Genomic DNA, 115,343 nt, shown 5'->3' on the forward strand with positions numbered 1-115,343 from the left:
ATTAAGCAGCAACAAATGCTCCAGTTCGGCAGGCACTGCACTTTCGGAAAAAAGTGTAGATATGGCTGCTTTAAGCTCAATAAGTATGATGCCCGGAGTAATAATACCGGTAGCACCCGCGGCAAAAAGGTTGGCCGCACTATCTATGGTGAAGGCATGATCGATAACGAGCAGTTTGGATGATGGTAAATTTCTTTTAACCATTTCACATACCGTCAAAGGAGATAACTCAGTATGATGAAGGTCCAGAACCACCACGTCTACCTGGCGCCCACGTAACTTATTCATAAGAAGCACATCCGGAGGTGCATCGACTACAGCCTGCATTTTTCCAAATAGGTTGATGGCAAGAAGTAAGCTCTTCCTGTGCAGCATCGAATCACCAATTATCCCGACTTTAATCATCATATTTTTAGTGCCTATTCAGCCAGCTAGAATTAATCTTCCATCAAATATGTAGGCAAATTTATTTGTATGCCAATTCGTGGCATTACACACTTTGTGTACATATTGTTAAAGTTTCTTCATGAAGCTTCGCGGCACCGTCATCCATATTCAAAAAACATAAGGTTTTATTGAGTTACAATTTTGATAATATTCTTCATCAATGATCGTCATGTAAACGGTAAGCTCTGTGCTGCAGGACGCAACATGCATCCTTGCCTTGAACCCGCTGAGCTGGTAAAACTATTTTTCCCATCAAGGAGACGAGTCGTTAAAAATCATGGTAAACCACTATTTTTTTCCCCCGGGTTTAGTCATAGTTTTGTCCGGTTCGTCGTGATATAGCGGTCTGTATAGTGATTGTAATAGCATAAAATTGAAAATTACGCACCGCGGCACACTTTGATCGTTTGTTCAACAATTCAAAATTTATAATATGAAGAAAATTTTATTTACGGTGGGGCTGATAGCTTTATCGATGACTACCCAGGCGCAATTAGGAGGATTAATTAAAAAAGCTAAAAAGAAAGCTGAATCAGCCGTTGAAAACGCTGCAACGGGTGACAAAGATGTTGTAAAAAGCACGAAAGAAACCGTCAATGGCGCATCATCTGCAAATGTAACCATGGGTGGCCGCAATGGAACATTACAATTGTTCACTGAAGAAGTTTTAGATTTTCCACAGTACAGGAATCACATCGGCGAAGTTTGCTTTTCACACCAGGATTTTGACAGGACCATCCCAGAAACTGCATACATTAAGTCTTTTAAACTAGGCGAAAAAGTGGCAGCCAGGTCCTGGTCAGCGCATTCAGTCGCTAACAGTATCATGCTCCAGCTTGAAGAGTACGGCATGAGCGTCAGTGATATAAACAAAGGAAGGAATGAGATTGGTGAAGGTGCTGCCGTATATGTTGTGATGTATCTTGACGGAAAACTTTTCATGTTTACAGGAAACGAGCCAGGCACTGACTTTGAAACAAACACAAAGATTCCGTCAGACAGGTTTGAGTTAAATGACGGCACATCGAAAGAGTTCTTCGGTGAATACCTGATGCAGGACCTTGCAAAAAGAACGGACCTTCTGACTTCAGGTACGCACAAGCTGAAATTCGAAGTAATGCCGCGATTGGTCAGCGTGCAATCCGGTTCTGATATACAATTTAAGCCGCTGGCTGTCGGGGAAATAGATCTGGTGGTACCTGAAGTCATTCCCACAGCCGAGAATTGCTTTCCCTACAAAGCGATATCCGATCCCGCACTGGAAGCTGAAGTACTCAAGCTGATGAAAAGCCGAAACCCAAATGCGATTAAAGTTATCATCAACACCACTATTAAAATTGAACGCATGGACAATGGCACCATCCTCAATAAAAATTTTATCGCAGCAATTGTAAGTAAAACTTCAGAAAAAGTGTGGTATGATGTCTACCGTTTCGACAAGTTGTATGATGGAACACAATATGGTGAAGTCGTGATTAGCAGTAACAGCGACAATTTTACATATCCCCGGGATTGGAGGATTAATAAGGAATGTTTAAAATTTTTAAAGTAAAAAACTGATTACAGGAAACGCCGGAACTCCGGCGTTTTTAATTAAATTTATTCCGCTTCTTTCGCTAAATTACATAACTTCAGGAACTCCGGGCGTCCAAAATTCAGGATTAGTGAACTTTCATTGTGGCAGTATATGCTGTTGGAACACTCTATTATTTCATCGCTCCGGATATCCTGTAATAATTTCAAAGAATGCTGTAAGTAACATGCGACTGTTTAGTTTGATATTTGGACTGCATTAAGCAAATATCCTAACAACGTTAAGCATGAAAATTTTAAAGACCCAGGTTTTACGGGGGCCAAATGTCTGGAGCAATTACAGGAACAGGTTGATACAGGTCCGGCTCGACCTGGAAGAAATGGAGGAATTCCCAACGGATAAGATTAAGGGATTTTGCAGCCGGCTGAAGTCTTTATTACCCAGTATGATTGAACACGAATGTTCCGAAGGCAAACGTGGCGGATTCTTTGAACGTGTTGAGCGCGGCACATGGCTCGGGCACGTTATGGAACATATTGCTCTTGAAATACAATCAATGGCGGGAATGGAAACGGGCTATGGGCGCACCCGAAGCACCAGTACCAAAGGTATTTACAACCTGGTCTTTACATATGAGGTTGAAGAAGCAGGGTTATATGCGGCACAGGCTGCATTTCGTATCATAAATGCCCTTTGCGATAACGAAACTTATGATTTGAAGGACGATATTACACAATTGAAATTTCTTAAACGCCGCTACGGCCTTGGCCCAAGCACGCTATCCATCGTGAAGGAAGCCGAAAAAAGGGGCATACCCTGGACCAGGTTGGGCAAAAACTCAAAAATACAACTGGGTTATGGCGTGAATCAAAAGCAGTTTCAGGCCACAATAACATGCAATACCGCAAATACCGCAGTAAATATCGCGGGTGACAAAGATGCTACTAAAAAACTATTGGCCAAAGCGATGGTCCCTGTAGCTGCAGGTGACGTATGTCAAACCATCGAAGGCTTAAATGATATCATTGACAGTATTGGATTCCCGATTGTGATTAAACCGCTTAACGGTAATCATGGTAAAGGTGCCACTATTGGTATAAATAATCCTGACGCTGCAATTGACGCATTTGCAGAAGCAAAAGTGTTTGGACGATATGTTGTCGTCGAGAAATTTGTTTCGGGATCTGATTTCAGGCTGCTGGTCATTGATGGTAAATTCGTTGCAGCTTCCAAACGCGTTCCGGCGCATGTCATCGGCGATGGAAAGTCGGATATATCCGATTTGATTGATCGGGTTAACAGCCAGCCCAACCGTGGAGAAGGACATGAAGCGGCACTAACAAAGATAACATGCGACCATGATACCGATAACCAGCTTCAAAAATATGGGTACACGCTACAGAGCATTCCGGCTGCAAATGAAATTATTTACCTCAAATCGACGGCAAATATCAGTACAGGAGGCACCGCAGAAGATGTGACCGATGAAATACATCCAGAAAATATATTCACAGCCGAACGCATTGCTAAGATTGTCGGACTTGATGTTTGTGGAATTGACATCATGGCCGCTAACATCACCGAGCCTTTGCGTAAAACCCAGGGTGTGGTGCTTGAGGTCAATGCAGCTCCGGGTTTCAGGATGCATCTCGAACCTTCCATCGGCAAACCACGCAACGTTGCAAAGGCTGTTGTAGATATGCTTTACCCTCCCGGGTCAGTAAGTACGGTGCCGTTATTTGCAGTGACAGGAACAAATGGTAAAACCACCACGACCAGGCTATTGGCACATATAGCAAAAACCGCAGGATACTGTCCGGGCTATACCACTACCGATGGCATTTATATCGGAGATTACAGGATACAGGAAGGTGATACTACGGGTCCGGTCAGTGGAAGTCTCATACTGTCAGATCCTACAATAGATTTTGCAGTTCTTGAAACAGCGCGTGGCGGATTGTTGCGTGGTGGGCTTTGCTTTGAACAATGTGATGTCGGGATCATTACTAATATACAGGAGGACCACCTGGGGCTAAACGATATTGAAGACCTGCGTGACCTCGCAAATGTAAAAGCTGTTGTTGCACGTAGTGTTAAGACCGATGGATGGGCAGTGTTGAATGCCGAGGATGAAAACTGTGTACGGATTGCAAACCAGATTGATTGCAATGTAGCCTTCTTCGCGTTTGATGAAGACCTTCCATTGATACAGCGCCGGATAAAAAGAGGTAGGCCTGTAGCAGTTCTTTCAGGAAATGATATAACCATTATCAAAGGCAGTGACAGGATTATCCTTGATTCGGTTTTCAATATTCCTCTTACTGAAAATGGACATTGCCGTTTTATGATTTCAAATGTCATGGCCGCAGCACTTGCTGCTTATTGTTATGGTTTGACTATTGAATTGATACGAGAAGCGCTGCATAGCTTCACTCCTGATTATGAAACCACCCCCGGCAGGATGAACCTGTTCGACATGGGTACTTACAAAGTACTGGTAGATTATGCACATAACCCGCACGGTTTAATGGCAATGAAAGATTATCTGTCTCATGTTGATGCTTCACGGAAAATAGGGATCATTGCAGGTATAGGTGACCGGCGTGAAGAAGATACTATTACCCTGGCTAAAATAGCAGCAGGTATGTTCGACCATATTATCGTACGTCAGGAACACAGCCTGCGGGGAAAGACGGTTGACGAAATCAATGCATTGGTAGTCAAAGGAATCCAATCTGCAGGAACCAAAACCACCTATGACCTTATACCCAATGAACCTGAAGCAATTGCATTTGCAATAAGAATGGCAGCACCAGGAGACTTGATAGTTGCCTTAAGCGATGGGCACCGAGAAGTGGTCGATATCATCCTTGAAGAGCAGGAATATATTAAATCAACCGCTGATCGACAATTACTTTATCCCGTGTAGTAGTTACGTTAATCCTACAATCTTACACAGCAATCTTATAAATTTTCCTTAGAAGTTCCGTTTAGTTTTGAAACTCATAATAAACCAACAAAACTATGGAAAATCTGCAGGATGAAAAACAGCGCGACCTGACGATAAATAAATCCGACGGGACCAACAAGTATCTGACTACCAATCAGGGCGTCAGTATCAATGATGACAATAATTCGCTGAAAGCAGGCGAACGCGGCCCTTCCCTACTTGAAGACTTTATCCTAAGGGAAAAAATCACGCATTTTGATCATGAGCGCATTCCGGAGCGGATAGTGCATGCCCGTGGCTCCGGCGCGCACGGTTTTTTTGAAGTGACAAATCCAATACCGCAATTCACCAAGGCTGGCTTTTTAAGCGAAACAGGAATTAAGACACCTGTGTTTACCAGATTTTCTACAGTAGCCGGTTCCCGCGGCTCAACGGACCTTGCAAGGGATGTACGCGGGTTCTCAGTAAAATTTTACACGCAGGAGGGTGTCTATGATTTGGTTGGCAATAATGTGCCGGTATTCTTTATACAGGACGCGATGAAATTCCCGGATTTGGTGCACGCCGTAAAGCCTGAACCGCATAACGAAATGCCCCAGGCAGCTTCTGCCCATGATACATTTTGGGATTTTATCTCATTGATGCCTGAATCCATGCACATGATCATGTGGGTGATGTCGGACCGCGCGATTCCAAGAAGCTATAGGATGATGGAAGGTTTCGGGGTACATACCTTCAGGTTAATCAATGATATCGGGGAAGCGACTTTTGTGAAATTTCACTGGAAGCCAAAGTTGGGTACGCATGCCGTTTTATGGGATGAGGCACAGAAAATATCCGGTAAGAATCCCGATTTCCACCGCGAGGATTTATGGGAGGCAATTGAAATGGGCAATTTCCCTGAATGGGAATTGGGCGTACAATTGATTCCGGTTGCAGACGAGAACAAATATGAATTTGACCTGTTGGATCCAACTAAACTGGTTCCGGAAGAATTGGTTCCCGTAACCATCGTAGGAAGGATGGTATTGAACAGGAATCCCGATAACTTCTTTGCCGAAACAGAACAGATTGCCTTTCATCCGGGGCATGTGGTTCCCGGAATCGACTTTTCAAACGATCCACTGCTTCAGGGACGCTTATTTTCCTATACCGATACGCAATTGTCAAGGCTGGGCAGCCCAAATTTTCATGAAATCCCAATTAACCGAAGCGTGGCACCGGTTCATAATAACCAGCGTGACGGGCAAATGCGGCAGGAAATCAACGTGGGCCGCGTGAGCTACCATCCAAATTCACTGGGTGGTGGCTGCCCATACCAGGCAGCTGTCGCACAGGGAGGTTTTTCCAGTTTTGAGGAACGCATCGACGCACACAAGATCAGGCAGCGCAGCGACAGCTTCTCGGATCATTTCAGTCAGGCAAAACTATTTTTCAACAGCCAGACCGATACCGAAAAAAGCCACATCGTGAAGGCACTTCGTTTTGAACTTGGTAAGGTAGAAACCATGGCCATCCGTGTCAGGATGCTCGGATTGCTGTCCCAGGTCGACCAGCAGCTGGCAGCAAAAGTTGCGGAAGGATTAGGGATGTCGGTTCCTCCGAAACCGGAAATGCCCATGAATCATGGCGTTTCACCTGAACAGGAAGCAACAGCATCTCAGGAGCCTAAGGCCGTTGAACAATCCGTTAGGGCATCAGATGCACTGACAATGCTCAGGAATCCGACCAATACACCAACTATCGCATCCCGGAAAGTAGCCATCATCTGCAATGACGGCGTTTCTGAATCCAGCGTAATGAATATGAAAAGCGCCTTGATCAAACAGGATGCCAAAGGCCTTGTGGTAGCACCTCATCTTGGCACTATTGTTACAGACACTGATGGTGCCATTGCTGTCGACTTCAGCTTCCTTACAGCATCCTCCGTACTGTTCGACGCGGTTTACATTGCAGATGGGCAAGGGCTAAATGAGCTGTCAGAAAATGAAGATGTACAGGAATTCCTCAACGATGCCTATAAGCACTGCAAGGTCATCGGGGCTGATGGTGAAGCGGTGGCACTTGTCAGTTCTGCTCCGTTCGCAGCCAAAATTACCAATGAGGATAATGGCCTTGTATTCAGCAGTGAACCCGGTTCGGCAGCATTTACGCAGGAATTTACGGCAGCGATGGCACAACACCGCTTCTGGGACAGGGAAGAAAATTTATTCAACTAATACACAAACATATGAAAACTTCAACAAAAAATAATGAGGCGAAAACACTCTCAAAAAAATCCGGTATAGTCGTAACGCCTGCTGCTGATGCCGCTACTGAATTAAGGGATTTCTTTATCGACAGCCTTAAAGATATATATTGGGCTGAAAATGCACTTGCGGGAGCACTACCGAAAATGGCGGCAAATGCCACTTCGGGTGCACTTGCGAGTACTATTATGGAACACCTGGCCATTACCGAAATACAGGTGGCAAGGCTTGAAAGGGTTTTTGAACTTATTGGTAAAAAAGCAGAAGGAAAGAAATGTGAAGCGATGGCAGGGCTGCTTAAGGAAGGCGACAGCATTTTGGAAGAAACCGCACCTGGCGCAGTTCGCGATGCTGGCATTATAGCGGCTTCGCAGAAGATTGAGCACTATGAGATCGCTACTTACGGTACGCTTTGCGCCTTCGCCAAAACCTTGGGCGAGAACGATTCAGCAAAACTATTAGCCCAGACACTTGCGGAAGAAAAAGAAGCTGACTGCCTGCTTAATGATTTGGCGTTAGCACTAGTCAATATTGTAGCTGCAGGATAGTTCATTTGAGACATACTTTTTTTATCTTTTATCGATTCCTAATAAATAAATCCAAATCCTAATACTGAAAGTTCGATAAGTGTAAATTGAACTCCATAAACTGAAAAAGCCCGTAAATCCAATATTTACGGGCTTTTGCATAAGTTTAAGAGATTACTGTTTCACAATTTTTATAGTCCTGACCGTTCCATCAGAAGTAATCTTGATAATATAACCGCCATTTGAAAGGCCCGAAAAATCAATAGTCGTGTTAGTAAGATTTGGCTTGCTTTCCAGTACTTTTTGTCCAAGCAGATTCACAACAGTAATATTGTTTATGATATTTGAATTGGAAAGATGGAGGATATCCTTTACGGGATTCGGATACCAGCTCAATACGTCATTTTCTGTTCCGGGAACAGCTAATGTAGGGCTGATGTTAATATTATCTACAAAAAGCTGCGACTGGTTCGGTTCAGAATAAGCGCGGAAACCAAAGTAATAATCCCCGCTTGCAGGAGGCGTGAATGTCACTATATTCGTAGCAGCCATACCGGAATTAATCTCGGGATGATCTGCAAGTTCATTGACCATGCTTGCTGCATCCGGACTGGTGCCGTACAATACCTGCATGCTTTCGGCATAGTTATCGCTGCTGTTGTTTCCATATTTATACGAAATCTCATATTCAATTCCTTCTGTCAACTGTACTCCCTGTGTAAAGAAGTAAGAATTTGCGTAAGCTGAATTGCCCTGGTATCGTATCACATAACCGTCAAAACCATAACCTGAATCTCCCCAGGTAGTATCCCAACCATTACCGCTGATGGTTTGCGCTGTAAAACATTCCGGAAGATTTGGCAAGCTGACGGACTCAAAATCTTCCGTATACGGTGCGCTCGTAGATAAACAATCCGTGCGGAAAGTCACTGGCCCGATCCATGCCCCGAAGCCGTCAGGACCTCCGCAAACCGAACGTACCCAGACATTATAAAATGTATTATCTTCCAAACCTGAAATCTGGTATGAAGTCTCAGTTATCAATCCGCTTGGCGTCAATGTTGATGGGTCACTCACTGAAACGCCGCCGTAAGTTACCTGCCAGTTTGATTCTCCGTTGCCCTCCCAGGTGATGGTTGCGCCATCTGCATTGGTACCGTTGATGTCTAAACTTGTAACATCAGGACAGGATGGCAATACTTCCCATCGTACATTATCTATAAATGTGGAATTGTAATTGCCTGCAATATTCCTGAAAGCGATATAGGAATCACTACCTGAATAGTTTGTAAAATCGATAACATATTCGTTATAGCCATTGTTGCCAAGCGTTAAAGTCTGGAAGGCTGTATAAGTCGCCTGGCTGTTATTTCCATTCATGGTACCGATCTCAAAAGGGGTATCATTGTTATAAGACAAAGCATAAAACTTCAATCTGTGCGTGCCTGCACCAAGATTATTCAGGTAAGGCGAAACCAACATCACCCAGTCCGTCGGAGCTGAACTATTCGCATGGATCTCAATGGCATTACTACCAAAAGCCATGTCATGGTTTACCGTGCGTACAGCAGCATATTGTCCTAATGTAGGGCCGGCAAGCACCGCCGACCAGCAATCAGGAAGCCCATCGATAGGAGCACCTTCAAATCCTTCACTGAAATTGCCTACCGGAAGACAGGCTGTCCTAAATGATACAGGGCCTATCCATGCACCATTGCCCAGCGCTCCGCCACAAACGGAACGTACCCACACTTTGTAAGGTGTATTTGGCATCAGGCCCGAAAGCACTGTTTCTGAATTTCCGGCAGGAGCCGGGCTGATTGGCGTAAGCACATTTGGATCAGTAACATCCGCCGTGCCATACACCACGTCCCATTGTGTTTCTCCGGCATTGGCATCCCAGTTTACAGCTGCAGCATCAGCAGTCGCGTTCACGGTAATGCTTGATACATCAGCACATAACGGGGTTTGTTCCCAACGGATATCATCCAGATAAATACTGACGTATTGCCCTGATACATGCCTGAAGCCTATGTAATTGTCTGTGCCTGCGTAGTCAGAGAAATCCACTACAAATTCAGCATAGGACGGTGTGAGATTTATGGTTTGGTAATCATTAAAGTTTCCACCGGTTGCCGCACTGTCCAAAGTTCCAACTATCATTGACGTAGGTACATTTGATTTCGCATAAAATTTTACGCGATGTGTACCGGTCGCCACGGTATTAAGGCTCGGCGATACAAGGATAATTTTTGAATCACTAATCCCGTCATTGTCAGACAGCGATACCGCATTGCTGCCACCCGATGCATTGTTTGTGACAACCTGTACCCTGCTGTTGAACATTCCGTTGCCGGCCACTATTGCCGACCAACATTCCGGCAGTGCTCCAAACGCAGTGCTTTCAAAACCTTCGTTTAAGATACTCACGGCATCGCAGGCAGTAGTGAATGTAACGGGATTCATCCAGGCACCATTGCCATCGGCACCGCCGCAAACGGAGCGTACCCACACTTTATAGGCGGTATTTGGCTGCAATCCTGTGATGGTTGCTTCAGGCGAAGTAGGCGCAGGCGATACAGGAGTCAATAAAGCTGGATCATTCAAAGTATCAGAATATACTACATCCCACTGTGTTTCACTATCCCCCGGCTCCCATGCCACGGTAGCAGCGGTTTGTGCTATCGCTGTCATTTCTATATGTCCCAGATCCGGGCACAGCGGAGCCAGTTCCCATCGGATATCATCTACAAATACGGGATTGTATGTGCTTGTATTGGCATGACGGAAGGCAATATGGGTATCTGTCCCGGCATAATCCATAAAGTTTACGGTATGCTCAGTGTAATTGGCATTGGCATTGATGGTCTCGATAAGGTTGAAAGTCCCATCGGAAGTTGTGGTATTAATAGTACCCACCTCAATCGTTACATTACCGTACCCTCTTGTGTAGAATTTCAGCCTGTGGTCACCCGTACCGACAGTCGACAGATCCGGAGAGATCAATAAGATATTGGCGGCGGATGCAGAATTCCCATTGGCAAGCTGTACGGCATTGGGCGCAGAATTTGAAAGGCCATCTATTCCTATATAAGCATCGGTAGCGGCATCCACTTTTAGTGCTGTCCAGCAGGCCGGCAATTCATTATCGGTAATCCCATCGAAATTTTCACTAAATTCGGCAACAGGGCTACAGGCAGCATTGAAATCATACGGACCACGCCACGGGCTGAATTCCGATCCGCAATCTGCCTTTACATAAAACTGATAACGGTTTCCTGCCTCAAGGTCGCTGACTGCATATTGAGGGTTATCAACAACAGAAATCCCTGAATTGGATGATTCCGGTGCCGGAGTTCCTTTTGGCAAAACCATCACCTCCCATGCAGTTTCCGTACCTCCCGGTATCCAGTTAAACGATGCATTGGTTTGCGAAACGCCGCTTATCTGGATATTGGTTGGGAACGGACAGGTGAGTACTGCCGTCACATAAGCTTCAAGGCACCATTCCAGCGTGGCGCAGGCCTCGTCTTCAGCGTAATGAACCCTCGCCGAAGTATTCGGAATTCCAGAAACGGTCAACGGGGACGGCCCGTTCGCCAAAACTTCGTTATTCACATCCGTAACGGTAATGTATTTGGTTACCGATGTACCGTTTGAGGACAGGCTGAAAATATAGTCATTCCCTACGGTTAAATTGGATACTGTCGAAAAATTCCCGGTGTATATGCAACTATTAATTTGCTGTGGATCACCGGAATTGACTGAAACGATAGTCTCAGTAGGATAAGGTACGGTATTGATGCATTGCGCCTTCATACCTGCCGACCAAAAAGCCAGCATCATAAATAAGATTGTAATTTTTTTCATAACAGGTTTTTAAATAGTTTTCCAAAAATAGACGGATTTAAAATCGATTAATTTTATTTTTTAAAAGCTTTGTTTGATTTAAAACAAAACCCGGGAGAAATGCTGTTTTGTCAAACCTTTTTTAAAAAAAATAACAAAATTGCAGTAAGGAGTGTAATTGCTGATCGTGATTACCTGCATTATCAGAACTTCAATTACGCTTAAGCTCATCATAGGCCGTCTTAAACATATTATCGTTTTGAAATTTTATTGTTGCTGATGCTTTTTTGCGCGGCCGACCTGAACCTGTTGATGTCCTCGCTGCGTTTCTTCAGGTGTTTTTGACTGACACCACTATTGACTCTTTTTCGCCAAAGGTTAAAACTACTGCGTTTCAATTGGTTGCGCATCAATGCGATCACATCCGCCTCCGCAGCACCAAACTGTATTTTTATCGCTTCAAAAGGTGTCCTGTCTTCCCAGGCCATTTCGATGATCCGATCGATACTTTCATCGGTTAAATCTAATCTTGCCATGGCCCGAATTTTTCGTTGATGGCTTTGGTCCTGAACTCGAAAATTTGCTGCAGCTGTTTTTTTATCAATACACTGTTTGCTATTCGCCCGATAAATCCGAACGGCGGAATGTAGCTGACGATGTCTGTCATCAATACGCCGCCTGCAATCGCTTCAATTTTATGCTGGTGGTGCCAGAGTTTGTAGGGCCCGGCACGTTGCTCATCGACAAAATACTCACACTCCTTCATGTGGGTGATTTCCGTGACCCACTGCAACGGAATTCCAAGCAGTGGTTTTACGATGTACCGGATAATCATGCCCTGGTAGATTTTCCCCTGGCCTGTACCACCGATTATTTTAAATCCCATATGCGGCGGCGTGATTTCCTTAAGGTTTTCCGGATTTGATATAAATGCCCAGATGGTGTCTAATGCTACTGGTATTTTTTGCTGTTGCGTAAATTGATAAATTGCCATTCTTATATTTTTATTGTGCTGATGCCTCCATCAACATTGAAAACCTGTCCCGTGATCCAACCACTTTTGTCGCTCAGCAAATAGGCTGCCATGTGAGCAATGTCTTCAGGCGTGCCAATTTTCTTCAATGGATGCCGTTGGGCGTTGGCTTCAATTTTTTCAGGCGTATTGAGCAATCCCGCTGCCAACGGCGTATTGGTGATTGATGGCGCGATGCAGTTGATCCTTATGGTTGGGGCCAGCTCTGCCGACAGCGCTTTGGTCAATCCTTCTACCGCGCCTTTATTGGTGCTTACGATACTGTGGAAATTAAACCCGGTTTTCACAGCGACCGTGCTGAACAAAACGATGCTTGGCGCGTTGCTTTTCTTTAGCCTTGACAAGCAGGACTGGATGCACCGGACCGCGCCCAACACCTGTAGGTTGTAATCCTCAAGGAAGTCTTCGTCCTTTGCCCTGGAAAAGGGCTTCAGGTTTATGGCGCCCGGGCAATATACCAGGCCGTCTAAAACCTCAGGAAGGAAGGAATAATCGTTATTGCCGTCCAGTACATCCAGGTGATGCAATGTGAGGTTGTGATGACCGGAAATACTGCCGTTTTTAAAGAATGTCCCATAAATCCTATGGTCTTCAGCTAACAGTCCGCTTAGTGTTTTTCCGATTCCGGAGGAACTTCCGACAATGAGTATGTTTTTCATTTTATACAATATGTGATCAATTATTGAAGCTGTTTACGAAGTTACGAATAGTATTCAATATTGTTTAACTGAATTTAAAAATAGATGAACAAATAAAAATATATTATCTGCAATGACGTGTGCAAGCTGTATTATAAATAGGCATAAAGCTGTTTTAGTAAGTTTTTTAATAAATATACCAATTGGTATTTATTAATATTTTTTTAATATATTTGCCAAAAGACTTCCGTTTCATGGCATTATCAAAAGCAGAACGCACCCGGCAATTTATCATTGAAAAAACAGCACCTGTCTTCAATTCGAAAGGCTATTCCGGCACGTCAATAAATGATATTACAGCAGTTACTGGCCTCACAAAAGGCAGCATTTACGGTAATTTTGAAAATAAAGATGATGTAGCATTAGCCGTTTTCGATTACAATTTCGGCAAGATCGTTTCATACCTGAGGCAGAAGATCGAAGCGAAGGATTCCGTCATCGATAAGCTACTGGTCTACCCCGAAGTGTATCGGAATTTCCTTGATATCCCTTTCCTCGAAGCGGGCTGTCCTGTACTCAATACCGCTACCGAAGCTGACGATACACATCCTTTATTGCGCAGGAAAGTGGTAGCCGCCCTACAGCTTTGGAAAACAGCTGTAGAAAATCATTTAACCAAGGGGATAGATTCTAAAGAAATCAAGGCTGACACCAACATTACTGAATTTACCGCCGTATTGATGTGCCTCATTGAAGGCGCGGTAATGCAATCGAAAGCCTATGGTACGCCGGCTATGCTTCACCATACGATGAACTACCTCGAGCGTATTATCAGGAATTTAAAAGCCTGATTTTTTTTAAATAAAAAAATACCGATTGGTATAATACATTCAAAATGTAACATTCTAAATACTTTCTCTTATGAAAAACATTACCAAAATTATCTTATCCTGTCTGAGTGCAACAGCATTACAGGCACAAACCGCAAAAATCATCACCGGATTCCATCATGTTGAAAGCGTAGCTGCTTCCGATGGTTTCCTTTTTGCAGCAGACATTGGTCCGGTACTTGAACCGCTCACCAAAGACGGCGATGGCAAAATCATCAAAATGGACCGAAACGGAAATATCCTTGACAGGGATTTTGCAAAAGAAACCCTGAACGCGCCGAAAGGACTCGCCATTTACAAAAACATTTTATACGCCGCCGACATCGACAGGATTGTGGCCTTCGATATCAGTTCCGGGGAGAAATTATACGAAATAGATTTGAGTAAAGACTCTGGTTTCCTGAACGATATCGCCATTTGGAATGAAGAAACGCTGTTCGTTTCGGCGACAGATAAAAGCAAGTTGTTCCAGGTAAACCTTACCACAAAAACTTATGAAGAATTCAAAACTTCAGCTCCAATACCCGGTATTAATGGATTATTCTGCCGGAAAAATGCCAACAGATTGTATGCAAATGGTTTCGGGACCGACAACCAGCCAAATGGCATCGTAGGTTATATCAATCTGAAAGACCATTCATTTACCCTAATCAATATGCCAAAAGGCTATTATGATGGCATTGCAGTGAAAAATGGCACTGTATTTACAAGTGATTGGGTCGCCTTTGAAAACAAAGGGGTTGTGCGTGAAACTTTGGCACACGGTACAAACAAGGCTTCACTCACCACCAAAACGCTGCGCATCCCGGGCCCTGCCGACTTTATCATTTCCGCCAACGAAATGATTGTACCGGCCATGCTCACCGGAGAGATTTTTATTTTCAATATCAACTAAACCAAATACCATATATCATGGAAAAAAATCCTTCTTCAAAATACAAAATCCGCTTCAACGATTGTGATCTTTTCGGGCACCTCAACAATTCCCGTTACCTGGATTACCTCATCAATGCAAGGGAAGATCACCTGCTCGAACATTATGCATTTGACCTTACAACCTGGTACAAAAAAGGGGTCGGCTGGGTTGTCGGCAGCCATGAGATTGCATATGCAAGTCCTGCGGTATACAATGAGATCGTCACGATACAATCCGCATTATTGCATGCCGACAGCCATTTCCTGCATGTCGAAACCGTCATGATGAATACTGAATGTAGCCAATTAAAGGCAATCATGCGCACCAGGCTCATCCCTATCGATACAAAAACAGGCAAAAAGGAGATGCATTCTGCTGAATTCATGAGCTGGGTAAAAACCCTGGAAAACCATACTATTCCAAACGACATTAGCCTGCAGCAGCGCGTCGCCGAACTCCGGATGGCACTAAAAAGCGGCGCTGTGAGGACGTTTTGAAATTTTACAATTTGTAAAAGGAAACCGCTTTTTCCGTAACTTCGCTTTTGCCTTAATATATTGACCGCAACATATTTTGGCACACTTAAACGCCGAAAAATTAACTTTACGCCAAATGAACTGGAATGCAAAACCCATACTGCACAAAGGCACAGCGCGCATTGCAGTGTCTTTTGAAAGACGAAATGAAGCCTTACTTACCATCGTTACCGCTACTCCGGACGCGTTGTGGAGCCAGTCGAAAAAAACCTGGCACCTGCCGGATACGGCTGAAAACCGCAATCGTTTCGGGCTGACTGAAGCGACAGGAAAATCGGTTCTTGCGTTGATAGCACCTCAAAGTCAACGGGTGCTTGAGCGTTTTGTAGAGCAGCTCAGGCTTATGGGCTACAGCCATCATACTATTCGTAAATACCGTGCAGATTTTGGAGATTTCCTGTATTGGATTAAAGCTACACCGCCACAGGAATGTGATGCAGAAAAGGTACGTTCCTATTTCGTGCATTGCCTGATTGAAAAACGGCAAAGCGAAGCGTTGATTCACAGTCGAATGAATGCACTGAAATTTTATTATGTAAGCATGCTGCACCGTGAGCGGTTTTTTATTGACATTCCAAGGCCCAAGAAACCCCACAAGCTGCCAAAAGTGATCCCGGTGGAAATCATCAAAAAACTTTTTGAGCAGACCATAAATTTAAAGCACAATACAATCTTAAAACTCTGTTATGGCATGGGACTGCGTGTCTCAGAAGTGGCCGGCCTCGCAATCCCGGACATTGATAGCCGCAACATGCAGGTTTTGGTCGAACATGGAAAGGGCAAAAAAGAGCGTTATGTGAACCTGCCGGAAAGTATTTTAGGCCAGTTGCGTGATTATTATAAAGAATATCGCCCCAAGCATTATTTATTCGAAGGAGCAGATGGCGGGCAGTATTCGATCCGGACAATACAGCACATTTTTAGGGAATCAATGAAAAAGACCGGTTACAACCGAAAGGTTGGAATCCACAGCCTGCGGCACAGCTTTGCGACCCATTTGCTGGAACAGGGAACGGATATACGGTTTATACAAGAACTTTTAGGGCATAATAATATCAAGACCACGTTATTATATACCGAAGTGAGCGACAACAGCATCCGTAAAATCATAAGTCCGTTAGACAAGCTTTAATAAAAACGTTATATTTGGACACCGGATACACTTGAGATATCATTTTATGCAATGCGTATTTGTATATATCAGCAACAAAAATGGGATTTTTTAGATTTTGGTTGCGTGTATTTGGTAGTTAGCTGTGATTTCAATGCGAACGAACGTAATTTGTAAGAATAATTTAATATATTTGTAGGAGTATTTAAAATCTAAACTACATGACTACCTACATTCCTTATAATTTCAATACAAAAGAAAATGTGACAAGACTTAATTTCGATGCAAAGATTACCAATGTTATTGCAGATATAAAAAAAGAGTATGAGCTGACGGACGAAAATATAAAACTTGCCAGACACACATCTAATTACAAAAATCCGGTTGAAAAACAAATTTTTGAAGGCGACTTAATTGTGTACGCAATAAAGCAAAATGGTAAATTACTTTCATCCTTGAATTGTTTTATAAGTAATTCCAACGATTACATGGAGATAAACAGTTATCAATAAGAAACCACAGCTAACAGCGGTTTCACGCAATTGCTGCTTCTCTTGTAAAATGAACCAACTTTTTCCATAACTTCGTTTTGTCCAGCCGAGAGTACTCAGTTCCAGAAGCCGCAACTGACGTGAAGCCGCCGGACGTTATATGCCATAGGCCCAGTTTGCGGTGATGAAAACCTTTAAATTTTTCTACTTGCAATTCTTTTTTATAATTAATGTAATAATTTATAAATAGTCAATCTCTTTCCTTATAATATTTTTTTCCGACCTTTATAGAGTTAACTTTTAAACTTTGGTTATGAGAATTTTTATGCCAATTATAATGACACTGATTTTCGTGTGTTATGTACTTTACTTAGCTTTCATTAGAAAAGAATTTAAAAGTAAGTTGAAAACTGAGGTTTTGCCTGGAGCATTTTTCATTTTGGTTTGGGGTTTGTGCTATTTTGCATTTTTTATATAATTTGGTATTAAATAAAATCCATCTACGGCATATAACAGCGGTTTCACGCAATTGCTGCTTCTCTTGTAAAATGAACGACCTTTTTCCATAACTTCGTTCCGTCCAGCCGAAAATACTCAGCTTCGAAAGCCGCAACTGACGTGAAGCCGCCGGACGTTATGCGCCAGTTTTCGGCGCACGAAAACGTTACGTGTAATATAAACTTAAATGTAGTTTCATCTTAAAATCTTTTAAATCCATTATTCCTAGAATAGCACGTTAATGAAGACTAAAACATTTAATACTCTTACTTCAATTTCAATGGTGTTAACTTCTACTGTACTTGTAATTGAAGTCGTGAAGTTTATAAGTAACGGTTTTTATTTAGACCCTGGGATTTTCATATTAATGCTATTAGCTTTAATGCCAATTGCGTCTAAATTTTACCATCAAAAAAAATCAATTAAACTAAATAACCTCCAATATAAGGCACTCTTTTCAGTAAATTCAATCCTAATATTATTGATGATTTGGAAGATTGTTTTAACCTTTACAAAATAAACTAAAGTCAATAAAACCGGCACATAACAGCGGTTTCACGCAATTGCTGTTCACGTTGTAAAATGAACCACCTTTTTCCATAACTTCGTTCTGTCCAGCCGAGAGTACTCAGCTTCGAAAGCCGCAACTGACGTGAAGCCGCCGGACGTTATATGTGGGTCGCTCCGCTCGCCTAATGAACGTTTCTCGTATGTTGAAAAGTTCGGCTTGTGTTTGAGTAAATTTGACTTTTCTCCTATTTTTTCACGGCTCAACTTTGTGGTTACGTTGTGTTAGTGTCGCCGGAAAATTCGTCATTTTTGTTTACGTTTCTTGTCGCCGAGAGTTCTCTGCGAGACTTAATCGGAACTTAATTGTTTGTCAAAATGTTTGTGTTGAATTGCGATGAGAAAACTGTGCGTGTTTAACTTCAATTTTTCAAAAAACATAACGGAGCAGAATTACTTTGTGGCTACTTTGCGTGATTTTGCTGATGTGTCACGACCCATATAACACCGGTTTCACGCAATTGCTACTTGCCTTGTAAAATGAATCACCTTTTTCCATAACTTCGTTCTGTCCAGCCGAGAGTACTCAGTTCCAAAAGCCGCAACTGACGTGAAGCCGCCGGACGTTACAGGCCATAGCTCCGCGCCTCTGAAAGAACGATTTCCCTAAATTGAACAGTTCGGCTTGTGTTTGAGTAAATTTGACTTCTCTTCTATTTTTCACGGAGCAGCTTTGTGGTTACGTTGTGTTAGTGTCGCCTGGAAAATTGTCGTTTTATTTTCGCATCTCTTCGCCTAGAGTTCTCCGCTGGACGCAATCAGGCGCAATAGCTGTCGAAAGTCTTTATCAATCTTCTTTGCTCGAAATGTATCCAAAATCTGTTGCGTTGAATTGCGATAACTTAAATTTTAAGAAACTTAAAGACTAAAGCAGAATTTCTTTGTGGTTACTTTGTGTGATTTTGCAACTGTGTCGCGACGGCCTGTAACAGCGGTTTCACGCAATTGCTACTTACCTTGTAAAATGAACGACCTTTTTCCATAACTTCGTTCTGTCCAGCCGAGAATACTCAGTTCCAAAAGCCGCAACTGACGTGAAGCCGCCGGACGTTATATGCCATTGACGGCGCGCGTAGAAAATCTTGCGTAAATTTGGAAATTTCAAAAAAAGTAATAACTTTGTGGTTACAAAAAATAATGCTATGGATATTTCTGTAATACCAATTGGAAACTCAAAAGGAATTCGTTTATCGAAAACTTTACTTGAAAAATATAATATCACAGATAAAGTTGAACTTATTCTGGAGAAAGGTTACATCATTTTAAAACCTAAATCTGAACCGCGAACTGGTTGGGAAAAAGCTTTTAAAAAAATGCACGAAAATGGCGATGACAACTTGCTAATCCATGACGCTTTCGAAGACGAAAATCTTGAAGAATGGATTTAAGGCAATATCAAATCGTTTTAGTAAATCTTGATCCAACAATCGGAAGTGAAATGAAGAAAACACGTCCGTGCGTTATCATTTCTCCGAATGAAATGAATAAATATCTCAATACAATTGTTATCGCTCCTATGACAAGCAGTTCAAAACCTTATCCAACCAGGGTCGAGGTGAATCATGATAAGAAAACTGGCTGGATTGTGCTTGATCAAATTCGAACTGTTGACAGGCGAAGAATTATCAAAGTGCTGGGCAATTTATCTGAAAAAGAATTCGAAAAAGTGAAGGAAGTTTTGCGAGAGACATTTGTAGATTAAATTTCAACGGCATATAACAGCGGTTTCACGCAATTGCTACTTTCCTTGTAAAATGAACCACCTTTTTCCATAAATTCGTTCTGTCCAGCCGAGAGTACTCAGCTTCGAAAGCCGCAACTGACGTGAAGCCGCCGGACGTTAGGCGATATTTATAAAAACGACATCAAACATAGAGAATAATGGCACTTCAAGATGAAATCGAATTAAAAGCAAAACAAATACATACTGACGGATATTCATTGTCTATCGGAGAATTAATGTCTTTATATAGAGATAGAGAAATTGATATACATCCTGAATTTCAGAGATTTTTTCGATGGTCACCAAATCAAAAAACTAAATTAATTGAATCAATTCTGTTAGGCATTCCTATTCCTCCAATATTTGTTTCTCAAAGAGAAGATGGAGTTTGGGATGTTATTGATGGCCTACAGCGTTTATCTACCATTTTAGAGTTTTCTGGTTTGCTTCGAGATAGCGAAGGTAATATCAAAGCAGCAAGCAAGCTTAATGGCACAGATTACTTGCCATCTTTGGAGGGAAAATATTGGCAAAAAGACGATGATTTGCCTAATTCATTTGACCAAACTCAAAGACTCATCATTAAGAGATCAAAATTGGGTGTTCAAATTATTAAAAAGGAAAGTGACAAAGACACAAAATTTGAACTTTTTCAAAGATTAAATACTGGCGGCACAGCATTAACAGAACAAGAAATCAGAAACTGCATTTTGGTAATGATCAATAAAGATTTTTACACTTGGCTATCTGAATTAAGCCAAAGTCCAAATTTCCAATCTGTATTGCCTATTTCTGACCGAGCAGTTGAAGAACAATATGATGTTGAATTAGCTTTAAGATATTTTGTTTACAAGTCGATTACACTTGAAGAAGTAAATTCCACTAAAGATATTGGTAAACTTTTAACGGACAAAATGGTGGAATTCGCATCGGATGAAAATTTTGATTACGAAGGAGAAAAAGCGAATTTTGATAAGGTATTTGAATTATTGAATTCGGCACTCGGAGAAGATGCTTTTAGAAAATGGGAACCACAAAAAAATAAGTTCACTGGTGCATTTTCAATTTCATTATTTGAAGTAATCGTCACTGGTTTTGGTAAAAATAGCGAACTATATAATAATACAGCTGAAAGCCAAGCTGAATTGGCGGAAAAAATAAAATCCATAAGTTTGAATCAGGTATTTATCGACAATTCCGGTAATGGTAAAAGAGCGTCAACCAGATTGCCTCACTTTTTGCCTTTAGGAACTCAGATTTTTGGGAATGAAAATTAGAACTGTAGAGGAATTACAAAATCGTTTAGATGATGATTTTGCTTGGAGACGAAAAGAACTTACAAATATTTACACAAATGTCAGTTCTTCGAAACCAAAGCAAATGAATACCAACATTCGAATTGGTGTTGTGATGCTTTATGCGCATTGGGAGGGATTTATCAAAAATGCTGCAGAAACATATCTAATCTTTGTTTCTAGTAAGAAACTAACATATAATCAATTATCAAATAATTTCATTGCACTCTCATTAAAAGCTAAATTATCTGTTTTTCAAGAAACGAATAAAAATACACTTCATACTCAGTTGGTAGATTTTCTACTTGGAAATTTGGATATCCGAGCTCAAGTTCCTACGGAAAATGTGATCAAGACACAATCAAATCTCAATTCAAATATTTTAAAAGAGATACTTTCAATTATAGGTGTTAGTTACGATCAATTCGAATTGAAAGAAAAATTTATTGATACTCAATTATTAAATATTCGTAATTCTGTAGCCCATGGACAAAACCCAGATATGGATGAAATTGAGTTTTCTGAACTTTACACTGAGATTACATCGTTGATGAATTCAATAAAAACTGAGATTGCGAATAATGCAACACTTTTAAATTACAAAAAAGTAAACATCGCCTAACAGCGGTTTCACGCAATTGCTACTTTTCTTGTAAAATGAACTTCTTTTTTCCATAACTTCGTTTTGTCCAGCCGAGAGTACTCAGTTCCAAAAGCCGCAACTGACGTGAAGCCGCCGGACGTTAGCTGCTAGCTTTTGAGAATCCCGCAAATATTGAATTTATGAAGTTAATTATAACGTTTTTTTGTTTCTTATTTCCTTTATTATTGTTTAGTCAAACACTGTCAATTGATGCTCACAAAAAGTTTGCTGACAGTATTGTGAATCATATCGAAGAAGAAAGAATAGATGGTGTTATTAGATATTCTCATGGAAGAAAAGACGGGAAACAAATCAGAGAGCTTATGACAAATACTCTCATTCTAAAAAACCTAAATAAAACGATAAGAATATGCTATCGTGAGCGACATCCTGAAACCGATGAAGAATTAAATATCTATTTCTTAGATGATAAACTTATTTATGCTGAAAAGGTAACATGGCGAAAAAAGAAATTTTTTAAGCAGATTTTCTATTATGAAAATGAATCTCTGATACATTCTGAAAATTCGAAAGAAGCAGGTTTAGATAGTATAGATGTTTTAATTGAAGCTCGAAGTCTATTTAAGCAAGCCAGCAGCTAACAGCGGTTTCACGCAATTGCTGCTTCCTTTGTGAAATGAGACATCTTTTTCCATAACTTCGTTCTGTCCAGCCGAGAGTACTCAGCTTCGAAAGCCGCAACTGACGTGAAGCCGCCGGACGTTACCTGCAAGCGCTACAAAAATCGCGTAAAATCAAATTATGGAGATAGGAAAACAATTTAATAGTTTGGGGTTTGAAGATTATTTTTTTTATATCGATAATTATAAAAAATATTCTGACTTTAATACTTTGGGATTATATCGTTCACTTTCAGAAAATGAAAAACTTAATCTCGAACAGAAAATTTCCATTAGAGATTATGCAAACAAAATATTTGAAAAGACATTTAATTTTTTGCAAGTAAAAGATCCCTGGACGTACATAAAGGTACAAACTCTAGGATTAGAACTAACACATGGTGACAAGGAAGAAATGTGGCGTAAAATATTTATAAATCAGGAAAAAATATTGCGCGAAAAAAGAATAAAACACAAAAATTTCGGAGAATATTCAAAGCATAACTGTGGTTACGAAACATGTCCTATGAATGGCATAATGATTAAGCAAGGCTCATTTATGGCCGAGTACGAAATGTGTATTGGAAATATCAATAGATATGTACAAAAACAAAAGTCTGAAACAAGAAAATCAGAAAGAAAAAGCGAAAGCCAAATTATTAATAACGAATTGGATTTAGAATAATGCGCCAGCAGGTAACAGCGGTTTCACGCAATTGCTACTTACCGTGTACAATGAACTTCTTTTTTCCATAACTTCGTTCTGTCCACGCCGAGAGTACTCGGTTCCAAATGCCGCAACTGACGTGAAGCCGCCGGACGTTATGTGTGATTTTTGAAAAACCTTGTCCGAAATTTGGAAAGTTACCAAAATTTGGTAATTTTACAGAAATGAAAAGTCATGGGAAAGAATACTTCAATATCACTCGGAAATCACTTCGAACATTTCGTTGAAAACACAATTGCGCATGGCAGATTCAAAAATGCAAGCGAAGTTGTTCGCGCCGGACTGCGCCTTTTGGAAGATGAAGAAAATCGAGTTGTAATGCTTCGAAATTCAATTGAGGAAGGAATTAAAAGTGGAAGAGCAGAAAACTTTGATTCTCAAAAATTTCTTGCTCAATTGAAAGCCAGCAAAAAAGCGAATGGCTAAATTTCATCTTTTATATAGAGCTGTTGATGATCTTGCGGATATTTGGGATTATACTTATGATGAATGGTCAGAAAGACAAGCTGACAAATATTATCAATTGCTTCTCGATAGTTGCCAAGAAATAGCTGAGAATCCAAATATCGGAAAATCGTACAATCAAATTGTGAATAATCTGTTTGGCTATAAATCTGGCGAACATTTAATTTTCTATCTTGTAGTTGACGTACAGGAAATTGAAGTGGTTAGAATATTACACGGTAGTATGGATTTAAAGAAAAAGTTTCAATAATTAAAACCACACATAACAGCGGTTTCACGCAATTGCTACTCACTTTGTAAAATGAACGACCTTTTTCCATAACTTCGTCTTGTCCAGCCGAGAATACTCAGTTCCAAAAGCCGCAACTGACGTGAAGCCGCCGGACGTTAGCAGCAAATCTTAAACAACCGGACGTAAATGAACCCAATATTTGAACACAAACCTGAAACTGGAATTGGATATTGTAAAGAAGATTTTTTAAATAATTTTTTACATATATGTGAAAAGCATAAAAACCAAAAGAGAGCCAAGTCATTTGCTTTGATTCTATACGATTTTCATAATAAAGCATTAAGAAATCTTATCAAGGATTTTGGAGCGTTTATAAAACTTGACAGGCTTTCCGGAAAAGATATTTCTGTATTTTATCTCGATTCTGAAAATCAGAGTTCAATTGCTACCTTTAATTATATATTCTCTAATGCTTTTGAAGTTGATGAAAATACAAAAAAGCCTTTCGTCATTTTCTTCAACGTAAAAGACGATGATGTCAAAGATGTAAATATTATTGAACTTGAACAATCAAATTTACTTTTAGCTTTTCAAGAACTACATAGCACTTTTGAGAACTATCTTATGTGTTTAAACGATAAAAATGCTGAATCAATGAAACCGAAATTCTTAAAAATTGTTTCTAAAGTCGGTAGTATTTCACTCGACAAATTAATGGGAATTTTATTGGAAGTAGGTGCAAAAAAATTAGGGATAGACATATAGATCTGCTGCTAACAGCGGTTTCACGCAATTGCTACTTCTCTTGTAAAATGAACCACCTTTTTCCATAACTTCGTTTTGTCCAGCCGAGAGTACTCAGTTCCAAATCCCGCAACTGACGTGAAGCCGCCGGACGTTAGCTGCAATCATAAAAACTACACCTAATATGACCGATAACCAATTTAATCATAAAGACCGTAACATTTTCACTAAAAACGCTGTAAAAATTGCTTTAATTATAAGTGTTTTTAGCTTAGCAATTTTATTTGCAACGGCTATTTTATTTACGTACAACTTTGGAGGTTTGACATTTAAAGTCGACGACAAGATTTTTGACTCTTTTGGTAGTTTCGTCGGTGGTATACTTGGACCTTTATTGTCTTTAGTCGCGACTTTACTTTTTTACAGAGCAATGATAATGCAAAAAGAAGAACTTACTTTACAGAGAAACAGTATCGACATGCAACGTAAAGAAGCTGAACGCCAAACGCAAGAAATGGCAGAAACAAGAAAACAATTTGAAACCACGAGGTTAACTGACATTCTTTATAAGCAAGTTGAAAGGTTTTATTCAAACATTGACAATCTTGAATATGAACATAACGCTTTAATATTGACAGGAGAAAAAGCCCACAATTATATTGTTATAGGGTTTTCCCAAATAAGTTTACAAGCTCGCAATAAAACGGTGACGAAAGAATCAGCTGAAAGGATATTAGAATATTTTGGCACTTTTGGACTAAGTTTATGGATATATTCTATTAATGCTTTTACTATATGCCAAACCTTCTATTCTGTAGTAGAAAATTCAAAACTATCTCCAGACGAGAAGAATGAAATAATGTCTTTATTTTATCTTTCGATCGGAACCGTCAAAACTACTCTTTTTAATAGGGTTGAAGAAACTGTGAATGGGTTAGAAGCAGCAGAAATTGACTTAAGTAAGACCCTAGCACATTCAACTAAAGATATTTGTCATGATATTATTGAACTGCGAGCCCGTCGGTACGAATAATCATGACTGCAGCTAACAGCGGTTTCACGCAATTGCTACTTACTTTGTAAAATGAACGACCTTTTTCCATAACTTCGTTTTGTCCAGCCGAGAGTACTCAGCTCCGAAAGCCGCAACTGACGTGAAGCCGCCGGACGTTATGGGCAATTTCAACCAAAATGAACGCATCAACGCTAAATATAGTTCTGAAAGACGAATCTAAAATTCAGTTATTGAAAACTGAAATTAATGCTGAAATATCAGCATATGAAAAGCTCATGCAAAAAACTGGCTCGTCAATAAATTTATATTTTAACGAAGACGAATCAACCTTTCTAAATACTCAAGGCCTTTCAAACTTGATTAATCAAACTTTAAATGGCTCTTTAAATAATGTAGAATTAGCTTACATATGCGACTGTTTAACTTTAGCCGAAAACTCAGAATTCGAAAATGATTTAGCAAAAGAAATAGTTTTCGAAATTGCAGATCCAGAAATAAACGGAGGTTATAAATCTATTGAAGAATTAAAAATACTAGCCAAATCGCTTCAAATAAAATAAAAGAAACTGCCCATAACAGCGGTTTCACGCAATTGCTGCTTTCTTTGTAAAATGAACGACCTTTTTGGCAATGATATACATGTGTAACCAATACTAAGATTTGAAAAGAAACGGCATCCCACTTCTGATTTCCTTATCAAAATCATACATTTGGTCTTCTTCTTCAAACGGAATAGAATAAATCGTTTCGTATTCCGATTCTGTGGTTGTAAAGATAGGTTCTTCACCTCCTTGTATATGCATAATAGTTAAATGGACACCTAAATGAAACGCCTCGAATTCGTGTGGAACTGTTAATTGATAGTTATGCATGATTATTGATAATTAAAGCCAATCGGCAGGGACTTCATTTAGAAAAGCCTTTTTCTTATCCTCCTCACCGTCTTTAAGTATGAAATTAAAAATAGTGCTGTTTTCAGTCACTTTTGGATTCACATACTCAATCCCATGTTTAATAGCAAGATTCTTTAAGTTTTCAATATAATGTTCTTTCCCGTCAGGAATATTTACCGTTGCTGTAAGTGGCATATTAGATTTTGTTTAAGTACATATCAAATGTAATTAAAAACCCCGACTTTCATCGGGGTTTGCTTTTTCTATAAGTTTTCGGTATTTTTGTAAAAAAAGCAATCCTGAAAACTCACTTACGCCTAATGGGAGACCGCTAATGCAACGGCTGAATTTTCAGGTTCACGACACATATTTTGATGTCGTTATTGCGGGGATATTATAAAAGGGGCATTTACGCCCCTTTTTTATATTAGTGAGGTGGAACAAATAAACTTAGTTGTATCGGAATTCTCCCATATTTTTCAGCCATTTTTCGCCTTAACTCCTCCATGGTAGTACATGCCGACGCCATACCAACTAACTGCCAAATATGCTCTAATAATTTCTTTAATCCATATTGCTCAGTTAGCCATCTATGGTAACTTATTCCTGATTTAGTAGGTGTTGGAACGTTTTTGTTCAGCCACTCATAAACATCTTTGTCAAGGTAGCTGTAAACTAATTCATTAACGAGTTTTCCCCAATATTTAGGTCGTTGTTGTAAACTTCCTTTCCAATTTGTTAAACGTCCAAATTCTACCCAAAGCTGGTCAGGAAATGTTTTTTCCCATTTGCGAAGTTCCTCTGCTAAAAACAAGTTCAATTTAAACTGTAACGCATCTATAGGTCGGTCATATTGATATCCTGTAGCCTCATCAACTAACGCTATGATACCTGTTTTTGCACACGCTCTTAAAAATGAATTTGCTCTTTCTGCGATTTCTTTTTGGCGGTCAGTTAACTTAACCATACCGTCTTTTTTATCAGATTCCTGCAGGGCAGTAGAATACGCAATACAAATATCCATAAATCGCTCTACAGGCACGCCAATAGCGGTTTTAGCAAATGATGCTGCTCCTGTATCGAAGTTCAAAAGCGCGGGAATTTGCCCATTTTCTGCAGGTATCAAATCTTCGGGTAAATATGATCGTATTGACTTAACCTTGATGTATTCAGCGAGCTGACCTCCTTCGACACCTGTCAGAGCTACAACGACACCTTTTAGACTAAAAATGCGTTCCCCACTTTCTAATACGTAACATGGTATCTCTTCGTTACCCAAAGTTAACGCCCCAAAGTGAGACGCTTTTTGTGTTTCTAATTCGTTTTTATCATTGATAATTTGAATCGTTGTATCAAAATCTGTTGAAGAGAGACTAATTCCTTTTTCAGAAGCAATTTGAAGTAGATTAGCACGCCACTTTATAGGAATAACCCCTGTCTTAGCCCAATAAGCTACAGTACTTTGACCTTTCCCTATTAATTCAGCAACATTGACCTGTCCGCCAAATTTCGCAATTATTTTTTGAGCTGTATTCATTACGTATACATTTAATTTGCTACAAATATCAAAAAAAATATTTAAGTGTATCAAAAAAACTGATATTTTTTTTAAAAAATTTGTTATTGTAATTTTATCCATGTATATTTACATCATCAAATAAAAGCAATATGAAAACCGCTAAAGATTTAAGAGATTTCGACAGTTTATTCCAATTACTTGACTACTTCACTACAGAAGAAAAATGTGAACAGCATTTAGCGGTTATCCGTTGGAATGGTGAGCCTACTTGTGCTTACTGCGAATCAACAAAGGTTTCTAAATTAGGTGGTAAAACTAACCGTTACAAATGTTACGGATGCAAAAAACAGTTTGGCGTGAAAGTGGGAACTATCTTCCACGATTCAAAAGTATCTTTGCGTAAATGGTTTGTTGCTATCTACTTAATCACTACAAACAAAAAAGGAATTTCCTCACACCAATTAGCTCGTCATATCCAAGTTACTCAGAAATCAGCTTGGTTTATTTTGCAACGTGTTAGAGAGGTTTACAACGATAAGCCGGAAGTATTCACATCTACAGTTGAAATTGACGAAACTTTCATCGGAGGTGCTAACGCTAACCGTCACGAAAGCAAAAAAGTAAAGGGCGGTCACGGTGGCGCAAAGCATACACCTGTTTTGGGTATTATTGAAAGAGGTGGGAAAGTTTACGCCTTGCCTGTAGCAAACAGAAAAGCAAAAACCATCATCCCGATTATGGTTGACCAAGTGGCTGAGGGCGCAACCGTTTACACAGACGAGTTTAAGTCTTATGCTTCTTTGAATAACAGATATGAGCATGATTTCGTTTGCCACAGGGCAAAAGAATACGTTAGCGGAAACGTTCACACTAACGGAATTGAAAACTTTTGGTCTCACCTGTCCCGTACCATCTTTGGGACTTATCACCACGTTACACCAAAGTATTTAGGACGATATGTTAACGAACAGGCTTTCCGCCATAACAACAGGGATTTGTCAGAGGGAAGCAAATTTGATGTAGCTTTGGCGAACGGAGTTAATGTAAGAATATCACATAAACAACTTACGAATGGCTAAAAAGAAAGAGGTAAAAATACCACGTCCTAAAGAAGATGTACGGATTGAAGCGGATAAACCCAAATTCAATGCCGTACTTTCTGCTATTGTAAAAAAGAAGCCGAACAATGGTGATGAAAGCACTAAGTAAACTGTACACGGCTGTACTGGATAACAAGGTTGTGGCGTTCGGCACGAACCTGAAAGACTTCGTTACTGAAATGCAGTCGTTAGAGCCTCAAAAAACACGGAACTATCAATACTACTTCCGAGCGTTCCAAAAGGAAAAGATAATTGAATTAAAGGCAGTAGATAAGGTTTATTTTCTGCAAGAAGTATATAACAGAGAGTAATAATTTTGCTATTTTTGCTAAATGGGAGATATAATAGAAACAACTTCTTTTGAAGACTTTAAAAATGAAAACGGCGTTACTTATTGGTGGGCATCCGACCTAATGGTAATGCTTGGTTATAAAGATTTGAAATCATTTCAAAAAGTATTAGACCGAGCCACAAAAGCTTTTGTTTCACTTAACATTTCGCATTACGACAATATAATTTGTGTAAGCAGGGATATTGACGGTAAAGATTGCCAAGACTTTAAACTCACTCGTTTTGCTTGCTACTTGGCTGTAATGAATGGTGACCCCAAGAAAGAAGAGGTTGCGAAAGCGCAGGCATATTTTGCTGAGCAGACAAGAAAGTTTGAGGTTTTTATAGGAAACAATCAGCAAATGGAACGCATGCTTATACGTGACGAGTTGGCTGATGGAAACAAATCATTGGCATCCGTCGCTAAACATGCAGGAGTTACGGATTACGCAATTTTCCAAAACGCAGGGTATTTGGGAATGTACAATATGGAATCATGGAAGCTTGAGAAATCTCGGAAAGTAGAAAAAGGTAAGCTAATGGATTATATGGGACGTACTGAACTGGCGGCTAATCTATTTAGGGTTACACAAACCGAAGAAAGAATAAAAAATAAAAATATCACGGGTCAGAAAAACCTAGAATCAACCCACTTTGAGGTCGGGAAGGAAGTTAGACAAATCATCATTAAAAACGTAGGTAAGCGACCTGAAAACCTTCCTTTAGAAAAGAAGTTAGGTGACGTGAAAAAAGAACTTAAGGACGGACATAAAAAGATGCTTAAAATTGACGCTCCTAAAAAGAAAAAACCATAATTATATTAAACGGATCGACGTAGCACACGCCCATAAGGGTTAAAATTAAGATGCAGAAATAACAATCCGTTTCCATTCGCAAGCTGTTAACAGATTTGGAGCAAAATGCCGCTACAAATTATTAAACAGTATGCCTGACCGCTTCGCTGATTACGTGTGAAGCAAAACCACTTAACGGGTTATCAGTTACCCTCTTTTTTCAACCGTAAAATGGAGGCGTGGAAAATTCGTAGATTTGTGGTTACACATGTATATCATTGCCACCTTTTTCCATAACTTCGTTTTGTCCAGCCGAGAATACTCAGTTCCAAATGCCGCAACTGACGTGAAGCCACCGGACGTTACAGGCCATTGCTCCGCGCCTCTGAAAGAACGATTTCCCTAAATTGAACAGTTCGGTTTGTGTTTGAGTAAATTTGACTTCTCCCCTATTTTTCACGGAGCAGTTTTGTGGTTACGTTGTGTTAGTGTCGCCTGGAAAATTGTCGTTTTATTTTCGCATCTCCTCGCCGAGAATTCTCTGCGGGACGCAATCAAGTGCAATAGCTGTGGAAAATCTTTGTCGATCTTCTTTTGCGTTGAAAATGTATCAAAAATCTGTTGCGTTGAATTGCGCGAACTTAACTTTGAGAAATTTTAAAGCCTAATTTAGAATTTCTTTCTGGTTACTTTGTGTGATTTTGCAACTGTGTCGCAACGGCCTGTAACAGCGGTTTCACGCAATTGCTACTTCTCTTGTAAAATTTAACCGCTTTTTCCATAACTTCGTTCTGTCCAGCCGAGAATACTCAGTTCCAAATGCCGCAACTGACGTGAAGCCGCCGGACGTTATATGTGGGTCGCTCCGCTCGCCGAATGAACGTTTCTCGTATGTTGAAAAGTTCGGCTTGTGTTTGAGTAAATTTGACTTTTCTCCTATTTTTTCACGGCTCAACTTTGTGGTTACGTTGTGTTAGTGTCGCCGGAAAATTCGTCATTTTTGTTTACGTTTCTTGTCGCCGAGAGTTCTCTGCGAGACTTAATCGGAACTTAATTGTTTGTCAAAATGTTTGTGTTGAATTGCGATGAGAAAACTGTGCGTGTTTAACTTTCAATTTTTCAAAAAACATAACGGAGCAGAATTACTTTGTGGCTACTTTGCGTGATTTTGCTGATGTGTCACGACCCATATAACAGCGGTTTCACGCAATTGCTACTTTCATTGTAAAATGAACCACCTTTTTCCATAACTTCGTTCTGTCAAGCCGAGAGTACTCAGCTTCGAAAGCCGCAACTGACGTGAAGCCGCCGGACGTTATGTGACATTTCAACCTCCAACGATATGAAAAATCTGGTAGCCATGGTTTTCTACATTTTATTTATAACAAATAATTGTCTATCGCAGGCTAGGAAAAGTAATGTGCAAAAAATAAATATAGACACTTCTAAAATTGCTGTTCTTAAAACTGAAAAATATCGCGGATTCCAAAAATTTAAATCAGCAGGTTTAGACAATTCCGAAATTTTGCTTGCAGAAAAATTATTGGCCAAAAGCGTACATAAATATAATGAAGGAAATAATTGGAGCACAATCAATCTAAAAAAATATAATAGACAATATGTTGCAGCAATAAATCAAAAAGGAGAGAAAATAATATATATAAATTGTTACTGTGAGCCTAATGCAATTAATTGGAAAGAAGAACTTTCAGAAGTTGATGATGGAGGAAACTGCTTTTTCTCACTAATGATTAATCTTAGCCTTCAACTCACTGAAGAATTAGATGTGAATGGACCATAGAAACGTCACATAACAGCGGTTTCACGCAATTGCTGCTCACTTTGTAAAATGAACAACCTTTTTCCATAACTTCGTTCTGTCCAGCCGAGAATACTCAGTTCCAGAAGCCGCAACTGACGTGAAGCCGCCGGACGTTACATGTGGTCGCTCCGCTCTCCGAATGAACGTATGTCGTTTGTTGAGAAGTCCGGCTTGTGTTTGAGTAAATTTTACCTCTCTCGCTATTTTTCACGGCTCAACTTTGTGGCTACGTTGTGTTAGAGTAGCCGGGAAAATTGTCATTCTTGTTTGCGATTCTTGTTGCCGAGAGTTCTCTGCGAGACTTAATCGGGACTTAAGTATTGCGCAAAAGGCGTGCGTTGAAATCTAACTTAGAAAAAGTGCGTGTGAACTGGAGAATTTAAAAAATGTAATGGAGTGGAGTTTCTCTGTGGTTATTTTGTGTGATTTTGCGAATGTGTCGCGACCCATGTAACAGCGGTTTCACGCAATTGCTACTTCCCTGGTAAAAGGTAACACCTTTTTCCATAACTTCGTTCAGTCCAGCCGAGAGTACTCAGTTCCAAAAGCCGCAACTGACGTGGAGCCGCCGGACGTTATAGGCAACCGATGAACCAAGATGTACCGACATTCCATACAAAAAAAAAATAATAAATTTTAAGTTTTTTAGCTTTAGATTGGAAAATATTTAATATTATTTTGAAACAAATAGAAAATATTCAATAATTAGTCTATCTTCGCTCACTTATTAATATAATATTTTTATGAACGAAGGAACAATTAAGTTTTTTAATGAAGCAAAAGGCTTCGGATTTATCACTCCAAATGGTGGAGGCAACGATGTGTTCGTACATGTAACTGGTCTTAATGGATCAGTACGTGAAAACGATGCGGTAACTTATTCCGTAGAAAACGGACAAAAAGGACCAACAGCAGTTAATGTAAACGTTATCTAAGATATATTTTACTTGTACCAATTAAGCCAGTCTTTATGAGATTGGCTTTTTTTGTTAAATAAATTCGGCAGCCTATAACAGCGGTTTCACGCAATTGCTGCTCACTTTGTAAAATGAACCTCCTTTTTCCATAACTTCGTTTTGTCCACGCCGAGAATACTCAGTTCCAAAAGCCGCAACTGACGTGAAGCCGCCGGACGTTATGTGTAATTGCAAAATGTGAGCCGATTAATTAAAGCGTAAATTCATTATGATTAATCATTTTTTCGAAAAGCATCTTTTTCTGAAACTAGAAACGCCGACTATCATTTAAACTGTCTTGATAGTTCAATATACTTAGATTTTGTAGATTGCGAAGATGAATGCATAAAACTAATCAGAATCTCATTTGATGGTTACGGATGTTGCGATTTAGGTGAAGCTGCAATTGCACTTTCTAAAAACGAGTCAGGAATTTTTAAAAGAGAATTTTTAAATAATTTTCAAGACCATAAATCCTTTGAAGAAATTATTAGAAAAGCCATTTCAATAAATCAGTCTAAGATATGGAAAGATGCGTTACAAGAATATGAGTTGTATAAAAGCAACTACACATAACAGCGGTTTCACGCAATTGCTACTTCCCTTGTAAAATGAAACATCTTTTTCCATAACTTCGTTCTGTCCAGCCGAGAGTACTCAGTTCCAAAAGCCGCAACTGACGTGAAGCCGCCGGACGTTATGTGTGGTCGCTCCGTGCGCCGAATGAACGTATCTCGTATGTTGAGAAGTTCGGCTTGTGTTTGAGTAAAGTTGACTTCTCCCCTATTTTTCATGGTGCATCTTTGTGGTTACGTTGTGTTAGAGTCGCCGGAAATTTTGTCTGTCTATTTTCGCATCCCCTGCCGAGAGTTCTCTGCTGGACGCAATCAGGCGAAATAGCTGCGGATGTGCTTTGTCGATCTTCTTTGCGTTGAAAGCGCAACGAAAATCCGTTGCGTTGAATTTTGCCAGCTTAACTTTTGAGAAGTTTAAAAGTTAAAGCAGAATTTCTTTGTTGTTACGTTGTGTGATTTGCGAGTGTGTCGCGCCCCACATAACAGCGGTTTCACGCAATTGCTGCTTCCCTTGTAAAATGAACCACCTTTTTCCATAACTTCGTTTTGTCCAGCCGAGAGTACTCAGTTCCAAAAGCCGCAACTGACGTGAAGCCGCCGGACGTTATGCGACAGCTAGCTTTGCTGCGCTCCGCGCGGGTTTTGCGTGATCGGCTTGTGACTTCAGAAACTAAAAATAATTTTTTTTAGCCGCCGCATAACAGCGGTTTCACGCAATTGCTGCTTCCCATGTAAAATGAACGACCTTTTTCCATAACTTCGTTCTGTCCAGCCGAGAATACTCAGCTTCGAAAGCCGCAACTGACGTGAAGCCGCCGGACGTTAGCTGTGATTTTGGCGTGACAACTAAACAATTACGCCCTGCCATGTCAGCAACGAAAATCCTTTTAAAAATAATCCGTATATTTGCTTTGTGCAAAACAGTATTAAAAATGACTTACGAAATATCTTTTCAGGAAAGAGCGAAATTAGGTTTGGAGCAATTATCCAAGCAATCGCCAGTTACCTTGACAATGGCTCGCCAGCAAGCAAAGAAATTGCAGACTCAAAGTACTTCAAAAAACAAGAAGCAGAGAAGTTAGAATCTTACATCGCTGAAAACAATCTTTGGAAAGAAGTTGACTTTTCACAATACGTCAGTGAAGGCGCCGAACAGAAAGTTTATCTTAAGGATTCAGAGCATGTAATCAAACTTAATGATGCCATTTATTATACTTGCTGGAAAGACTATTTTCTAAATTTATTGCTCCACAATTATTTTTTTCCCGACACAGCTTATAATTTAATTGGATTTACAAAATCTGAAAATGTCATTTATGCTGTTGTCGAGCAATCTTATGTTGCAATCACCGGTCCAACAGACTTAAACACTGTCAGGAAATTCCTGGAGCAAAATGGTTTTCAAAATAATCGCAACAATGATTATTACAATCCCGATTTGGGAATAATCATTGAAGATCTTCATGATGAAAATGTATTGACGCGAAATGAAATTCTTTATTTTATTGACACAGTATTTTTCGTTACAGACGAGTTTCTGAGCTAAAATTAAAACCACAGCTAACAGCGGTTTCACGCAATTGCTGCTCACTTTGTAAAATGAACCGCCTTTTTCCATAACTTCGTTTTGTCCGCCGAGAATACTCAGTTCCAAAAGCCGCAACTGACGTGAAGCCGCCGGACGTTATGCGATAGTTTATCACGATACTATGAAATTTGGAGATAAGAAAATTTATGGATCTATCGATGGAGTTGATGTAAATCTGCGTAAAATAATTTCGGCTATAAATAACGAGGTTTCAAAAATGGTTCTTAAACAAGAAATGGACTATCCTCTATTTTCCTTGCGAGCCATAGCAAATTATACAGGTGTACTTTTTGATCGCTTGATTTCACATCAGAATTTTCCAATTGATTACATTGCTATTTTGTCTAGGAATCTTTTTGAATGCTATTTACTCACAGCTTATATTATTATTGATCCTTCCAAAGGCGAAGAATTTATTAGTCAAAAAGCATACGAAGAACTAGAAATTAATGAAGGCTTCTTGTCTATAGCTACTGCAAATACATCTGAAACAGTTATAAAATCTATCCGAGACAGAATGGAGTATATTAAAAAGATCATGAAAAAGCATGGACTTACTCCATCAAAAAATTGGAATGTTAATTACCTCGCAAAACAAACAAATAACGAACTTGAATACAAGGCTTTTTTCAAACTATATTCAAAATATGTTCATCCTTCTTCGTGGATAATGAATAGTGATAAACATGAATATGACAACCCTGTTTTTAAAAACATTTTCATATTACAAGGACAACACTACGCAAGTTGTATAACAAAACTAATTTCTAATTACTTAGATAATAAAACCATCGCATAACAGCGGTTTCACGCAATTGCTGCTTCCTTTGTAAAATGAACCGCCTTTTTCCATAACTTCGTTCTGTCCAGCCGAGAGTGCTCAGCTTCGAAAGCCGCAACTGACGTGAAGCCGCCGGACGTTATGGGCAATTTCAACCAAAATGAACGCATCAACGCTAAATAAAGTTCTGAAAGACGAATCTAAAATTCAGTTATTGAAAACTGAAATTAATGCTGAAGTATCAGCATATGAAAAGCTCATGCAAAAAACTGGCTCGTCAATAAATTTATATTTTAACGAAGACGAATCAACCTTTCTAAATACTCAAGGCCTTTCAAACTTGATTAATCAAACTTTAAATGGCTCTTTAAATAATGTAGAATTAGCTTACATATGCGACTGTTTAACTTTAGCCGAAAACTCAGAATTCGAAAATGATTTAGCAAAAGAAATAGTTTTCGAAATTGCAGATCCAGAAATAATCGGAGGTTATAAATCTATTGAAGAATTAAAAATACTAGCCAAATCGCTTCAAATAAAATAAAAGAAACTGCCCATAACAGCGGTTTCACGCAATTGCTACTTTCTTTGCAAAATGAACGACCTTTTTCCATAACTTCGTTTTGTCCACGCCGAGAGTACTCAGCTTCGAAAGCCGCAACTGACGTGAAGCCGCCGGACGTTATCTGCTATTTTAACCAAACCTGGAAGAACAATGAACATTAAAGATGCGAAACAACTGATTATAGATAATTATAAGCAAGTAAAATTCCTTGCTGGTTACACTACAGATATTCAGGACAAACCATATAAAGCAAATAATCTTATTCAATTACGCGAAGCGTTAATTAATTTAGAAAATGTCGAAATGATCAGTTCAGAAATATCTGAATTAAAAGATTCTGCATTATTTAGTTCTAATAAAGATGAAGTATATTTTAACTCTTCGGATAGAAATTTAATTGATCGAAATGTACAAAGAATAAATATCGGGCTTGAATTTTTATTAAATTATGAAAACCGAACTAGTTTAAGTGGCGTAGGTCTTGATATTAAATTACCCGAAATTCAAAACTTTGATGACTTATCTAAAGTATCATTAGATTTTAAAAAAGCAATTGAATTGCCAATCCTTGACATTGGAAATGGAAGTTATGTTAAAATTGAGTCAGCAGAGTCCGGTTCAATTTGGCTTAAAATAGGTGTTGGGACAATTATGGCAGTAAATTTGATTGCCGCTATTTGTTGGGCAGCAGCTGTTATCCGGAAAAAGAAAGCAGAGGCTAAGATATTTGAAGAGCACGCTCGAACATTAGAACTTAAAAACGATGCTTTAGGCGAAATTGTAAATGCACAAAACCAACAATTAAAAAATATTATTGAGTCTGAAGCGAAATCAATTCAAGAAAATAACTATGATTCGAATGATCCAGAAGTTTTAGCAAGATTAAAGTTATCAATTGCCACTGTATCTGATCTAATTGACAGAGGAACACAAATATTACCCGCTTCTGATAATAAAGATGTTATAAAGATGTTCCCTGATTATTCAAATCTCAATCTCATCGAATCCAAAACCAAAAAATTAATGGAATGAAAACAGCAGATAACAGCGGTTTCACGCAATTGCTGCTTCCCTTGTAAAATGGATGACCTTTTTCCATAACTTCGTTCAGTCCAGCCGAGAGTACTCAGTTTCGAAAGCCGCAACTGACGTGAAGCCGCCGGACGTTAGCTGCCATTTTTGAACGAATCTACTTACGATAACAAAAATTTTGTAACTTTGAGAAAAAGTAAAGCCATGGAAATAATTCAAAAATATGATATTCAAGTTGAAGAATGGATTTTAGAAGATTTCAGAAAGTTCGAAGGTGAAAATCAAGAAAATTTATTTCATGAATTCGGCATTTCTCCGCAAGATCCTAATGACCCGAATTGTTGTTATTTTAATGTTGGTATCCAAAAAATAATTGACAACTCCAAAAATGGCAGAGTGTTTTCTGCAAAAGCTACAACTACATTTAAAGTAAAAAATAACAACCAAATTCCGTCAGTAGAATTTTGTTTTGATATTCTTGATAGCGGAACTTTTGAATTTGCAAAATTCTTTAATAGTCGAAAACAGAACACATACGTTTTTGATAAAAAAATACCAATTCCGCAAATTGAAGATTTTCGAAAAGAACTTGAAAATGTAATTTTATATTGGGATCGAAATATCAAAAACACGGGACTAAATTAAAACGGCAGCTAACAGCGGTTTCACGCAATTGCTACTTCCCTTGTAAAATGAACCGCCTTTTTCCATAACTTCGTTCTGTCCAGCCGAGAGTACTCAGTTCCAAAAGCCGCAACTGACGTGAAGCCGCCGGACGTTGTGTGCAAGTTTTGACCAAACCTGAAATCAATGACGTACAATTGGAATGATATTAAATGGATATTTGAACCTGATGGTGCATTGCGTGACATATATGTTACGAACATTAACGTTGATGACTGGAAAAATCTTATAGATTTTTTAAATAATGAATTTGTCATCAGGTTTGGGATTACACAGCATAATTTTCAATTAAATAAAATCGATAAAAATTATGCTTTACAATACCTTACCTCCAGGACAGACCAAATGGAATCCAAAACAATTTCAATTATACTTGATGGATATTCTAATTAATTGTCATTTATTTTCTAATTCGGAAATTGAATTTGATATAGATCCAACCGAAATTAAATCCGAAACAGAACTCAATAAAATCATAGCTTTTATGAAATCAATCAGCAAGCAACTAAGAAAGCAAATATTTCTAACTGGTGAAAATGATCAAGAATTTCCATTGATAACTATTGATGAAACATCGAATGTTGCTCATTTCCTGACAAAGGCAGAAGCAGTAAAAAAATGGAAGTCGTAAAATTAAACCTGCACACAACAGCGGTTTCACGCAATTGCTACTTCTCTTGTAAAATGAACCGCCTTTTTCCATAACTTCGTTCTGTCCAGCCGAGAGTACTCAGTTTCGAAAGCCGCAACTGACGTGAAGCCGCCGGACGTTGTGTGCAAGTTTTGACCAAACCCGAAACCAATGACGTACAATTGGAATGATATTAAATGGATATTTGAACCTGATGGTGCATTGCGTGACATATATGTTACGAACATTAACGTTGATGACTGGAAAAATCTTATAGATTTTTTAAATAATGAATTTGTCATCAGGTTTGGGATTACACAGCATAATTTTCAATTAAATAAAATCGATAAAAATTATGCTTTACAATACCTTACTTCCAGGACAGACCAAATGGAATCCAAAACAATTTCAATTATACTTGATGATATTCTAATTAATTGTCATTTATTTTCTAATTCGGAAATTGAATTTGATATAGATCCAACCGAAATTAAATCCGAAACAGAACTCAATAAAATCATAGCTTTTATGAAATCAATCAGCAAGCAACTAAGAAAGCAAATATTTCTAACTGGTGAAAATGATCAAGAATTTCCATTGATAACTATTGATGAAACATCGAATGTTGCTCATTTCCTGACAAAGGCAGAAGCAGTAAAAAAATGGAAGTCGTAAAATTAAACCTGCACACAACAGCGGTTTCACGCAATTGCTACTTCTCTTGTAAAATGAACCGCCTTTTTCCATAACTTCGTTCTGTCCAGCCGAGAGTACTCAGTCCCAAAAGCCGCAACTGACGTGAAGCCGCCGGACGTTAGCAGACATTTTGTTAGTCACGAGAGCGATTTGCGTAACATATTTTGACATGAAAATTATTAAAAAAGCAAAGCCCATATTTCTTAAAATATTTAGGGTTAATTCTCCAAAAGAAGAACTCAATAAATTTGCAGAGATTAGACGAAATATTTTGATAAAAAAAATGCGTTCAAATTCGATTGCAATCGTAACCAATCAAATTGATATATACACAGGTTGTACAAAAATGGCTTACTTTATCTCAGCAATTGAAAGAATTTATTATCTCGAAAATATTGATCTCGAAGTTTTTGAAGTGTTCATTAGCGCTTTTAATAAATATCCAATTTGGGATGAAAGAAATTACTATAATAAAGAATATCTAGCTAAACTTGACGTGGAACTAAATTCTATTCATGATCAATACAAACAATCAATACTAGAAAAATGTAATGAAATTATTGAGAAATTTGAGTACATTAAAAACGTCTGCTAACAGCGGTTTCACGCAATTGCTGCTTCCTTTGTAAAGTGAACCACCTTTTTCCATAACTTCGTTCTGTCCAGCCGAGAGTACTCAGTTCCAAAAGCCGCAACTGACGTGAAGCCGCCGGACGTTATATGCCATTTTAAAACAACACTGCATGAAAAGACTACTTTTTATATTTTTCATTTTAACACTTTTTTCTTCTTGTAACAATAACAAATCAAAAAAGAAATCGTCACAAGAAGAGCTGGAAGAAAAGCATCATATGGAAATCCATAAGGAATTGGATAAAGTAGATACAGAATATAAGAAGTTTGAAGACCTACTGAAATGGTTATATAAGCAATCTGAAGTTGAGCCTAAATTAGTACATTTAAAAATTGATAGTTTAATTATGGCTGCGAAAAAAGAGCGAGATCCAATTAAATCTCAGATTTCAAAAAACGTAATTAGTCAATTATTTTACTTCAAAGCTGAAATTGATTATAGACAGGGAAAATATCAAGAGTCAATAGAAAATATTTATAAGTCAAATTTTCAATTTAAACACATTCACTCAGATGATGCTACTGCTTTAGCAGCGAACTATATAAAACTGAAAAAAAATGAAATGGCAAAATCATTCATAGATAGTATTGGAAAAGGGTTTTACATATATGATTACGCCTTAGGTAATTATTACGAAAGCGTTGGAAATAAAAATGCTGCCTTAAAAATATATTATGAAATAAAAACAAATAAAAGACGTCACCAACATTACTTTTACTATCAACCAGTCTTAAATCGTATTATAGACATAGAAAAGCACAATCATCTAATAAACGAAATCCATTTTCCAACTGGATATCCTGACTTTGACATAACTATAGATAACGATAATGAATTGAGAACCAAAATTCTAAACTATATGGATACTTTTCCTGAAGTAAAAGGATATTCAGTATTTATATATCAAGGTCCATTAATTGACGAAACAGACTATTATTGGATTAGGGTTGGTAAAGGAGATAATTTTGAAGATGATGATTTTGCTAAGTACAATTTTGCAGTTTATTCCAAACCATTTGAAGTAAAGTTTTTTGAGCCAATAACAAAAAAAATGTATAGCCTTTCAGAATGGAGAAAAAAGAAAAACGGCATATAACAGCGGTTTCACGCAATTGCTCCTATCTTTGTAAAATGAAATATCTTTTTCCATAACTTCGTTCTGTCCAGCCGAGAATACTCAGTTCCAAAAGCCGCAACTGACGTGAAGCCGCCGGACGTTGTGCGCAATTTTAACGCAGCGACCTTAAAATGAAAGATATACAAAAATTATTAGTGCCAAAAGCTTTTAAATTTGATACTGGTTTAGTTACCAAATCAAATCCTGAAATATATAATGTAAGTTACGATTTATGGACTTTGACAATAACTTTGGGGTTTGATGATGTCAATGGTCCTGTATATGTAATTTTCAAAAATGTAATTGGCTTTAGAGTATTAGATGAAGGTGATTTATTAGAGTTTTGGAACGATGATGTAAGAGTTCCTGGATGGATTTGGAAAATTGAAAGTGGCGGTTGGTTTGAACTTGAAAAATTACGTACTGGCTTTTTAACACAGCATCATAAAGAAAGTCATGATGAATTTTTAGTTTCTGGAATGAATGATTGTGTAAGCATTATTGCTGAATCTGAACCGGTCATTCTCAGGTCAGAATAAAAACTGCGCACAACAGCGGTTTCACGCAATTGCTGCTTCCCTTGTAAAATGTAACCGCTTTTTCCATAACTTCGTTCTGTCCACGCCGAGAATACTCAGTTCCAAATGCCGCAACTGACGTGAAGCCGCCGGACGTTAGCAGCAACACTTATCGCACTGGAACTAAATTTGTAAGAAAATTAACCGTATTAATTTTTTACTTATCTTTGTATCAATAATTTAAAAATCTATATAAATGCAAAAAATCATCAATTCAGATAAAGGCAATTTTGTTATCGGTTACTGTGATAATCTTGAAGAGTTAGAAATGTATCAATCCAACTATTTGACTGAAGCTTTCCGAATAGAATTTAAACCAAACTGTATTATGACCGAGGAAATGGTCAAAGATTATACATCAAACTTTGTTAACTTTTTGAAAACTGAAGTTTTAGAATTAGCAAAAATACATTCCGATTTTTATGACCATTTTGAGATTTCGTTTGCGAACGAATTCACTGGATTTTCATTAGGTAGAAAAGAAAATTATTCTGAATTGATTGTCTCTATTTCTTCAATGAATGTCTTTACTAAAATTAAAGAAGTTAGCGTAAATTAGTGCTGCTGCTAACAGCGGTTCCACGCAATTGCTGCGTCCTTTGTAAAATGTAATCGCTTTTTCCACAACTTCGTTTCGTCCAGCCGAGAGTACTCAGCTCCGAAAGCCGCAACTGACGTGGAGCCGCCGGACGTTACAGGCAATAGCTCCGCGCGTCCGAAGGAACGATTTCCCTAAACTGAAAGGTTCGGCTTGGGTAAAAAAGAATTAGCCTCTCGCCTATTTTCCTTGAAATAAACTTTCTTGATTTCCTTTGTCGTCGTAACCGGAAATATTGTTATTTTATTTTTCGCATCTCCTCGCCGAGAATTCTCTGCTAAACGCAATCAGGGGCAATCGCTGCGGATATTCTTGGCCGATTTTCTTTGCGCTCAAAGTGCAACTAAAACTTGTTGCGTTGAATTGCAAATACTTAACTTTCAAGAATATTAAAAACTAAATTGGAATTTCTTTGTGGTTACTTTATGTGATTTTGCAACTGTGTCACTACAGCCTGTAACAGCGGTTTCACGCAATTGCTACTCACTTTGTAAAATGAACGACCTTTTTCCATAACTTCGTCTTGTCCAGCCGAGAGTACTCAGTTCCAAAAGCCGCAACTGACGTGAAGCCGCCGGACGTTACAGGCCATAGCTCCGCGCCTCTGAAAGAACGATTTCCCTAAATTGAACAGTTCGGCTTGTGTTTGAGTAAATTTGACTTCTCCCCTATTTTTCACGGAGCAGCTTTGTGGTTACATTGTGTTAGTGTCACCTGGAAAATTGTCGTTTTATTTTCGCATCTCTTCGCCGAGAGTTCTCTGCTGGACGCCATCAGGCGAAATAGCTGTGGAAAGTCTTTGTCGATCTTCTTTGCGTTGAAAATGTATCCAAAATCTGTTGTGTTGAATTGCGCGAACTTAACTTTTGAGAAATTTTAAAACCTAATTCAGAATTTCCTTGTGGTTACTTTGTGTGATTTTGCAACTGTGTCGCGACGGCCTGTAACAGCGGTTTCACGCAATTGCTACTTACCTTGTAAAATGAACGACCTTTTTCCATAACTTCGTTCTGTCCAGCCGAGAATACTCAGTTCCAAAAGCCGCAACTGACGTGAAGCCGCCGGACGTTAGCAGAAAGCGCTTGACGCGCGAAACAGAAAACATGAATCAATATCCAAAAGTTAATCGAATAGACGAAATCGGAAATTATCCTGCGCTTGTTCCAGCTGGTGGAGGATATGTATGGGATGAAGTATTAGAGTATAGGGTTTGGTGTCATTCGGAAAATGGTGCCGAGGATTTTTATGACGGTGACGATTACTATTATTCTTTTGCAACTTTTGAAGAAGCTGAGCAATTTTCTCAATCTACAAATGGAGCAGAATCTCCCATTGCTTTGATTTTGCAAAAAGAATATATTGAAGAATCAGAGCCTGGTAAATATCTGCATATAAAAGAAGAAAGAATTACAGAATGGCCAGTTGAATTTTTAAGTCGCCCTCAACGAAACCAAAATACAATTACAAATTTTTTAAATGCTGATCCTTTTAGTAATCGCTTAGACATATTGAGAGGAAAAGTTTAAAATTGCGCCATCTGCTAACAGCGGTTTCACGCAATTGCTGCGTCCCTTGTAAAATGAACCATCTTTTTCCATAACTTCGTTCTGTCCAGCCGAGAATACTCAGTTCCAGAAGCCGCAACTGACGTGAAGCCGCCGGACGTTATAGGCAATTACACGGTAAACCTGAACGAATGTTGTTAATTCAAATTTTATCATGATTAGAAGAGATGATTTTAAACGACTCAGATTCGATGTTGAAACTGCTATAAACGAAGCATTCGAATTTGCTAAAAGTCACGAAAAAAATGAAAATGATTACATTCTATTTTTATCACGCTCTTACTACGACAAGTCAAACTCAACAGCCGTTCCCTGGCAATTCGATCGTTCAATCGACGAATTACATGATCGACATCGAGTCGATTTTTTGCTTTACTATTTGAATCAACAATACAATTTTCAAACCGAAAATTCTGCTGATTCAAAATTTTCTTTGACAATTGAGTTTATGATTTATTGTCAAATTTGGGAATCATCCCATAACTTATTTAATTTTAAAAAGCTTGCGGATTTGTGTAGCTCTAAAAATTACAATTGGAATATTGAAATCGGTAAAAATCCTAGAGCCAAATTTATTAAGGAAAATATTTTAGATAGTTTTCAAAACAATAGCCTGAAAATATTTGACCTAATGAATAAAACATATCATTCACAATTACGAAATGCATTTTCTCATTCTCTATTTAATTTTGGAATTAATGGGCACAATTTATATTTGGAGAATTTTGATGGTAAAAATGCTAATATCGAGTTCTTGAGTTTTGACGATTGGACTATTCGCTTTTTAACTTCTACGCTAATTCAAAATTTCTATCATAATAAGTTTTCTGCTGAAATTGAATCTTTAGAAGATGGAAAAGAATATAAAGTCACAATGGAATATAATAATGATAAAGAAGTTGGATTTATTTCTTATGACAAAAATCTGAAGAGGTTCAATGGGCGCATCCAGTAACTGCCTATAACAGCGGTTTCACGCAATTGCTGCTTCCCTTGTAAAATGAACCACCTTTTTCCATAACTTCGTTCTGTCCAGCCGAGAGTACTCAGTTCCAAATGCCGCAACTGACGTGAAGCCGCCGGACGTTAGCTGTTATGTTACCCTAACCGTCGTCAAAATGAAAGATAAATTAAAGCGCTTAAAAGATTTGATAATCGAAGAAGATAGAATTCCTTTCTTCTGGATTTGGTCAAGTTTTTCGGTATTAAGCCTCGTCATAGGATTACTTTCACCTTTTTTCATCTTGAATGAAAATCAAGTTCTATATTTATTTTCTTCAGCATCACAAGTAATCGCGGCAATTTATGGATTGATAATAACTGGCTATATCTTTTTACGAAACGAACTTGATCGTAAAGCAGATAAAGATGACTCGTTTGAAGAAATTGTAGAGTTACTAAAATCTGAATATTTTGGTTCAATAATTAATATTAGTGTTACTACAATTTTTGGAATTTCAGCATGCTTTTTAGTAATAGTAGATGAGATTCAAAATAATTTTATATTAACCATTTTGATAAATATTTCTGTCGCTACAATTATAACAGTTTTGTTATTAGTAATTTTTTTCGTCATTAAAATTTTGAACCCAAATAGTCTAAAAATTGCAAGTAATCGCTTAAGAAATTTCACCGCTAATGATAGTTCCAATGAGCGTGGAAGCTTGGAAAATTTCCTTACATCTTATAATGAGATTGAATATATACTAGAAAAATACGGAACCGCTTTTTCTAAAAATGATAATTCAGATTTTCAATATCAAAATAGGAGAAAAATTGCGAAAACAAAGTTAGTATACATTTTATTCAACGAAGAAAAAATAACCAGCTCTTTAAAGGATAATCTTATCAAATTAATAACTTTGAGAAATGGCTTAATACATGGAACAAATCTATTTGTGTCAACAAATGATGTCCTATTCTCGCAAATAGTATTAGAAGATTTAAAATCGGCGTTAGGTATTTTATAAACACAACAGCTAACAGCGGTTTCACGCAATTGCTACTTCCGTTGTAAAATGAACCACCTTTTTCCATAACTTCGTTTTGTCTCGCCGAGAGTACTCAGTTCCAAAAGCCGCAACTGACGTGAAGCCGCCGGACGTTACCTGCAAGCTTACCGCAGCCCGTAAATAAAGACTTTCATTAAAAACATATCCAAATGAGTAATCTTATAAAATCATTTCAATTCGAATCCGAGGGAGTTATTTTGACTATAAATATTAGGAAAGAAGTTTACAAGAATTCTTTGAAAATGATTATAGATGGAGATGTCATTTCTAATAATCCAGATTTAGTTAAAGGCTATTCTACAAACTTTTCATCGAAAGATATCTCGGTAAAATATTTAGATAACTCTATATTGTGGATAAGTTCTAACGAATGGAAAGGGTTACGCTGGGAAAAATATTCAAATGAAACTAAATACTCAATTTTCAATAGCGTGAAAGAGATGAAAGAATCTTATATCGCTCAAAGAGAATATGTAGATTTAATTTGTAGCTATTTTTATGATTGCATAAAAAATTACAAGAAACTAAAATTGCTTTATGAAACTCAAATTGACGAAATTATTTCAGAAGATGAATTTAATTAAAGCCTGCAGGTAACAACGGTTTCACGCAATTGCTACTTCCTTGTAATATGAACCACCTTTTTCCATAACTTCGTTCTGTCCAGCCGAGAGTAGTCAGTTCCAAAAGCCGCAACTGACGTGAAGCCGCCGGACGTTATGGGCAAGTTCGCAGCCAACCGGAAAAAAACCTCAGTAAATGAAACATAAAATCTTTCAGTTTTTTGAAAAGAGAATGCTCATGGTCATTCTATTATTCATTATTTGTTTAAGTTATTTTACCTTAAGACGAATGCTCGGAATTAACAGAACAGTTAATTGGGCATGGGATTTGACAAACGCTGGATTTGCTCTAACCTATCTAACCTGCTTTATTTTTCTGATTGGTTATGGTATTCTTGCAATACTAAAACATTCAACACAAAAATATTTGTCAATACTTCATTCTGCAATAATTCTATTATCATTTTTGATCGATGATTTTTACAATTTTCAAATTATTGCCCCTTTAGCTTTACTTTCGTTCATCATTTTTATTATCAATATTTATTGGGCAATTAAAAATCGTAAAAGGAAAACATATTGAACCTGCCCATAACAGCGGTTTCACGCAATTGCTACTTCATTTGTAAAATGAACGACCTTTTTCCATAACTTCGTTTTGTCCAGCCGAGAGTACTCAGTGCCAAAAGCCGCAACTGACGTGAAGCCGCCGGACGTTACCAGCAATGATGAACGAAATGACCACATATTTTGAAATTTCTGCAAACGGAAGTTATATCAGAATTGAGATAATTGAATACAGTTATCAATCTTCAGAAACATATTGGGATGGAAATTGGGTAAACTCCAATGTTTCGGTAAAAGCCGGCGCATTTTCTGGAAGCTTTAACGCTTGCCTAATGACTATAGATTTTGAAAATTTTAAAAATGAGTTGGTAAAACTGTACGAAAAATTAAATGGAATTGCAGTTTTTCAGACAATTGAAAGTCAGGTTGGAATCAAAATTATTGGCGATGGAATTGGTAATCTTAATGCCGAATGTATTGTGCTTGATAATGCAGGCTATGGAAATATATTAGAATTTGAAATAAATTTTGATCAATCACACATACCTAAGATATTAAATCAATTAGACAAAATTACTGTTGAATTTCCAATTGTCGGAAAAACAAAATAATATCACTGCTGGTAACAGCGGTTTCACGCAATTGCTGCTTTCCTTGTAAAAGGTAACACCTTTTTCCATAACTTCGTTCTGTCCAGCCGAGAGTACTCAGCTTCGAAAGCCGCAACTGACGTGAAGCCGCCGGACGTTACAGGCCATAGCTCCGCGCCTCTGAAAGAACGATTTCCCTAAATTGAACAGTTCGGCTTGTGTTTGAGTAAATTTGACTTCTCCCCTATTTTTCACGGAGCATCTTTGTGGTTACGTTGTGTTAGTGTCGCCTGGAAATTTTGTCGTTTTATTTTCGCATCTGTTCGCCGAGAGTTCTCTGTTGGACGCGATCAGACGAAATAGCTGTGGAAAGTCTTTGTCGATCTTCTTTGTATTTAAAATGTATTCAAAATCTTTTGCGTTGAATTATGCGAACTTAACTCTTGAGAAATTTTAAAACCTAATTCAGAATTTCTTTGTGGTTACTTTGTGTGATTTTGCAACTGTGTCGCGACGGCCTGTAACAGCGGTTTCACGCAATTGCTACTTTCCTTGTAAAATGAGCCACCTTTTTCCATAACTTCGTCTTTTCCAGCCGAGAATACTCAGTTCCAAATGCCGCAACTGACGTGAAGCCGCCGGACGTTAGCGGTCATTGCAAAGTGACATCGACCATAAGAAACAGACATAATTAAAATTATAAAAAGTACATGACCAAAAGTAAACTAATAGAAATGAATAACGTTGGTGTAGTTGTAGAAAACCTTGACAATGCAATTACATTTTTCACAGAAATTGGACTTACACTTGAAGGAAGAATGATGGTTGAAGGTGAATGGGCAGGACAAGTAACTGGACTGGGAAATCAATCCGTAGAAGTTGCTATGATGGTAACACCAGACGGACATAGCCGACTTGAACTTTCAAAATTTTTAAGTCCTAAGACCATTTCGGATCATAGGACAGCGCCAGTTAATTCTCTGGGCTATCTCCGAGTTATGTTCAGAGTTGACAACCTTGACGAATTATTAATCCGACTTGAAAAACAAGGGTTTGAAATCGTTGGAGAAGTAGTAAACTATGAAAACATTTATAAACTTTGTTACATTCGTGGAACAGAAGGACTTCTTGTTGGTTTAGCTGAGCAACTTAATAATAAAACTGTAACAGATGTTTTGGAGGACAATGAGTAAGCACAAGCAACGAACCGCTAACAGCGGTTTCACGCAATTGCTACTTTCTTTGTAAAATGAACCCCCTTTTTCCATAACTTCGTTCTGTCCAGCCGAGAGTACTCAGCTTCGAAAGCCGCAACTGACGTGAAGCCGCCGGACGTTACCTGCAAGCGCTACAAAAATCGCGTAAAATCAAATTATGGAAATAGGAAAACAATTTAATAGTTTTAGTTTTGAAGATTATTTTTTTTATATCGATAATTATAAAAAATATTCTGACTTTAATACTTTGGGATTATATCGTTCACTTTCAGAAAATGAAAAACTTAATCTCGAACAGAAAATTTCCATTAGAGATTATGCAAACAAAATATTTGAAAAGACATTTATTTTTTTGCAAGTAAAAGATCCCTGGACGTACATAAAGGTACAAACTCTAGGATTAGAACTAACAAATGGTGACAAGGAAGAAATGTGGCGCAAAATATTTATAAATCAGGAAAAAATATTGCGCGAAAAAAGAATAAAACACAAGAATTTCGGAGAATATTCAAAGCATAATTGTGGTTACGAAACATGTCCCATGAATGGCATTATGATTAAACAAGGCTCATTTATGGCCGAGTACGAAATGTGTATTGGAAACATCAATAGATACGTACAAAAACAAAAGTCTGAAACAAGAAAATCAGAAAGAAAAAGCGAAAGCCAAATTATTAATAACGAATTGGATTTGGAATAATGCGCCAGCAGGTAACAGCGGTTCCACGCAATTGCTGCTCACTTTGTAAAATGAACCGCCTTTTTCCATAACTTCGTCTTATCCAGCCGAGAGTACTCAGCTCCGAAAGCCGCAACTGACGTGGAGCCGCAGGACGTTAGCCGTAACCAGTCCAAAATCGCGTATAACCAAATGAGAAAATTTTTATTTATTCTAGCTTTATCGAGCTTATCTTGCAATAAAGAAGTAAAAAATACGGAATCTGAAAATGGAGTAATTTCTGAAAATGATTTATATAGTGTTATCAACTCATTACAAAATTGTGCCCCGAAAGGCACAATTTATTATTCTGAAAATGGTACACCATATGATAAAAACTTCATCGAAACGTATAAACTGGATTCAATATTCAGCACTGAAGATGTGGACTTTTTCAGAAAACAAATGAAAAAAGCTACCGATTTTAAGTTAAATATACGAAAGACTAAATGCGACAGAATAATAACCAAGCACAACATAAACAAAATGCGTTTAGAAAGTAAAACTGACGAAATTTTTTGGGAAAAAATTCGGATGCAATATGGACCGTTAACATGTTTATCTTACATAAAACTTCCGATATTCTCAAAGGACAAAAATTATGTGATTTTTTCCAGCAACTATTCAACTGGTCCGCATTCGTTAGGTGGATCTATAGAAATATATAAGAAAATAAATAATAAATGGAAACGCTTTCATTCATTATCGGGATGGGTGAGCTAATTTGGCTACGGCTAACAGCGGTTTCACGCAATTGCTACCTTCCTTGTAAAATATAAACGCTTTCCATAACTTCGTTCTGTCCACGCCGAGAATACTCAGTTCCAAAAGCCGCAACTGACGTGAAGCCGCCGGACGTTATAGGCAAGCGCTAACCGACCGTAGAAAAAAAAACACTATGCAAATTAACGTAACTGGAGAGTATAATGAAAAATTAAAGATTCGCTTTTCACAAGGAATTTGGAAGAATACTTTGTATACTTTATTTGAAAATTCTACAGCCGTGAAAGTTGCATTTCCAAATGATCCTGGCTTATTTAGACTGTCAATACACTATGATTCGGAAAATTTCTATGTAGAAAATTTGCTATATATTTCTAACCCAAACTTAGATGTTCTCAGCTTTCACTTTTATAAAGAAAATGTCCGTGTTTTCTGCAAAATAGAATCTAAGTTAGTCGTTGAATTGAATAAAGAAATATTACTTAATCCACTTTCGGAAAACTTTAAAGAATTAAAGGGCATTATTGAAAACTTTGATGCCGACAATTGCGCCAGCCTATAACAGCGGTTTCACGCAATTGCTACTTCTCGTGTAAAATGAACTTCTTTTTTCCATAACTTCGTCATGTCCACGCCGAGAGTACTCAGTTCCAAATGCCGCAACTGACGTGAAGCCGCCGGACGTTATGGGCAAATTGTAAACCGAACAAAATGAAAACATCGTTAATAATTACACTTTTTTTCAGTTGCTTTTTAGTAAAAGCACAAAGTGTAACTGTCGGAGGCAGAATTTTTGAAGCAGATAAATCTAGAGCTTGTAATCCAGATCGAATCTTTGTAGTTTCGGTGACACCTGCCAAATTCGATAACTCTAACGGCGAATTAGTGCAGCGATTAAATGCATCAATACCATTCGATAAATCGATTTCTGGTGAAGTAAGATTATTGTTTACAATAAATTGTGAAGCAGAAGCTTATGGCTTTCAAACTATAAAAGGTATTTCTGAGGAGATAGATAATCAGATAATTGAGAGTCTTGAAAAAATGCAAAGTTGGATTGCTGGGATTCAAAACGGAAAACCTATAGACACAATGTATAGTTTGATCCTCTCAATTAAAAAAGGAAAATTCAAGTCTAAGTAGAACAACTGCCCATAACAGCGGTTTCACGCAATTGCTACTTTTCTTGTAAAATGAACCACCTTTTTCCATAACTTCGTTCTGTCCCGCCGAGAGTACTCAGTTTCAAATGCCGCAACTGACGTGAAGCCGCCGGACGTTAGCAGTAATACTAAAAAATATTTCAGTAATGAATATCTTTCGAATCACATTGATTATTGTCTTAACGACAATTTCATTTCAAAATGTAAATGCACAAGCCTCTTATTCAGTTGTTCTTGCTTTTCAACTTTTAGACGAAAACGGTGAAAGGGTTGACTTTGAAACATTTTGCAAAGAGTACGAAATAGCAAATACTTTCGGTAATAACATTAAAGTGTGCGATGAAACTGCCAACCAATCATTTGTCACTTTTGATAAAAAAACAAATTATTTTGTACTCGAAATACACACTATCGGCCCTCGTTTCTCGTTTGCATTATATCACAATAACAAAGTAATGACCATTTTTATCCCTTTTACTGCCCAAGGTACGCAAAACGCTTTACGATTTTTACAATTCGATGAAGGTGATTACGTAGTTGACTTGATTAGAACAAAGGAAACCATAAAATTCGATCGTTATGTGGCACCGATTCAAGTCGTTAAAGAAAATAATTGGATCAAGCAACGACACAAGTTTCTTATGAGTGAATATAAAGGCCAAGAGGATATTTACAGGAATAAATTGAAAGGAAACTAAAGTACTACTGCTAACAGCGGTTTCACGCAATTACTCATCCCGTTGTAAAATGAACCGCCTTTTCCATAACCTCGTTCTGTCCAGCCGAGAGTACTCAGCTCCAAAAGCCGCAACTGACGTGAAGCCGCCGGACGTTATCACTCATTTAGGCGTACAGTACTCAAAATCAAGCTTTATCACAAATAATCATATTATTGTAACTAAAATTGTTGAAAACTATTAATAGATAAAAACTATAGTTTATATATTATTAATAGATTTGCGTAATCGATAAACAAAAAAATTATGAAATTCAAGAAAGCGAAATCAATTGGAGAAGTCTCAGACAGAGAAATGTTGAACTTTATATTTGCAAATCAACTCTATATTTTACGCACATTAGACTTCGTAGAAAGGAGTTTGACTAACAGCGACGTCCCCGAATATCCGGAAACAGTGAAACAAATGGTTAACAATATTGATTCATCATTATCAAACATAAATGAATACTTGCAATTAAGCGATTATGACAAGGGAGAATTAAACTTATAATTTAAACGAGTGATAACAGCGGTTTCACGCAATTGCTGCTTCCCTTGTAAAATGAACAATCTTTTTCCATAACTTCGTTCTGTCCAGCCGAGAGTACTCAGCTTCGAAAGCCGCAACTGACGTGAAGCCGCCGGACGTTACCAGCAATTTAAATACGACCAACCATGAAAACCTTGATTATTACCGCGATTTTCTTTCTATTATCCGTTTCCGATCTGTCTGCACAAGCAGAAAATAAAGCTTTTGCGCTTTGCTCAGAAAAAATAAATTATTCTGTTGATGATATGCAATTAAAGCAGAAATTCGGACAGAGTCTATTAACTCCAAATTCAAATCCAAATTTTGGAGGCGGAATTACAGAACTTAAAAAATACTTTTCTGAAAACACACTTAATAACTCAAAAGCTAAGGGCATCGTATTCAGGGTTCACGTTGGATTTATAGTTAATTGTTCCGGAAAAGCCGGAAGTTTTGAACTTGTGAATAATGGAAAAGGTGACTTAAAGATTTTAGCCGACGAAGTTTTAAATATTGTTGCTAAAATGCCACAAAAATGGGAAGCGGCAATGGTTGATGGAAAATCGATAGATAGTTACCAAATTCTATCGTTTACTATACTTGATGGAGATTTATCAAAAGTAAGTTATCGATAAACCATAAACTGCTGGTAACAGCGGTTTCACGCAATTGCTGCTTCCCGTGTAAAATGAACCACCTTTTTCCATAACTTCGTTCTGTCCAGCCGAGAGTACTCAGTTCCAAAAGCCGCAACTGACGTGAAGCCGCCGGACGTTAGCTGAAATTTAATGACGAGAAGAACTAAAAGAAAAGCGTTAGCTCATATAATTGAGAAGAAATCATTAGCGATTATTGAAGCCATTTTACCTGTTTTTTGGACTATCCGAGAATATAAGCCAGATTACGGTATAGATATCATCCTCGAGTTATTTGAAGAAAAACCAGGTAAAACGAAGCCGGTATACGATACGCTCGGTGAACATATATATATTCAAGTCAAGGGAGCAGAAAACCTCAAACCATCAAAGATAAAAGTTCATTTAAGAAATAATGTTGAGAACGGGCCTTTACAAGAATCTGAAAAATTTAAAGAAATAGAAGTTTTTAAATTTTCAATTGATACAGTTGAATTAAATACTGTCCAACGAATGGGTTCTGCTTTTCCCGTTTTGTTATTTTTGGTCGAGACAAATACCGGCAGAGTTTTTTTTGTTTGTTTAAACGACTATATAGACAAAATTTTACTTCCTGAAGCAACAGAATATTCTGGCAAAAAAACTAAAACCATTTTTATCCCAGCGGTAAATGAAATCACTAACGACAAAGACTCTCTTTTACCTTTGTATCTATATGCGAAACGCCCGAAGTATCATGCTTTCTTTTCTAAAGTAGCTTATCAATATCGGGAACTATATTATTGTGACGGCTACGAGCTAACAGAACGCGCAAAACACTTTGCAAAACTACTTTTATATAATGATGTGTGGGATCAAAGATATAATTGGGCAACCCTTAGTGAGTATTATAAAGAACTGCAGAATGTTGCGGAATTTGGATGTACTATCGACTTTAGTAAAACTGGTGACTCACTCGATAATATTGAAAAGGCTTGGGATAGAAATGGTGATGAAAACTATGTTTACACCGAGTTTGAGATGCGCAGATCAATGGCGATTTCTTCGCTTTGGCATCAACTATCAACTATTAACAACGTTTTTGAATCTATGAGTAGAGAATGGTTTTTACCGACATTTATGTTCAGTTAGATAAACTTCAGCTAACAGCGGTTTCACGCAATTGCTGCTTCGCTTGTGAAATGAACGACCTTTTTCCATAACTTCGTTCAGTCTCGCCGAGAATACTCAGTTCCAAATGCCGCAACTGACGTGAAGCCGCCGGACGTTAGCAGCCATTTTAAACCCAGCGATAATGAAAATTCCTAATGTAAATATCTTTTTAACTTTCTTATTTATTGGTTTTCATTATTGTTTCTCACAATCATGCGGAATTAAAAATTTAAACCATTCCGAAAAAATTGAACTTACAAATTTTTACGAAAGCTTTAAAGCATCAATAATTTCAAGTGACAAATCATCACTTTCGAAGTTAATACAATTTCCATTTAATTGCGATTATTGTGAAAACTCACGAAAGCCATATGTCAAAGTTTCACGCAAAAAATTTGATGTAGACTATTTCAATATATTTTATGATCAAAAACTAATTGAGGCCTTAAATGAAGGTGAAAATTTTGAAAATGTTATAGTGTTTAATGAAGATAATTCGGGAATATGTCATATCGAACTTAGATATGTTTCCAGAGAATCTTCAGCACAATCTGAAGGACAACAACATTTCTTTAGCATTGAGAAAATAAAAAATAAATATTATATCACATCCGCTTGGACAGTACCATAAAACGGCTGCTAACAGCGGTTTCACGCAATTGCTGCTCACTTTGTAAAATGAACGACCTTTTTCCATAACTTCGTTTTGTCCGGCCGAGAGTACTCAGTTCCAAAAGCCGCAACTGACGTGAAGCCGCCGGACGTTATGCACAAGTTTTGAAAAACCGGACGTATGGAAGAATATTCAGTCGCAGACGCTATGCGAAAATATGAAAGTGATGAAATTCAAAATTGTCTCAGGATAATTGATGAAAATGTTGGATATAAATTACTCCCCGAAGACAAACAAATATTTGATTTGTTTCATGAATTCGTTACGAATCCACAACCCAAATTTATTACTGATTGGAGAAGCGACGAAAAAAAGGAGAGATGGTATCACAAATTTATTAATAGGTTTTTAGATGACACTCAAAACGCGCTTATATGCGTTCAGTATCATCATGATAAACTATTGCAAATTGAAAAAACAATACTCGAACAGGTTGAGCAACATAATTATAGAAAAGTGCTTGATCCAAATACGGTTTTAGGAATAAGTAATACTTTAGTATGGGATTTTGAATATCAAGCATTTGTACTTGCGTATAGAAGAACTTTAGATTATTTTACTAGAGGAGTTTGCTGCTACTTCACAAATGACTTTCATTCATTTCGCAAAATTGGCGACTTTTTACAAAAACAAAACCGTCCCGTTTTTACTAAACCGCTAATCGATATATTTGAGAAAAACATAGCTAACTTTGATTTTGTTATGTCCGAAGGCGAACGAAAATCAATACGTGATCGAATTACACACTATGAATACACCAAAGTCGGAGTCATAAATTTAACTTCTGATGGATTAATACTGATCGGCGGTGCTGAAGATTTAGGTTTAGAAGGGAATAATTTGAAATTATCAGAAGTAATTGAGCAAAGAACACACCATATAAAATCCTTTTTACGTGATTTTATTACAGCGTACATAAATGCTATAAAAAACGAGGAAATTCAAAGTAAAAATTAAACCTGTGCATAACAGCGGTTTCAGGCAATTGCTGCTCACTTTGTAAAATTAACCACCTTTTTCCATAACTTCGTTCTGTCCAGCCGAGAGTACTCAGTTCCAAAAGCCGCAACTGACGTGAAGCCGCCGGACGTTATGTGTGATTTTTGAAAAACTTTGTCCGAAATTTGGAAAGTTACCAAAATTTGGTAATTTTACAGAAATGAAAAGTTATGGGAAAGAATACTTCAATATCACTCGGAAATCACTTCGAACATTTCGTTGAAAACACAATTGCGCATGGCAGATTCAAAAATGCAAGCGAAGTTGTTCGCGCCGGACTGCGCCTTTTGGAAGATGAAGAAAATCGAGTTGTAATGCTTCGAAATTCAATTGAGGAAGGAATTAAAAGTGGAAGAGCAGAAAACTTTGATTCTCAAAAATTTCTTGCTCAATTGAAAGCCAGCAAAAAAGCGAATGGCTAAATTTCATCTTTTATATAGAGCTGTTGATGATCTTGCGGATATTTGGGATTATACTTATGATGAATGGTCAGAAAGACAAGCTGACAAATATTATCAATTGCTTCTCGATAGTTGCCAAGAAATAGCTGAGAATCCAAATATCGGAAAATCGTACAATCAAATTGTGAATAATCTGTTTGGCTATAAATCTGGCGAACATTTAATTTTCTATCTTGTAGTTGACGCACAGGAAATTGAAGTGGTTAGAATATTACACGGTAGTATGGATTTAAAGAAAAAGTTTCAATAATTAAAACCACACATAACAGCGGTTTCACGCAATTGCTACTCACGTTGTAAAATGAACCACCTTTTTCCATAACTTCGTTCGGTCCAGCCAAGAGTACTCAGTTCCAAATGCCGCAACTGACGTGAAGCCGCCGGACGTTATGCGAGATTTTTGACAATCAAACTCATGAAGAAACTTATATACTTGCTAATCATTTTTTCTCTCACGAGTTGTGAAACAGAATATTTCGCAACTGTCCTTAATCACTCTGGAAAAAATGTAATTCTTAAAATATATTACAACTCTGATACGATTTCTAAATTTCCTAATGGTAAATCTAATTTAAAAACAGAATTGGCACAGAGTGATTTGACAATAAAGTTTGATTCAATAAATTATATCGCTGAAATAGAACTTAAACCAAACGAACAATTTGATGTTGACTTTGGATTTCGCCATAAACCGAACTTTCATTCTATCCAAAAAATGAAGATCATTAAAAGCGATACAACGACGTTAGAATATGATATTCTTAGAAAGACATTTTATTCAAACGATTTAAATTTGGTCATAAATTAAAACCTCGCATAACAGCGGTTTCACGCAATTGCTGCTTGCTTTGTAAAATGAACCGCCTTTTTCCATAACTTCGTTCTGTCTAGCCGAGAGTACTCAGTTCCAAAAGCCGCAACTGACGTGAAGCCGCCGGACGTTGTGCGCAATGCCGCGAAAAACCTGACGTAAATGAACTTTTCTGAAAATAAGCACTTATCACTAAAATCGGGAAACGAAAAATTCAATTTTGAAAAACAAAATCTTGATTTTTCTTTACTCGACTTTTGGCGTTGGAGCGTCTCTGATATTTTAAGCAATGCAACCCGGGGAATTTTAGCTGAATTTATAGTTGCTAAAGCTTTGGATGCTGACATCGCAAAAATTAGAAATGAATGGGATGCGTACGATTTAATTACGCCGAACGGTGTCAAAGTTGAAGTAAAATCCAGTGCTTATCTCCAGACCTGGGAACAAGCTAGATATTCAGAAATAAACTTTAGCATTCGTGCTGCAAAACCTTGGGATTGGTCAATCGATAAAAGATCAGAAATTGCAACGAGAAGTGCAGATGTTTATGTATTTAGCTTGCTCAATCATAAAGATAAAGCTACTGTTGATCCGCTAAATCTTGATCAATGGGAATTTTATGTTTTGTCAACAACTGATTTGAACAATTATCAAAGAAGTCAATATTCAATAACTTTGAATTCCCTCAAAAAACTTACTCGAACTTTGCAATTCAATGATATAAAAAATGAAGTCAATTTAAAATCTGGCGTCTAATTGGCACAGCGCACAACCGCGGTTTCACGCAATTGCTACTTTTCTTGTAAAATGTAATGCCTTTTTCCATAACTTCGTCTTGTCTCGCCGAGAGTACTCAGCTTCGAAAGCCGCAACTGACGTGAAGCCGCCGGACGTTGTGCGACATAGTGCCCAAACTGCGTGATAAAAAACAAATAAAATGAAATACTTTTTTCTCATATTTCTTTTTTCGAGCTTTATATGTAAAGCACAAACTTTTGAATTGATAAATCAACTGGAAAAGACAAATCAAGATTGCTTGGATAAAGGAATTGATATGTTGGCTTGTTCAAAAAACCATTACAAAATTCTAGACAGTTTAATGAATTCTGCCTACGAAAACTTAAAGCGGCAAGTCAAAGACATTAACCGTAAAGACTTAGATTACACGCAAAAAAGTTGGTTAAAAAAGCGCACTAAGCTTTTTGCTAATGCATATCTTGAAACGAAAAAAGAAGGGTTTGAAGAAGGAAGAAAAGATTTTGAAATGGCTTATATTGACAAAAAGAGTCAAATTATCATCACATATCTAAGACTAATGGTAAAATCAACTAAGTAACTACGTCGCACAACAGCGGTTTCACGCAATTGCTGCTTCCCTTGTAAAATGAACCACCTTTTTCCATAACTTCGTTCTGTCCAGCCGAGAATACTCAGTTCCAAAAGCCGCAACTGACGTGAAGCCGCCGGACGTTATGCGAAACCTTTGACAAACTTCCGTAATAATGAAACTAACTAAAAGCTTATTTTTTATTTTGATTTTGTTTATCACAGTTTCTTGTTTTGAGAAGAATTCAAATGAGGCGAACGAAGTTTTCGAATTGTGGTCAGGAAATTTGCCAAATGATATTGAAGTCAGAAATGGAAAATATTGGCGTTCATCTCATTTCACATATGAATATATCGTCTATTTGGATTTTCAAGCAACTGAAAATTGGATTGAGAAATTCAAAAAGCAAAATAGCTTAGAAATACAAAAATCCAAAACTGTAAATTTGCCAAGCGATGCGCCAATATGGTTTTTGCCAAAACCAGGATTCACATTTTATTGTCCAAAAGGTTTTAATTAAGGATCTATGTATTTTTTCAATGAACAAACCAACGAAGTTTTACTTTATGAGATTCAATTATAAGGCATCGCATAACAGCGGTTTCACGCAATTGCTCCTTTCCTTGTAAAATAAACCACCTTTTTCCATAACTTCGTTCTGTCCAGCCGAGAGTACTCAGCTCCGAAAGCCGCAACTGACGTGAAGCCGCCGGACGTTAGCAGAAATGCCTGAAAACGCGCCGAGAATCAATTAACAACATTTGCACATTTGTATGTTGATAACTAAGGTTTTCATTTGATTTACCATTTCATATATTTGAATTCTTGCAAACACTTAATTATCTATTTTATGACATATTCTTTCAAAGAAACAGAAATCAACTTTTTTATAAGCCATGAAAAAGATGTAATAGCAAATGCATCTGAAATGGCAATTTCGTTTAATAAAAAACCTAATGACTTTTTAAAACTAAAAGAAACGGAAAACTTTATTCAATTGCTTTTAGATAAATTGAATTCAGAAAATGAAATTGTCAGTTATAAACATTCTGACATAGTTTATTCCAAAGATGGCTCTACATACATGCATCGCAAACTTGCAATTAAATTTGCTTTTTGGCTTGATGACGAATTTGAAATTTGGTTCTTTGAAATCGTTGATGATATTCTCTTTGGAAATTATAAAAAGCATTGGGATGCACACGTTATTCAAAAATCTTCGCAATTCAAAATGCAAGAATTAAAAAAGAAATTACTACTTAAATCACCTACGAAAGAAGATGTTCATGCATATTTTAAAGCTGAAAAAGAATTTGTTAATGCTAGGATGGCAAAATTACGAGCAATAAAAGATCAATATAGCTTTGACCTTGATTTCGGTGAATAGAAAAGTTGGCACTTCTGCTAACAGCGGTTTCACGCAATTGCTGCTTCTCTTGTAAAATGTAACTGCTTTTTCCATAACTTCGTTCTGTCCAGCCGAGAGTACTCAGTTCCAAAAGCCGCAACTGACGTGAAGCCGCCGGACGTTACAAGCAATGCTAACAAAAATCGCGTAATTGGGATGCAAAAAACCGCAACTTTACTTGATCGAACTAAGGCTTCAACAATTGATATTTTGTTATTGATTTTAGCAGGCGCTTTTGCAACTCTTGCACTTAGCTATTTTGAGAATGTCCCAATTGGGGTGAGACAATCAATATTCATAGCATTGGTACTTTACGAACCAGTTTTTATAATTTTTGGAGGTACCGTTGGTGATCGATTAATGAATATTAGAGTGCGTAAAAGCGCAAACGAATCTAAAAATATAAACATTTTACAATCTTTAATTCGCTTTATTTTTAAGCTAACATTCGGTTGGTTTTCGTACATTTCAATATTCAAAAATCCTAGGAAAAGAACCCTTCATGATTTAATCTCAATGACATCAGTAGTAACAATTAAGCACAGCTTGTAACAGCGGTTTCACGCAATTGCTGCTTCCCTTGTAAAATGAACGACCTTTTTCCATAACTTCGTTTTGTCCAGCCGAGAATACTCAGTTCCAAATGCCGCAACTGACGTGAAGCCGCCGGACGTTATAGGCAAGCGCACTGAAACGCACAAAATGCTTTAAAGAAGTTTTAACTAAATTTTGAAAATTATGGATTCATTCGAGCAGTTTTTGAAATATAATTATTTTGAGACCAAAGATTTGTGCTTACATTTTTTGACTTTGGTAACAGCGGTTCTTGTTTTTTCATTAAACTTTGCAGAAAAAGTATTTAACTTTAAAGAAGCTTCCGGAAAAAGACGGTCAATTATAATTTCAGGATGGTGTTCTTTCATTTTCTCTATAATATTTTGCGGAGTTGGATTGGCTCTGAATAGTAGAGCTGGTGGTTATGCATTATCAAAGGAATTAAATCAGCTAAATTGTTATTCATTCTGGGCTTATATATTTATTTCCCTCTCAGGTTGCTTATTTATATTGGGGCTAATATTGACAATGGTTTCAGCTATAACAACAAGAGATGTCACTTTTAAACCTGAGAATTAATAGCCTGCCTATAACAGCGGTTTCACGCAATTGCTGCTCCTCTTGTAAAATGAACCACCTTTTTTCATAACTTCGTTTTGTCCGCGCCGAGAATACTCAGTTCCAAAAGCCGCAACTGACGTGAAGCCGCCGGACGTTAGCTACAATTTTAATGAAGATTATGACTTACACGGAAATTTCGAGAATCGTCAAACAAAACTATTTGTCTAAACTTGAAAATTTTAAAATTGAAAAATTTGAAGATTTAGAAAAATTGCATAATGAGTTAATAAACATAAGAACTGATTTGCATTTTCAATATGGGTTTGACGTTCAGCCGCATTACCGTGGAGAACAATTATATGGACGCGATATTTTGCCTGGAATCTTTCGTCCTCCATTTTCTAATGATGTTATTTTAGAAAATGCGAGAGCTATTGAAACAAATGGCGTGAATATATTCAAAGAAAGAGTTATCAAAAAATACGGCGAAAAGATGCTTTTTAACCTTACTGCCGATACAGAACATTCTGAAAATTGGAATCTGTTATTTCAAGCCCAACATGCTGGAGTAAAAACTAATCTAATCGATTTATCAACATCGGTACATCATTCTGCATTTTTTGCTTGTGAACCTTCTGACAAACACGATGAAAAAGATGCTCAGCTATGGTGCTTACTCGTTCCATCGGAATTCATTTATGGGTATAGTACAAAGTATGACAAACCATGTTATACAATTCTAAACCCATTTGATTTGCAGGAATCATTTATATGTAATGTCCCTACTTTTATGGATAACATTGATGAGAGAACTTATCAATTTAGATTATTTAGGCAGCATGGAAGACTTTTCACTTCTTCTAATAAAGATTTAAATATTCCTTTAAATAAAAAAGAGTTCTGGGAAAACATGATAATTCGAGTAAAAATTTCTCCTGAGATTAAAAAAGTCATTTTTAAACAACTCACAGATTCCGGAATAAGTCATAATAAACTAATACTAGAAGATGATGAAGAAGCTGAAAATTTTATCCAATTGATTAATGAAGACATGAGAAAACTGTAGCTAACAGCGGTTCCCCGCAATTGCTACCTTCCGTGTAAAATGAAACCGCTTTTTCCATAACTTCGTTTTCTCCGCGCCGAGAATACTCAGTTCCAGATGTCGCAACTGACGCGGAGCCGCCGGACGTTGTGTGCAATTGTAAAAAACCGTGCCAAATTGAACGAATCCATATATTACGTTGATAAAGATATTCTCGATTTAATCGAAATAAACTTTGAATTCGTGGAAGCAAAATCTTGGTATAAACTTTATCAAAACAAAACTGATAAAAGTTTTTGGCGACTTGATATCTGGGACAAATATCAAACACAGTTTTTCTTAAAATTGGAGACAATATTTGACTGGGAAAACTTTGATGCGCGTGAATTAGAAATTAATTTATTGAAAAAGACACGTGGAGTTACTGAAGAAAAATGTAAATGGCAAAACTGTCAGAACAAAGCTTTAAATAATTTAGTTTTTTGCGAGAAACATGCTTACAAAGAAATGGGAATACGAAAGTAAAAACAACAACTGCACACAACAGCGGTTTCACGCAATTGCTGCTTCTCGTGTAAAATGTAACCGCTTTTTCCATAACTTCGTTCAGTCCAGCCGAGAATACTCAGTTCCAAAAGCCGCAACTGACGTGAAGCCGCCGGACGTTAGCAGTAATACTAAAAAATATTTCAGTAATGAATATCTTTCGAATCACATTGATTATTGTCTTAACGACAATTTCATTTCAAAATGTAAATGCACAAGCCTCTTATTCAGTTGTTCTTGCTTTTCAACTTTTAGACGAAAACGGTGAAAGGGTTGACTTTGAAACATTTTGCAAAGAGTACGAAATAGCAAATACTTTCGGTAATAACATTAAAGTGTGCGATGAAACTGCCAACCAATCATTTGTCACTTTTGATAAAAAAACAAATTATTTTGTACTCGAAATACACACTATCGGCCCTCGTTTCTCGTTTGCATTATATCACAATAACAAAGTAATGACCATTTTTATCCCTTTTACTGCCCAAGGTACGCAAAACGCTTTACGATTTTTACAATTCGATGAAGGTGATTACGTAGTTGACTTGATTAGAACAAAGGAAACCATAAAATTCGATCGTTATGTGGCACCGATTCAAGTCGTTAAAGAAAATAATTGGATCAAGCAACGACACAAGTTTCTTATGAGTGAATATAAAGGCCAAGAGGATATTTACAGGAATAAATTGAAAGGAAACTAAAGTACTACTGCTAACAGCGGTTTCACGCAATTACTCATCCCGTTGTAAAATGAACCGCCTTTTCCATAACCTCGTTCTGTCCAGCCGAGAGTACTCAGTTCCAAAAGCCGCAACTGACGTGAAGCCGCCGGACGTTGTGCGACATAGTGCCCAAACTGCGTGATAAAAAACAAATAAAATGAAATACTTTTTTCTCATATTTCTTTTTTCGAGCTTTATATGTAAAGCACAAACTTTTGAATTGATAAATCAACTGGAAAAGACAAATCAAGATTGCTTGGATAAAGGAATTGATATGTTGGCTTGTTCAAAAAACCATTACAAAATTCTAGACAGTTTAATGAATTCTGCTTATAAAAACTTAAAGCGGCAAGTCAAAGACATTAACCGTAAAGACTTAGATTATACACAAAAAAGTTGGTTAAAAAAGCACACTAAGCTTTTTGCTAATGCATATATTGAAACGAAAAAAGAAGGGTTTGAAGAAGGAACAAAAGATTTTGAAATGGCTTATACTGACAAAAAGAGTCAAATTATCATCACATATCTAAGACTAATGGTAAAATCAACTAAGTAACTACGTCGCACAACAGCGGTTTCACGCAATTGCTGCTTCCCTTGTAAAATGAACCACCTTTTTCCATAACTTCGTTCTGTCCAGCCGAGAGTACTCAGCTTCGAAATCCGCAACTGACGTGAAGCCGCCGGACGTTACATGTGGTCGCTCCGCTCTCCGAATGAACGTATGTCGTTTGTTGAGAAGTCCGGCTTGTGTTTGAGTAAATTTTACCTCTCTCACTATTTTTCACGGCTCAACTTTGTGGCTACGTTGTGTTAGAGTAGCCGGGAAAATTGTCATTCTTGTTTGCGATTCTTGTTGCCGAGAGTTCTCTGCGAGACTTAATCGGGACTTAAGTATTGCGCAAAAGGCGTGCGTTGAAATCTAACTTAGAAAAAGTGCGTGTGAACTGGAGAATTTAAAAAATGTAATGGAGTGGAGTTTCTCTGTGGTTATTTTGTGTGATTTTGCGAATGTGTCGCGACCCATGTAACAGCGGTTTCACGCAATTGCTACTTCCCTGGTAAAAGGTAACACCTTTTTCCATAACTTCGTTCAGTCCAGCCGAGAGTACTCGGTTCCAAAGCCGCAACTGACGTGAAGCCGCCGGACGTTGTGTGCAAGTTTTGACCAAACCTGAAATCAATGACGTATAATTGGAATGATATTAAATGGATATTTGAACCTGATGGAGCATTGCGTGACATATATATTACGAACGTTAATGTTGATGACTGGAAAAATCTTATAGATCTTTTAAATAACGAATTTGTCATCAGGTTTGGGGTTACACAGCATAATTTTCAATTAAATAAAATCGATAAAAATTATGCTTTACAATACCTTACTTCCAGGACAGACCAAATGGAAAGCAAAACAATTTCAATTATACTTGATGATATTGTAATTAATTGTCATTTATTTTCTGATTCGGAAATTGAATTTGATATAGATCCAACCGAAATTAAATCTGAAACAGAACTCAATAAGATCATAGCATTTATGAAATCGATCAGCAAGCAGCTAAGAAAGCCAATATTTCTAACTGGTGAAAATGATCAAGAATTTCCATTGATAACTATTGATGAAGTATCGAATGTTGCGCATTTTTTGACAAAGGCTGAAGCAGTAAAAAAATGGAAGACGTAAAATTAAACCTGCACACAACAGCGGCTTCACGCAATTGCTGCTACCCTTGTAAAATGAATCTCCTTTTTCCATAACTTCGTTCTGTCCAGCCGAGAGTACTCAGTTTCGAAAGCCGCAACTGACGTGAAGCCGCCGGACGTTAACTGCCATTTAATGACAAACTATGGGGAATGTAATCTTTAATAAAATTCTTGAAGAAAAGATTGAATTCTTCAAATTCGCTTTTCAACAAACTTCTAAAGATATTTTTTTTGATGAAGATTCAAAGAAATTAATTCATCCTGGAGAATTTGGTACTTACCGAGAAGCAATCTGTAAAGATTTTCTAAGATTTTTTATTCCAATGCGACTTGATATTAGCACTGGTTTTTTAATAGTCGACTCTGGAAATGTTAGTAAACAGTGTGATTTAATAGTTTATGATCGCAATAACACACCATTAATAGAGAACGCTGAAAGGCAACGTTTCTTTCCGGTTGAAACGGTTTGCGCGATTGGAGAAATAAAATCAGATTTAAGTAAAAATAACTTTAAAGAGGCATTAAATAAGTTAGCTCGAAATAAACGTATCAAAGAAGGTATGTCACACCCCACGGTTTTAAAAAGAGACCATCCTGGAAAATTTACTCCAAATGTATATCCTTATGATAATATTTTCTCTTTTCTGATTTGTAATAAATTAGATTTTAAATTGGATAACATCTGTGACGAAATTGACTCATTATATGAAGATGATATATTGCAAAACCAAAAGCATAACTTAATCCTAAGCATTAACGACGGAGTTCTGCTTTACAGAGATGATAATGATAAAAGTATGATGTATTCGCACATGGGTCTGAAACCATTAAAAAATTCATTTATAACGCCCGATAAAAACGTCAATTGTCATTTTTTCTATGCCTGTTCTTATATATTCATGGGAACAACATCCGCTAGTATTTATTATCCAGAAATAAGTGATTATATAGGAGATAGTTTTAGTGGCGGTTTACAATTTAACCAAACAAAATAAACGGCAGTTAACAGCGGTTTCACGCAATTGCTGCTTCCCATGTAAAATGAACCACCTTTTTCCATAACTTCGTTCTGTCCACGCCGAGAATACTCAGTTCCAAAAGCAGCAACTGACGTGAAGCCGCCGGACGTTACCTGCAATATTACAAGACGTTATGACCACACAAGAAGAAATTGAAAAAGTACATGGGCAAGGAACTCATGTTGTTATTTTAGGAGCTGGAGCATCTTATGCTTCAACACTATTTACCCCCGAAAAAAATGGTAAACGGCTTCCTTTAATGAAAAATATAATCGATGTAGTTGGTCTAAATTATGTCATAAACACACTTCCTAAAGAATATATTTCATTAAAAGAAGATTTTGAGTCTTTATATAGTAAGTTGTCAAATTCGGCAGAATTCGCACACGAAAAATACTTGATTGAAGAAGGAATATATAATTATTTTAAAGAGCTTGAATTACCCGATGAACCAACAATTTACGATTATTTGGTTTTAGCTTTGAGACGTAATAAAGATGTTATTGCAACTTTCAACTGGGATCCATTTCTATATAAAGCATATTTGAGAAACGGCGAATTTGTGAAAAGTCCTGGAATTCTTTTCCTCCATGGATGTGTTTCAATCGGCTATGATAAAATAGATGGATCATCTGGTCCGGCTGGTTGGACATCAAAAAAAACTCTACGAGATTTCGAACCAACCGAATTACTTTACCCCGTTGAAAAAAAAGATTATAATAGTGATCCTTACATCAAAGGTCAATGGGATGCACTTTCTGAAGAATTAAAAATTGCAGAGAGAGTAACAGTATTCGGATATTCGGCACCAGTAAGTGATGTTGAAGCAATTGAACTATTACAAAAAGCTTGGGGAAATGTTAAACAAAGAGCAATGTAAGAATTCGAACTCATTGATATACGTGAGGAAGATGAAGTTAAAAAATCTTGGAATACATTTATACATTCACATCATTATCATTATAGTAAAGATTATTTCGATTCATCATTAGCTTTACATCCCCGAAGAAGTGTAGAAAGTTATAGGCATTGGGCATTACCATTAACTCCAAACGACATGTTTCAGGATTGCAACAAAATTCCAAACAACTTCAAAACGTTAGAAGAACTTTGGAAATGGCACGAACCGTTAATTGAAGCTGAAAAAAAATTTTATGGTGAATAAGTAGATACTGCAGGTAACAGCGGTTTCACGCAATTGCTGCTTCCCTTGTAAAATGAACCACCTTTTTCCATAACTTCGTTTTGTCCAGCCGAGAGTACTCAGCTTCGAAAGCCGCAACTGACGTGAAGCCGCCGGACGTTAACTGCAACCAGCATGCGTGAACTTAAGCATCTTGACATCAACAAAAGTATCGAAGCAAAAAAACTAATTTTCTCGGAAAGTTGGTTTGACAAATTTGATAGAGTTTTTATATACTTCATACATGGCGTTTTGTCTATTTGTCCTTTTTTGATATATTTCGATCCTTACAAATCCAAAACTACTGGACTCGAGTATTACCTTATTTTTATACTTAGTGTCTTTGGAATTTACTCGATTTATAAAAAAGCAACCGAGAAAAACTTGACAGAAATAGTTGGATCGGCGGACATAACATATAATAAAGAGTTATTGATGAAATATTGTGCCAAAAGAGGTTTTGACCTTTACCGTGATTCTAAAAAGCTGATAATTTACAATTCCAACCATACTTTTGGATTCGGTTCTGACAATAATACGAGTAGAATCATATTTTTTGATAAAGATAAATTATTGGTAACCGTGATAAAAGATGGTTTCAGAGCAAATCCACCCATTTTATTTTCGGATACTCTTTTTAAACGAGAAATTAAAAACCTTTTCAAAATCACTGGCAGCAGTTAACAGCGGTTTCACGCAATTGCTACTTCCCTTGTAAAATAAACGACCTTTTTCCATAACTTCGTCCTGTCCAGCCGAGAGTACTCAGTTCCAAAAGCCGCAACTGACGTGAAGCCGCCGGACGTTATGCACAATTATATATGACGAAATTCCTAATCATCCCGTTTTTTTTAACTTGCATAAGCTATTCTCAACGAATAAGTTACACGCTGTATTTAAATGACCAGTGTGAAAATGAGATAAAACTTGCTGAAATTTATTGGCTTGAAAAAGATTCAGTTACATACCATTCTTTTTCAGGGGAACCTATTACAGTGCCTCAATTTGGCATTTACAAACTAATTGCTCCAGAATTAGATGAAGAATTCGAAATAAATGTTAAAGAAAACACAAACTCTGATACTTTAAATTTACCTTCAATTAAATCATTTGTTCATCAATTAAATGGCTCTTTCAAAAAAGGAATAAGTGAGTCGGCGATGCGTGAATTAAGATTAAAAATGTCAGCGCAATATTTTGAGTGCGGTATTACTTGTAACGGAAATAAAGTCAGCAAATATTCAAACGGGAAAATTCGCTTTATTGGAACATTTGAAAACGGTTTCCCTATTGGAGAATTTAAAACGTATTATCAAAATGGAAATATTAAAGAAGTTAGTTTTTACGAAGCAGATGCTTTAATAAAATCTCTAAAACTATACGACCTCAATGGAAATTTAATCCAGCAATAACTGTGCATAACAGCGGTTTCACGCAATTGCTGCTTTCCTTGTAAAATGAACTTCTTTTTTCCATAACTTCGTTTAGTCTCGCCGAGAATACTCAGTTCCAAATGCCGCAACTGACGTGAAGCCGCCGGACGTTAACGGCAACCGTGAACCAAAATCCCGCAAAAACAATATGGATATTGAAGATAAAATAGTTTTTCAAATTTTCGATTCTGGTAATTTTATTAGTCTAGAACCAATCAGCTATAATCACTACAATTCTGAAATGGATTGGGATAAGAACTGGATTAAAACAAAAGTAGATATTAAAGCTGGGAATTTCTTTGGCAATTACATTGCAGAATTTATGACTGTAGATTTCGTAAACTTTGAAAATCAGTTTACAGCTTTATATGAAAATCTAAATGGCGTAGCTAACTTTAATGACTTAGAAGGTTACGTAGATTTAGAAATAGTTGGAGATGGAATTGGACACTTTGAAGTTTCGATATCAGCTAGTGACAAACCTGGTTATAAAAGTTCAAGTTTAGAATTTTCTCTTGATTTTGATCAAACACAAATACGAGAAATGGCATTTCAGCTTAAAAAAATAATAAACAAATTTCCTAAAATCGGGAATCTTAGTTGAAATAACGGCAGCCGTTAACAGCGGTTTCACGCAATTGCTGCTTCCCTTGTAAAATGAATCACCTTTTTCCATAACTTCGTTTTGTCCAGCCGAGAATACTCAGTTCCAGAAGCCGCAACTGACGTGAAGCCGCCGGACGTTATGGGCAATAACTAAAAAACGTATAAACTTAACTATATGGCTATTATTAAAATTGACGGGAAACCGTTGGAAAAGCTTATTGAAGTAATTAGTATTGGTATAGGAAAATTATATCGACCCAAAGAGATTAGAAAAATTGCAGATGCAGAAGCTTACAAAATCGAAGTGATAGAAAAAGCTATAGCAAAATCAAAGGTCAATTCGCTTGAAATTGATTTTGAATATAAACAAAAAATTGACAGCAGAATTTACCATATTGAAGCTAAACGACAATTAAATATTGAAAACATTACATACAAAGTTGCAGAACAACTTCAAAATGAAACACACGTATCTGAGGAAAATTTAGATGATGATTGGATAAGTAGATTTTTTGATACAGTACAAGATATTTCGAACGACGATATGCAAATTCTATGGAGCAGAATTCTTTATGGAGAGATTAAGCGACCAAAATCATTTTCACTACGAACTTTGGAGTTTTTAAAAAACCTATCTCAAGACGACGCCAAATTATTAAAAAAAATTTCAAAATTTTGTTTATCAGCTTCTAATGATAATAATTTTATCCTTTATAATCCATGTCATCAATTATACACGGACAAATGGGATTTTACATACCGGGAATTCTTATATTTGACCGAGTTAGGAATTCTTAGCCCACACGAGGCTTCTTATATTATTGCAGATAAAGTCATGGGTAGTGAAATTGGATTCGGACATGGAAATAAGGCTATAATTTTTAAGTCAGAAATTGATGGTCTCTATTTTGGAATTAATGCAACTCCGTTTACAAAATTAGGAAACGAACTTTTGAGACTTATTGAAAAAGAGGTAACAGAGGATTATTTACATGAATTTATAAGGATTGCTTTAAAAAATAAACAAAATGTGACTGTTACCCTTGGAATTGAAGTTGGAGAAGATAATGGTGAGAAATTATATGACAATTTTCAACCCTTCAAATTATAAATAGTTGTTACTGCCCATAACAGCGGTTTCACGCAATTGCTACTTCCCTTGTAAAATGAAACATTTTTTTCCATAACTTCGTTTTGTCCAGCCGAGAATACTCAGTTCCAAAAGCCGCAACTGACGTGAAGCCGCCGGACGTTACAGGCAATAGCTCCGCGCGTCCGAAGGAACGATTTCCCTAAACTGAAAGGTTCGGCTTGGGTAAAAAAGAATTAGTCTCTCGCCTATTTTCCTTGAAATAAACTTTCTTGATTTCCTTTGTCGTCGTAACCGGAAATATTGTTATTTTATTTTTCGCATCTCCTCGCCGAGAATTCTCTGCTAAACGCAATCAGGGGCAATCGCTGCGGATATTCTTGGCCGATTTTCTTTGCGTTCAAAGTGCAACCAAAACTTGTTGCGTTGAATTGCAAATACTTAACTTTCAAGAATATTAAAAACTGAATCAGAATTTCTTTGTGGCAACTTTGTGTGATTTTGCAACTGTGTCGCTACAGCCTGTAACAGCGGTTTCACGCAATTGCTGCGACCTTTGTAAAATGAACCACCTTTTTTCATAACTTCGTTTTGTCCAGCCGAGAGTACTCAGTTCCAAATGCCGCAACTGACGTGAAGCCGCCGGACGTTATGCACAATAGCTTTGCGACCGCACATGAATGAAAAATTTGAGTTAATTCGTAAAAATTTGCCGATTATTATAATCGTACCTGCACTATTAGGTGGATATTGGCAACTGTCACAAATTATTAAAATAGCTCCTATTTTTCTTCGTTTCTTTTCAGTATCGCAAATGGTTGCAGATGGACTACTTTTTGGAGTTGTTATAATGTTGGCAATAATTATACCTTATCTCATAGCAAATTATATTTGGAAATTTATTGGCAAGTTATCTTTATATTGGATTTATTTTACCAGTTTGTTACTAAATTTAATAATGCTGTTTTGCTTAATTTATAATCAGTTTATATCAAATAAATTCGTCGTCTATATCGTAATATTTTCAGGTATAGTTTTTTCATTCAACTTTTTAGATTTGAACAGGAAAAAAGAACCAATTGAAAGCGATGGAAAGTATGGCAAGATGTTTGGAAAATTTACAATTGCTGTTACTTTACCTTTTCTGCTTTCCTCTTGTCAGCAACTCTTGTGGGAATTCAATAAATCATCCAATAAAATTAGAAATTTCGACATCATTGAGAAAAAAGCCCAAAAAACCGATGCACGAGCGAAAATCGTTTATTTCAATGATAAATACATATTTATAGATATTGATAGTTTATCTACTGTAAAAAAATATCTTATCCAAGACTCGGACGAATTAACAAAAATCGACGAATAGTTGCTACTGTGCATAACAGCGGTTTCACGCAATTGCTACTTTCCTTGTAAAATGAACTTCTTTTTTCCATAACTTCGTTTGGTCCAGCCGAGAATACTCAGTTCCAAATGCCGCAACTGACGTGAAGCCGCCGGACGTTAGCAGACATTTTGTTAGTCACGAGAGCGATTTGCGTAACATATTTTGACATGAAAATTATTAAAAAAGCAAAGCCCATATTTCTTAAAATATTTAGGGTTAATTCTCCAAAAGAAGAACTCAATAAATTTGCAGAGATTAGACGAAATATTTTGATAAAAAAAATGCGTTCAAATTCGATTGCAATCGTAACCAATCAAATTGATATATACACAGGTTGTACAAAAATGGCTTACTTTATCTCAGCAATTGAAAGAATTTATTATCTCGAAAATATTGATCTCGAAGTTTTTGAAGTGTTCATTAGCGCTTTTAATAAATATCCAATTTGGGATGAAAGAAATTACTATAATAAAGAATATCTAGCTAAACTTGACGTGGAACTAAATTCTATTCATGATCAATACAAACAATCAATACTAGAAAAATGTAATGAAATTATTGAGAAATTTGAGTACATTAAAAACGTCTGCTAACAGCGGTTTCACGCAATTGCTGCTTCCTTTGTAAAGTGAACCACCTTTTTCCATAACTTCGTTCTGTCCAGCCGAGAGTACTCAGTTCCAAAAGCCGCAACTGACGTGAAGCCGCCGGACGTTAGCAACAATTTTAGCATGACGAAATCTAGAATAATATCGTATATATCAGTTGGTATTCTTTTAATAAGTTGTTCTGCAAGAAAAGTAGATTTATCTTTCATGCCGAAATCTTTAATCGAATTCTATTTCCCACAACTAAGTGCTGACTTTGTGAAAAAACAAGAAGATTGTATTTCACAAAAAAGATTTCCATGCGATTTTCCTGAACCAAACGATTCTTTGAACGACTTTGTCAATACTTGGTACTCTAAACATCTGAAAAGTTTGAAGGAACCAATAATTTATAATTCAACGCAAAACTCTACTGAAACAGTTCGGTTTACTCATTTAGGCACTTGGAGTAATCCAAGATTTTACAGAATTGAGAAAAGTCCATCAGGCCTTAGAGGTTACTATGGGAAAACAAATGGACTTGGTGGCTACGATGCTGGAAAAAGAATTGAGTACAAGGAAAAAATTTTACCTGACGAAAATTGGAATCAAATTTTAAACCAAATTAAAATTGCAAATTTTTGGAACATTCAAACTCAAGATCCAAATATGATATTGGATGGCGAAGAATGGATTTTGGAAATTTTAATTGATGGAAGATATCATGTTGTAAGCAGAAATAGCCCAGGAAATTACGGCGGAGAAGAATACGCAAAATTGTGCAATCTGGTGATGACCTTAGTGAAAAAATAAAAACTGTTGCTAACAGCGGTTTCACGCAATTGCTGCTTTTCGTGTAAAATGAACCATCTTTTTCCATAACTTCGTTTTGTCCAGCCGAGAGTACTCAGCTTCGAAAGCCGCAAGTGACGTGAAGCCGCCGGACGTTACAGGCCATAGCTCCGCGCCTCTGAAGGATGGATTTCCCTAAATTGAACAGTTCGGCTTGTGTTTGAGTAAATTTGACTTCTCCCCTATTTTTCACGGAGCATCTTTGTGGTTACGTTGTGTTAGTGTCGCCTGGAAAATTGTCGTTTTATTTTCGCATCTCTTCGCCGAGAGTTCTCTGCTGGACGCAATCAGGCGCAATAGCTGTCGAAAGTCTTTATCAATCTTCTTTGCTCGAAAAGTATCCAAAATCTATTGCGTTGAATTGCGATAACTTAAATTTTAAGAAACTTAAAGACTAAAGCAGAATTTCTTTGTGGTTACTTTGTGTGATTTTGCAACTGTGTCGCGACGGCCTGTAACAGCGGTTTCACGCAATTGCTACTTCTCATGTAAAATGAACCGCCTTTTTCCATAACTTCGTCCTGTCCGGCCGAGAATACTCAGTTCCAAAAGCCGCAACTGACGTGAAGCCGCCGGACGTTGTGCGAAATGCTACTGCCGATTCGAGATTTCGAGAAACCTAACGCAAACATAAATTATGGAAAAAATAAGATACTATAACAATAATACTGGTCCAATCAAAGAGGCAGAAGTTTTAGCTTTTAAAAAAGCAATTCAGCTTTGCGATGAATTAGAAAACATAAATGAAGTGGTCCTTTTAATTCATACGAAAAACAATACTGGATATCTTGAGCGAATATTTGAAACTCGAAATCTAAATCCTTATTTTAAGGGTATTAAACTTAATCCAAACTATCCAATTTTTAAAATCGAAACAGTAAAAACTTTTTCCGATCAATGGCAAAAAAGTATAATTCTAATATCTTTCGGGCTACGTTCAGAAGAAATTTCTAAATACGAAGAATTCGAAAGTGTAAAGGCAATAATTGCCCACCAATGGATTGAACCAGATGTTCAAAATTGGGCAAAAACTTGGGGTGCGATTAATATTGAAACGAATTCTCCATCTGAAAAAATGCCGTTTCCTGATAAAGTTGTTCAGGAAGCTTTGAACGATTTATCTGATTCTATTAATATGGTTACTGGAATTACTCATCCTTCTGACAATGAACAATGCAAAACTTATCTTCGAGCTTTGCACAAATATGGATATGAGTTAAATGCCACTAAGATATTTTCATATTTGACCGCGGCACGCGGATGGGAATCGGACAATGCTAATGATGTGATTAAGTTAATAAACAAGCTTAACTCTGGAGGATATTTTATGGGAGGAGAAAAAACTGGATTGCAAAATTATATTAAAGATTGGAAATCACGAAAATAAGCACTTCGCACAACAGCGGTTTCACGCAATTGCTGCTTTCTTTGTAAAATAAACGAGCTTTTTCCATAACTTCGTTCTGTCCAGCCGAGAGTACTCAGTTCCAAAAGCCGCAACTGACGTGAAGCCGCCGGACGTTGTGCGACATAGTGCCCAAACTGCGTGATAAAAAACAAATAAAATGAAATACTTTTTTCTCATATTTCTTTGTTCGAGCTTTATATGTAAAGCACAAACTTTTGAATTGATAAATCAACTAGAAAAGACAAATCAAGATTGCTTGGATAAAGGAATTGATATGTTGGCTTGTTCAAAAAACCATTACAAAATTCTAGACAGTTTAATGAATTCTGCTTATGAAAACTTAAAGCGGCAAGTCAAAGACAATAACCGTAAAGACTTAGATTACACACAAAAAAGTTGGTTAAAAAAGCGCACTAAGCTTTTTGCTAATGCATATGTTGAAACGAAAAAAGAAGGGTTTGAAGAAGGAACAAAAGATTTTGAAATGACTTATATTGACAAAAAGAGTCAAATTATCATCACATATCTAAGACTAATGGTAAAATCAACTAAGTAACTACGTCGCACAACAGCGTTTTCACGCAATTGCTGCTTCCCTTGTAAAATGAAACACCTTTTTCCATAACTTCGTTCTGTCCAGCCGAGAGTACTCAGTTCCAAATGCCGCAACTGACGTGAAGCCGCCGGACGTTATGCGACAGTTTGTGACGACCGAACTAAAATCAACTTAAATATATGAATTGGCTAATATCTGCAAACTCCTCAATGTTCGATCATGTAAGCGTCTTTGAGCATTTTGGATTTATTGATTGGAAGCAAGGCAATGGGAAATATCAAATAAATGATATTGTATATATTTATTGTACAATTCCAGCCAAAAAGATTCAGTATAAATGCGTTGTCGAAAAAATCAATTTGGCATCTTCAGAAATACAACACAACGAAACATATTGGATTGATAAATCTGAATATCAAAAAGCACTTGAAGGAAAATACATGAAACTCACTTTAATTGAACAAATCTATAGTTCAAAAATGAGTTTGGAGAATTTGATTCTAAATGGTTTGAAAGCAGCGCCCCAAGGTTCAAAAAAACTGTATGGAAATCTTCTTAAATACATTGAAAGTAATTTCAGCGATTCAAATCAAAATGATGTATTTCCAGACATGGTTAACGAAGATTCAAATGCATATGAAGGAATCAAGAAATCTGTTGTCGTCAATAAATACGAACGAAGTTCAATCGCACGAAGTAAATGTATTGAACATCATGGAACTTTATGTAAAGTGTGTAACTTGGACTTTTCAAAAATGTATGGTGATTTAGGAAAAGGTTTTATACATGTTCACCACATTATTCCAATTCACAAAATCGGCAAAGAATATAAAGTAAATTATGTTGAAGACTTGATTCCAGTTTGTCCAAATTGTCATGCAATGCTTCATCGAAAACTAAACGGTAACGAAATCTCAGTCCAGGAATTGAAAAAATTAGTACAAAGATAAACCGTCGCATAACAGCGGTTTCACGCAATTGCTACTTTCCGTGTAAAATGAAACATCTTTTTCCATAACTTCGTCCTGTCCACGCCGAGAGTACTCAGTTCCAAATGCCGCAACTGACGTGAAGCCGCCGGACGTTAGCGGTCATTGCAAAGTGACATCGACCATAAGAAACAGACATAATTAAAATTATAAAAAGTACATGACCAAAAGTAAACTAATAGAAATGAATAACGTTGGTGTAGTTGTAGAAAACCTTGACAATGCAATTACATTTTTCACAGAAATTGGACTTACACTTGAAGGAAGAATGATGGTTGAAGGTGAATGGGCAGGACAAGTAACTGGACTTGGAAATCAATCCGTAGAAGTTGCTATGATGGTAACACCAGACGGACATAGCCGACTTGAACTTTCAAAATTTTTAAGTCCTAAGACCATTTCGGATCATAGGACAGCGCCAGTTAATTCTCTGGGCTATCTCCGAGTTATGTTCAGGGTTGATAACCTTGACGAATTATTAATCCGACTTGAAAAACAAGGGTTTGAAATCGTTGGAGAAGTAGTAAACTATGAAACCATTTATAAACTTTGTTACATTCGTGGAACAGAAGGACTTCTTGTTGGTTTAGCTGAGCAACTTAACAATAAAACTGTGACAGATGTTTTGGAAAACAATGAGTGAGCACAAACAACGAACCGCTAACAGCGGTTTCACGCAATTGCTACTTTCTTTGTAAAATGAACCACCTTTTTCCATAACTTCGTTCTGTCCAGCCGAGAATACTCAGCTTCGAAAGCCGCAACTGACGTGAAGCCGCCGGACGTTATGGGCAATTGTAAACCGAACAAAATGAAAACATCGTTAATAATTACACTTTTTTTCAGTTGCTTTTTAGTAAAAGCACAAAGTGTAACTGTCGGAGGCAGAATTTTTGAAGCAGATAAATCTAGAGCTTGTAATCCAGATCGAATCTTTGTAGTTTCGGTGACACCTGCCAAATTCGATAACTCTAACGGCGAATTAGTGCAGCGATTAAATGCATCAATACCATTCGATAAATCGATTTCTGGTGAAGTAAGATTATTGTTTACAATAAATTGTGAAGCAGAAGCTTATGGCTTTCAAACTATAAAAGGTATTTCTGAGGAGATAGATAATCAGATAATTGAGAGTCTTGAAAAAATGCAAAGTTGGATTGCTGGGATTCAAAACGGAAAACCTATAGACACAATGTATAGTTTGATCCTCTCAATTAAAAAAGGAAAATTCAAGTCTAAGTAGAACAACTGCCCATAACAGCGGTTTCACGCAATTGCTACTTTTCTTGTAAAATGAACCACCTTTTTCCATAACTTCGTTCTGTCCCGCCGAGAGTACTCAGTTTCAAATGCCGCAACTGACGTGAAGCCGCCGGACGTTACATGTGGTCGCTCCGCTCTCCGAATGAAGGCATGTCGTTTGTTGAGAAGTCCGGCTTGTGTTTGAGTAAATTTTACCTCTCTCACTATTTTTCACGGCTCAACTTTGTGGCTACGTTGTGTTAGAGTAGACGGGGAAATTGTCATTCTTGTTTGCGATTCTTGTTGCCGAGAGTTCTCTGCGAGACTTAATCGGGACTTAAGTATTGCGCAAAATGCATGCGTTGAAATCTTAACGTAGAAAACGTGCGTGTAAATTGGAGAATTTAAAAAACGTAATGGAGTGGAGTTTCTCTGTGGTTACTTTGTGTGATTTTGCGAATGTGTCGCGACCCATGTAACAGCGGTTTCACGCAATTGCTACTCACTTTGTAAAATGAACGACCTTTTTCCATAACTTCGTTCTGTCCAGCCGAGACTACTCAGTTCCAAAAGCCGCAACTGACGTGAAGCCACCGGATGTTAGCAGCAATTTTTAAACTAACCGTTATGCGTAATTACATTTTCGTTTTATTATTCGTTATAAATTTCGGATGTAACAAAAAGGAAATAAAAGAAGAAATTACTTTTTCCGGAATTGATAGCTGCTCAACCGAAGATATTAATTTGGCGAAGAGTGATATTGCGAAAGGTAAGCGCATTTACTTTCTTGGTGTACGACAATTCGAATCGATTGAAAATGTCCTTAGCGTGCAGAAGTACTTAAAAACCACAAAAAATATAGATGTTGATTTTTGGACGGCGAGTTGTATTCCTTCAATTGGAAAAGATAAATGTTATGAGCTTTATATGAATTCTGATTTTGAACAAAAAATGGGTAAAGCAATAATTGACACAATAAAAGTAGCATTGACTAGAAAACATCTAAAATATTTTGAGCTACATTAAAACTGCTGCTAACAGCGGTTTCACGCAATTGCTGCTTTCGTTGTAAAATGAACTTCTTTTTTCCATAACTTCGTGTTGTCCACGCCGAGAGTACTCAGTTCCAAAAGCCGCAACTGACGTGAAGCCGCCGGACGTTACAAGCAATGCTAACAAAAATCGCGTAATTGGGATGCAAAAAACCGCAACTTTACTTGATCGAACTAAGGCTTCAACAATTGATATTTTGTTATTGATTTTAGCAGGCGCTTTTACAACTCTTGCACTTAGCTATTTTGAGAATGTCCCAATTGGGGTGAGACAATCAATATTCATAGCATTGGTACTTTACGAACCAGTTTTTATAATTTTTGGAGGTACCGTTGGTGATCGATTAATGAATATTAGAGTGCGTAAAAGCGCAAACGAATCTAAAAATATAAACATTTTACAATCTTTAATTCGCTTTATTTTTAAGCTAACATTCGGTTGGTTTTCGTACATTTCAATATTCAAAAATCCTAGGAAAAGAACCCTTCATGATTTAATCTCAATGACATCAGTAGTAACAATTAAGCACAGCTTGTAACAGCGGTTTCACGCAATTGCTGCTTCCCTTGTAAAATGAACGACCTTTTTCCATAACTTCGTTTTGTCCAGCCGAGAATACTCAGCTTCGAAAGCCGTAACTGACGTGAAGCCGCCGGACGTTATGAGAAATGCTGCCACGGCGCGAAGAGGACGCTCACCTTATCATTCAAATTGGTATCTTTGGGCGTGGAAAAAAATCTTTACATAATTGCTGGTTGCAACGGAGCTGGAAAAACTACTGCTTCCTTTACAATTTTGCCTGAAATCCTGGATTGTAAGGAATTTGTGAACGCAGATGAAATTGCCAAAGGGCTCTCCCCTTTTCAGCCTGAAAAAGTTTCTTTTGAATCGGGCAGAATTATGCTTCGCAGGATTAACGAACTTTTGGAAGCAAATGAAAATTTCGCTTTTGAAACCACTTTAGCAACCAAAAGTTACAGGTCAAAAATCCTTGAAGCCAAAGCCAAAAATTACAATGTCACTTTGCTTTTCTTTTGGCTGCAAAATTCTGAATTGGCAATTGAGCGTGTAAAAACAAGAGTTGCTGAAGGCGGACATAACATCGAAACCGACGTTATTAATCGACGATACCTTGCCGGAATCAAAAATTTGTTCGACATTTATATTTCAATTGTTGATGAAGTTTTGATTTTTGACAATTCAGAAGGAAAACATGATCTGATTGCTGAAAAGATTTTTGATGCAGAAATCAATATTTTGAACGAAAAAAAGTTTGATAAACTTAAAAGCTATTACAAATGAAAACTCATAAGCGAACAACAAACCAAGCGAAAATTGTAGCAGGAATGGACAAAGTCTATGAAAAACTTATTGAGTTCAAAAAGAGAATGAATAGTGACCTTGTTATTTTAAAAGATAATAAAATCACGCGGGTTAAACCTTAGCACTTCTCATAACAGCGGTTTCACGCAATTGCTCATCCCGTTGTAAAATGAACCGCCTTTTCCCTAACTTCGTTCTGTACAGCCAAGAGTACTCAGTTCGAAATGCCGCAACTGACGTGAAGCCGCCGGACGTTAGCAGAGATTATACCAAACATACGTAAATGAAACTTAGAATATTATTTTTTTTGTTCATAATTATTATTGCTGGCTGTGGAAGAAAGACGATAGAAAAAAAAGATCTCTGTCAATTTGAATTACAACGTGTAAAAAAATATAACTATAAAATTTATAGGATATGCATTAACTCTGATTTTGCTTTTACAGAAGAAATTTTTAAAACATTAATTTTCAAAAATGGAGAAAAATTTGATGCAAATGGCGGATATGAGTTGAATGGCAATATCGGAGAATGGATATCTGAAGATACATTGACTATATATCGATTTGATAATAAATTTGAACAACCACAAGATACAATCGCTAAGATAAGTTTTGAAAAATATGGTAATTTAAACTTTAAAATATTTAATTATGGAGCAATTAATTCCAGTAGCTTAAATGAATATACCTTCGAGTCTTTCGAATTGAGAAATAATAAACTACATCTTCACGGCATAAAGAGAATTGCAGGTCCGGAAATGGATACTAACATATTCTTAAACTTGGGAAATTTGAAAATTCAAACCAAATCTGACACAATAACAAAATTGTCTTATGATAGAATTGAAACTTCAATGGATTTTACATATCATAATCCTGACGGTTCATTTACGGATAATCTTCCAGAAATTAAAATTCTGACGACAGATTTTTATCCCAAAAAGAAGACAAAATTATCATCAAAAAATAATTTAGATAGAATTTTTATAGATATCAAATAATCTCTGCTAACAGCGGTTTCAAGCAATTCCTCCTACCCGTGTAAAATGAACCACCTTCTTCCATAACTTCGTTTTCCAGCTGACTCCCTACGCTTAGGGGCAGCTTCGAAAGCAGAAATAATTTACCTTAGCTAAAAAAACCATGAAAAAGATCCTGATCCTACTGTTGATTGCGTTATATCCAAAAATAAATTATGCCCAAACTGATAATATCGCAGAGAAAATCCAGGGACAATGGATTTTTGAAAAAACCAGGTCAGTGGAACAATTGCCTGACGCTACTTCCGGGAATCGTGAAACGGTGCCAGACGGGAAGATAACGGTATATTTCAAAGCTGACAACACCGGGAATTTTAATTTCCCCGATAAGGACTCTGAAAAATTCACCTGAGCCATCAATCGGAACCGCATTATAATCACTTATTCCGGTGAGAATCCCTTATGCAAACCCTTCAATAGTGATTTTAAGGCCATCATCCGGGACAGGAAAGGCAGTCAGAAAATGGAGCTTATAAAAAGCAGCTTAACGATTTCACTTACACGTTAAGATGCTATTGATGCAAACCCAGATTATTTACGTGGTACAGGATATTGCCTCCTGATATTGCGAATCAGTTCTTCAAGCCCATTCAGTTTCAGCTCATATACCAATTGCATTTGCTGTCCCAACTCCCCTTTCGGAAAACCTTTTTGTTGGTACCAAACGACATAATATTCAGGCAGATCAATCAGGAATCGTCCTTCGTATTTTCCGAACGGCATTTTGGCATGCGCCAGCTTGATGAGTTGTTGCTGATTTTGATCCACTGCAGAATGAAACTGACTACCGTTTATTTCCAGTGAAAAGTCACTTCCTTTTCAATATCCGGATGAAGGCTCAGGAAAACAGGGCAAGTCATAGCCGCGCGCTCTAAAATAACCTTGCTCTTATCTGTAGTACTGACAGACATATTCAGCACTACAACTATTTTTGAAATCTTCCTGGGCTCCGGCTGCATGATTTTTGTCACTTCAACGGTCGATCCGGCCAGATCCAGTTCCAAATCTTTGGATTTGATGGCCATTATCGATACCATGCAGCTTCCCAAAGCGTTGGCCACCATATCAGTTGGCGAAAAAGCTTCGCCTTTTCCATGATTGTCTGTAGGGGCATCCGTGATAATTTCGCTGCCTGATTGCAGGTGAATCGAAGAAGTACGCAAATCGCCGAGGTAAGTTACTTTTGATGTCATTGTCGTTTAATTTGCTTCTTTAACAGATAAATCGGTATCGTAGTAAAGGATGTAAAAACCTTTGTTCATGTAAGTTCCTGAGGGCAATTTCTCATAATCGAAACGGTTTTCAACCTGCTCACTTGAAGTGGTTTCTACCGTTTCCATAAACGGTTTTTCCTGCGAAAGCCTGAGCATCGCATCAAAAACCACATCGAAACCTCGTGTAGCGTACTGATTCGGGAATATTTTGTTTTTATCTTTATAATCCTTTTCGAAAACCACCGCTTCAGCACTGTCATTGTCTTTTGTCAAGGAAGGATAAAGCAAATGAAGTTGTGCTAATTTTGCCAATGGCACTTCCTCGAAATCAAACGTATCATTTTTCTCAAGGATGACCAGTTGCAGCTGATAATCCGCCATCATCGGAATCAGTACATTCAGCGTATTGAGTATCAAACCTGTTTTTTCGGAATCAAGTATCACGTAATTCATTTTGCCTTTTACAAAATCCTTTGCGAGAATCTCCGCTGTGAACAATCCTTTTTCATTGAGGCTGACCAGTTTCACATCTTTATGGTTCTGGGCAAAAAACTGTTTCGCTGACAATCTTTTCGGATCCACAATCGCCATGATGTTCGCATTTTTTGTCCGCAGGAAATCCAGCATTTCATTTTTTATCAGTTCTGAAGAAGGCATCGATTGCATGAGGTTTGGGAACTCCCTGCTGGTTTCCTTTGATAAAGGCGAAATCACAGCAACGCCTTTCTTCTGTAGCAATTCAGCCGCTTTTTCAACATTTGCCTGGTAAAATGGCCCGATGACCACATCAGCATCGGCAATATTATTCTGGGAAATCAATGTCGCTACTGAAGACGAATTTTTAGTTTCCTGTGAGTCATAAATTTTGATGTCGATATTCAGGTTTAGCGCTTTCGCAGAATCCACTGCCATCAAGGCACCCGAATAAAAGTCAAGCGTCATGTTCAGGAATTTGTCTTTTTTAAGGCGCGCCGAAGTCGAATTAACCGTATCGCCCTCAATTTTTGAAATGTTGAAAGGAAGCAGTAGCACCAATTGCTTCTTATGGTCCGTGTTCAGCGTTTTTGAAAGTCCGGAAACCGACTTGGTCACTGTTTCATTCACTTTAACCGAAGTTGGGTATTTGATTGTCATTCCTTCCTTTACGCCCTCTTTGAGTTCAGGATTCAATTTGATAAGTTCCTCCTGCGCCATCCCGAATTTCCTGCCAAGGCTATATAAAGTCTCCTTAGGCTTTACCTGGTAATCAACAAATTCCGGCTTCTTAATTTCCGGTTTGATGCTGACGCTCCTGTCTTCTTCAACAGCCACTTCCTGAACGGTATTATTGGTATCAGCATATACTTTCAACCTGAAACCAATTTGCAGGCTGTTTTTAATTTCAGGATTATCAATGTCGAGTTGTGCGACTGTAGTGTTGTATTGCCTGGCAATGGAATATTTGGTTTCACCAGCAACGACAGTATGGTAAACAGGCTCACGCTTCTTATCTGATTTTTTGTCTTTCTTTGTTTCTTTCAAAACAACTTTCACGTCGGATTTCGTAGGGATGTTGATGATCTGCCCTACCTTGAGGCTGTCTTTAGTAAGTCCGGGATTGGCTTTCAGGATTTCCTCCTCTGAAACACCATAAGTTCTTGACAAACCGTAAAGCGTTTCTTTGGCAGCCACCGTATGTGTTTTAACTGTAGTGATACTGGTGACTGCAGTTTTCGAATGGGTTTTCGGCCCACCCGGAATCAACAATACCATATCAGGCTTAAGGCCGTTCTGCGAATCGGGGTTTAACCGGTAGATTTCAGCTGGGGTGATTTTATATTTTTCAGCGATCTGCGTGACCGTTTCACCTTTGGCTACTTTATGCTTAATGATTTTATCCTGCGCAAATGCAGCACACGAAACCATAAAATAAGCCGCTAAAATTACCAATAATTGTCTCATTCTTTTTGTTTTAAGATTACATCCGACAGCATTATTCCCACTCGATCGTTGCCGGTGGTTTAGAACTGATGTCATATACTACGCGGTTTACGCCTTTTACTTTATTGATGATGTCATTAGAGACTTTCATCAGGAAGTCGTATGGCAGGTGTACCCAGTCTGCGGTCATTCCATCAGTCGATTCTACTGCGCGGAGTGCCACTACTTTTTCATAAGTACGTTCATCACCCATCACGCCTACGCTATTCACAGGAAGCAAAATCGCGCCTGCCTGCCAGACTTTATCATACAATCCCCAGGATTTCAATCCGTCGATGAAAACGGCGTCAACGTCCTGTAATATACGGACTTTTTCCGGAGTGATATCACCTAAAATCCTTATTGATAAACCAGGCCCCGGAAACGGGTGGCGTCCTAATAATGCTGCGTCAATTCCCAATGTTGCCCCTACCCTTCGTACCTCATCCTTGAAAAGCATGCGGAGCGGCTCGACTATCTTCAATTTCATATAATCTGGCAATCCGCCTACGTTATGGTGTGATTTGATGGTTGCAGATGGTCCTTTTACCGAAACAGATTCAATCACATCAGGGTAAATTGTACCCTGTGCAAGCCACTTTACATCTTCAATCTGGTGTGCCTCATCGTCAAAAACCTCTATGAACACACGCCCGATGGCTTTCCTTTTCAATTCAGGTTCTTCAATTCCTGCCAATGCGTCGAGGAAACGCTTTGAAGCGTCGACCCCTTTTACATTAAGGCCCATGTCTTTATATTGGTCCAGTACGCTTTCAAATTCATTTTTACGAAGCAAACCATTATTGACGAAAATACAATACAGGTTTTTACCAATGGCCTTATGGAGCAATACTGCCGCAACGGTAGAATCGACACCGCCTGAAAGTCCCAGTACGACTTTATCATCGCCTACTTTCTGTTTCAGTTCGGCGACAATTTCTTCCACGAAAGCATTCGGCGTGAAATTCTGAGGCACGTGTGCAATGTTTACAAGGAAATTTTCGAGCATCGTTTTACCGTCTGTCGAATGGTATACTTCAGGGTGGAACTGGATGGCATAGGTCGTTTCGCCTTCAATCCTGTATGCGGCATTTTCTACGTCATGGGTGCTGGCCAGCCTGATCCCATTTGTGGGGAGTTTTTTAATCGTATCGCTGTGGCTCATCCACACCTGGGAATTTTCGCTTACGCCTTTAAAAAAAGCATCATCGGATTTGATAAAACTCAGATTCGCACGACCGTATTCACGCGTGTCCGACGGCGCTACTTCGCCTCCGCAGAAATGGGAAAGGTATTGCGCACCGTAACAAACGGCCAACAACGGCATTTTTCCGCGAATCTGTGACAAGTCAGGATGTGGCGCGTCTTCAGCACGGACCGAAAACGGGCTGCCTGAAAGGATTACGGCTTTATAGGTTGATAAATCTGAAGGAAAATGGTTGTAAGGGAAAATTTCGCAGAAGATATTTAACTCGCGAACCCTTCTCGCAATTAGTTGTGTGTATTGCGATCCGAAATCTAAAATGAGTACGTTGTGTTGCATGTGCAAAAGTAACCTTATATTCGGAAACAGGAAAACGTATTTTATTTTTTACGGAAAAAGTTATTCACGCCTTCAATCCCAATTAAAGCGATTGATACATCCCGCCAATAAAGCGATTATACAGCATGTTATAGCTTCAGTAATTTTTCTATTTTCACGTAACCTATGTGCAATTCATCTGTAGCTGTGGCATCAGTTTCCGTCAGTTTAAGCGAATATTGCGTTCTGAAAACTTCCGGCAGCATATCTTCTACCTTATAAATATCATCTACATCAATCCCGAATTTATCATCAATATGGGATTCGGCCCCCTTAAAACCAAAATGTTTGTAAAACGCCGTTTGCTTTGATTTTTTTGAGGCTTCCGCCAAAGTTCCCGCAACCGCCAATACTTTATAATGGTATTCTTCAAATTCATTTTCGCGATAACCGCCAAGGTTGATGAAGAAAAGATTTTTCTCATCTTTTGTTTGCTGCTTTTGAACAACTGTAATGGCATATCCGTCAGTATAACGCACTTCACGCCACGCGTCAATATGGATTTTCCCCAACGCCTCAGGCCAGAAATCCTTCATGTGCGGCACGAGTTCCTTTAAAGAATCCCCGATCCCGAAAAAAATATCATGCTGTTCCGTAAACCTTCCCGGCGGCGTGGCACCGAGCATCACCATAAATAATTTCATTGATCTGCTTTTCACAAAAATAAGCGATTCATTTCATTAAATTATTCTTAAAACTTTTCTTTGAGGAAACTTTTTGGAATACATTTAACCAAAATTATCAATCTTAATTCAAGAAACTATGAAACGATTATTCTTAATGCTGACTGTCATTGCAACAGCGGCAATGTTCCACGGATGTCAGGGTGATGACGGCGCTCCCGGTCCTGAGGGTCCTGCGGGTCCGAACAGCCTCGTATTTGAAATCCTGCAGCAGGATTTTGTAAACAGCGCTGACGGCTATAGGATTTATGGCACTTTTGCAAATGAAATCGGCGGCAACCTTTTTGACGCTGAAACGATATTGATTTATCGCCTTTCAGGCACTATTGATGCCCAAACGCCAATCTGGCAATTGATTCCGCGTACCATTTACCTCGACACTGGCGAGGAAGTTGATTATGACTACGATTTCAGTCTTGAAGATTTTGCCATTTACTGCAGGGGAACAAACCTCAGCGCATCACCGGAATTCTTAAATGACCAAACCTTCAGGGTGGTGATAATTCCCGGTACTTTCACAAACCGCAACGCCGCAAAAACTGTAGATTACAATGATTATAACGCTGTAATCAAGGCATATGGAATTGATGACAGCCATGTCGGGGTGGTTAAGCCGCAAAGAAAATCTTAAATTAAAAGAGGCCTCCATCGGGCCTCTTTTTTTTTTAATTCACCAGCTTATAAGTTTTGCTTTTTTTACGGGTGTAAGTATTGTCCTCATTTCCGAAATATTTATAGCTCATCAATCGCGCCATCAGGTAACTCACCGTGGATTCGGCACCCTGGTTTAAGTTCACATTTTTCTCTTCCAGCCCGTCAAAGCAGCCACCCGTACAAGGATTGTAAATCACCTGTTCTAAATGGTTGTTGCCAAGGAACCAGTTGAAAGCCATCTCCATTTTCTTCAGATATTCAGGTTCCTTAAATATATCATGGAATTTACGCAGCGTGATAATCGTATAAGCTACATCAATCGGTTGTTCACCAAACGCATTGTTCTCGCTGCCCTTTTGCTGCCAGGTTTTATTGCATATCACTTTTATGGCTGAATCGGTAAATGTTTTCGAAATCAGGAAGTCGAATGATTCTTTTGCAATATCACGATAATCGCGGTTGCCCGTCAATGTGTAGGCACAAAGCAAGGCTTCCGGCAAAACGCTGTTGGCATAGGTCAGGTAGCTTTCAAACCACTTCCAGTCTGCAGATGATTCATGCCTGTACATTTGCACAAGGCGGTTTGCAAACAATTCCGTTAAATCGATTGAACGCGTACTGTCGATACTCCTGTTGTAATAATACAATCCCTTTATGATAAAAGCCATGGCGCGTGGCGAATGGATTTCAGGAACATGACGGAAGGTGCGTTCGATAATTTCTTCTGCTTTAGCGACAATATCATCGGGAAGGATGTTGGCAAGCGAAACCACATAGCCCAAAGCCCAGATTGCACGACCTGTTGAGTCTTCAAGATTCACCTCGCTGTTCTGCGCTGTAAAATTATTATTGTAATCGACATAGTTGATAAAATGCTCACCGCTCCTCTCGCAATAGGCAATAAAATCAAGGTAAATCCTGATGTATTTCAAATCGTCCTCATCGTGCGTCATTTTGTAATGCTGGCACATCGCAATCATGGCGCGGGCGTTGTCATCGATCGTATAGCCTGAATTGATGTCCGGCGTATTGATTTTACTGAATTGGAGAATCCCGAAATCAGTGGTCATTTTTTTAATGTGGTCGAGGTTGAAATCCGGATTGCGATAATGCAGTTCCAGTTTATTGTCTGATATCTTCTGCAGGAATTTCGCATGTGCCACAGCCGAATTTTCCCAGGCTGTCCCGGTAATCTTATGCAAACCGTTTAATATGATTTCCTGGCGCAGCCTGACGTCGAACAGCAGTCTGTTTACCGCTTCTGTAAGTTGTTCCGAATTTCCGAAGTCGAACAAGATGCCGCTTCCTTCAGAGAGTACTTCTTTCGCATGCGGAATCGGTGTTGAAATCACCGGACAGCCACAGCTCAGCGCATACGAAAAAGTTCCGCTCACAGCCTGGTTCGGGTCATTGGACGTAAAGATATAAATATCGGTGAGTTGTAAATACTCGAGCAATTCATTTAAAGGCAGGTATTTATTGATGAATTTCACATGTTTGTGCAGATTAAGATCCGTAATCTTCTGCTGCAGCATTTCCCGGTACACTTCGCCTTCGCGTAATGCTACGGTAGGGTGTGTTTTACCGATGATGAGGAATAAAACTTCAGGTGAAGTCTTGACAATATTTGGCAAAGCTTCTAACGTCGTTTCGATATTTTTCCCCGAACTCAACAACCCGAAAGTGGAAAGGATTTTTTTGCCCTGCAAACCATATTTTTCCTTGAGTATTTTTTTATCAAGGTGCGGTACCAGGTGTGTTCCGTGCGGGATAATGGAGATTTTCGCTTCATCGACAACATAGTCCCTGCGCAGGATTTCCGAAGCGCCGTTCGTCATCACGATGATTCCGTCCACGGTGTCAAGGATGTGCTGCACATTTTTCTTGAAAACTTCATCAGGCCTTGGCAAAACCGTATGGAATACAGTGACCAAAGGCTTGTTCAGTTTTGAAATGAAGGCGTTGAAGTGTTCCACGCTATGCGCAAAAAAACCAAATTCATGCTGCAGCAACACAATTTTGATATTATCATCCGCATTGATTTTTTCAGCCAGATCCTGATACGATTGCTGCTCTGAAGTATTCAGGATGTATTTTACGTCTTCTCCGTAAGAATGCTGTTCATCATTGGTTTCCAAAGCACAAATCTGGATATTGAAAGAATACACGAATTGCTGTTTCAATGCCTTAATCAAATCCTCCGAATAGGTTGCAATACCGCACTGCCTCGGCGGAAATGAAGTAATGAAGAGCACTTCAGGAATTTTCTCCGGTTCGGAGTTATCTTTGTTTTCAAATGAAAAATCTTTGGGCATAAACGACAGGAAGTTTGTGCTTCCAATTTTGCTGTTGTGGCTGTTGCGGGTTTCCATAGCTGTTTGTTTTAGTTTTTTGTAGTTTCAGCGGATTTTTTATTGGCAAGCAATTCCGAAAGCAACTCCGAAAGGCTTACTGAAGCGCAGCCAATCCTTTCATCGGCAGCACCATAATAGATGTATAATGTATCGTCAATCAATGCTGTTCCGGTCGGGAAAACAACATTGTTGATATAGCCTTTAAGTTCCCATTCTTCTTCCGGCTCGAACAGCGCATAAGGCAGCCTTGCAATTTCCTTTCCGGGATTTTCGAGATCGAGCAAGGCCGCGCAGGCAGTATACATATAACCTGTAATCACGTCATGTACGCCGTGGTATATGATGAGCCAGCCGTGTTCGGTTTCAATCGGCGGACAACCGTTCCCGATGTAGCTGAGCTCGTGGTTGTATTTCGGGTCAAGGACAATATGATCTTCTAAATTAGTGAGGTAATCCTGCCAGAAATCGGCATCAAGTTCTTCAATTTCCTTGATCTTCGCGATTTGTATGCCGGGTTTGATACGGTGCAGGAAAAATAACTTGCCGTGCACTTTCCTTGGGAAGAAAATCACATTTTTATCCCAGATGTAATTGTCTCCCATATTGAGCCTGAAATATTTAACATTCAGGTCATCACTGTGGGTAAGCCATTCACGGAAGGTATCACCCTCAACGCGCGGCACTACAATGCCTTTTTTGTCAAATTTAAACCTGTCTTCAGATGTGGCCACGGCGCCGAAAGCATTAATGCCGTCATAGGCACAGTAAGAGAGGTAATAAGTCCCCTCTATATTTACAATCCTTGGGTCTTCCACGCCATGCTTCTCATAATCAAACTCAGAAACCACAATCGGTTTATCGTAGCGTTCCACAACGGTCAAAGGATCTTTCGCATCAAACCTGCAATAGCCGATGGTAGACCGGTTCCCTTTTGCGACAGCGCGGTATAGCATATGGATTTGTCCGTCTTCGTAAATCACTGCTGGATTGAGCACCCCTTCGATTTCAAAATCCAAATCCCTTTTTTCAAGTACGATTCCGTGTTTTGTAACTGCTACCATAATCTTTAAAATTTCAGTTTTGTAAAAATATTTATTCGTTTTCTGAATTTCTTACGACATAATTTTAAAAGCTTATAGAATTCAAAACAGCAATAAAAAAGCCTCCGTTTCCGAAGGCTTCTATAATAGATAATGAATGAGTATTTTCTAACTCGGACTCACTTTTCCAATCCAATCTGCGGCACGGTCTCTTGCCACATTGGTAAACTCCTCACCGCGGTCTGCGGCGTGCTTGATTTCCTTTTGGGCTTTGCGCTGCAGGCTGTGGAGTTTGCTTTTGAAACTATCCGCAAGATTATCGGTTTTGTCAATTAGCTTCTGTTTTTTAGACTTGTTCTTTTTGGCTAATAAAAGCCCGGCAATGGCTAGGACTGCAACTCCCGCAGCAACTCCTAAAATTACTTTTTTATTGTACATGGTTATTGATTTGAATTAATAATGACATAAATTTAGCCAACACGATTTTAAACACAAAGCCGTTTAAAGAGGTTTAACGAAAGTTTATGAGGTTACTGTCTTTAAGCAAAAACTATGATTGAAATTCTATAAGATCCATATTTTTTATACTAATTTTATGCACGCTGAAACACTGAATCCTGTTAATATGTAGCTGATGGCAAAGAATGCAAAAAAACGTTCAGGAACTTTAAAGATTCCAAATTCGATCCTGTTGGCAGGTAAATTTTTGTCGTTCATTTCATTAAAGTTTGCGATGCGTTTTGCCGCACGGCTTTTCACTACCCCGATTCGCCACCGCCTTCCGAAACGCGAAATACAGATGGATGCCCAAAGCAGGCAACAGCGGATTGCCATTCCAAAAATCAGCAGGGAAATCAATATCTATGAATACGGCGAAGGCGATAAGAAAATCCTGCTCGTACATGGCTGGTCCGGCCGCGGTACGCAATTGGTGAAAATTGCCGATGCGCTGCTCGCTGAAGGTTACTCCATTATCAGTTTCGATGCTCCGGCACACGGAAAATCTTCAGGAAAAACCACCTTAATGCCCGAATTCATAGAAAGTATTCTTGAAATTGAAAAAATCCATGGTCCGTTTGAAGCGGCTGTCGGGCACTCGCTTGGCGGTATGTCTTTGCTTAATGCGATGCGTAAAGGCTTTTATGTGAAAAAACTTGTGACCATCGGCAGTGGCGACATCATCAAGGACATAATGGATGATTTTATCAGGGCACTTCGGTTGCAACCTGAGATCAGTGAGATGATGCGGATTTTTTTCGAACGCCGCGAAGGGGAAACTATGGAAAGTTATTCTTCGTATATTGCAGCAGGAAAAATTGACATTCCTGTCCTGGTGATTCATGATAATGATGACGCTGACGTTCCTGTCAAATGTGGGATTCATATCCATAAACACCTGAAAAACGGATCGCTGAAGATTACGAAAGGACTCGGTCACAGGAAAATCCTTGGCGATAAGGAAGTCATTAACGATATTGCAGAATTTATTCAACATTAAATTAAAGTCTTTATGAAAAAGTATCTTTTTTTATGCGTCGGCCTTTTCGGGATGGCTGCCATGAATGCCCAGGAAAAAACCACTGATGTTGCTGCGGCCACCGTCAAAACTGATGCCGAGTGGAAAAAACAGCTTACTCCTGAACAATATGAAGTCCTTCGTAACAAAGGGACAGAAAAAGCCTTTACCGGAAAATATGTAACCACTACAGATAAAGGGACATATGTATGCGCTGCGTGCAGCAATCCGTTGTTTGACTCGGAATCAAAATTCAAGTCCGATGCCGGCTGGCCAACTTTCGACAGGCCAATTAAGGATGCCGTTACATTCGTAGCCGATGACAGTACCGGAACAATTCGTACTGAAGTGGTATGTTCCCGTTGCGATGGGCATCTTGGCCATGTTACAAAAGATGCCAGTGCAGGTACTTCAGGAGCCCGTTATACTGTAAGTTCTGTGGCTTTGAAATTCGTTGCAGCTAAATAATCGCGATCACTATGAAATATCCTGTTGAAAAACCGGAATCCGAATGGAAAGCACAGCTGGGGCCTGAGCGCTATAAGATACTGCGTGAAAAAGGCACCGAATTTCCGCACAGCGGACAATACAACCTGCATTTTGAAAACGGGACTTATTGTTGTGGCGCGTGCGGAGAACCGCTTTTTGAAAGCAATGCCAAATTCGACGCGCACTGCGGCTGGCCTTCGTTTGATGAATCCATTCCGGGGAAAGTAGAATATGTCAATGATCGTTCGCTTGGGATGATGCGAACTGAAATTATCTGTGCCAATTGCGGAAGCCATCTCGGGCATGTTTTTGATGACGGCCCGACAGAAACCGGCCAACGTTATTGCGTGAATTCGCTTTCGATAGATTTCACCAAAAATAACCCATAAAAAAAGCCAGCGTAATTGCTGGCTTTTCGGTTTACTTATATCTTATTTTGAAGGTTTCAGTACATAACTGACGCTGACATTCGCCATAATCTCGATCTCTCCCGTGGCAAGGGTTTGATTTCCGCCATCGGCCATTTCCATTTTTGCCATGGCCATTTGGTTGTACATCGGTCTTGGGTAATCAACCTGTGAGTTGTCAATTACTGTAAAAGCTTCGCCCAGGCTCTGTCCTAACGCCATTACATAATCCTGAGCCTTGTCGCGGGCACTTTTAATAGCAGCTTTTCTGGCTTCAGATTTATACATTTCCAATTTGGAAGTCTTAAACTCAATTCCTGAAATATTATTTACGCCCATATCTACAAGGCCTTCCATCAAGGCATCGTATCTTGAAAGATCCTTCAGTAAGATATTGATGGTTTGCGTTGCCTGATAATTGTGTTTCTTTTTCTCATAATCGTAATTGTCGTAAAGGCTTACCCGCTGTGTCTGGTAATCTTCTTTTGCGATGTTCATCTTTTGGATGAATTTTAATACGCCGTCGACTTTGGCATCATTTTCCTTTTTCACTTCCGCAGATTTTACACCGGTCGAAACCACAGAGACTGAAATACTCGCCTGATCTGGCATTACCTTGATTTTCCCTTCGCCATTGACCGTCAGTAGCGGGATTTGGCGTTCCTGTGCCTGCGCAAATGTGGCAAACAGCATGGCAAATAATAAAAGCGTCTTTTTCATAGTAATTAATTTAAGGTTTATTTATAAAGATTCATGTAATTAAATTTTGCCCATTTTAGCCATTGCAAACAATATAACCAACGGTATCGCAAGATATAATATTATCAATGGCCGCTCTGAAAATAACAACGGATTACCCGCCAGCGTTATTAAAAATCCTCCCGCAGCACCGCCAAAGTGCGCCGTATGACCGATATTATCCTTTTTGGCTTTCATGCCATAAATGGAAAACAGCAGGTAAATCAACCCAAAAAGATAAGCCGGAATGAAATTTATCCGCATCATCGGCTCAAATAATATCGCGGAATACATCACGCCCGTTACCGCGCCTGAGGCCCCAACGGCCCTGTAACTGTAATCGTCTTTATGAAAGAACACTGTGAGCAGGCTCCCGCAAATCAGGCTGACAAAATACACCAGAAGGAATCCAAAGGTACCATTATAAGCAAATACAATCGGCGCAAAAAGGTATAAGGTAAGCATATTCAAACCCAGGTGCATAAAATCGACATGCAGGAAAGCTGAAGAAAACAAACGGTATTGTTGCCCTGCCCGGATGCTCCCGATGTGGAATTCATATTTTCGAAAGAAGGCCATATCTTCAAAAGCCTTAAAACTCATCATAGCGTTGGCAGCCATCAGGACATACAAATAAGTCAGATTCATTAAGCAGGGTTTGATTACAAAATTAAGAAAATGAATGTTAAGGCTTTGTAAAATAAAATAAATACAAAGATTAAAAGTATATTTGCATAAAAAATTGCCATGCAGCTTTTAGCTTATGTATTGACATACCCATTCTTATGGTGTATTTCAATGTTACCTTTTCGCGCATTATATATATTTTCCGACATCATCTGTTTTTTCGTTTACCGTGTTTTTGGGTACAGGAAACAGACTGTCCGTAAAAATCTTGCTATTGCCCTACCCCATTTGTCCGAGCAGCAAAGAAGGGATGTGGAGCGGAAATTTTTCACGCACATGTGCGATATGTTCCTCGAAATGATTAAAACGATGAACATCACAGACAAGCAAATCAAGGAAAGGTTCGTTTTCACCAATGAGGAAGTCATCCATGAATATGAGCGCAAAGGAAAAAGCGTCGCTTTATTGTGCGCCCATTACGCCAGTTGGGAATGGCTTGTTGTTATGGCAAAATACACGACTTTCAGGAGTATTGCCATTTACAAAAAAATCGGCAACAAATATTTTGACAGCCTGGTGCGCAGGATCCGTTCAAGGCTTAATGCAGAATTGGTCGAGTCTAAAAAATCCATTGAGCTGATCCAATATAATAACCAACAAGGCATCAAGGCTTTTTACGGATTCGCCAGCGACCAGTCGCCACAACTTTCGAAAGCAAAGTACTGGGACCAGTTCATGGGGCTTGAAGTACCGGTACACACAGGCGCTGAAATGCTTGCCAAAAAATTGGATCTGAATGTGCTTTTCTGTAAAGTAGAAAAAGTAAAAAGAGGCTATTACAAGGCGACTTTAATGCCTTTGGTCGATAATCCGAAAGTCGTTCCTGATTATGAAATCACGAGCATTTACCTGCGCGAAGTAGAGAAACAAATCCTTGAGGCCCCTGAATATTATTTCTGGACGCACAACCGCTGGAAACATTCAGGAAAGAAGAAAGCTACTGATAAAACCATCGGTGTACCATCTCTTTAATGGCAGGCCTGGCATCTTTGTGCGAAAACTCATTCGTATTGGCATCGTATTGATAGTCTGAAGCCCATTTCTTGTGGTTTTCTGCTAATGACAATACGCTTTGGCAAACAAACGCGATTTCCGCATTCGTCGTCGTCGGATGGATTGACATCCTGACCCATCCCGGCTTTTCTATCAGATCACCCGAATCGATTTTGCACGTCAGCGCATGCGACATTTCCTGTCCTACATTGAGCAAATAATGCCCGTAAGTCCCGGCACAACTGCATCCGCCGCGGGTCTGGATACCAAAACGGTCATTGAGTATCTTCACCGCAAGGTTGAAATGCAGGTCTTCTATATAAAATGAAATCACGCCAAGCCTGTCGTGGTGTTGCCCGGCCAGGATTTTAATGTTATCTGCTTTTGCCAGTTCTGAAAAAACATAATCGACGATTTCGTGCTCTCGTTTAAGAATATTTTCCACCCCCATTTCTTCCTTAAGCCTCACCGCTAGTGCCGTCCTGATGGCCTGCAGGAAACCGGGTGTACCGCCATCCTCTCGGTCTTCAATATTGTCAACATACTTGTGCTCTCCCCAGGGATTGGTCCAGCTTACGGTACCTCCGCCAGGATTATCCGGAATCATATTATGGTAAAGCTTTTTATTAAAAACCAAAACGCCGGTTGTCCCGGGACCTCCCAAAAATTTATGCGGAGAGAAAAATATCGCATCAAGGTAAGCTTCAGGATCTTCAGGATGCATGTCGATTTTCACGTAAGGACCTGAGCAGGCAAAATCCACGAAACAAAGCCCGTTTTCGCGGTGCATCAGTTTCGCGACTTCATGGTAAGGTGTCTTGATGCCCGTAACGTTCGAGCACGAAGTCACAGAAGCGATTTTCAGCGAACGCTCCTTATATCTACCAAGCAGGTTTTTAAAATTATCAAGGCAGAAAAGGCCTTTTTCACAGGCTGGCACCACGACAACTTCGGCAATAGTCTCGAGCCATGATGTCTGGTTCGAATGGTGCTCCATATGCGAAATGAACACTACCGGCCTGTCGTTTTTGGGGATATCGGAAGTGTAGGGTTTCAGGCTTTCCGGGACTTTTAATCCCAAGATACGCTGAAATTTATTCACAACGCCGGTCATTCCCGTGCCGTCATTGATCAGTACATCATCCGGCCCGGCATTTACGTGCTTTTTGATTATTTTCCTGGCTTCATGATAGGCCAACGTCATCGCGGTGCCTGAAACGGTGGTTTCGGTATGGGTGTTGGCTACGAATGGCCCGAAATCAGACATCATTTGTTCTTCGATCGGGCGGTAAAGCCTTCCGCTGGCGGTCCAGTCGGTGTAAATGATCTTTTTTCTGCCGAAAGGCGACTCGAATTCCTGGTCAATACCAATGATATTGTTGCGGAACTTTTGAAAATAACGTTCTAAACTCGTATCGATGCTTTTTTCTGCAGAAATCATTTCAGGAAAATTTAGGCTGTAAATATATGGCTTTTTGAGGATTTGGCGAAAAAGCACGCTGTTATTGGCTATAACTAAAAATAAAGTATGATTTCGTTATAATAATTATTTGATTACCTTTCTGAAGTAAAATTTAAACGCCGCGGTTGCATGGACACCGATTTATTTTTTAGCAAAATCAATTCATACCACGTCATTTCAAAAGAAGCCGAGCTGGCCTGGAGCGGCCATTTACATCAAAAGGTATATCTGAAAAACAGCCATTTTATACAGATTGGGCAAGTCCCGAGGAAAATCGGGTTTGTGGTTAAAGGTTTACTCGCACAGCATTATTTCACCGAAAATGGCGATACCGTGATTAAATATTTTTTTCCTGAACAGCGTTTCGCAGCCTCTGTGGGCGCTATGCTGACTCAGAGCGAAAGCCAGTTCGATATACTAGCGCTGGAAAAGGCCACCATCATCGAGTATGAAGCAGCCGCTTTCCAGAAACTCGTTTCTGAATTTCCGGATATCGCATTATTCTATATCAGATATATGGAGCGCCATTGGATCATTGAAAAAGAGCCGCTGGAAATTACGCTAAGGGCTGACACCGCTGCCAAACGATATGAAGACTTCCTTAAAAAATACCCTGATCTACCAAAAAGGCTGAAGAAACATCATATCGCTTCGTATCTCGGCATTACACCAACACAATTGAGCCGGATTTTCCTGGCCAATAAGTAACTGATGTCACGAAAGTCGGGAAGTCGGGAATATTTTAAGACAATGTTTTTTATCATTCTGACTTTCCTCAACATATGTAAATGTTTTCCATGAATTCCAGTTGCAACTTTGCGTCATTATTAATCACAAAATAAATTCAAAATGGCAACAAAAATTTTTATCAACCTTCCGGTAAAAGATCTTGAAAAATCAATGGCGTTCTTCAATGGACTCGGATTTAGCTTCAACCCTCAGTTCACTGATGAAAAAGCAGCGAGCATGGTGATTTCAGACAGTATCTATGTGATGCTGCTGAGAGAAGATTATTTCAGTACCTTTACTAAAAAACCTGTCAGCGATGCCACAAAATCAACCGAAGTACTTATTGCGCTCGACGCAGCTTCCCGTGAAGAAGTGCGTGAACTGGTTGAAAAGGCAGTGTCGCTTGGCGGTACAACTTATGACGACCCGAAAGACCATGGCTGGATGTACCAGCACAGCTTCGCAGATCCTGACGGGCACCAATGGGAACTCGCTTACATGGATTTCTCGCAATTGCCAAACCAGTAACCTAAAACCATCTATATGAAAAGTAAAATTCTGTTCGTTCTCTCGCTGCTTTTCGGCCTGATGTTCATCAATGCCGGACTTAACAAATTCTTCAATTACATGCCGATGCCCAAAGACATGCCGGCAGATCTGATGAAGGAAATGGGCGCTTTCATGCAAATCAAATGGCTGATGCCGCTCGTGGGCATGGCTGAAATCCTTGGCGGGTTATTGATCATTTTCCCGAAAACACGCGCTTTGGGTGCACTGATTATTTTTCCGGTCATGGTCGGGATCATGCTCGTAAATACCGTTACCAGTATGGACGGATTCCCGATTGCAGGCGTCTTATTCGCGATACTGTTGTGGATCATTTATGAAAACAGGGCAAAATATAAGCCTTTGGTAGCGTAATCGAATCATATTTTAAGAGAAGCGGAATGATGTTCCGCTTTTTTTATGTCCCGGTTTTGCCCTGAATCTGTATTTTTTCGCTTATTTTGGCACTTCAAATTCCATACCATGCAACCCATACATGCCAATGGCTACGATATCTTTTTCGCAAATGACGGTTACGAGGCGCTAAATCAGTTCCTTGCCGGAAATACCTATTCGAAAATCTTCATCCTTACAGATACCAATGCGAATGAATTTTGCGTGCCCCTTTTCCTCTCACAGCTGGCAACGGAAACCGCGATTGAAATCATCGAAATCGAACCGGGCGAAATCCACAAAAATATTGAAACCTGCACCGGTGTATGGCATGCGCTCACAGACCTGGGCGCGGACAGGAAAAGCATCATCATCAACGTTGGCGGTGGCGTGGTGACTGACCTGGGCGGATTCGTCGCGGCAACCTTCAAGCGCGGCATCGATTTCATACATGTACCGACCACCTTACTGGCGATGGTCGACGCGGCAGTTGGAGGCAAAAATGGCATCGATCTGGGGAACCTCAAAAACCAGGTGGGTATCATCAGCACACCTAAAATGATAATATTCGACACTGGATTTCTTTCTTCGCTTCCGCAGATGGAAATGCGCTCGGGATTGGCAGAAATGCTCAAACACGGACTCATCGCAGACAAATCCTACTGGCAGAAATTCCTAAATTTGGAAGCCATTGATTTTGCAGACTTCGACGAACTGATTTACACTTCCGTAGAAATCAAAAACAACATCGTAACACAGGACCCGACCGAAAAAGGCATCCGAAAAGCATTGAATTTCGGGCATACTTTAGGCCACGCCATCGAAAGCCATTTTTTGGAAAGTGACGATAAAAATACTTTGCTTCACGGCGAAGCGATCGCTGTGGGAATGGTATTGGAATCCTATATTTCGTGGCAGAAAAAATACATTTCCGAATCGGAATATGCGGAAATAAAATCAATGATCCTGGGCCTATACGGCATCATTCCATTTTCTGAAACTGACATAGATGCCGTAGTGAAATTGCTGATCCATGATAAGAAAAATGAATTCGGCAAAGTACAATTTGCACTGCTTGCCGGAATCGGGAACGCAAAAATCGATCAGGAAGCTGATAATGAATTGATTATAAAAGCTTTTGCAGACTATAAATCTTAATATTTTTTTAATTAAAACGGTTGCATTTGGGAAATTTTATTTTTTACATTTGCGCTGATGAATAAACGACAAACAAACAGTAATGGCTTTACCGCCCAAACAGTGAATGTCGCCTGTGTTTTCAGGCCGAAATCACCGGTTGATGCAAAAAGTGCTTTGTTTTTTGACGTGTTCCAGTATCTTCAGGAAAAACTTCAGATTATTTACGCGAACATACGGGTTTGAATTGCAGGTGAAAATTAGCAGTAATTTTTTAACCTAAATTCTTGATAAATAAATGAATACAAAATATTTCGACCTCATCAACCAAACTTATTATTTCCCGCAGGATGAATTTACGCTGAGCAAAGACAATCAACTGCAGTTCCACAACATAGACCTGATGAAACTCGTGGAACAATATGGGACACCATTGAAATTTACCTACCTCCCGCAGATTTCCAACAACATCAAACGGGCCAAGAACTGGTTCCGTAATGCGATGGAAAAAAACAAATACGATGCAAAGTATTACTATTGCTATTGTACCAAGAGCTCACACTTCGAATATGTGATGAACGAGGCGTTCAAGAACAACATCCATATTGAAACTTCGTCTGCTTTTGATATTAACATTGTAGAAAAACTGCTTGAAAGCGGAAAAATCAACAAAAGCACTTTTATCATCTGCAACGGTTTCAAACGCGACCAATACATTGAAAACATTACACGTATCATCAACAACGGGCACAAAAACTGCATTCCGATTATTGATAATTACGAAGAGCTTGACCTGCTTCAGGCCGATATCAAAGGAAAGTTCAAGATCGGAATCCGTATTGCTGCTGAAGAGGAACCTAAATTCGAATTTTATACTTCGCGATTGGGGATCGGATACAAGAATATTGTCGCTTTTTACCGCAAGCAAATCCAGGAAAACCCAAACCTGGAACTCAAAATGCTGCACTTTTTCATCAATACCGGAATCAATGATACCGCGTATTACTGGAACGAATTGGTAAAATGTATTAAAGTATACATCGCCCTGAAACGCGAGTGCCCCACACTGGACAGCCTGAACATTGGCGGCGGATTCCCTATCAAAAATTCATTGGCTTTCGAATACGATTACCAATACATGATTGACGAAATCCTGAATCAGATCAAGATTGCCTGTGATGAGGAAGAGGTAGAAGTACCGCATATCTTTACCGAATTCGGTTCATTCACCGTGGGCGAAAGTGCCGGTGCGATTTACCAGGTGTTATACCAAAAACAACAAAACGACAGGGAGCAATGGAATATGATCGATTCCTCATTCATCACGACATTGCCGGATACCTGGGCCATCAACAAACGCTTTATCATGCTGGCTATCAACCGCTGGAATGACACTTATGAACGCGTCCTTTTAGGCGGAATGACCTGCGACAGCGACGATTATTACAACTCGGAGCAGAACATGAACGCCATTTACCTTCCGAAATACAACAAGGAAAAGCCCTTATACATTGGCTTTTTCAACACGGGAGCATACCAGGAAACCATCGGTGGTTATGGCGGATTGCACCACTGCCTGATTCCGCAGCCAAGGCACATTCTCATTGACCGGGATGCCAACGGCATTGTCGCCAGCGAAATTTTTTCAGAACAGCAAACCGCCGAAGATGTGCTTGACATTTTAGGATATAATAAGAAATAGTTAACGCTATCGGTTTGCAGGTTTAAGAAAAAAATATTTTCTTTGAAGGTATAAGTATATTACAAACAGGATTGCAGGACTGCGATCTAACTAAAACAAATACAATATAATGAGCAAAGGACCAATCAGCCAGTTTATCGAAAAACACTACCTGCACTTCAACGCCGCAGCTTTGGTGGATGCAGCAAAGGGATATGAAAAGCAACTGGCGGACGGCGCAAAAATGATGGTGACGCTTGCCGGTGCGATGAGTACCGCCGAATTGGGAAAGAGTTTCGCAGAAATTATCCGTAAGGACAAAGTACAGATCATTTCCTGTACCGGAGCCAACCTCGAGGAAGATATCATGAACCTCGTGGCACATTCGCATTACGAAAGGGTTCCGCATTACAGGGACCTGACACCACAAGAAGAGTGGGATTTGCTGGAGCGCGGGCTAAACCGTGTGACAGATACCTGCATCCCTGAGCACGAAGCGTTCAGGAGGCTTCAAAAGCACATCCATAAAATCTGGAAAGATGCTGATGATAATGGGGAAAGGTATTTTCCGCATGAATTTATGTACAAAATGCTGCTTTCCGGAGTCCTTGAAGAATATTATGAAATCGACCTGAAGGACAGCTGGATGTACGCTGCTGCAGAAAAGAACCTGCCGATCATCGTGCCGGGTTGGGAAGACAGTACTATGGGTAATATTTTCGCGTCTTATGTCATCAAAGGGGAATTGAAGGCATCGACGATGAAATCTGGGATCGAATACATGACTTACCTTGCACAATGGTACACGGACAACAGCAAGAACGGTGTGGGCTTCTTCCAGATCGGAGGAGGAATTGCCGGGGATTTCCCGATTTGCGTGGTGCCGATGCTGTACCAGGACATGGAGATGCATGATGTCCCTTTCTGGAGTTATTTCTGCCAGATTTCAGATTCGACCACCAGTTACGGTTCTTATTCCGGTGCCGTCCCGAATGAGAAGATCACCTGGGGAAAACTGGACATTACTACCCCTAAATTTATTATTGAATCGGATGCTACGATTGTCGCTCCGTTAATTTTTGCTTACCTACTAGATTTATAACAAACAAACTATGAAAAGAGTAATTGTTGATTACGCCAAATTAACCAACGAAATTTTAAACCTGTTAGTGGAAAAATTCCCTGACGGATATGATGATTCGCATATCATTCGATTCAAGAATGCGAAAGGCGAATTAATTGAAGCAGTTGAAGTGAGGACTGAAGATACTATTTACCTGGTGAAAGTCAGTACCAAACTCGCCACCAGGCTTGAAAATTTTGATGAAGATGATATTGACGATGTAGTGGAACCAATCGACACCATTAAAGGCATTGACATTGATGACGAAGACGAAGCGGCTTCAGATGATGATGACGAAGACGAAAACCTGGACAAACCCGATTTAGATCCCGATGATGACGACGATGACGATAGCGACAGGGAAGATATTCCTGATGAGGATGACGAAGACGAAGAAGATTAATAAAAAGGAGCTGAGGCTCCTTTTTTAATTATGAATTTACGAAATATCAATTATGATCTCATCCTTCCCTCCTTTCATCAATAAATCCACTAAAGTCCTGATTTTGGGCACCATGCCCGGCGCGACATCCCTGGCGAAGCAGGAATATTATGCCTATAAGCAAAATCATTTCTGGCGTATATTTTTTACGTATTTCAACCAATTACCAGTACCTGACCTCTTTGGGGAAAGGATAAAATTGCTTCAGCAAAATAATATAGGCGTATGGGATGTTTTACAGCATTGTGAACGTGAGGGCAGCCTCGATACCAACATCCGAAACCACCAGGTGAATGATTTTGTAAGCTTGTTTGCGGCATTCCCAAACATCAGGCACTTATTATTCAACGGTAAGGAAAGTCATAAATATTTCATGAAACATATCGGTACCATCGACGGCATACGATTTCATGTCATGCCGTCAACAAGCCCCGCCAATACAATGTCTTTTGATAAGAAATTTGAAATCTGGTCTGAAACGCTTACAAATACCGCTCTTTAAAGATCCTTTGGTGGTGTTTCATATGCCCTATAATAATAAATCCAATGGCACGCACTGAAACTTCCACTTCTGAAGCGGTCCCCATACTTTTAAGCTGATTTTCAGAAAAACTCTTAAAAAGGGCCAGCGTAGCATGGCGCACCACCGACAATTCACTCAGCAGGTCCTGTATCGAACGATCTCCGGCATGCGCAGCATCTACATAACTGTTTTCCTCAAAACCCGGCAGTGGTGTTTTATCCTGTCGTGCAAAACGTAGCGCACGGTAGCTGAAAACACGTTCTGCATCTGTTAAATGCAGGATAATATCCTTGATGGTCCATTTTCCTTCCGCATACCGATAATCGAATTTATCCATTGGGATGTCCTGTACAAAGCGGATAAAATCATGCAGGCTGATTTCCAGTTCCTCTGTAAGGTGGACGTCATCAAGCGCATTGATGTAAGTCGTATAATACGAAGCATATTCGTTTACGGGTAAAGTGGATGACCTCATACATATCTGGTTTGAAATTTGAAATTCATAATTCGTAATTCATAATTCATTAAGCCGAGTTCCTGCTCGCGTTGGTATTGCCGAATAGCGATCGTGTGACCATTTTTTCATACACTGAAAGCAAGGTTTCATCAGGCTGGCTTTCCGATTGCAGTTCCTTAATCCGCAGCAAAGCATATTGTTGTATCGTAAGCAATGGCCTTACAATCAATTCGCGGGTTTCAATCGACGCTTTGCCGTCGGGATAATTTTCCATCAATTGGCTGTGCCCGGCAATTTTAAGCAGCATGTCTTTGGTAAGCAAAAATTCCTCGTAAATAATTGTCCAGAAATCACCAAACTCCGCATCGTCCTTCATATAAGCCGTCAGCGGAAAAAAACTTTTCGCGAGCGACATCATGCTGTTTTCCAACAGCGTTTTCACAAACAAGGAATTGTCGTAAAGCTGCTGTACCTGATTCCATTTCCCAACGGTTTCGAAATGCTTCAAAGCGGTGCCCACACCAAAAAATCCCGGAACATTTTGCTTTAACTGGCTCCACGAACCAACAAAAGGAATGGCGCGCAATGCTGAAAAATCCAGTTGCTCCGACTTGCCTCTTTTCGCCGGGCGGCTGCCGATATTGGCTTTTGCGAAATACTTTAACGTGCTCACCTGCTCAAGGTACGGGATGAATTTGGGATGTTTTTTAAATTCCGAATATTTTTCGAAACCAATTTCCGACAATTCGTCGAGTATATTTTTATCGGATTCAGAAAGCAGGTTTTCATCTTTGTTGAAAATTTTGTTCGTGACACCAGCCGTCAGCAGGTTTTCGAGGTTATAGCGGCACGAGTCCGCAATCCCGAAATTAGAGCTGATGGTCTGTCCCTGGATCGTAATCTGGATTTCCCTGTTTTCAATTTCAGGACCGAGCGATGCGTAAAATTTGTGCGTCTTTCCCCCCCCTCGTGCCGGTGGCCCGCCGCGTCCGTCAAAAAAAATCACTTTGATCCCGTATTGCCTCGACACTTCAGTTATTGCTTCTTTGGCTTTATAAATGCTCCAATTCGCCATCAGGTAGCCGCCGTCTTTGGTCCCGTCAGAAAAGCCAAGCATCACAGTCTGGGTGTTGTTGCGCTGCCGCAGATGCCGTGAATACGTTTCGTTGGTGTATAATTGTTCCATCACGGATCTTGCGTTGCGCAGGTCTTCGATCACCTCAAACAACGGCACGATATCAACCGATGGATTTTCCCAGCCACACAAACGGAAAAGTGAAAACGCCTGCATCACGTCAAGAGCGCTTTCGTTGTTGCTGATGATATAACGGTTGCTGCCTTTCTCGCCATTGCGCTGTTGAATGGTTTTCATGGCATAAACCGATTCCAGTGTAGATTTTGTGATGTCTTTATATTGCTCAGGGTCTGCGCCGGATTTGATGCCCTTCAGCCATGCTATTTTCTGAGTGTCATCTGCGGAAGCGTAACCGACATCAAGGTATTCACCCTGCTTTGAAATGTCGTCAAAAACCGCATCGTGAATCTTGCTGTTCTGGCGGATATCGAGCGATGCAAAATGAAACCCGAACAGGTTCACACGGCAAATCAGCAGTTCCAGGTCATCAAGATACAGCGATTGGTGTTTGTCGATAATGATGTATTTAATGGCATTCAGTTTTTGTTTAAATGCCTCCAAAGTGATGAAAACCGTATCGTCGGTACAATAAATGGAATCATAAAGTTTTAGTTCAATTTCAGTAATTAAAACATCTACTTCATAGAACGTTAGCTTCCTTTTTAAACTTCTTATCTCATTGTAATAGCACCTGAAAAGCGATGTCCGCAAACGGTTCGCTACCTTCAGTGTAATATCAGTCGTTACATATGGATTTCCATCACGGTCACCACCCGGCCAGAATCCGAAATTGATTATCGGATTGTCATTTTCATCATGCTTAAAAATGTTCTTATGGATGTATTCGACCATTTCGCCGGCAGTGTAATAGAACACATTTTCAAGGTACCAGACCAGGCTTACCGCTTCATCATAAGGCGTTGGCTTTTCCTTTTTAATGAAAGGCGTTTTCCCAAGCTGGGATAGCAATTGCTTGATGCGGATCAGGTCATTCTCACGGATGGCCTGCGTCAAATCTGTAATGATCCCCAACACCGGACCCGGGTAAAACTGCGTCGGATGCGCCGTCAATACTGCCCGCACATTGAAAGTCTTCAGGAAATCCTTCAATTCACCGAGTTTGTCCTTAGCTTCTGCCTTTTCATTGATATCCCGCAGCGAGCCACGCCCTTCCATATTATTTACGATCGGAAAAGCTGCATCTTCAATGGCATCGAAAAGCACGATCTGCCGTTCGATGTACTGGATAAAACGAAACATCAGGTCGATTTGCTCTTTTTCGCTTTTCTGTTCAAGGAACTTTTGGAAGAATTGCTCCACAATCTGTTTCGGATTCAATTCCTGCTTAAAACCATTCTCGCAGATTTCAGCAAATAAAGGCAACAATACGCCCGTATTATCAATCGCATCAAAGGGAAGCGTAATAAAAACACTATTGTAAATATGGTATTTCGAAAGGACATTTTCGTTGAAACGTTCGATTTTCGGAGGCGTATACATGGCTGGCAAATTTTGGTTTAAGATAATAAAAAAAACCCCGTGGTTACTGCCCGGGGTTCAAATATTTTATATGGAAGATCATTACATATTTTTGAAAATCGTATGCATCAGGCGTTTTTTATCGTTGATGCTTTCTTCAAGTGAAATCATGGTTTCGGTCCTGTAAACCCCCTCGATATCGTCAATCATGAAGATGACATCTTTAGCGTGCTTCGTGTCTTTAGCCCTGATCTTACAGAAAATATTGAATTTTCCAGTGGTTACGTGTGCCACAGTTACGAAAGGAATATCATTGATACGCTCCAAAACGAATTTGGTTTGTGATGTATTGTTCAAAAACACACCCACATAAGCGATGAATGAATACCCTAATTTCTCATAATCCAGTGTCAATGAAGACCCCATGATAATGCCGGCATCTTCCATCTTTTTAACCCTGACATGCACCGTTCCGGCAGAGATCAGTAGTTTCTTTGCGATATCCGTAAAAGGAACCCTTGTATTGTCGATCAGCATGTCCAGTATCTGGTGATCTACCTCATCTAAGCGAAATTTACTCATTTTGTTGCTTGTTTAATGTTTATATTGGTTGACAACAAAAGAAAATCAGCAAGCCTCTATTTTAAGGAACTTCCATTTACAAAACCAACACCGTCGAGGAAAAAATCTGCCTTCTGATCCAGCTGCGGCAAATGTCCGTGAATATCGGAATATTTTGCACCGCCTCCATCAAATTCTGAATGACCGAAAAAATCATCCAAATTGCCAATTTTCACAACAAAAGCGTTAAAATTAATGGTTTTATCTACTAATTCTTCTTTATATTGTGCCGCAAAATTGGTGATTATATCTGAACTATCATAATTTATTTTGATGTTTTTATAAACAAAATCGAAAAAATTTGGATTATTTTGCGGAATAATCAGGTAATAATCAATTTCGTTATTAACTATAACGTTTTCGTGAATTGACTTCAATCCTGACAATAATGCAAAAAAGACATACTTCCTTGTGATTTCGCGCTCATAATCGCCCTGAAAGTGCCCAGCCTCAAAAAGAATGGTAGGCGTGCCCAGGAATTGAAAAGTATCTCCTACACAATTGATATTAAAGCCATCATCAAAACGCCCTACCTGCCCGGGAATGAATTCCTGCAGGGTTTTATCCATTGCATTGATGACTTTTATCGCCTTCAACCGCACCTCGTTATGGTCGCGTGCCGCATTGAACGATGGCGCAAGAAAGGACACCGTAGCGGGTTTACCGGTATCTGCAACACCAAAAATCGTACGCTGGTCGTGCATATTATAACAATAATCAGGACGGAAAGTATCGTAAACCTTGCGCAAAATGACGCTTTCAGGCTGTGACTGATCCTGAGCATCACGGTTCAAATCAACGTCATTTGCATTTACACGGGTATAAGCTTCCGCGCCATCGGGATTTAATATCGGGATAAACTGAAAGGTATATTCTGAAAGTATTTTTTGCTGCATCGCCGACTTTTCAGATAGGAAATTAAAGAAATCAAACAGCGCTTTTGTACACGTACTTTCATTGCCGTGCATTTGCGACCAGGCCAGGATTTTTGTTTTTCCATGACCAATCCTGTAGCCATAAATATTTTTTTCAGATACTGATTGTCCTAAAATTTCAACGCTTCCGGAAGCAGATAAAGTTTCCAGAATCGGTTCAATATGGTCGTTACAGATATACCGCCCGTGTAGTTTCTCCTGCTTTGAATCCGCAAATATTTTTTCGTAATCCATATTCTTTTTTTGCTTTGGTAAATGTAAACATCTTTGGTTTTACAATTGTAAATTAACCGTAAACTTTGAAAAGTTTATTATTGTAAACAATATAAACACATAAGGCCTTACAAAAAACAACACATTTACATGCGTACATATAATAATTTAAAAATCAATATTTTAATTGATTCTATATAAACTTAAAATACAGTAGTATTTTCCTGTTTCAAATAATTTACAATTGTAATTTTCAATGGTATGATGCTTTTATTTACATTTGTAACATCAATATTTTTACAATGCTCAATACCGACGATTTTATCAAAAGGCTGGAACTGCTCATGAAGCATTATGAGTTAAGCGCGTCTTCTTTTGCAGATAAGATCGGGGTGCAGCGATCCGGGATTTCACACCTGCTTTCAGGAAGGAATAAGCCGAGCCTGGATTTCATTTTAAAACTGGGCGAAGAATTTCCCGACGTAAATTTATACTGGCTCCTGAAGGGTTCCGGGGCATTCCTTTCCGGAGATGAAAATACCCCTGCAGCAACCGGTGAAAAAAATATGGCTGAGGAAAAAATCCCATCCCCTTCCCTGCCCATTTCCCAAACCGGTGATATCGACAAGATCATCATACTGTATCGCGACGGGAGTTTCATGGATTACAGGCCCAAAAGCGATAAATAAGAAAACCCCGGCTTTTGGGAAGCCAGGGTTTTCAAAACCAATAAAACAAACACAAAATCTTTTTCGGCGTAGGCGCCTATACTATTTCTTTTTTTCGGAGCAAAAAGGGTGCTTTCGCAAAACCTTATAGTTCCATTTACGAAATAAAAAAAGGTTTGGTTTTGCATGGGTAAAATTATTTTTCATAACCGAAGCCATTCTCAGGAAATTTTCCTGTGACCCCTTCGAAATGCCGGAGCAAAATGGCAACATCTGCATCTTCATTTCCCGTCGGATAAAACGGCTTGCCGAGTGCAACTTCCTTCCTGCCGTAATCAAAAGCGATTGGAATGATGGGGACATCCGCTTTTAAGGCAATGTAATAAAACCCGGATTTAAGCGTAATGACGGCTTTACGGGTACCTTCGGGCGCAATAGCCATCCGGAATACTTTTCGTTCCGCAAAAAGCCCTGCAACGGCATCTACGGTATTGCGTCCGCCGCTGCGGTCGAGTGGTGCGCCACCCATCCATCGGAAATAGCCATTCAGAGGAAATTGGAACAACTCCTTTTTCCCCACCCAGTGCATCTCCAGCCCTATAATGCCGCGTGCAAACAACCCGATAAAGAAATCCATCCACGACGTGTGCGGCACGATCATCAGTACGCTCTTCCGGATGCCGGGATCCATCATTCCTGTGATACGCCAGCCCATCAGCCGGAAAAAGATGACTTTGTAGATCAGGCGTTTCATACCTTAATTTTTTTGGTAAAAATAAGATTATTCGTTTATTTTTGAGAAAAATACAAAACATGGTCAGGCGTTTGCTCAGTTATATTATTCCCGTAAATGTTGCCAGCAGGAAATCCGAGTGGAGCAAAAACCTCGAAATCACCTGGAACAACGGAGAGCTGGTCATGGATTCCAAAAACACCAATTATTCCTACGGCAGCCTGCAGCGCATCCTCAGGAAAGGGCTCCAGGCGATCGGCTTTGACGAAATCCAGGCTATGGAACACATCCTCGTGCTGGGTGTGGCCGGAGGAAGCGTCATTAAAACCATCACCGACGAGATCGGTTTTAAGGGAAAGATTACCGGGGTGGACATTGACGCAGGGGTGATTGCACTGGCCAATGAATATTTCGGGCTGGATGCCATACCAAACCTGGAAATCGTGATTGACGATGCGTTTGAATTTGTATTGAAGACCAAAGACCGCTACGACCTGATCATTATCGACATTTTCCAGGATACCGCCATGCCGAATTTCCTTTTCGAATCGTTCTTTTCAAAAAGGATTCATTTCCTGCTCAGGGCAAAAGGGATTTTGCTGTTCAACACCATGCTGCTCAGCAAGCAGGACAATATCCGCAACGACGACTATGTCAGTGAACTGCAACAGCTGGGATTTGATACTGAAGTGATTCCGCGGGTGGAAGAACACAATGAGTTGATTGTAGCAAGGAAAGTTTGAAATGGATTTTCGGATTCTCAGATTTTCCGACTGTTAGATTTCTGAAAATCCGATAATCTGAAAATCCGATAATCACCTCTAAACCATCCCCCTCGCCTTCTCCAGATCTTCGGGCGTATCAATGCCAATGCCGGCATGTGTCGTTTCGACCATCCTGATACGTTTCCCGAATTCAAGGTACCGCAACTGCTCCAGCTTCTCAGAAGCTTCCAGCGATTGCATCGGAAGGCTGTAAAAATCGAGCAGCGCCTGTTTCCTGAAGGCATATATCCCGATGTGCCTGAAATAGCGCACACCCACATTAACTTCCCGCGGATACGGAATGACGGAACGTGAAAAATACAATGCAAACTGGTTATGGTCCACCACTACTTTCACGTTATTAGGGCTGTTGATGTCGTTTTCATCGGTAATCTGGCACATCAGTGAGGCCAGGTCGACCTGCCCGGCTGTATCATCCCTAAAAACCTGTATGAGTTTCGCCAAAGGTTCGGCATCAATGAAAGGCTCATCGCCCTGCACGTTGACAACCACGTCTACATCCATATTTTCGACCGCCTCGGCGATACGGTCACTGCCGGATTCGTGCTCCTTAATGCTCATAATGGCCTTGCCGCCGCTGGTCACGACCGCATCATAAATAATGACCGAATCGGTAACGACAAACACTTCATCGAACAGCCCGGTGTGCAGCGCGGCTTCATAAGTTCGTAAAATAACAGGCTTGCCTCCGAGGTCCTGCATCAGTTTGGCAGGAAAACGCGTCGAGGCATAGCGGGCGGGAATGACGGCGATGATTTTCATGAGGCTAAGATAGGGGAAAGTGGAAAAGTAGCAAAGTGGCAAAGTGGCAAAGTAGCAAAGTAGCAAAGTAGCAAAGTAGCAAAGTAGCAAAGTAGCAAAGTAGCAAAGTAGCAAAGTAGCAAAGTAGCAAAGTTCGGCGGTTGAAACAACTAAATAATAAAATTGGAAGGCATTTACAAAGTATTTATTAATAAACGTTCTTTTTTAAAAACAATAAATCGCAAAAAGACACTTTATAGTTAACTAAATGATAAACTTAAGCGCGTTTAGCTAATTATTTGTTAACGATAAATCGACTCAATAAAGCATTTTAATAGTTTTATTCTTATTAACAATTAAAACCATTACTTATGCCTTTTACAAACTTTGACAGCCGGCATTTTGCCGCAGCAGACAAAACCGCCGTGAACGCGGCGATGACAAGCCTTGAGGCCGCCTTAGCCAATAAGGTGGCGAACCTTGCCGCTTCCGAGCGCCTGCAGTACGGGAGTGTCAATGAGACCAACAAACTGATCATCAACAAGGTGAAGGATTACCGTGACAGCCAGCCCACGCTGAGCAGCCCCGATGTGGACTGGACGGAATTTGCCAATGACCACGATACCCGTGCGTTCCTGCAAGTCACCATCCAGCGCCTTGAAAGCCTCGTTGACGGACTCGGAGGCGCGAAGATCCTGCACGACTGGGACAATTACCAGGCCTCGCTGACTGATTACGATTATGCGAAGTACAAAGCGGCAACGCAGGCTGCGGGCTACAACACCAAGGTGTCGGAGTTGTCGCAGTTCTTCAACGGCGGGCCTTCCTCGTCGAAGAAAAACAGGAACGAAGGAGAAGGCAAGTCGGAAGAGTAGGCTTACTTTATTGTCACAGGCCCGGAACCCGTTTCCGGGTTTTTTTATGCCTTTTCCGAAACAAATAACCCCGTAGACTACGTAATATACCCCATTAACGTCGTGTCCTGCCGGATTAACGGGGTGCTATACTCCATGAATGGGGTAAAATGCTCCGTTTACCACGTTATCCACCGCCATGAATGGCATTGCCTGCCCCGTGAATGGGGTTCAAAGCTCCGTTCACGGGGCGTCGTACGCCATGAATGGCGTCCTGAACGTCATTAACGGGGCTATACAACGTGGTCAATGGGGTTGCCGACGCCATTAATGGGGCATTGAACGCCAATAATGGCGTGGTATAGCGTCATCAACGGGGTTTGGGACGTGGTTAATGGAGTATTGGACGTGGTAAGTGGCGTTGTGGGACGTGTGTAGGTTTGGAACGTTGTTTTTTATATATTAGCGGGAAATGAGCAAACTTAATTCTAAATTGACAACAATGAATTGGAAAGAAGCAAAATATATAGAGAATAATTTATATGAATTACCAGGACATTGGTTAAAAATAGAGTATTTTGAAGCCTTGAATATTCTTTTTCGAGTTGAAAATTTATTGCGAATGTTTGTATATATCATCTTAAAGAATGAGTATGGTGAAAAATGGAAAGATTTATCAGTAACTTCTGACGATGATGAAAATTCAACGATAGGCGCCATAGCAAAAAAACGACTTTCTCAGGATAAGGATTATGCATATTTAGGCTATGTTATCACCAGCCCTTTATTACATCTCACAAGTGGTGAATTAATCAGAATTATTGTATCCGATACATATTGGAAATATTTCAAAAAGTATTTTCCTGGTTCACGGGATATCATAAAAAATAAATTAGATGAGATTGGAAATGTGAGAAACTCTTTAGCTCATTTTAGGCCTTTAAAAAAAGGAGATATTGAACTGGTAAAGCAAAATGCAAATCACACTCTTTCAGTAATTGAACAAACAATTAAAGACTTTATGGACTGTCCAGATATTGTTCCGACTAATACTGATGAAGATTGGTACAAAGAGTTAACTTTGTTAAAACATCAGGAAATACAATTGAACTATAAACAAAGTAAAAATGAAGAATTTATAAAATTCTTAATTGATTTTGAGCCGCCAAAATTAAGTGAGGAGGATGGATTTTTGGGATATACTGTGAGAACTTTGAACCTTAAAACTGACAACCTATTACTAAATTATCCGAATTTAACAAAATATGTTATTTCTTGCACAGAAAGAATTCCCTATGGATATACAATTACACCAAAGAGCAATAAAATTATAAAGCAAATTACTTTGACAATTAGTAGAAACACTCTAAAAGGCAATTATGTAAAAATTAAATCTGAGCTTGAAAAAATTTTATTAGAGGTAACAAATGAAATTGATTTAATTAAGGAGGACAATTTAGCCAGGGGAAAATTAGTAGAAGTTGTACGGTGCCACTATGAAAAAGTTGAAAAATACCACTCCTTAAAATCTACATTATTTAGAACAGAATTAACTGAACAAACTCCTGTTGAATATTGGGGGAACTTAAACTATATTTCAAAAGATTTTACCACTGATACTGATAAGTATCCCTGGATGCCAGTCGATGTATCAGAGGACAAAAAGTCATTATTTTAACAAAGCCAGCTCATAACCCGGTTTCACACAATTCCAGTCCCTACATTTGGAACTGCTCTAAAGCCCAACTGAAGTGAAGCCGCCGGACGTTACCTGCAATGTTAAATTTGCTAAATCCAACTTTAACTTCATGAAATACCTAAAATTTGAAATCCCCGAAAGTCATCCTGAAAATGCTAAGCCAAAATTCCTGGAACAATTCTTTGGCAAGGTCGCGAGGAAAATATTTCCTGTTGCCAATCCGGATTTCGAAGGGAAAATTGCCGATGTAAAATTCTGGATGGTAGAATATGACGATGAAAATGGAGCTCCTGAAAGGGAAATTGGTTTAAACAGCCATCAGGAAGTCGTTTTAAAAATGCCTTACAAAGACAATTACGGATATTGGACCGACAATAATCTATTGTTTGACGATTTCAGGAAAAGCTTTTCCTGTATAGAGATTGACAGCGAATTATTCGAGCAGCAATGGCGCGGGTTCAATCCATGAAGCTACGACAACTGTAAACAAGTCACCATCATTACCAACTTTAATCTAACTTACCCAAACAAATGTTCAACCGAATTACCAAAATAGTCTTACTCATATCAGGAATTGTGTTCTTAATTTTTGTAGTCTATGCGGTGACGATTATAAATGCTTTTGGTGGGTTTGACAAAGATTACTCTGTAACGGATTTAAAAGAAAACTTCGAGGAAAACAAAGTTGAAATCTATGAGTTGAAAAGTTATTTTAATAAAATAGTCCCAAAAGGCCGGTTTGTGGAAATCGAATTTAAAGATGACAATACGCTGGCGAAATTTGGCATTTCAATTACAGGCACTGAAGGTAATTCATACAAAGAAGTCTTCTCAGAGTGGGATTTAGAGGCTTACACGCCCCGGATGGACAGTATCATAAAACCTTTAGGCTGGACGAGAGAAACCTTAAAAACCATCAAAAACAAATTGGACAATGCAAATTGCATTAAAATTGAAAGTGGTGAACCGGCCAAAATCGGTTTTCAACGCAGTGGCATGGGGTTGTATTCATTTAATGTTTTTGACAGGCCAATCTCCAGAGAATTAAAAGCAGCATACAATGATAGTTGCACCTATATCCTGGCAAACGACAAGTTAATTCTGGAGTATGGAGGTGGCGCAGTGGGCCCTCAATGTTTTTATAACATGAATTAGGAGGCTCTTCCGGCGCGAGCCAAGCGAATAGTCGAAGCAGTCCGCCTGAATCATCGTCAATTTTAATACTACCTGTTGTAACAAACTATTATTTTAAAGACTACTTAAAAAAAAAGTAAATATGGAAGCTGGCAGAAGACTTTGGCTGAAAAAAATCGGAATTGGCATGGCCGGTATCGGGCTTGCAAA

General features: G+C 38.7%; 129 protein-coding genes (2 of these 129 only partly in view). 104 read left to right on the forward strand and 25 right to left on the reverse strand.

The genetic code is table 11. The features are described from left to right. Positions 1 to 408: the 5' portion of a response regulator transcription factor gene (locus HYN49_RS13275; protein ID WP_108904566.1), read on the reverse strand. The gene continues 276 nt to the left of window position 1, outside the view; 408 of the gene's 684 nt are visible here — the first part of the coding sequence; it begins with the start codon at positions 406 to 408; the stop codon falls past the left edge of the window. Positions 409 to 880: 472 nt separating this feature from the next. On the opposite strand from HYN49_RS13275, the gene HYN49_RS13280 reads away from it, so the two are divergent. The 4 genes from HYN49_RS13280 (at position 881) to HYN49_RS13295 (ending at position 7,728) form a co-directional block, all read left to right on the forward strand. Further along, on the forward strand, positions 881 to 1,999 hold the full coding sequence (locus HYN49_RS13280) for a hypothetical protein (protein WP_108904567.1): 1,119 nt from the start codon (positions 881 to 883) through the stop codon (positions 1,997 to 1,999). A gap of 268 nt (positions 2,000 to 2,267) precedes the next feature. Beyond that, positions 2,268 to 4,910, forward strand: coding sequence for a cyanophycin synthetase (gene cphA, locus HYN49_RS13285; protein ID WP_108904568.1), 2,643 nt, complete (start codon positions 2,268 to 2,270; stop codon positions 4,908 to 4,910). 95 nt (positions 4,911 to 5,005) lie between these two features. After that, positions 5,006 to 7,150: a catalase gene (locus tag HYN49_RS13290; RefSeq protein ID WP_108904569.1), complete on the forward strand. Its 2,145-nt coding sequence runs from the start codon at positions 5,006 to 5,008 to the stop codon at positions 7,148 to 7,150. 11 nt (positions 7,151 to 7,161) lie between these two features. Further along, entirely contained in the window at positions 7,162 to 7,728 is a 567-nt protein-coding gene (locus HYN49_RS13295; RefSeq protein ID WP_108904570.1) for a YciE/YciF ferroxidase family protein, read from the forward strand. Between the two features lie 153 nt (positions 7,729 to 7,881). On the opposite strand, the gene HYN49_RS13300 is transcribed toward HYN49_RS13295, so the two are convergent. The 4 genes from HYN49_RS13300 to HYN49_RS13315 all read right to left on the reverse strand — a co-directional run bounded on the left by HYN49_RS13300 (position 7,882) and on the right by HYN49_RS13315 (position 13,248). Beyond that, a complete protein-coding gene (locus HYN49_RS13300; RefSeq protein WP_108904571.1) occupies positions 7,882 to 11,577 on the reverse strand; it encodes a T9SS-dependent choice-of-anchor J family protein in 3,696 nt (1,231 codons plus the stop codon). 230 nt (positions 11,578 to 11,807) lie between these two features. Then, a complete protein-coding gene (locus tag HYN49_RS13305; RefSeq protein WP_108904572.1) occupies positions 11,808 to 12,092 on the reverse strand; it encodes a TIGR03643 family protein in 285 nt (94 codons plus the stop codon). Beyond that, entirely contained in the window at positions 12,080 to 12,550 is a 471-nt protein-coding gene (locus HYN49_RS13310; protein WP_108904573.1) for an SRPBCC family protein, read from the reverse strand. The genes HYN49_RS13305 and HYN49_RS13310 overlap by 13 nt, the downstream gene beginning before the upstream one ends. A 2-nt stretch (positions 12,551 to 12,552) precedes the next feature. Continuing rightward, positions 12,553 to 13,248, reverse strand: a complete 696-nt coding sequence (locus HYN49_RS13315) for an SDR family NAD(P)-dependent oxidoreductase (protein ID WP_108904574.1) — start codon at positions 13,246 to 13,248, stop codon at positions 12,553 to 12,555. A gap of 233 nt (positions 13,249 to 13,481) precedes the next feature. On the opposite strand from HYN49_RS13315, the gene HYN49_RS13320 reads away from it, so the two are divergent. The 16 genes from HYN49_RS13320 to HYN49_RS13400 all read left to right on the forward strand — a co-directional run bounded on the left by HYN49_RS13320 (position 13,482) and on the right by HYN49_RS13400 (position 26,260). Further along, positions 13,482 to 14,078 carry a TetR/AcrR family transcriptional regulator gene (locus HYN49_RS13320; RefSeq protein ID WP_108904575.1) on the forward strand — a complete coding sequence of 199 codons (597 nt, stop codon included), beginning with the start codon at positions 13,482 to 13,484 and terminating at the stop codon, positions 14,076 to 14,078. 70 nt (positions 14,079 to 14,148) lie between these two features. Next, positions 14,149 to 15,012 carry an NHL repeat-containing protein gene (locus tag HYN49_RS13325; protein ID WP_108904576.1) on the forward strand — a complete coding sequence of 288 codons (864 nt, stop codon included), beginning with the start codon at positions 14,149 to 14,151 and terminating at the stop codon, positions 15,010 to 15,012. 17 nt (positions 15,013 to 15,029) lie between these two features. Continuing rightward, positions 15,030 to 15,530 carry an acyl-CoA thioesterase gene (locus tag HYN49_RS13330; protein WP_108904577.1) on the forward strand — a complete coding sequence of 167 codons (501 nt, stop codon included), beginning with the start codon at positions 15,030 to 15,032 and terminating at the stop codon, positions 15,528 to 15,530. Between the two features lie 115 nt (positions 15,531 to 15,645). Continuing rightward, positions 15,646 to 16,701 carry a tyrosine-type recombinase/integrase gene (locus HYN49_RS13335; protein WP_108904578.1) on the forward strand — a complete coding sequence of 352 codons (1,056 nt, stop codon included), beginning with the start codon at positions 15,646 to 15,648 and terminating at the stop codon, positions 16,699 to 16,701. A 200-nt stretch (positions 16,702 to 16,901) separates the two neighbouring features. Continuing rightward, positions 16,902 to 17,192 carry a hypothetical protein gene (locus HYN49_RS13340; RefSeq protein ID WP_108904579.1) on the forward strand — a complete coding sequence of 97 codons (291 nt, stop codon included), beginning with the start codon at positions 16,902 to 16,904 and terminating at the stop codon, positions 17,190 to 17,192. Between the two features lie 2,186 nt (positions 17,193 to 19,378). Next, the gene (locus HYN49_RS13350; RefSeq protein WP_108905084.1) at positions 19,379 to 19,624 is read left to right on the forward strand and encodes an AbrB/MazE/SpoVT family DNA-binding domain-containing protein; all 246 of its coding nucleotides are present in this window, start codon (positions 19,379 to 19,381) and stop codon (positions 19,622 to 19,624) included. Further along, a complete protein-coding gene (locus HYN49_RS13355; protein ID WP_108904581.1) occupies positions 19,615 to 19,938 on the forward strand; it encodes a type II toxin-antitoxin system PemK/MazF family toxin in 324 nt (107 codons plus the stop codon). Before HYN49_RS13350 ends, HYN49_RS13355 begins: the two co-directional genes overlap by 10 nt. Positions 19,939 to 20,117: 179 nt before the next feature. Next, on the forward strand, positions 20,118 to 21,236 hold the full coding sequence (locus tag HYN49_RS13360) for a DUF262 domain-containing protein (protein ID WP_108904582.1): 1,119 nt from the start codon (positions 20,118 to 20,120) through the stop codon (positions 21,234 to 21,236). Next, positions 21,226 to 21,876 (forward strand): MAE_28990/MAE_18760 family HEPN-like nuclease, encoded by a 651-nt coding sequence (locus HYN49_RS13365; RefSeq protein ID WP_108904583.1) that lies wholly within the window; start codon positions 21,226 to 21,228, stop codon positions 21,874 to 21,876. The genes HYN49_RS13360 and HYN49_RS13365 overlap by 11 nt, the downstream gene beginning before the upstream one ends. 161 nt (positions 21,877 to 22,037) lie before the next feature. Further along, positions 22,038 to 22,499 (forward strand): hypothetical protein, encoded by a 462-nt coding sequence (locus tag HYN49_RS13370; RefSeq protein WP_108904584.1) that lies wholly within the window; start codon positions 22,038 to 22,040, stop codon positions 22,497 to 22,499. A 160-nt stretch (positions 22,500 to 22,659) separates the two neighbouring features. Next, positions 22,660 to 23,202: a hypothetical protein gene (locus tag HYN49_RS13375; RefSeq protein WP_108904585.1), complete on the forward strand. Its 543-nt coding sequence runs from the start codon at positions 22,660 to 22,662 to the stop codon at positions 23,200 to 23,202. Positions 23,203 to 23,418: 216 nt separating this feature from the next. Continuing rightward, entirely contained in the window at positions 23,419 to 23,670 is a 252-nt protein-coding gene (locus HYN49_RS13380) for a type II toxin-antitoxin system ParD family antitoxin (RefSeq protein ID WP_108904586.1), read from the forward strand. Continuing rightward, positions 23,663 to 23,959, forward strand: a complete 297-nt coding sequence (locus tag HYN49_RS13385; protein WP_108904587.1) for a type II toxin-antitoxin system RelE/ParE family toxin — start codon at positions 23,663 to 23,665, stop codon at positions 23,957 to 23,959. The genes HYN49_RS13380 and HYN49_RS13385 overlap by 8 nt, the downstream gene beginning before the upstream one ends. Before the next feature lie 168 nt (positions 23,960 to 24,127). Further along, positions 24,128 to 24,706, forward strand: coding sequence for a hypothetical protein (locus tag HYN49_RS13390; RefSeq protein ID WP_108904588.1), 579 nt, complete (start codon positions 24,128 to 24,130; stop codon positions 24,704 to 24,706). Between the two features lie 163 nt (positions 24,707 to 24,869). Beyond that, positions 24,870 to 25,718: a hypothetical protein gene (locus tag HYN49_RS13395; protein ID WP_108904589.1), complete on the forward strand. Its 849-nt coding sequence runs from the start codon at positions 24,870 to 24,872 to the stop codon at positions 25,716 to 25,718. A gap of 158 nt (positions 25,719 to 25,876) precedes the next feature. Further along, complete coding sequence (locus HYN49_RS13400) at positions 25,877 to 26,260, forward strand: hypothetical protein (protein ID WP_108904590.1); 384 nt, start codon at positions 25,877 to 25,879, stop codon at positions 26,258 to 26,260. A gap of 93 nt (positions 26,261 to 26,353) precedes the next feature. Here HYN49_RS13400 and HYN49_RS15190 read toward each other — a convergent pair whose 3' ends face one another. The 3 genes from HYN49_RS15190 to HYN49_RS13410 all read right to left on the reverse strand — a co-directional run bounded on the left by HYN49_RS15190 (position 26,354) and on the right by HYN49_RS13410 (position 28,232). Beyond that, positions 26,354 to 26,503, reverse strand: coding sequence for a hypothetical protein (locus tag HYN49_RS15190; protein WP_181368966.1), 150 nt, complete (start codon positions 26,501 to 26,503; stop codon positions 26,354 to 26,356). Between the two features lie 81 nt (positions 26,504 to 26,584). After that, a complete protein-coding gene (locus HYN49_RS13405; RefSeq protein WP_108904591.1) occupies positions 26,585 to 26,788 on the reverse strand; it encodes a hypothetical protein in 204 nt (67 codons plus the stop codon). Between the two features lie 232 nt (positions 26,789 to 27,020). Beyond that, positions 27,021 to 28,232, reverse strand: coding sequence for a P63C domain-containing protein (locus HYN49_RS13410; RefSeq protein ID WP_219928751.1), 1,212 nt, complete (start codon positions 28,230 to 28,232; stop codon positions 27,021 to 27,023). Positions 28,233 to 28,261: 29 nt separating this feature from the next. Between HYN49_RS13410 and HYN49_RS13415 the strand changes: the two genes are divergently transcribed. The 64 genes from HYN49_RS13415 to HYN49_RS13750 all read left to right on the forward strand — a co-directional run bounded on the left by HYN49_RS13415 (position 28,262) and on the right by HYN49_RS13750 (position 81,679). Then, complete coding sequence (locus HYN49_RS13415) at positions 28,262 to 29,191, forward strand: IS1595 family transposase (protein ID WP_108904592.1); 930 nt, start codon at positions 28,262 to 28,264, stop codon at positions 29,189 to 29,191. Then, positions 29,184 to 29,321, forward strand: coding sequence for a hypothetical protein (locus HYN49_RS15195; protein ID WP_181368967.1), 138 nt, complete (start codon positions 29,184 to 29,186; stop codon positions 29,319 to 29,321). Before HYN49_RS13415 ends, HYN49_RS15195 begins: the two co-directional genes overlap by 8 nt. A gap of 223 nt (positions 29,322 to 29,544) precedes the next feature. Beyond that, positions 29,545 to 30,357 (forward strand): BRO family protein, encoded by an 813-nt coding sequence (locus HYN49_RS13425; RefSeq protein WP_108904594.1) that lies wholly within the window; start codon positions 29,545 to 29,547, stop codon positions 30,355 to 30,357. Positions 30,358 to 31,678: 1,321 nt separating this feature from the next. Beyond that, positions 31,679 to 32,137, forward strand: a complete 459-nt coding sequence (locus HYN49_RS13430; protein ID WP_108904595.1) for a hypothetical protein — start codon at positions 31,679 to 31,681, stop codon at positions 32,135 to 32,137. A gap of 764 nt (positions 32,138 to 32,901) precedes the next feature. Then, on the forward strand, positions 32,902 to 33,093 hold the full coding sequence (locus tag HYN49_RS13435; protein WP_108904596.1) for a cold-shock protein: 192 nt from the start codon (positions 32,902 to 32,904) through the stop codon (positions 33,091 to 33,093). A 1,509-nt stretch (positions 33,094 to 34,602) separates the two neighbouring features. Further along, positions 34,603 to 35,235, forward strand: coding sequence for a putative polyvalent protein kinase domain-containing protein (locus tag HYN49_RS13445; protein ID WP_245892199.1), 633 nt, complete (start codon positions 34,603 to 34,605; stop codon positions 35,233 to 35,235). 163 nt (positions 35,236 to 35,398) lie between these two features. Continuing rightward, positions 35,399 to 36,076, forward strand: a complete 678-nt coding sequence (locus tag HYN49_RS13450; protein WP_108904598.1) for a DUF5677 domain-containing protein — start codon at positions 35,399 to 35,401, stop codon at positions 36,074 to 36,076. Between the two features lie 142 nt (positions 36,077 to 36,218). After that, the gene (locus HYN49_RS13455) at positions 36,219 to 36,602 is read left to right on the forward strand and encodes a hypothetical protein (RefSeq protein WP_108904599.1); all 384 of its coding nucleotides are present in this window, start codon (positions 36,219 to 36,221) and stop codon (positions 36,600 to 36,602) included. A gap of 171 nt (positions 36,603 to 36,773) precedes the next feature. Beyond that, on the forward strand, positions 36,774 to 37,655 hold the full coding sequence (locus tag HYN49_RS13460) for a hypothetical protein (RefSeq protein WP_108904600.1): 882 nt from the start codon (positions 36,774 to 36,776) through the stop codon (positions 37,653 to 37,655). Between the two features lie 204 nt (positions 37,656 to 37,859). Further along, positions 37,860 to 38,300: a hypothetical protein gene (locus HYN49_RS13465; RefSeq protein ID WP_108904601.1), complete on the forward strand. Its 441-nt coding sequence runs from the start codon at positions 37,860 to 37,862 to the stop codon at positions 38,298 to 38,300. A gap of 349 nt (positions 38,301 to 38,649) precedes the next feature. Next, positions 38,650 to 38,970: a hypothetical protein gene (locus tag HYN49_RS13475; RefSeq protein WP_146185110.1), complete on the forward strand. Its 321-nt coding sequence runs from the start codon at positions 38,650 to 38,652 to the stop codon at positions 38,968 to 38,970. 171 nt (positions 38,971 to 39,141) lie between these two features. After that, a complete protein-coding gene (locus tag HYN49_RS13480; protein ID WP_108904604.1) occupies positions 39,142 to 39,645 on the forward strand; it encodes a hypothetical protein in 504 nt (167 codons plus the stop codon). A 190-nt stretch (positions 39,646 to 39,835) separates the two neighbouring features. Next, entirely contained in the window at positions 39,836 to 40,261 is a 426-nt protein-coding gene (locus HYN49_RS13485; protein WP_108904605.1) for a hypothetical protein, read from the forward strand. A gap of 148 nt (positions 40,262 to 40,409) precedes the next feature. Then, positions 40,410 to 41,396, forward strand: coding sequence for a hypothetical protein (locus HYN49_RS13490; protein ID WP_108904606.1), 987 nt, complete (start codon positions 40,410 to 40,412; stop codon positions 41,394 to 41,396). A 152-nt stretch (positions 41,397 to 41,548) separates the two neighbouring features. Next, positions 41,549 to 41,956 carry a hypothetical protein gene (locus HYN49_RS13495; RefSeq protein ID WP_108904607.1) on the forward strand — a complete coding sequence of 136 codons (408 nt, stop codon included), beginning with the start codon at positions 41,549 to 41,551 and terminating at the stop codon, positions 41,954 to 41,956. Positions 41,957 to 42,191: 235 nt separating this feature from the next. Continuing rightward, on the forward strand, positions 42,192 to 42,554 hold the full coding sequence (locus tag HYN49_RS13500) for a hypothetical protein (protein WP_108904608.1): 363 nt from the start codon (positions 42,192 to 42,194) through the stop codon (positions 42,552 to 42,554). Positions 42,555 to 43,696: 1,142 nt separating this feature from the next. After that, positions 43,697 to 44,119 (forward strand): GCN5 family acetyltransferase, encoded by a 423-nt coding sequence (locus HYN49_RS13505; protein ID WP_108904609.1) that lies wholly within the window; start codon positions 43,697 to 43,699, stop codon positions 44,117 to 44,119. 193 nt (positions 44,120 to 44,312) lie between these two features. Continuing rightward, positions 44,313 to 45,113, forward strand: a complete 801-nt coding sequence (locus HYN49_RS13510) for a hypothetical protein (RefSeq protein ID WP_108904610.1) — start codon at positions 44,313 to 44,315, stop codon at positions 45,111 to 45,113. 163 nt (positions 45,114 to 45,276) lie between these two features. Beyond that, positions 45,277 to 46,128 (forward strand): hypothetical protein, encoded by an 852-nt coding sequence (locus HYN49_RS13515; protein WP_146185111.1) that lies wholly within the window; start codon positions 45,277 to 45,279, stop codon positions 46,126 to 46,128. 191 nt (positions 46,129 to 46,319) lie between these two features. Continuing rightward, the gene (locus HYN49_RS13520) at positions 46,320 to 46,754 is read left to right on the forward strand and encodes a hypothetical protein (protein ID WP_108904612.1); all 435 of its coding nucleotides are present in this window, start codon (positions 46,320 to 46,322) and stop codon (positions 46,752 to 46,754) included. A gap of 716 nt (positions 46,755 to 47,470) precedes the next feature. After that, on the forward strand, positions 47,471 to 47,911 hold the full coding sequence (locus HYN49_RS13530) for a WapI family immunity protein (protein ID WP_146185112.1): 441 nt from the start codon (positions 47,471 to 47,473) through the stop codon (positions 47,909 to 47,911). 689 nt (positions 47,912 to 48,600) lie between these two features. Continuing rightward, entirely contained in the window at positions 48,601 to 49,083 is a 483-nt protein-coding gene (locus HYN49_RS13535; RefSeq protein WP_108904615.1) for a VOC family protein, read from the forward strand. Positions 49,084 to 49,264: 181 nt separating this feature from the next. Continuing rightward, a complete protein-coding gene (locus HYN49_RS13540; protein WP_108904616.1) occupies positions 49,265 to 49,807 on the forward strand; it encodes a hypothetical protein in 543 nt (180 codons plus the stop codon). A gap of 171 nt (positions 49,808 to 49,978) precedes the next feature. Then, positions 49,979 to 50,548: a hypothetical protein gene (locus HYN49_RS13545; protein WP_108904617.1), complete on the forward strand. Its 570-nt coding sequence runs from the start codon at positions 49,979 to 49,981 to the stop codon at positions 50,546 to 50,548. 175 nt (positions 50,549 to 50,723) lie between these two features. After that, on the forward strand, positions 50,724 to 51,110 hold the full coding sequence (locus HYN49_RS13550; protein ID WP_146185113.1) for a hypothetical protein: 387 nt from the start codon (positions 50,724 to 50,726) through the stop codon (positions 51,108 to 51,110). Between the two features lie 149 nt (positions 51,111 to 51,259). Further along, positions 51,260 to 51,691: a hypothetical protein gene (locus tag HYN49_RS13555; protein ID WP_108904619.1), complete on the forward strand. Its 432-nt coding sequence runs from the start codon at positions 51,260 to 51,262 to the stop codon at positions 51,689 to 51,691. A gap of 166 nt (positions 51,692 to 51,857) precedes the next feature. After that, the gene (locus HYN49_RS13560) at positions 51,858 to 52,409 is read left to right on the forward strand and encodes a hypothetical protein (RefSeq protein ID WP_108904620.1); all 552 of its coding nucleotides are present in this window, start codon (positions 51,858 to 51,860) and stop codon (positions 52,407 to 52,409) included. Between the two features lie 695 nt (positions 52,410 to 53,104). Beyond that, positions 53,105 to 53,593 (forward strand): hypothetical protein, encoded by a 489-nt coding sequence (locus tag HYN49_RS13570; protein ID WP_108904622.1) that lies wholly within the window; start codon positions 53,105 to 53,107, stop codon positions 53,591 to 53,593. 153 nt (positions 53,594 to 53,746) lie between these two features. Further along, positions 53,747 to 54,724: a DUF4365 domain-containing protein gene (locus tag HYN49_RS13575; RefSeq protein WP_108904623.1), complete on the forward strand. Its 978-nt coding sequence runs from the start codon at positions 53,747 to 53,749 to the stop codon at positions 54,722 to 54,724. A gap of 163 nt (positions 54,725 to 54,887) precedes the next feature. Next, positions 54,888 to 55,376 (forward strand): hypothetical protein, encoded by a 489-nt coding sequence (locus HYN49_RS13580; RefSeq protein ID WP_108904624.1) that lies wholly within the window; start codon positions 54,888 to 54,890, stop codon positions 55,374 to 55,376. A 162-nt stretch (positions 55,377 to 55,538) separates the two neighbouring features. Next, entirely contained in the window at positions 55,539 to 56,375 is an 837-nt protein-coding gene (locus HYN49_RS13585) for a hypothetical protein (RefSeq protein WP_108904625.1), read from the forward strand. 212 nt (positions 56,376 to 56,587) lie between these two features. Next, positions 56,588 to 56,839 carry a type II toxin-antitoxin system ParD family antitoxin gene (locus HYN49_RS13590; protein ID WP_108904586.1) on the forward strand — a complete coding sequence of 84 codons (252 nt, stop codon included), beginning with the start codon at positions 56,588 to 56,590 and terminating at the stop codon, positions 56,837 to 56,839. Beyond that, positions 56,832 to 57,128 (forward strand): type II toxin-antitoxin system RelE/ParE family toxin, encoded by a 297-nt coding sequence (locus HYN49_RS13595; RefSeq protein WP_108904626.1) that lies wholly within the window; start codon positions 56,832 to 56,834, stop codon positions 57,126 to 57,128. Before HYN49_RS13590 ends, HYN49_RS13595 begins: the two co-directional genes overlap by 8 nt. Positions 57,129 to 57,293: 165 nt before the next feature. Next, positions 57,294 to 57,686, forward strand: a complete 393-nt coding sequence (locus HYN49_RS13600) for a hypothetical protein (protein ID WP_108904627.1) — start codon at positions 57,294 to 57,296, stop codon at positions 57,684 to 57,686. Between the two features lie 165 nt (positions 57,687 to 57,851). After that, a complete protein-coding gene (locus tag HYN49_RS13605) occupies positions 57,852 to 58,445 on the forward strand; it encodes a hypothetical protein (RefSeq protein ID WP_108904628.1) in 594 nt (197 codons plus the stop codon). 181 nt (positions 58,446 to 58,626) lie between these two features. Continuing rightward, positions 58,627 to 59,025: a lysozyme inhibitor LprI family protein gene (locus HYN49_RS13610; protein ID WP_108904629.1), complete on the forward strand. Its 399-nt coding sequence runs from the start codon at positions 58,627 to 58,629 to the stop codon at positions 59,023 to 59,025. A 166-nt stretch (positions 59,026 to 59,191) separates the two neighbouring features. Further along, positions 59,192 to 59,536, forward strand: coding sequence for a hypothetical protein (locus HYN49_RS13615; RefSeq protein ID WP_108904630.1), 345 nt, complete (start codon positions 59,192 to 59,194; stop codon positions 59,534 to 59,536). Between the two features lie 330 nt (positions 59,537 to 59,866). Beyond that, positions 59,867 to 60,403 carry a KilA-N domain-containing protein gene (locus HYN49_RS13620; RefSeq protein WP_108904631.1) on the forward strand — a complete coding sequence of 179 codons (537 nt, stop codon included), beginning with the start codon at positions 59,867 to 59,869 and terminating at the stop codon, positions 60,401 to 60,403. Between the two features lie 177 nt (positions 60,404 to 60,580). Further along, positions 60,581 to 60,976, forward strand: a complete 396-nt coding sequence (locus HYN49_RS13625; protein WP_108904632.1) for an RDD family protein — start codon at positions 60,581 to 60,583, stop codon at positions 60,974 to 60,976. Between the two features lie 186 nt (positions 60,977 to 61,162). Next, entirely contained in the window at positions 61,163 to 61,558 is a 396-nt protein-coding gene (locus HYN49_RS15100; protein WP_146185114.1) for a hypothetical protein, read from the forward strand. 202 nt (positions 61,559 to 61,760) lie between these two features. Continuing rightward, positions 61,761 to 62,606: an FRG domain-containing protein gene (locus HYN49_RS13630; RefSeq protein WP_181368969.1), complete on the forward strand. Its 846-nt coding sequence runs from the start codon at positions 61,761 to 61,763 to the stop codon at positions 62,604 to 62,606. A gap of 156 nt (positions 62,607 to 62,762) precedes the next feature. After that, positions 62,763 to 63,110, forward strand: coding sequence for a hypothetical protein (locus HYN49_RS13635; protein ID WP_146185115.1), 348 nt, complete (start codon positions 62,763 to 62,765; stop codon positions 63,108 to 63,110). Between the two features lie 170 nt (positions 63,111 to 63,280). Further along, positions 63,281 to 63,832: a hypothetical protein gene (locus HYN49_RS13640; RefSeq protein WP_108904620.1), complete on the forward strand. Its 552-nt coding sequence runs from the start codon at positions 63,281 to 63,283 to the stop codon at positions 63,830 to 63,832. Positions 63,833 to 64,010: 178 nt separating this feature from the next. Beyond that, complete coding sequence (locus HYN49_RS13645; protein ID WP_108904635.1) at positions 64,011 to 64,409, forward strand: lysozyme inhibitor LprI family protein; 399 nt, start codon at positions 64,011 to 64,013, stop codon at positions 64,407 to 64,409. Positions 64,410 to 65,036: 627 nt separating this feature from the next. Beyond that, positions 65,037 to 65,540, forward strand: coding sequence for a hypothetical protein (locus HYN49_RS13650; protein WP_108904636.1), 504 nt, complete (start codon positions 65,037 to 65,039; stop codon positions 65,538 to 65,540). Positions 65,541 to 65,703: 163 nt separating this feature from the next. Beyond that, positions 65,704 to 66,555 carry a DUF6602 domain-containing protein gene (locus HYN49_RS13655; RefSeq protein WP_108904637.1) on the forward strand — a complete coding sequence of 284 codons (852 nt, stop codon included), beginning with the start codon at positions 65,704 to 65,706 and terminating at the stop codon, positions 66,553 to 66,555. Between the two features lie 157 nt (positions 66,556 to 66,712). Further along, positions 66,713 to 67,459 carry an SIR2 family protein gene (locus HYN49_RS13660; protein WP_108904638.1) on the forward strand — a complete coding sequence of 249 codons (747 nt, stop codon included), beginning with the start codon at positions 66,713 to 66,715 and terminating at the stop codon, positions 67,457 to 67,459. 438 nt (positions 67,460 to 67,897) lie between these two features. Beyond that, on the forward strand, positions 67,898 to 68,446 hold the full coding sequence (locus tag HYN49_RS13665; protein WP_146185116.1) for a hypothetical protein: 549 nt from the start codon (positions 67,898 to 67,900) through the stop codon (positions 68,444 to 68,446). A gap of 137 nt (positions 68,447 to 68,583) precedes the next feature. Beyond that, on the forward strand, positions 68,584 to 69,174 hold the full coding sequence (locus tag HYN49_RS13670) for a toxin-antitoxin system YwqK family antitoxin (protein WP_108904640.1): 591 nt from the start codon (positions 68,584 to 68,586) through the stop codon (positions 69,172 to 69,174). Between the two features lie 169 nt (positions 69,175 to 69,343). Next, entirely contained in the window at positions 69,344 to 69,799 is a 456-nt protein-coding gene (locus HYN49_RS13675) for a WapI family immunity protein (RefSeq protein ID WP_108904641.1), read from the forward strand. A gap of 177 nt (positions 69,800 to 69,976) precedes the next feature. Beyond that, the gene (locus tag HYN49_RS13680; protein WP_108904642.1) at positions 69,977 to 70,912 is read left to right on the forward strand and encodes a DUF2806 domain-containing protein; all 936 of its coding nucleotides are present in this window, start codon (positions 69,977 to 69,979) and stop codon (positions 70,910 to 70,912) included. A 655-nt stretch (positions 70,913 to 71,567) separates the two neighbouring features. Then, positions 71,568 to 72,254 (forward strand): hypothetical protein, encoded by a 687-nt coding sequence (locus tag HYN49_RS13685; protein ID WP_108904643.1) that lies wholly within the window; start codon positions 71,568 to 71,570, stop codon positions 72,252 to 72,254. Between the two features lie 188 nt (positions 72,255 to 72,442). Beyond that, a complete protein-coding gene (locus HYN49_RS13690; RefSeq protein WP_108904605.1) occupies positions 72,443 to 72,868 on the forward strand; it encodes a hypothetical protein in 426 nt (141 codons plus the stop codon). A gap of 138 nt (positions 72,869 to 73,006) precedes the next feature. Beyond that, positions 73,007 to 73,675 carry a hypothetical protein gene (locus HYN49_RS13700; RefSeq protein ID WP_146185117.1) on the forward strand — a complete coding sequence of 223 codons (669 nt, stop codon included), beginning with the start codon at positions 73,007 to 73,009 and terminating at the stop codon, positions 73,673 to 73,675. A gap of 676 nt (positions 73,676 to 74,351) precedes the next feature. Then, positions 74,352 to 75,101, forward strand: coding sequence for a hypothetical protein (locus HYN49_RS13705; RefSeq protein WP_108904646.1), 750 nt, complete (start codon positions 74,352 to 74,354; stop codon positions 75,099 to 75,101). Positions 75,102 to 75,279: 178 nt separating this feature from the next. Then, the gene (locus HYN49_RS13710) at positions 75,280 to 75,678 is read left to right on the forward strand and encodes a lysozyme inhibitor LprI family protein (RefSeq protein ID WP_108904647.1); all 399 of its coding nucleotides are present in this window, start codon (positions 75,280 to 75,282) and stop codon (positions 75,676 to 75,678) included. 179 nt (positions 75,679 to 75,857) lie between these two features. Beyond that, positions 75,858 to 76,628: an HNH endonuclease gene (locus tag HYN49_RS13715; RefSeq protein ID WP_108904648.1), complete on the forward strand. Its 771-nt coding sequence runs from the start codon at positions 75,858 to 75,860 to the stop codon at positions 76,626 to 76,628. Positions 76,629 to 76,827: 199 nt separating this feature from the next. Then, positions 76,828 to 77,310 carry a VOC family protein gene (locus HYN49_RS13720; protein WP_108904649.1) on the forward strand — a complete coding sequence of 161 codons (483 nt, stop codon included), beginning with the start codon at positions 76,828 to 76,830 and terminating at the stop codon, positions 77,308 to 77,310. A gap of 168 nt (positions 77,311 to 77,478) precedes the next feature. Next, a complete protein-coding gene (locus HYN49_RS13725; protein ID WP_108904619.1) occupies positions 77,479 to 77,910 on the forward strand; it encodes a hypothetical protein in 432 nt (143 codons plus the stop codon). Positions 77,911 to 78,536: 626 nt separating this feature from the next. Then, positions 78,537 to 78,935, forward strand: coding sequence for a hypothetical protein (locus HYN49_RS13730; RefSeq protein ID WP_108904650.1), 399 nt, complete (start codon positions 78,537 to 78,539; stop codon positions 78,933 to 78,935). 169 nt (positions 78,936 to 79,104) lie between these two features. Next, a complete protein-coding gene (locus HYN49_RS13735) occupies positions 79,105 to 79,500 on the forward strand; it encodes an RDD family protein (protein ID WP_108904651.1) in 396 nt (131 codons plus the stop codon). 188 nt (positions 79,501 to 79,688) lie between these two features. After that, positions 79,689 to 80,264, forward strand: coding sequence for a zeta toxin family protein (locus tag HYN49_RS13740; RefSeq protein ID WP_108904652.1), 576 nt, complete (start codon positions 79,689 to 79,691; stop codon positions 80,262 to 80,264). A gap of 304 nt (positions 80,265 to 80,568) precedes the next feature. Continuing rightward, positions 80,569 to 81,288 carry a hypothetical protein gene (locus HYN49_RS13745; RefSeq protein ID WP_108904653.1) on the forward strand — a complete coding sequence of 240 codons (720 nt, stop codon included), beginning with the start codon at positions 80,569 to 80,571 and terminating at the stop codon, positions 81,286 to 81,288. Positions 81,289 to 81,430: 142 nt separating this feature from the next. Next, positions 81,431 to 81,679 (forward strand): hypothetical protein, encoded by a 249-nt coding sequence (locus tag HYN49_RS13750; protein ID WP_108904654.1) that lies wholly within the window; start codon positions 81,431 to 81,433, stop codon positions 81,677 to 81,679. A 179-nt stretch (positions 81,680 to 81,858) separates the two neighbouring features. On the opposite strand, the gene HYN49_RS13755 is transcribed toward HYN49_RS13750, so the two are convergent. The 5 genes from HYN49_RS13755 to HYN49_RS13775 all read right to left on the reverse strand — a co-directional run bounded on the left by HYN49_RS13755 (position 81,859) and on the right by HYN49_RS13775 (position 86,726). Next, positions 81,859 to 82,095 (reverse strand): DUF3820 family protein, encoded by a 237-nt coding sequence (locus tag HYN49_RS13755; RefSeq protein WP_108904655.1) that lies wholly within the window; start codon positions 82,093 to 82,095, stop codon positions 81,859 to 81,861. A 23-nt stretch (positions 82,096 to 82,118) separates the two neighbouring features. Beyond that, entirely contained in the window at positions 82,119 to 82,520 is a 402-nt protein-coding gene (locus tag HYN49_RS13760; RefSeq protein ID WP_108904656.1) for an OsmC family protein, read from the reverse strand. Between the two features lie 6 nt (positions 82,521 to 82,526). Beyond that, positions 82,527 to 84,482 (reverse strand): PBP1 and LysM peptidoglycan-binding domain-containing protein, encoded by a 1,956-nt coding sequence (locus HYN49_RS13765; RefSeq protein WP_108904657.1) that lies wholly within the window; start codon positions 84,480 to 84,482, stop codon positions 82,527 to 82,529. A gap of 31 nt (positions 84,483 to 84,513) precedes the next feature. Further along, a complete protein-coding gene (guaA, locus tag HYN49_RS13770; RefSeq protein WP_108904658.1) occupies positions 84,514 to 86,043 on the reverse strand; it encodes a glutamine-hydrolyzing GMP synthase in 1,530 nt (509 codons plus the stop codon). Positions 86,044 to 86,171: 128 nt separating this feature from the next. After that, positions 86,172 to 86,726, reverse strand: coding sequence for a DUF1543 domain-containing protein (locus tag HYN49_RS13775; RefSeq protein ID WP_219928752.1), 555 nt, complete (start codon positions 86,724 to 86,726; stop codon positions 86,172 to 86,174). 118 nt (positions 86,727 to 86,844) lie between these two features. On the opposite strand from HYN49_RS13775, the gene HYN49_RS13780 reads away from it, so the two are divergent. Beyond that, entirely contained in the window at positions 86,845 to 87,396 is a 552-nt protein-coding gene (locus HYN49_RS13780; RefSeq protein WP_146185118.1) for a hypothetical protein, read from the forward strand. 34 nt (positions 87,397 to 87,430) lie between these two features. Here HYN49_RS13780 and HYN49_RS13785 read toward each other — a convergent pair whose 3' ends face one another. From HYN49_RS13785 to HYN49_RS13795, 3 genes are all read right to left on the reverse strand, one after another. Beyond that, positions 87,431 to 89,791, reverse strand: coding sequence for a glycosyltransferase (locus tag HYN49_RS13785; protein ID WP_245892201.1), 2,361 nt, complete (start codon positions 89,789 to 89,791; stop codon positions 87,431 to 87,433). 11 nt (positions 89,792 to 89,802) lie between these two features. Then, positions 89,803 to 90,834, reverse strand: a complete 1,032-nt coding sequence (locus HYN49_RS13790; protein ID WP_108904660.1) for a glycoside hydrolase family 130 protein — start codon at positions 90,832 to 90,834, stop codon at positions 89,803 to 89,805. Positions 90,835 to 90,981: 147 nt separating this feature from the next. Continuing rightward, on the reverse strand, positions 90,982 to 91,251 hold the full coding sequence (locus tag HYN49_RS13795) for a hypothetical protein (protein ID WP_108904661.1): 270 nt from the start codon (positions 91,249 to 91,251) through the stop codon (positions 90,982 to 90,984). 196 nt (positions 91,252 to 91,447) lie between these two features. Between HYN49_RS13795 and HYN49_RS13800 the strand changes: the two genes are divergently transcribed. From HYN49_RS13800 to msrB (HYN49_RS13810), 3 genes are read left to right on the forward strand one after another with little or no spacing between them, the layout of a single operon-like run. Next, positions 91,448 to 92,311 carry an alpha/beta fold hydrolase gene (locus HYN49_RS13800; RefSeq protein ID WP_108904662.1) on the forward strand — a complete coding sequence of 288 codons (864 nt, stop codon included), beginning with the start codon at positions 91,448 to 91,450 and terminating at the stop codon, positions 92,309 to 92,311. 12 nt (positions 92,312 to 92,323) lie between these two features. Continuing rightward, entirely contained in the window at positions 92,324 to 92,797 is a 474-nt protein-coding gene (msrB, locus tag HYN49_RS13805; RefSeq protein ID WP_108904663.1) for a peptide-methionine (R)-S-oxide reductase MsrB, read from the forward strand. 11 nt (positions 92,798 to 92,808) lie between these two features. Continuing rightward, positions 92,809 to 93,207, forward strand: a complete 399-nt coding sequence (msrB, locus tag HYN49_RS13810; protein ID WP_108904664.1) for a peptide-methionine (R)-S-oxide reductase MsrB — start codon at positions 92,809 to 92,811, stop codon at positions 93,205 to 93,207. Positions 93,208 to 93,249: 42 nt separating this feature from the next. On the opposite strand, the gene HYN49_RS13815 is transcribed toward msrB (HYN49_RS13810), so the two are convergent. Together HYN49_RS13815 and HYN49_RS13820 are read right to left on the reverse strand one after the other, a co-directional pair. Further along, positions 93,250 to 93,945, reverse strand: coding sequence for an SIMPL domain-containing protein (locus HYN49_RS13815; RefSeq protein WP_108904665.1), 696 nt, complete (start codon positions 93,943 to 93,945; stop codon positions 93,250 to 93,252). Between the two features lie 39 nt (positions 93,946 to 93,984). Beyond that, the gene (locus HYN49_RS13820; protein ID WP_108904666.1) at positions 93,985 to 94,611 is read right to left on the reverse strand and encodes a rhomboid family intramembrane serine protease; all 627 of its coding nucleotides are present in this window, start codon (positions 94,609 to 94,611) and stop codon (positions 93,985 to 93,987) included. A gap of 99 nt (positions 94,612 to 94,710) precedes the next feature. Between HYN49_RS13820 and HYN49_RS13825 the strand changes: the two genes are divergently transcribed. After that, positions 94,711 to 95,622 carry a lysophospholipid acyltransferase family protein gene (locus HYN49_RS13825; RefSeq protein ID WP_108904667.1) on the forward strand — a complete coding sequence of 304 codons (912 nt, stop codon included), beginning with the start codon at positions 94,711 to 94,713 and terminating at the stop codon, positions 95,620 to 95,622. On the opposite strand, the gene HYN49_RS13830 is transcribed toward HYN49_RS13825, so the two are convergent. After that, complete coding sequence (locus HYN49_RS13830) at positions 95,588 to 97,084, reverse strand: aminotransferase class V-fold PLP-dependent enzyme (RefSeq protein ID WP_108904668.1); 1,497 nt, start codon at positions 97,082 to 97,084, stop codon at positions 95,588 to 95,590. The two genes, HYN49_RS13825 and HYN49_RS13830, sit on opposite strands and share 35 nt — an antisense overlap. Positions 97,085 to 97,234: 150 nt before the next feature. Between HYN49_RS13830 and HYN49_RS13835 the strand changes: the two genes are divergently transcribed. The 8 genes from HYN49_RS13835 to HYN49_RS13870 all read left to right on the forward strand — a co-directional run bounded on the left by HYN49_RS13835 (position 97,235) and on the right by HYN49_RS13870 (position 103,658). Continuing rightward, a complete protein-coding gene (locus tag HYN49_RS13835; RefSeq protein ID WP_108904669.1) occupies positions 97,235 to 97,813 on the forward strand; it encodes a Crp/Fnr family transcriptional regulator in 579 nt (192 codons plus the stop codon). A 141-nt stretch (positions 97,814 to 97,954) separates the two neighbouring features. Then, positions 97,955 to 98,362, forward strand: a complete 408-nt coding sequence (locus tag HYN49_RS13840; RefSeq protein ID WP_108904670.1) for a VOC family protein — start codon at positions 97,955 to 97,957, stop codon at positions 98,360 to 98,362. 15 nt (positions 98,363 to 98,377) lie between these two features. Continuing rightward, entirely contained in the window at positions 98,378 to 98,755 is a 378-nt protein-coding gene (locus HYN49_RS13845) for a DoxX family protein (RefSeq protein ID WP_108904671.1), read from the forward strand. Positions 98,756 to 98,863: 108 nt separating this feature from the next. Further along, positions 98,864 to 99,931, forward strand: a complete 1,068-nt coding sequence (gene aroB / locus HYN49_RS13850; protein WP_108904672.1) for a 3-dehydroquinate synthase — start codon at positions 98,864 to 98,866, stop codon at positions 99,929 to 99,931. Positions 99,932 to 100,208: 277 nt separating this feature from the next. Beyond that, a complete protein-coding gene (locus HYN49_RS13855; protein WP_108904673.1) occupies positions 100,209 to 101,612 on the forward strand; it encodes a type III PLP-dependent enzyme domain-containing protein in 1,404 nt (467 codons plus the stop codon). 109 nt (positions 101,613 to 101,721) lie between these two features. After that, positions 101,722 to 102,693: a deoxyhypusine synthase family protein gene (locus HYN49_RS13860; protein WP_108904674.1), complete on the forward strand. Its 972-nt coding sequence runs from the start codon at positions 101,722 to 101,724 to the stop codon at positions 102,691 to 102,693. 10 nt (positions 102,694 to 102,703) lie between these two features. Next, a complete protein-coding gene (locus HYN49_RS13865) occupies positions 102,704 to 103,117 on the forward strand; it encodes a DNA primase (RefSeq protein ID WP_108904675.1) in 414 nt (137 codons plus the stop codon). A gap of 52 nt (positions 103,118 to 103,169) precedes the next feature. Further along, complete coding sequence (locus HYN49_RS13870; protein ID WP_108904676.1) at positions 103,170 to 103,658, forward strand: DNA-deoxyinosine glycosylase; 489 nt, start codon at positions 103,170 to 103,172, stop codon at positions 103,656 to 103,658. Here HYN49_RS13870 and HYN49_RS13875 read toward each other — a convergent pair. From HYN49_RS13875 to HYN49_RS13890, 4 genes are all read right to left on the reverse strand, one after another. Next, positions 103,639 to 104,154, reverse strand: a complete 516-nt coding sequence (locus tag HYN49_RS13875; protein ID WP_108904677.1) for a DinB family protein — start codon at positions 104,152 to 104,154, stop codon at positions 103,639 to 103,641. The genes HYN49_RS13870 and HYN49_RS13875 overlap by 20 nt on opposite strands. Before the next feature lie 49 nt (positions 104,155 to 104,203). Further along, positions 104,204 to 106,771: a phosphoenolpyruvate carboxylase gene (locus tag HYN49_RS13880; RefSeq protein WP_108904678.1), complete on the reverse strand. Its 2,568-nt coding sequence runs from the start codon at positions 106,769 to 106,771 to the stop codon at positions 104,204 to 104,206. A gap of 81 nt (positions 106,772 to 106,852) precedes the next feature. Then, positions 106,853 to 107,332 (reverse strand): Lrp/AsnC family transcriptional regulator, encoded by a 480-nt coding sequence (locus HYN49_RS13885; protein ID WP_026705124.1) that lies wholly within the window; start codon positions 107,330 to 107,332, stop codon positions 106,853 to 106,855. 56 nt (positions 107,333 to 107,388) lie between these two features. Next, positions 107,389 to 108,540: a M14 family metallopeptidase gene (locus HYN49_RS13890; protein ID WP_108904679.1), complete on the reverse strand. Its 1,152-nt coding sequence runs from the start codon at positions 108,538 to 108,540 to the stop codon at positions 107,389 to 107,391. 281 nt (positions 108,541 to 108,821) lie between these two features. On the opposite strand from HYN49_RS13890, the gene HYN49_RS13895 reads away from it, so the two are divergent. Beyond that, complete coding sequence (locus HYN49_RS13895) at positions 108,822 to 109,208, forward strand: helix-turn-helix domain-containing protein (protein WP_108904680.1); 387 nt, start codon at positions 108,822 to 108,824, stop codon at positions 109,206 to 109,208. Between the two features lie 175 nt (positions 109,209 to 109,383). Here the strand turns inward: HYN49_RS13895 and HYN49_RS13905 are convergent, their stop codons facing one another. Further along, the gene (locus HYN49_RS13905) at positions 109,384 to 109,941 is read right to left on the reverse strand and encodes a 1-acyl-sn-glycerol-3-phosphate acyltransferase (RefSeq protein WP_108904682.1); all 558 of its coding nucleotides are present in this window, start codon (positions 109,939 to 109,941) and stop codon (positions 109,384 to 109,386) included. Positions 109,942 to 110,000: 59 nt separating this feature from the next. Here HYN49_RS13905 and HYN49_RS13910 point away from each other — a divergent pair, with 59 nt between their 5' ends. Further along, entirely contained in the window at positions 110,001 to 110,663 is a 663-nt protein-coding gene (locus HYN49_RS13910) for a spermidine synthase (protein ID WP_108904683.1), read from the forward strand. A gap of 78 nt (positions 110,664 to 110,741) precedes the next feature. Here HYN49_RS13910 and kdsB read toward each other — a convergent pair whose 3' ends face one another. Continuing rightward, positions 110,742 to 111,467, reverse strand: coding sequence for a 3-deoxy-manno-octulosonate cytidylyltransferase (gene kdsB / locus HYN49_RS13915; protein WP_108904684.1), 726 nt, complete (start codon positions 111,465 to 111,467; stop codon positions 110,742 to 110,744). 350 nt (positions 111,468 to 111,817) lie between these two features. Here kdsB and HYN49_RS13920 point away from each other — a divergent pair, with 350 nt between their 5' ends. The 5 genes from HYN49_RS13920 to HYN49_RS13940 all read left to right on the forward strand — a co-directional run. After that, the gene (locus tag HYN49_RS13920; protein WP_181368971.1) at positions 111,818 to 112,321 is read left to right on the forward strand and encodes a hypothetical protein; all 504 of its coding nucleotides are present in this window, start codon (positions 111,818 to 111,820) and stop codon (positions 112,319 to 112,321) included. Between the two features lie 481 nt (positions 112,322 to 112,802). Then, positions 112,803 to 113,978: a Swt1 family HEPN domain-containing protein gene (locus tag HYN49_RS13925; RefSeq protein WP_146185119.1), complete on the forward strand. Its 1,176-nt coding sequence runs from the start codon at positions 112,803 to 112,805 to the stop codon at positions 113,976 to 113,978. Positions 113,979 to 114,108: 130 nt separating this feature from the next. Then, complete coding sequence (locus tag HYN49_RS13930; RefSeq protein WP_146185120.1) at positions 114,109 to 114,468, forward strand: hypothetical protein; 360 nt, start codon at positions 114,109 to 114,111, stop codon at positions 114,466 to 114,468. A gap of 107 nt (positions 114,469 to 114,575) precedes the next feature. Continuing rightward, positions 114,576 to 115,154 carry a hypothetical protein gene (locus HYN49_RS13935; RefSeq protein ID WP_146185121.1) on the forward strand — a complete coding sequence of 193 codons (579 nt, stop codon included), beginning with the start codon at positions 114,576 to 114,578 and terminating at the stop codon, positions 115,152 to 115,154. Positions 115,155 to 115,275: 121 nt separating this feature from the next. Then, on the forward strand, positions 115,276 to 115,343 hold the 5' portion of the coding sequence (locus HYN49_RS13940) for a pyridoxal phosphate-dependent aminotransferase (protein ID WP_108904688.1). 1,069 nt of this gene lie beyond the right edge of the window; the window shows 68 of its 1,137 coding nt (coding positions 1-68); it begins with the start codon at positions 115,276 to 115,278; its stop codon lies off the right edge, out of view.

The sequence above is a fragment of the Flavobacterium pallidum genome (assembly GCF_003097535.1).
In the GTDB taxonomy this organism is placed as follows: Bacteria; Bacteroidota; Bacteroidia; order Flavobacteriales; family Flavobacteriaceae; genus Flavobacterium; species Flavobacterium pallidum.

Coding starts and splice junctions, on each gene's coding strand:
- HYN49_RS13280 (WP_108904567.1), top strand. CDS start 881: ATGAAGAAAATTTTATTTACGGTGGGGCTGATAGCTTTATCGATGACT.
- cphA (WP_108904568.1), top strand. CDS start 2,268: ATGAAAATTTTAAAGACCCAGGTTTTACGGGGGCCAAATGTCTGGAGC.
- HYN49_RS13290 (WP_108904569.1), top strand. CDS start 5,006: ATGGAAAATCTGCAGGATGAAAAACAGCGCGACCTGACGATAAATAAA.
- HYN49_RS13295 (WP_108904570.1), top strand. CDS start 7,162: ATGAAAACTTCAACAAAAAATAATGAGGCGAAAACACTCTCAAAAAAA.
- HYN49_RS13300 (WP_108904571.1), bottom strand. CDS start 11,577: ATGAAAAAAATTACAATCTTATTTATGATGCTGGCTTTTTGGTCGGCA.
- HYN49_RS13305 (WP_108904572.1), bottom strand. CDS start 12,092: ATGGCAAGATTAGATTTAACCGATGAAAGTATCGATCGGATCATCGAA.
- HYN49_RS13310 (WP_108904573.1), bottom strand. CDS start 12,550: ATGGCAATTTATCAATTTACGCAACAGCAAAAAATACCAGTAGCATTA.
- HYN49_RS13315 (WP_108904574.1), bottom strand. CDS start 13,248: ATGAAAAACATACTCATTGTCGGAAGTTCCTCCGGAATCGGAAAAACA.
- HYN49_RS13320 (WP_108904575.1), top strand. CDS start 13,482: ATGGCATTATCAAAAGCAGAACGCACCCGGCAATTTATCATTGAAAAA.
- HYN49_RS13325 (WP_108904576.1), top strand. CDS start 14,149: ATGAAAAACATTACCAAAATTATCTTATCCTGTCTGAGTGCAACAGCA.
- HYN49_RS13330 (WP_108904577.1), top strand. CDS start 15,030: ATGGAAAAAAATCCTTCTTCAAAATACAAAATCCGCTTCAACGATTGT.
- HYN49_RS13335 (WP_108904578.1), top strand. CDS start 15,646: ATGAACTGGAATGCAAAACCCATACTGCACAAAGGCACAGCGCGCATT.
- HYN49_RS13340 (WP_108904579.1), top strand. CDS start 16,902: ATGACTACCTACATTCCTTATAATTTCAATACAAAAGAAAATGTGACA.
- HYN49_RS13350 (WP_108905084.1), top strand. CDS start 19,379: ATGGATATTTCTGTAATACCAATTGGAAACTCAAAAGGAATTCGTTTA.
- HYN49_RS13355 (WP_108904581.1), top strand. CDS start 19,615: ATGGATTTAAGGCAATATCAAATCGTTTTAGTAAATCTTGATCCAACA.
- HYN49_RS13360 (WP_108904582.1), top strand. CDS start 20,118: ATGGCACTTCAAGATGAAATCGAATTAAAAGCAAAACAAATACATACT.
- HYN49_RS13365 (WP_108904583.1), top strand. CDS start 21,226: ATGAAAATTAGAACTGTAGAGGAATTACAAAATCGTTTAGATGATGAT.
- HYN49_RS13370 (WP_108904584.1), top strand. CDS start 22,038: ATGAAGTTAATTATAACGTTTTTTTGTTTCTTATTTCCTTTATTATTG.
- HYN49_RS13375 (WP_108904585.1), top strand. CDS start 22,660: ATGGAGATAGGAAAACAATTTAATAGTTTGGGGTTTGAAGATTATTTT.
- HYN49_RS13380 (WP_108904586.1), top strand. CDS start 23,419: ATGGGAAAGAATACTTCAATATCACTCGGAAATCACTTCGAACATTTC.
- HYN49_RS13385 (WP_108904587.1), top strand. CDS start 23,663: ATGGCTAAATTTCATCTTTTATATAGAGCTGTTGATGATCTTGCGGAT.
- HYN49_RS13390 (WP_108904588.1), top strand. CDS start 24,128: ATGAACCCAATATTTGAACACAAACCTGAAACTGGAATTGGATATTGT.
- HYN49_RS13395 (WP_108904589.1), top strand. CDS start 24,870: ATGACCGATAACCAATTTAATCATAAAGACCGTAACATTTTCACTAAA.
- HYN49_RS13400 (WP_108904590.1), top strand. CDS start 25,877: ATGAACGCATCAACGCTAAATATAGTTCTGAAAGACGAATCTAAAATT.
- HYN49_RS15190 (WP_181368966.1), bottom strand. CDS start 26,503: ATGCATATACAAGGAGGTGAAGAACCTATCTTTACAACCACAGAATCG.
- HYN49_RS13405 (WP_108904591.1), bottom strand. CDS start 26,788: ATGCCACTTACAGCAACGGTAAATATTCCTGACGGGAAAGAACATTAT.
- HYN49_RS13410 (WP_219928751.1), bottom strand. CDS start 28,232: ATGGATAAAATTACAATAACAAATTTTTTAAAAAAAATATCAGTTTTT.
- HYN49_RS13415 (WP_108904592.1), top strand. CDS start 28,262: ATGAAAACCGCTAAAGATTTAAGAGATTTCGACAGTTTATTCCAATTA.
- HYN49_RS15195 (WP_181368967.1), top strand. CDS start 29,184: ATGGCTAAAAAGAAAGAGGTAAAAATACCACGTCCTAAAGAAGATGTA.
- HYN49_RS13425 (WP_108904594.1), top strand. CDS start 29,545: ATGGGAGATATAATAGAAACAACTTCTTTTGAAGACTTTAAAAATGAA.
- HYN49_RS13430 (WP_108904595.1), top strand. CDS start 31,679: ATGAAAAATCTGGTAGCCATGGTTTTCTACATTTTATTTATAACAAAT.
- HYN49_RS13435 (WP_108904596.1), top strand. CDS start 32,902: ATGAACGAAGGAACAATTAAGTTTTTTAATGAAGCAAAAGGCTTCGGA.
- HYN49_RS13450 (WP_108904598.1), top strand. CDS start 35,399: ATGAAATTTGGAGATAAGAAAATTTATGGATCTATCGATGGAGTTGAT.
- HYN49_RS13455 (WP_108904599.1), top strand. CDS start 36,219: ATGAACGCATCAACGCTAAATAAAGTTCTGAAAGACGAATCTAAAATT.
- HYN49_RS13460 (WP_108904600.1), top strand. CDS start 36,774: ATGAACATTAAAGATGCGAAACAACTGATTATAGATAATTATAAGCAA.
- HYN49_RS13465 (WP_108904601.1), top strand. CDS start 37,860: ATGGAAATAATTCAAAAATATGATATTCAAGTTGAAGAATGGATTTTA.
- HYN49_RS13475 (WP_146185110.1), top strand. CDS start 38,650: ATGCTTTACAATACCTTACCTCCAGGACAGACCAAATGGAATCCAAAA.
- HYN49_RS13480 (WP_108904604.1), top strand. CDS start 39,142: ATGACGTACAATTGGAATGATATTAAATGGATATTTGAACCTGATGGT.
- HYN49_RS13485 (WP_108904605.1), top strand. CDS start 39,836: ATGAAAATTATTAAAAAAGCAAAGCCCATATTTCTTAAAATATTTAGG.
- HYN49_RS13490 (WP_108904606.1), top strand. CDS start 40,410: ATGAAAAGACTACTTTTTATATTTTTCATTTTAACACTTTTTTCTTCT.
- HYN49_RS13495 (WP_108904607.1), top strand. CDS start 41,549: ATGAAAGATATACAAAAATTATTAGTGCCAAAAGCTTTTAAATTTGAT.
- HYN49_RS13500 (WP_108904608.1), top strand. CDS start 42,192: ATGCAAAAAATCATCAATTCAGATAAAGGCAATTTTGTTATCGGTTAC.
- HYN49_RS13505 (WP_108904609.1), top strand. CDS start 43,697: ATGAATCAATATCCAAAAGTTAATCGAATAGACGAAATCGGAAATTAT.
- HYN49_RS13510 (WP_108904610.1), top strand. CDS start 44,313: ATGATTAGAAGAGATGATTTTAAACGACTCAGATTCGATGTTGAAACT.
- HYN49_RS13515 (WP_146185111.1), top strand. CDS start 45,277: ATGAAAGATAAATTAAAGCGCTTAAAAGATTTGATAATCGAAGAAGAT.
- HYN49_RS13520 (WP_108904612.1), top strand. CDS start 46,320: ATGAGTAATCTTATAAAATCATTTCAATTCGAATCCGAGGGAGTTATT.
- HYN49_RS13530 (WP_146185112.1), top strand. CDS start 47,471: ATGACCACATATTTTGAAATTTCTGCAAACGGAAGTTATATCAGAATT.
- HYN49_RS13535 (WP_108904615.1), top strand. CDS start 48,601: ATGACCAAAAGTAAACTAATAGAAATGAATAACGTTGGTGTAGTTGTA.
- HYN49_RS13540 (WP_108904616.1), top strand. CDS start 49,265: ATGGAAATAGGAAAACAATTTAATAGTTTTAGTTTTGAAGATTATTTT.
- HYN49_RS13545 (WP_108904617.1), top strand. CDS start 49,979: ATGAGAAAATTTTTATTTATTCTAGCTTTATCGAGCTTATCTTGCAAT.
- HYN49_RS13550 (WP_146185113.1), top strand. CDS start 50,724: ATGCAAATTAACGTAACTGGAGAGTATAATGAAAAATTAAAGATTCGC.
- HYN49_RS13555 (WP_108904619.1), top strand. CDS start 51,260: ATGAAAACATCGTTAATAATTACACTTTTTTTCAGTTGCTTTTTAGTA.
- HYN49_RS13560 (WP_108904620.1), top strand. CDS start 51,858: ATGAATATCTTTCGAATCACATTGATTATTGTCTTAACGACAATTTCA.
- HYN49_RS13570 (WP_108904622.1), top strand. CDS start 53,105: ATGAAAACCTTGATTATTACCGCGATTTTCTTTCTATTATCCGTTTCC.
- HYN49_RS13575 (WP_108904623.1), top strand. CDS start 53,747: ATGACGAGAAGAACTAAAAGAAAAGCGTTAGCTCATATAATTGAGAAG.
- HYN49_RS13580 (WP_108904624.1), top strand. CDS start 54,888: ATGAAAATTCCTAATGTAAATATCTTTTTAACTTTCTTATTTATTGGT.
- HYN49_RS13585 (WP_108904625.1), top strand. CDS start 55,539: ATGGAAGAATATTCAGTCGCAGACGCTATGCGAAAATATGAAAGTGAT.
- HYN49_RS13590 (WP_108904586.1), top strand. CDS start 56,588: ATGGGAAAGAATACTTCAATATCACTCGGAAATCACTTCGAACATTTC.
- HYN49_RS13595 (WP_108904626.1), top strand. CDS start 56,832: ATGGCTAAATTTCATCTTTTATATAGAGCTGTTGATGATCTTGCGGAT.
- HYN49_RS13600 (WP_108904627.1), top strand. CDS start 57,294: ATGAAGAAACTTATATACTTGCTAATCATTTTTTCTCTCACGAGTTGT.
- HYN49_RS13605 (WP_108904628.1), top strand. CDS start 57,852: ATGAACTTTTCTGAAAATAAGCACTTATCACTAAAATCGGGAAACGAA.
- HYN49_RS13610 (WP_108904629.1), top strand. CDS start 58,627: ATGAAATACTTTTTTCTCATATTTCTTTTTTCGAGCTTTATATGTAAA.
- HYN49_RS13615 (WP_108904630.1), top strand. CDS start 59,192: ATGAAACTAACTAAAAGCTTATTTTTTATTTTGATTTTGTTTATCACA.
- HYN49_RS13620 (WP_108904631.1), top strand. CDS start 59,867: ATGACATATTCTTTCAAAGAAACAGAAATCAACTTTTTTATAAGCCAT.
- HYN49_RS13625 (WP_108904632.1), top strand. CDS start 60,581: ATGCAAAAAACCGCAACTTTACTTGATCGAACTAAGGCTTCAACAATT.
- HYN49_RS15100 (WP_146185114.1), top strand. CDS start 61,163: ATGGATTCATTCGAGCAGTTTTTGAAATATAATTATTTTGAGACCAAA.
- HYN49_RS13640 (WP_108904620.1), top strand. CDS start 63,281: ATGAATATCTTTCGAATCACATTGATTATTGTCTTAACGACAATTTCA.
- HYN49_RS13645 (WP_108904635.1), top strand. CDS start 64,011: ATGAAATACTTTTTTCTCATATTTCTTTTTTCGAGCTTTATATGTAAA.
- HYN49_RS13650 (WP_108904636.1), top strand. CDS start 65,037: ATGACGTATAATTGGAATGATATTAAATGGATATTTGAACCTGATGGA.
- HYN49_RS13655 (WP_108904637.1), top strand. CDS start 65,704: ATGGGGAATGTAATCTTTAATAAAATTCTTGAAGAAAAGATTGAATTC.
- HYN49_RS13660 (WP_108904638.1), top strand. CDS start 66,713: ATGACCACACAAGAAGAAATTGAAAAAGTACATGGGCAAGGAACTCAT.
- HYN49_RS13665 (WP_146185116.1), top strand. CDS start 67,898: ATGCGTGAACTTAAGCATCTTGACATCAACAAAAGTATCGAAGCAAAA.
- HYN49_RS13670 (WP_108904640.1), top strand. CDS start 68,584: ATGACGAAATTCCTAATCATCCCGTTTTTTTTAACTTGCATAAGCTAT.
- HYN49_RS13675 (WP_108904641.1), top strand. CDS start 69,344: ATGGATATTGAAGATAAAATAGTTTTTCAAATTTTCGATTCTGGTAAT.
- HYN49_RS13680 (WP_108904642.1), top strand. CDS start 69,977: ATGGCTATTATTAAAATTGACGGGAAACCGTTGGAAAAGCTTATTGAA.
- HYN49_RS13685 (WP_108904643.1), top strand. CDS start 71,568: ATGAATGAAAAATTTGAGTTAATTCGTAAAAATTTGCCGATTATTATA.
- HYN49_RS13690 (WP_108904605.1), top strand. CDS start 72,443: ATGAAAATTATTAAAAAAGCAAAGCCCATATTTCTTAAAATATTTAGG.
- HYN49_RS13700 (WP_146185117.1), top strand. CDS start 73,007: ATGACGAAATCTAGAATAATATCGTATATATCAGTTGGTATTCTTTTA.
- HYN49_RS13705 (WP_108904646.1), top strand. CDS start 74,352: ATGGAAAAAATAAGATACTATAACAATAATACTGGTCCAATCAAAGAG.
- HYN49_RS13710 (WP_108904647.1), top strand. CDS start 75,280: ATGAAATACTTTTTTCTCATATTTCTTTGTTCGAGCTTTATATGTAAA.
- HYN49_RS13715 (WP_108904648.1), top strand. CDS start 75,858: ATGAATTGGCTAATATCTGCAAACTCCTCAATGTTCGATCATGTAAGC.
- HYN49_RS13720 (WP_108904649.1), top strand. CDS start 76,828: ATGACCAAAAGTAAACTAATAGAAATGAATAACGTTGGTGTAGTTGTA.
- HYN49_RS13725 (WP_108904619.1), top strand. CDS start 77,479: ATGAAAACATCGTTAATAATTACACTTTTTTTCAGTTGCTTTTTAGTA.
- HYN49_RS13730 (WP_108904650.1), top strand. CDS start 78,537: ATGCGTAATTACATTTTCGTTTTATTATTCGTTATAAATTTCGGATGT.
- HYN49_RS13735 (WP_108904651.1), top strand. CDS start 79,105: ATGCAAAAAACCGCAACTTTACTTGATCGAACTAAGGCTTCAACAATT.
- HYN49_RS13745 (WP_108904653.1), top strand. CDS start 80,569: ATGAAACTTAGAATATTATTTTTTTTGTTCATAATTATTATTGCTGGC.
- HYN49_RS13750 (WP_108904654.1), top strand. CDS start 81,431: ATGAAAAAGATCCTGATCCTACTGTTGATTGCGTTATATCCAAAAATA.
- HYN49_RS13760 (WP_108904656.1), bottom strand. CDS start 82,520: ATGACATCAAAAGTAACTTACCTCGGCGATTTGCGTACTTCTTCGATT.
- HYN49_RS13765 (WP_108904657.1), bottom strand. CDS start 84,482: ATGAGACAATTATTGGTAATTTTAGCGGCTTATTTTATGGTTTCGTGT.
- guaA (WP_108904658.1), bottom strand. CDS start 86,043: ATGCAACACAACGTACTCATTTTAGATTTCGGATCGCAATACACACAA.
- HYN49_RS13775 (WP_219928752.1), bottom strand. CDS start 86,726: ATGAAATTATTTATGGTGATGCTCGGTGCCACGCCGCCGGGAAGGTTT.
- HYN49_RS13780 (WP_146185118.1), top strand. CDS start 86,845: ATGAAACGATTATTCTTAATGCTGACTGTCATTGCAACAGCGGCAATG.
- HYN49_RS13785 (WP_245892201.1), bottom strand. CDS start 89,791: ATGGAAACCCGCAACAGCCACAACAGCAAAATTGGAAGCACAAACTTC.
- HYN49_RS13790 (WP_108904660.1), bottom strand. CDS start 90,834: ATGGTAGCAGTTACAAAACACGGAATCGTACTTGAAAAAAGGGATTTG.
- HYN49_RS13795 (WP_108904661.1), bottom strand. CDS start 91,251: ATGTACAATAAAAAAGTAATTTTAGGAGTTGCTGCGGGAGTTGCAGTC.
- HYN49_RS13800 (WP_108904662.1), top strand. CDS start 91,448: ATGGCAAAGAATGCAAAAAAACGTTCAGGAACTTTAAAGATTCCAAAT.
- msrB (WP_108904663.1), top strand. CDS start 92,324: ATGAAAAAGTATCTTTTTTTATGCGTCGGCCTTTTCGGGATGGCTGCC.
- msrB (WP_108904664.1), top strand. CDS start 92,809: ATGAAATATCCTGTTGAAAAACCGGAATCCGAATGGAAAGCACAGCTG.
- HYN49_RS13815 (WP_108904665.1), bottom strand. CDS start 93,945: ATGAAAAAGACGCTTTTATTATTTGCCATGCTGTTTGCCACATTTGCG.
- HYN49_RS13820 (WP_108904666.1), bottom strand. CDS start 94,611: ATGAATCTGACTTATTTGTATGTCCTGATGGCTGCCAACGCTATGATG.
- HYN49_RS13825 (WP_108904667.1), top strand. CDS start 94,711: ATGCAGCTTTTAGCTTATGTATTGACATACCCATTCTTATGGTGTATT.
- HYN49_RS13830 (WP_108904668.1), bottom strand. CDS start 97,084: ATGATTTCTGCAGAAAAAAGCATCGATACGAGTTTAGAACGTTATTTT.
- HYN49_RS13835 (WP_108904669.1), top strand. CDS start 97,235: ATGGACACCGATTTATTTTTTAGCAAAATCAATTCATACCACGTCATT.
- HYN49_RS13840 (WP_108904670.1), top strand. CDS start 97,955: ATGGCAACAAAAATTTTTATCAACCTTCCGGTAAAAGATCTTGAAAAA.
- HYN49_RS13845 (WP_108904671.1), top strand. CDS start 98,378: ATGAAAAGTAAAATTCTGTTCGTTCTCTCGCTGCTTTTCGGCCTGATG.
- aroB (WP_108904672.1), top strand. CDS start 98,864: ATGCAACCCATACATGCCAATGGCTACGATATCTTTTTCGCAAATGAC.
- HYN49_RS13855 (WP_108904673.1), top strand. CDS start 100,209: ATGAATACAAAATATTTCGACCTCATCAACCAAACTTATTATTTCCCG.
- HYN49_RS13860 (WP_108904674.1), top strand. CDS start 101,722: ATGAGCAAAGGACCAATCAGCCAGTTTATCGAAAAACACTACCTGCAC.
- HYN49_RS13865 (WP_108904675.1), top strand. CDS start 102,704: ATGAAAAGAGTAATTGTTGATTACGCCAAATTAACCAACGAAATTTTA.
- HYN49_RS13870 (WP_108904676.1), top strand. CDS start 103,170: ATGATCTCATCCTTCCCTCCTTTCATCAATAAATCCACTAAAGTCCTG.
- HYN49_RS13875 (WP_108904677.1), bottom strand. CDS start 104,154: ATGAGGTCATCCACTTTACCCGTAAACGAATATGCTTCGTATTATACG.
- HYN49_RS13880 (WP_108904678.1), bottom strand. CDS start 106,771: ATGTATACGCCTCCGAAAATCGAACGTTTCAACGAAAATGTCCTTTCG.
- HYN49_RS13885 (WP_026705124.1), bottom strand. CDS start 107,332: ATGAGTAAATTTCGCTTAGATGAGGTAGATCACCAGATACTGGACATG.
- HYN49_RS13890 (WP_108904679.1), bottom strand. CDS start 108,540: ATGGATTACGAAAAAATATTTGCGGATTCAAAGCAGGAGAAACTACAC.
- HYN49_RS13895 (WP_108904680.1), top strand. CDS start 108,822: ATGCTCAATACCGACGATTTTATCAAAAGGCTGGAACTGCTCATGAAG.
- HYN49_RS13905 (WP_108904682.1), bottom strand. CDS start 109,941: ATGAAACGCCTGATCTACAAAGTCATCTTTTTCCGGCTGATGGGCTGG.
- HYN49_RS13910 (WP_108904683.1), top strand. CDS start 110,001: ATGGTCAGGCGTTTGCTCAGTTATATTATTCCCGTAAATGTTGCCAGC.
- kdsB (WP_108904684.1), bottom strand. CDS start 111,467: ATGAAAATCATCGCCGTCATTCCCGCCCGCTATGCCTCGACGCGTTTT.
- HYN49_RS13920 (WP_181368971.1), top strand. CDS start 111,818: ATGCCTTTTACAAACTTTGACAGCCGGCATTTTGCCGCAGCAGACAAA.
- HYN49_RS13925 (WP_146185119.1), top strand. CDS start 112,803: ATGAATTGGAAAGAAGCAAAATATATAGAGAATAATTTATATGAATTA.
- HYN49_RS13930 (WP_146185120.1), top strand. CDS start 114,109: ATGAAATACCTAAAATTTGAAATCCCCGAAAGTCATCCTGAAAATGCT.